Raw genomic sequence first — 115,343 nt, 5'->3', positions numbered from 1 at the left:
AGAAGAAATTGGATTGCGAGGAGCTGAAATGATCACCCAAACCATTAAACCTAATGTAGCTATTGTTACTGACGTTTGTCACGACACGACTACACCAATGATAGAGAAGAAAAAAGAAGGACTTACTAAAATTGGAGCCGGTCCCGTTATAAGTTATGCCCCTGCAGTACAAAATAAATTGAGAGAACTTCTCATCGATACTGCAGAGAAACACAATATTCCCTTTCAGCGTTTAGCTGCAAGCCGAATGACAGGTACAGATACCGATGCATTTGCTTATAGCAATGGCGGTGTAGCTTCTGCGCTCATCTCTTTACCATTAAGATATATGCATACCACCGTAGAGATGGTACATGAGTCTGATGTTGAGAACGTCATCAAACTAATTTATAACTCCTTACTTGAAATTAAAAGTGGGGAAGATTTTAGCTATTTTAAATAGTACTGAAATAAGCATCAAACTAAAAAGGCAGCTATATAGCTGCCTTTTTAGTTTGATATTTATCAGTTATTCTATCACTATTTTTTTAGTAACAACTTCTTTGTTTGAACTTATCTTGAATAAATAAATTCCTTTTGAAAAGCTTGAAACATCAATCTGTTTTTGATTTGAGCTTGAAATCAATTTTTGACCTAATAAGTTAAACACTTCAAGTTTGAAGTAACTTAGATTTGTTTTAATGTTTACAATATCTACTGCCGGATTTGGATATAATTGAAATTCCAAATTTCCAAACTGAGATAAACTTAAAGTGGTATTGTTGAACTCGTATACTGTATTTTCTAAAATAGTTCCATCTAAAACTAGGGGCTCGTCTAGAAATTGGCTTGGAAGAATTTTAATAACACTCGGATCACTAGGGTCTTCAGTTAAGAAGTAGGTATTATCTAGAGGCGCGTCGTTAAATAGATCATAGGATGCGGCAATTGCAACAGTGGTTCCACTTAGACCGAAGTAAACTTCAGAAGTATTATCAATTTTTACAGGACCATATCTGTACTCTATTTTGTTAGAATTTTCGTAAAACCAAATTTGAACATTCATGAAATCCTCCAAAGTTTGGTCATCAAAAAATCCAACATTGCTCCATTGAATTTTTAAAATTTTTCCTTCATCACCTTGATCTAGTTTATAAGATATATCAGATTCTGAGATTCCAGAATTAAATCCTCTATCAATATAGTCTAAAGTTGTTGCTGCAAAGATTGGAGAAAAATTTGAACCAGAAGGATCAATTGTTAATGTTGAACTTTCAAAATAGTCTGGAATATACACTGTATTGAAAACATGAGTACTTATCTCAAAATTAAACCCTAAAGGTATTTCTAAGCTTGGATCGTCCCAAACTTGGCCATTGGTTAATGAAATAGGATTTTCTAAATCCTCATATAGTTCCACTTTTGTAGTAACTTCAAACTCGGTTTGAGCAAATACATTGAAAGTGAGAAAACAAAATATTATGTAAAATTTCACCATAGTTTTTATTGTAAAATTACAATAAAAACTTATTCAAAATCTTTTCCTTTTGTATACTTATCATCCCAGTTTTTCACTTTAGGATCGCCTAATTTGTTTTGTGATTTTGCAACTAACATAGATACGGCAGCGTCGCCAGTTACATTTACAGAAGTCCTCAACATGTCTAATGGCCTGTCTACAGCAAAGATGAGAGCAAGACCAGCTTCAGGTATTCCAGCCTGACCAAGAACTATAACAAGCATAACCATTCCTGCTCCTGGTACTGCAGCAGAACCTATTGAGGCTAAAGTTGCAGTAGCAATGATCCCAAGTTGAGCGGCAAAACTCAATTCCATACCAAAGGCTTGAGCGATGAACACCGCTGCTACGGCCTGATATAAACTAGTCCCATCCATGTTAATAGTTGCACCTATGGGTAATACGAAACTGGAAACCTGAGGATGTACACCGAGATGCTCCTCCACTCTTTCCATTGTTACAGGTAAAGTTGCAGCACTAGAACTTGTAGAAAAAGCTAAAAGCTGAGCTGGCGAGATACCATTGAGGAAGAAACGCGGTGATTTTTTGGTGAAGATGCCTACAATTAACGCATAAACTCCAATCATAAGAAGTAGCCCACCCACGACACACAAGCCGTAATATGCCAAAGCAATAAAGAGATCTGCGCTCGGTGCTTCAACAACCAATGCGGCTAATAATGCAAAAACACCATAGGGTGCTGCTAGCATAATAAGATCTATCATTTTTAAGATAACCTCATTTAAGGAGTCAAAGAATTCCTTGATGGGCTTAGATTTTTTTTCTGGAATTAAAATTATCCCAATACCAAAAAAGATAGCAAAGAAAATAACTTGGAGCATGTTTGCATTACTGGATGCTGCTCCAAAGATATTATCGGGCACTAGGTCTTCTAAAGCTTGTAAAGGTCCAGAATCCTTTTGCTTTTGGGCGTTTTGCCTGGTTAATTCTGCATCACCCCCATAACTTTGTACGAGTTCTTCTCTGGTTTCACTTTCTATGCTCTTACCAGGCTCGAATATATTAACGATTGCAAGACCGATGCTCACCGCAATAACTGTAGTCGCTAAATACGTAAGAATAGTTCTTAAGCCCATTTGTGAAAGACTAGAAATATCTTTGAGATCAGAAACTCCTTTGATAAGAGAAGCTAAAATCAAGGGAACTGCAATAAGTTTTAGTGCATTGATGAACATACTACCAAATGGCTTAATCCAATCGGTGATAAAATCGCTTCCCCAGCTAAAAAAAGATAAAATATATGCGAAAGCAATTCCCAATCCCATACCAATAAGGATCTGCCAGTGTAATTCTAATTTTTTCATTGAAATTAATTAAGAGATTTATTTTGTAAAAAGGCGTCTGCCAAAACTAAAGCCGACATAGCTTCAACGACGGGTATAGCTCTAGGAACCACACAAGGGTCGTGACGACCTTTGCCTTGCATTTCTACTTCTTGCGCGTTTTTATCTATCGTTTTTTGTTTCTGCATAAGCGTAGCCACAGGTTTAAAAGCTACTCTAAAATTAATATTCATCCCGTTGGAAATACCACCCTGTATGCCACCACTATGGTTGGTTTTCGTTGTTCCATCTACATTGAACAAATCATTATGTTCACTCCCTTTCATCGAAACGCCTTCAAAACCAGAACCATAATCAAATCCTTTCACAGCATTAATGGTCATCATAGCTTTACCTAAATTGGCGTGAAGTTTTTCAAAGATAGGATCGCCTAGGTTTTTAGGGACATTGGAGATTACACATTTCACAATACCCCCAATAGTATCACCCTCTTTCCTGATTTTTTTAATATAATCTTCCATTTCAGCAGCCCTCTTTGCATTAGGACATCTCACAGGATTTTTTTCGATAACATCAAAATCAACACTATCTTCACTTTGTAATTCCAAATGTCCTACAGCGTGAGTATAAGCTGTGAAATGAACATCATTCAGGATTTGTTTGGCTATAGCACCAGCAACAACCCAAGAAGCAGTTTCCCTCGCGCTAGATCTTCCTCCACCTCTATAATCTCTTTGACCGTATTTTTGATCATAGGTATAATCGGCGTGATTTGGTCTATATACATCTTTTATATGACCGTAATCTTTTGATTTATTATCGGTATTAAGAATTTCAAAACCAATTGGTAATCCCGTAGTTACCCCTTCAAAAATTCCTGACTTAAAGTGAACGATATCAGACTCTTTACGTTGAGTGACTATTGCAGATTGACCAGGTTTTCTTCTATCTAAATCTTTCTGAATTTTCTCTAAATCCAATTGAATTCCTGGAGGAACTCCATCTAGAATTCCACCAATGGAAACTCCGTGAGATTCACCAAAGGTTGTAAGTTTAAGAAAATTTCCAAAGCTATTTGATGCCATGTATCGTTTTAAACAAATGTAACCGTTTTCGCCAATAATCAAAAAACAATCTAAGTAGATTACCATTAAAATCACTATTTCCTATATCTGAATTCTGGAGATTGGGTAGGAAAATTCAACTGCCCTAAAGTTTCATAAGCGCTTCTATTGTTTTTGACAACAAATAAGTCAAAACCTATATAAAATATCTAAATTGCATTAGATATTTATATAATGAAAAAAGTAAGCGTTTACCTAGGAATCATTTTCCTTTTGTTTTGTTACTCTTGTGCTAGTGAGGATGAGGATATCCTCTTATCAGACTCAAATTATTTTCCCCTGGCTTTAGATAATTCTTGGACTTATGAGAACACCTCTAGAGAAAATTCGAGCACTATCACAGGTAACGAAACCTTAAGTATTTCTGAAGTTAATACTCAAAATCCACAACGCTTTAGTTTTACCCAAACGGTCACTAACTTTTCTGGGGTTTTTACCACTATTCTTAGTTCAGGAGAAGTTTATAAACAGAATGGTGAGCAAACTATTATTTTTGATGGAGAATATTCAGTGTTTCTCAGTGATGAATTCCCAGGCTTTACAATCCCTTTACTAGACGTTACTCTTTACGACGCAGCCTTAACTCAAGGAGACGTACTTTACACTTCTTTAGGCGAAGTTGAAGAAGACATCAATGGTTTTCCAGTAAGCCTTGAGTATGAAATCACTCTGGCTCATGCTGGTTTTATGGAAAATATGACTGTAAACGGTCAAACCTATTCGGACGTGTACAGCTCAAAAATTAGCCTTAATTTATCGGCAAGTGTTTTTATTGTCTTTTCAGATTTTACGATTCTCCAAGAGCAGAATGCTTCCACGATAACCAATTACTACGCAAAAGATATTGGTTTAATTAAAAGTGATGTCAGCACAGACATTATTTTTGAAGACATCCCAGAACAGTTGAATTTTGAAATTCCAGATGTGTCTGTACAGTCCAATCAAAATCTGATAGACTCTTCGATAAATTTAAACTTCTAAGACAAATTTATTTAAAATAGTCGCTGGATGTAAAGCCTCTATTTGGGTTCCATCATAGCTCCCTCCTGTTTTTACCTTCTTCTTTTCCGCTAGGCACAAACTCATCCACTTGCACATTACCATCCATTGGATTATTTCAGCTTGATAACATGGCTTCTCTCACTTTCACTATAAACAATCTAGCGGTCTTTTCAGTCAAACCTTAGCAAACACCTATATAACTTGCAGATAAACTCTGGATAGATATCGACATTTCAAAACATGCAAAAAAGCTTTTCTAAGGCCAAATTTCAACTTTTGAAAAAACGTATTTTTAGTAGTAAATTCCTCATGTCCACAGACGACTTTCACTATCGTGCAAAATCAGACTTAATCTGACTAGCAGAATGGTTGCATTTTAATCATTTATAATCTGTTTTATTCTCCAATCCAGCCAGATACTTTTTACAATCAAGATCCGCTTTGTACCAATAACAGAACTCTAGAAGATTTTGACTCTTAAATATGCTAATAATTTAATATATATACATGCATTAAAGATAGATATTTACTACTCACCTCTACTAAATATTTAGAAGTTAGAATAACATACGCCTATTGGAAGTTATATTCTAATAAATTTTTTAATTAATAACTTAGTTATTAATTAGATTAAATAAGTTACAAGTACCAATTCAGTCTCGCTATAATCATTCTTCCTCTTAATTGAAAGTTGGTGTTAATTTGTTGATTGTCGGTAATAGAATATAGCCTATATTCATCAACGTCAAAGAGATTTGTTACATCTATACCTAACTCAAATTTGTCGTTTTTGAGATTATGTTGAAAGTTTAAGTTTAAAAGAAAATATGTATTGCTGTTGAAGTCATTCTGTTTAATTGAGATGTAGTTTGAATTAAGTTTCAGATTCCATTCTTTTGCAGGAGTTACAGTTAAATTTAAATTTTGTTCAAACCTAAAAGTCTTGTACGATATAGATTCTACGGATAAATTTTGGTCATCTGCCTCAAGCCGACTAAAATTCCAATTTGCTCTTGGAGTGTAGTCCAAAGTAAAAATATCAAGGAAAGACTTCGAAAAATTAGAAGACAACAAAATACCGTTCGATTTAAAAGGGACTAAGTTGTCATTTATGATGTTTTCGAATGTGGATTGCGATAATTGCGTGTTTAATGAAAATTTAGTTTTAAAAGCGAAAAGATATTTACTAAAACCTAAGTTGAGCGTTAAATTATTTTGGGTATTCCCAAATGGAAGTAACTCGCTCCGAATGATATTATCCTCGATAGTAGACGATAGTATATTGTTGATTTTCAGAGTTCTATATGTAATTCCACCATTTATGAACATAAGCTCAGCAGAATTTTCTAAAGTGTATTTTAAACTAAATGTATCCGTGTCTGATCTTTGCAAATTTGCATTGTTAGATAATAAACTTCTATAATTTTGTAAAACAACACCTCTAAAAACTTGTGATAAATTTCCGAAATTAGTGTTATGGCCATAACTAAAATTCAACCTTTTTTCTACATTAAAGGCATATTGAAAATTGATATTTGGATTGAAAAAAAAGCCAATATCCTTTTTATCAAGATTGTATTCTTTTTGAGAATAATTTATAGATTGGTAGAATATTGGCAAGTTAAGGGAAGCTCTTATTTTTTTGGTTTCAACACTAAAATCCGATATAAAATAGTATTTGCTTTTTTTCCAATTTAAAGCGTTCCCAGAATCGCCATCGTATATAAAAGACTCATTTGTGGTATTAAAAAGTAAAGTGGAATTAAACTCTCGGTTTTCTCTTGTATATCCTAATCTATAATCTTGCTTTATAGTTGACGTTGGTAATTTATACGATAAAAACCCATCCATGTAAAATGTGGGTATTTCTAAGAGCTGCTCAACGTTCTCATAATCTTCATCTTGGGTTATAGGGAATTGATAGCCATCTCTTAAATTTAATTTGTTGTCTTTGGTATTGTATTCAGTTATCAATCTAATTTCTGCGATACCTTTTGTGCTCAATTTGGGTATATAATTAAAATCATTCGATATGGTAAACTCATTTTGCGATAGGTTTTGGGAAAATGAATCATCATTAAAACTTAAGCGGCTGCTATCGTCGTTTCTTGAAACATTTATTTTGAGATTATTATTAAAGAAAAAGTTTTTTTGATTCTTCATTACATTAATTGATGATAACAGAATCTTTGGCCTGTTCGTTAAATTTTGCCTTTCATCAAAAATAATGGTATCATTTGCTGTGTAATTAATTAATTGATTGGAGTACGATAAGGTGTTTTTGTCTATTAAGCCTTGTATGTTCAGCCTTACCTTTAAATCGTTTTTAAAAGTGTATAGGTTGTTAAGGTTTATACTTGCTGAATTATTTATATAATAATCTTCTGTTGGCAGGTCAGGACTACCAACCGTACCTTGGGATAGAGAAAACGCGACTTCATCACTCTGCTTATTCGATATAAAGTTTTGAGTCCCTAATTGTTTAAAATCCCTTCTATAATCTATGCCGCTATTATTAGCCGCAATATGATTCAAAAATTTTACGGTTTTATTCAGCAATATCGGTGTTATCTCCAAATCGTACTGTTTTGGTAAGCCAGCTCCTAAAAGCGCCTGAGCAGATAATTTAAAGCTGTCTTCATCTTTAAGCACTAAGTTTACAGCTATTTTGTTTGATGGTACTTTATCTTGTAGCACTTTTATAGGCTGATGGTTCCGCATTATATCAACGCTTATAATGTCTTCTTTTCTTATCACTCTAGACGCCAAACCGTATTTACCAGCCATTAAGTCATCTCCATGTATATAAAGATTTAGTATTTCTTCGTTGTTATAGTAAATGGTGCCATCACTTGTTACATGGATGCCAGGCATACGTTTAAGAACATCTCCAATACTGCGATCCTCTGGCTTAGAAAATTTACTGACATTGTATTCTAAGGTGTCGCCTTGGCGCTCAACAAGAGGCTTATCGCGAATTACAACTTCGTCAAGTAAAGTCGCATCTGGTATAAGTTTAAAATTATATACAGAGCTAGTCTCAGAGAATTGTTGACGCTCTTTCTTATACCCTAAGTATAAAACCTCAAGGTATAAGTTTGAAGTTTTATTAATTGAAGCGATATCAATTTGAAATTTACCATCATCGTCTGAAATTGAAAATGCCAAAATTACGCCGTTGTCATTAACTAAGGTAACATTGGCAGATGCTAGTACTGTGTTATTCTCACCCACTACTTTACCAGAAATGATGTCGTTTTGGGCAGTTCCTGATAATGGAATTAGAGGGATTACCAAAAGCCATAAAAAACGGATTAATTTAATAGCAATCAATCTATGGTAGGTAGTAAACAAATTATTTAAGTTCTAATTCTAATGGGTTGTAATTCTTTATCTTTAAGTTAGAAGCATTTTTTTTAGGATTGGATATGCCTATTCTTACATTTGGAAACTGGGCTTTGGCAACTCCAACAGGATCCGATTCAAAAGCAGTTTTTAGTCTATTATACGACTTAAGTTTGGTAGGAATATCGGAGCTATCTTGGTTAAAGGAGATTACTTTTTCTTTTTGCTTATCTGTATTTTTGGACAGTTCCTTAAAGATAAATTTTACTTCCTCCTTGTCGTCCACAGCTTCAAGTATTAAGCCTGGAAGACCAGAAAGTTTCCAAGGCCCATCGTTAAATGGTAAACTTGGTGCAAACCATGCGTTGTAAGTTCTGCCAGCATACTTACCAATGGCTTTTTGGCACGATATGTCTCCAATAGTTTTAGTGTCGGTCTTTATTTCCCATTCGATTTTTGGGATGTCTGTTGTAACTCTATAACTCTTAAACCCTATACCTCCAGTCAAAACTAATTCATCGTCATCAAAATTTTTCATAATTTCCTCTCTCATTAAAGTACCTGTCTCATTTACCAATAAAAGCGGCCCACCAGATACTACTATTGTGCTACCTGCATTACTAGCATTTGAAGACTGGCTCTTGCTCTCCTTCGCTTTATTAATTGAGTTGTAACGTCTTTCAGCAACATAACGGCTACTTTTCTGGGCAACCGATAAGATTACGGTTTCTTCAAAAGGGACTTCGGCATCTACAGAATTTTTTTCCTTTTGGTGTATAAAATTATATCTCACGTGTACTTCAACAGTCTCTTGAGAATATAGTTGAGTTGTACTAAAGAATAATGCTAAAAGAAATACATATAATAGTAAATTGTTAATATTTCTTACCATATTATTTTTGGGTATTTATAAGTTTTGTATATTTTTTCATTAGGGTTTGGTCATCAATAGGGCTGCCCTTCAAGAGTATTTTATTATCAGTATCAACCAGTACTGTTAAACCATGGTTCTCATCCAATAAATGTTTATTTAGCTCGGTAAATTTATTTTTATCATCTAAATAAAGCGGAAAATCTAGAGGCTTAATATCGCCACTTTCAAAAAGATATTTTAGCATTTCAAAATTATCTTTAGAATGGCAAATGGGCACAATTGATACAGTATTGTCTTTAAAACCCTTTCCAATCGCTCTCCATTTATCAAATTCGAACAAGCAAGTGGCACAAGATACGTTAATAGAAGTAAATATAGTAAAGGACTCTAATTTAGATATAATATCAGATTTGGACGCCATAGAATCTGTGGAATTCATGGTATTATAAACTACTAATGTATCTGGTATTCTTATATAATCTTCTTCAGAACTTTTGTTATCGTTGGCACAAGAGACAATTAAGCAAATGAATATGTAGAATACAAGATTTTTCATATACTCAATGTTGAGAATTCTAAGGTTTTTTTATTCGGATTGTAAGTATATATAGCAGAATCGTCATTAGAAATTGCAAAGTCTAAGATATAATCTGGTAACATTAGTTTTTTTATAGGTTTTCCGTCCCAACTATAAATATGTATGGTCTTACCGTAATGCCCGTTAGGTCCGTTTTGTAAATTACCGGAATATAAAAGATAAATATAATTAGTGGTCGTTTTTCCTTTTACAAATGCATATTTACTTTGGTCATTACTGTAACTAATTTCTTTACCTTCATTAGTGGTCATAAAACCCAAATCAGGTTCAAAGCCATAAGGCCCTTTAAGGACAGTAGAACGTTCTTTTTTAAGGTTTATAATTTGTACACGGTCAGTAAACCTTGCTGCCAAAATAGCCTTATCTCTATTGGGATTTAAATACAAAAAACTTTCATAAGCCGTTTTATAGCCTCTGGACATATCCTTGGAATAGGAATCTATTTGCCTAGTTACAGTGTTGGTTCTCGTATCAACAATAGCGGCTCTATAATCTGAATCGTAATCACCTGTCCCCAAAAAAGTTGTATTGTTTAGAGGTTGTATGCCATAATAGAATGTTGAAATTGAATTCGTGGGTAGGTCATCGCCCGATTCGTCTTCGGTTATTTGAGAGGTTATAAATTTATTTTTCACAATATCAAACACCCATAATTTGTTGCCATAAATTCCATAAGATAAGAATGCCACTGCCTCGTTATCCCTTCTACCAGATTCCAAAATATCAAAAACAGAAGTTTTTTTGCTTAAATCAAATGCTGTAAAATGATAATCAGATGTATTTGCCGCATTCCTAATTATTAAAAGAGAATCCTTGTAATTTAAAAGACCGTCAACCGAAATATCCGGAATTTCCTTAAAGACACTCAATTCTAGTTTCTCGTTTGAAGCAAAAGTGCTGAATACTATTGCATCTTCATTAAATGATTTTTTTGATTTGCAATTAGTAATTACTATAAATAGTACTATAAGATAAAGTGATTTCATAAATTTAATTAATATATAATAAATCAGCATAATTAAAATTTATTTATGCTGATTTGAAGTTTAGATAATAACAAAATTGGTTAGTAATAGCAACTTGTTTCACCTGGCTTACAGTTTATAACTCTAAGATTTTGTTGACCATTAGAAGCATTACAATAATCTGAGCTATTGCCAGTAAAAGCATAGTTTGTTGCAGTTCCTTCGTGTTTGATTTGGGCAAAGATTAACCCGGACATAAAATAGCAACACTTGCAGCTGCTATTTTCAATTTTTTTGCAATGTTTAAATTTTTCATGATAAGTGTGTTTAATGTTAATTAATGTTAATTAATGTTAATTAATGTTAATTAATGTTAATTAAATATCTATATAATCAATAACATTACTTTTGTAATTAACATTTTTTTAACATTCTCCTATTTCATTTTTGTTTGCCTTATAGTCAAGATTGCTTTCAGTCCTTTTTTATGTTCAAAACTTGGTGGATAGTTACTTTAATTAAATTATGCATTCAAAATATAATTAAGTAATTCTGCTGCAACTAGCTAGACTAAAATTAACAAAATAATTGTTTCTTTTTTTATATTTGAAGCTAAGAAACAGTGATTAATGGCAAACTCAAAGCATAAAGGATTTATTTGAAAAGATTTATAGAGACAAAGGGCCACTAGGAAAATGGGTTGTGCAGACAGAAGGTTATTTCGTTTTCCCTAAATTAGAAGGACAGATTTCTAACAAAATGAAGTTTCAAGAAAAGGATGTTATTACTTGGAATATTAACAACTACCTTAGCCTAGCAAATCCCCTAGAAGTAATAAAAGCCGATTACGATGCGGCGGTGCAATATGGTTCTGCATATCTTATGTGAGCACTTATGATGTCCAGACATACCGGTCTGTATGAATAATTTCAAAATGAACTTACTAAATTTGTTAGTAAAAAAGCGGCATATCTCTTAAATTTTGGTTATTAAGATATTATATCAATTGCTGATTCCTTATAAGGTAAAGATGATATTATAGTTTGAGATGTAGATAAAGCCTTAACTCAAGGAGACGTACTTTACACTTCTTTAGGCGAAGTTGAAGAAGACATCAATGGTTTTCCAGTAAGCCTTGAGTATGAAATCACTCTGGCTCATGCTGGTTTTATGGAAAATATGACTGTAAACGGTCAAACCTATTCGGACGTGTACAGCTCAAAAATTAGCCTTAATTTATCGGCAAGTGTTTTTATTGTCTTTTCAGATTTTACGATTCTCCAAGAGCAGAATGCTTCCACGATAACCAATTACTACGCAAAAGATATTGGTTTAATTAAAAGTGATGTCAGCACAGACATTATTTTTGAAGACATCCCAGAACAGTTGAATTTTGAAATTCCAGATGTGTCTGTACAGTCCAATCAAAATCTGATAGACTCTTCGATAAATTTAAACTTCTAAGACAAATTTATTTAAAATAGTCACTGGATGTAAAGCCTCTTTTTGGGTTCCATCTTTTATTTGATGTCTACAACTAGTTCCATTTGCACAAATGATAGCCTCTTTTGATTTTCTAACTGCTGGAAACAAAACAAGTTCTCCTATAGATTGGCTCACTTGATAATGCTCCTTTTCGTAACCAAAACTTCCTGCCATTCCACAACACCCTGAAGGTATTAAGGTAACTTTAAAATTTTCAGGCAAGTTGAGTAGATTGAACGTATGAATTTGGCTAGATAAAGCTTTTTGATAACAATGGTTATGAATTTTTATATCTTGTTTTTCACTAGAAAATTGCTTAGAAGTCAAATTCCCTTTTTGAATTTCAGCATTCAAAAATTCTTCAATAAGAAAGACGTTCTTGGACAGCTTATTTGCTGAAGATTGATCTGAAGCCAACTTTAAATACTCGTCTCTAAAACTTAAGATTGTTGAGGGTTCAATTCCTAACAACGGGATGTCTTCAGAAATTATATCTTTAAAAATTTCAACATTAACATCCACAAAATTTTGAGCTTCATCCAATAGGCCTTTTGAAAAATAACTTCTTCCGCTTTCTGAATGATTTATAATTTTAACTTCATAGCCCAATTTCACTAAAAGCTGGACGGCATCCTCACCAATAGTGACATCTAGATAATTTGTAAATTCATCGATAAATAGATAAATGGATTGTTTTGGTGTCCCTTTAGGAGAAAGTGAGATTTTTCCACTTTTTATTTTTCGCCTTAACGATGTAGAATATAAAGTAGGTAGGCTTCTTTCTTTTGCAACTCCAGCAATTTCTTTAATTACAGGACCTATTAATTTATTAGAGTTTAACCAATTATAAAGCGGTGCTACTTTAGAGGCTAGGGTATTAATTGTATTATTTTTTGCAAAGGCTAGGGTACGAAGTTTTATACCGTTGGCTTTTTGATATTGATACTGAAATTCAGTTTTGAAAGCTCCAACATCCACATTGCTTGGACATTCATTTTTACAAGCTTTGCAACTAATACATAAATCAAAAATTTCCTTAAGATTTTCATCGTCAAAAGGGTTTTTACTTTCATGATTATTTGTCAAAACCTCACGAAGCATATTAGCTCTTGCTCTGGTTGTATCTTTCTCATTGCGAGTGGCTTGGTAACTTGGACACATTCCTCCTTCAAACTCATGGGATTTTCTGCAATCTCCACTCCCATTGCACTGTTCTGCTGCTCTAAGGATTCCCATACTTTTAGAGAAATTCATTTTTGTAGAAATCTCAGGCTCTACTCTATCCACCTCATACCGTAAATCTGAATCAATAGGTTTTGGGTTGACTATTTTCCCTGGATTAAACAGATTTTGAGGATCAAATAGATGTTTTATCTCATTGAAAACGGCATAACATTCCTCTCCAACAACTTGTCTTGTAAAAGGCGCCCTAACTCTACCATCTCCATGTTCACCACTTAAGGCTCCTTTATATGACTTCACAAGGTTGGCGACATCTTCAGAAATATGTTTAAACTCTTTTACTCCTTTGGATGTTTTTAGATTTAAAATAGGCCTTAAATGAAGCTCACCAGCACCAGCATGGGCATAATACACAGCTTTCTGATTGTATGATTTCATTATTTTTGTAAAATCTGCTATGTAATGTGGTAAGTCTGGAATAGCCACTGACGTATCTTCAATACAAGCTATAGCCTTACCATCTCCTATAAGATTACCTAGAAGACCAAGACCCGCTTTTCTTAACTCTGTAGCTAAATCTATTTCACCATTTTTTAAGACTGGTGAAGCATAAGCTTTAGTTTTCAATTTTATATCATCGAGTAAATTTTGAACTTGAAGTTTCAAGTCATCAAGAGAATTCGATTTTAACTCTAACATTAAAATCGCCTCGGGATCTTGTTCAATAAAAAAACGATGATCCTTGTATTTCATACTTTCCTTGGTACAGTCCAAGATCGTTTTGTCCATCATCTCACAAGTAAACAAATGATGAGATAGTGTAAGCTCTACCGACTCCAAGCACTCTGAAATACTTCTAAAATGAGCAGCAATCATCGCTGAATGCTTAGGTGCTGTATCATCCAATTTAAGCTCCAATTCTGTAGCTATAAACAACGTACCCTCACTTCCACATAAAAGTTTATTAAGGTTAAACTCATCAATAGACTCTTGTTTAAAAAAGGATAAATTGTATAACTCGTCTATGGCGTAACCTGTATTCCTTCGGTGTATGGAAGATTTTGGAAATCCATTTTCAATAAGACTTTCAATATCTGGCCTTTGAAACAACTCATTGAAATACCTATAAATTGAACCCTCTAAAGAATCTAATTTTAACTTGTTCTGAAATTCATTTTTATTAAGAGTTTTAACTTCGATATAACTACCATCGGATAAAAACCCCTTAGTAGATATAATTTTATCTCTGGTCACGCCGTATCTTATTGAAGTCGTCCCAGAAGAGTTATTACCAAACATACCGCCAACATTACAACGGTTACTAGTTGAAGTATTTGGGCCGAAGAATAAGTCATGACTAGATAGGAATTTATTCAAACTATCTCTTATAATCCCTGGTTGTAGCCTTATACTTTTAGTGATCTTATCAAAATTAATTTGAGAAGTAAAATACTTACTTAAATCCACAACCATTCCATCTGTAACGCATTGTCCAGCTAAAGAAGTTCCTGCGGCTCTCGGAGTTAATGATATATTATTAAGAAAAGAGAACTCGATGATTTTTTTTAAATCATTTTCGTTTTTAGGACAACAGACCGCAAGTGGTAGTTCCCTATACACGGATGCATCAGTTGCATAAATGATTTGATGAAGGTCATCTAGATAAAGTTCTCCTTCAATTGATTTCGATAAGTCTTTTAAATAGGAGGCTTGCATCTTAATTTGATAATTTCAGATATTTAATAATGCTAAAATACTATGATAACCATAAAGTTGTAGGTAAACAAAAGATAAGATTTAGATTCGAAATACTATCTATTGAGTTCAAACTTTTAAACAGATGATACCTGAGATACAGAACTTAAAGTTAAATATTGAATTTTAGGATTAAAGTTTTGAAAAAAATAAGCATTGAGTATATAATTTATTAAATTTATAGAAGGAGATTATTTAAATAAATAACTCCATTTACAAAGCTTACACTCTTTGTAATAAAACTGTATAATAGATTATTAAAATTAAAAATTATGAACATCAATTTTAATTACGTACATGTTACGGCAAGTGAACGGCTAGAAGGCTTAGTGACTAAAAAACTGGAAAAACTTCAGGATAGGTATGACTGGATTGTGAGAGCTGAAGTTTTTTTCAAAACAGAAAACACATCAAGCCCTGAAACGGGTATGATTTGCGAAATCAAATTAAGTGCACCAGGACAAAATTTATTTGCATCCTCTAATGAGAAAGGATTTGAAGTTGCCATTACCAATACGATTGAAGATGTAAAAAGACAACTTCAGAAAAAGAAAGAAAAAATGTCTTCACACTAATTCTATTAGATAAATCACTAAATAAATAAGCCGAGTGTTATAACACTCGGCTTATTTGTATAAAAAAATTAAGAAATTATTATTCTTGTAAAGAATTGATTTTTTCCTGCAATGCTTTTGCCTTTTCATTCATTTCAAGCTGGTAATAAATATTCAACTTAGTTTGAAGAGCACTCATATTCTTTGGATCCAATTCTGATGCTTTTTCTAAATATGGCAAAGCATCTTTATAAAATTGTTTTTTTTGTTCATTAAGCTCTTGGTACTTTTTATTATCTGCTCTAGAATTTCCTAAACTATTCATTTCTTCAACAATGTCTCTCTCCTTGTTTAATGTAAGAGCAGCTAAGTTAATATAGGCATTTACCATTTCAGAATCTAATTCTATAGCCTTTTTGTAGTACTCTTTAGAAGATTTTTCATCTCCTAACTGTTCTGATGCTACACCAAGATTATAATAAAGTGATGGGTTTTCAGGATCCATTTTCACAACCTGTTTCATCATTTCGTCATACTTATCAATTTTTCCAATTCTGTAATAAAGATCAGCTTCTGCTTGTAGTAAACTAACATCATCAGGGTTTTCCTCTTTAGCTTTTTTAATAGCTTCAAGAGCCTTATCCGGCTGATCTTCTTGTATATAAATAAGAGTGATGTTTTTAGCAATTTCACCAGTTAAAGAAGGTGTTTTCTTTTGACTAGGGTCTGAATACTCCCCAGTCTTTACAGAAATGTCTCTCATGTTTTTGGATTCAAAAATCTCTTCTTCTCCTGTTTCTTTATTTATAGCTATAAACTGCTCGGTTGAACCGTCAAACCCAATATCCAACAGTTTTTGATAATGACTTAGAGCTTTGTCGTAAATTTTACCATTTACAGCAGCTGATGCTGCATAATATAACATTACCGTATCGTTTCTATCTAATTCATAAGTTTTGTAGAGCAGCTTTTCAGCCATATCATAATTACCATTGCCTTGACCATCAATAGCGGTTTGAACCATTGTTTGTCTCAATTTATTTTGATAAGCTAAAGCTTCTTCATTATCATTTTCCATGGCCAATACTGACTCTACTGACTTTAAAGCAGTATCCATGTCAGATATCATTTCATCCCCAGATTTTGTTGAGGCCAAATTACCATGAGTTTTAGCTTTTGCTAAATGGTAGCGCACCACCCACTTATCTTTCTCATCAGCCAATAGAGGTTTCGCTATGTCTAACTGAGTAAGGGCTTCTTTGAAATTTTTGTCTTCTACTGCGCTTTCAGCATCTCGTATTTCACCTCTTTGTGAAAAGCTCAAGCTTGTTGCACCTATTAAGGCTACTGCTAAAATTGACTTTTTCATTGTATTTATCTATTTAGTGTTAAGTGTTAAATTTTAATATTATTCTTCAGTAGTTTCTTCATTTGTAACATCCAAATCATCATCGATCTCGGTTTCATCTTCATCTTCATTGACGATTTTTGCTACTGCAGCTATTTCATCATTTCCTTTTAAGGAAATGAGTCTAACGCCTTGGGTGGATCTTCCCATTGTTCTTATATCTGAAACCGACATACGTATGGCAACTCCAGATTTCTTAATGATCATTAAATCATCCTCGTCATGTACAGTCTTCATAGCTACTAACTTTCCTGTTTTTTCAGAGATAGAAATAGTTTTCACACCCTTACCTCCTCTGTTAGTAATTCTGTAAACCGGCTCTCCATCTACATCGTCAATAAAGGTTCGCTTACCATATCCTTTTTCAGAAACAACTAAAACCGTTTCATCTTGAGGATTTTTTACACAAATCATACCAATAACTTCATCTTTGTCTGAAGCTAGGGTTATGCCTTTAACTCCAGCGGCTCCTCTTCCCATTGGTCTAATGTGTTTTTCTTCAAAGCGAAGAGCTTTACCACTTCTTAAGCCTAACATAACCTGATTTTCACCGTCTGTTAGTACCGCAGATAATAATTCATCTCCATCTTTAATGGATATAGCATTTATTCCATTAACTCTAGGTCTTGAATATTGCTCCAAGATGGTTTTCTTAACTTGACCTTTCTTAGTGACCATTAATACATAATGGTTGTTGATATAATCTTCATCTGAAAGATTTTCAACCAAAATGAAGGCATTAATTCTATCATCTGGATCGAGATTCATAAGATTTTGAATAGCTCTACCTTTACTGGTTTTACTTCCCTCAGGAATTTCAAAAACTCGCATCCAGAAACATTTTCCTTTTTGAGTGAAGAAAAGAATATATTGGTGGTTTGTTCCAGAAAATATATATTCTAGAAAATCTTCATCACGTGTTGTAGATGCTTTTTGACCTACTCCGCCTCTATTCTGTATTTTGTATTCCTTTAAAGGTGTTCTTTTAATGTACCCAGCATGTGATATGGTAAGAACAACACTTTCGTTAGGAATCATGTCTTCCATACTAAAATCTCCACCAACCATGTTGATTTCTGATCGGCGATCATCACCATACTTTTCTTTTATTTCAAGAAGTTCAGTTTGGATGATTTCCATTCTACGATCCTCACTGGATAAAATATCTTTTAAATCTTCAATTGTTATCATCAATTCGTCATACTCAGATCTTAACTTATCTTGCTCAAGGCCGGTAAGTTGTCTTAAGCGCATTTCAACGATAGCTTTAGATTGTATTTCACTGAGTTGGAAACGCTCAATTAACTTTTCTCTAGCTTCTTCAGCATTTTGAGAACCACGAATCAAAGCAATAACTTCATCAATATGATCTGAAGCTATAATTAGACCTTCTAAAATATGAGCTCTTTCTTCTGCTTTTCTGAGTAAATATTTTGTTCTTCTGATGACCACTTCATGTCTATGCTCAACAAAATTATAAATGATATCTTTTAAATTAAGCATCTGTGGCCTTCCCTTAACTAGTGCAATATTATTGACACTGAAAGTAGATTGTAATGCTGTGTGTTTAAAAAGTGTATTTAAAACAACATTTGGAAGTGCGTCTTTTTTCAAGATATAAACGATACGCATTCCATTTCTGTCCGACTCGTCTCTAATTAAAGATATTCCTTCTATTTTTTTATCGTTAACCAAATCAGCAGTTTTTTTAATCATGTCTGCTTTATTGACTTGATAAGGAATTTCAGTTATTATTAAAGATTCTTTTCCATTAACTTCTTCTACAGAAGACTTAGCTCGCATGACAACTCTTCCTCTACCTGTCATAAAGGCATCTCTAACACCTTCATAGCCATATATAATTCCACCAGTAGGAAAATCAGGGGCTTTAATATGAGTCATGAGCTCTTCTATCTCAATATCTCTATTGTCTATGTAAGCATTAACACCGTTAATTACTTCAGATAAATTGTGAGGTGCCATGTTAGTGGCCATACCAACAGCAATACCACTGGCTCCGTTTACTAAGAGATTAGGTACTCTGGTTGGAAGAACTGTTGGTTCTTCTATGGTATCATCGAAATTGAGCACAAAATCAACGGTTTCCTTTTCGATATCAGCCAACATCTCTTCGCTGATCTTCTTCATTCTAGCTTCCGTATAACGCATAGCAGCAGGACTATCGCCATCTACAGAACCAAAGTTACCTTGACCATCTACAAGTTGATAACGCATGCTCCATTCTTGCGCCATCCTCACCATGGCATCGTAAACTGAGGTATCACCGTGTGGGTGATACTTACCTAAAACTTCACCAACGATTCTCGCAGATTTTTTGTGAGATTTATTAGAAAATATACCTAGCTCTTGCATGCCAAATAAAACTCTTCTATGTACGGGTTTCAAGCCATCTCTCACATCTGGAAGTGCTCTAGAAACAATAACAGACATCGAATAATCGATGTAAGCTGTTTTCATTTCATCCTCAATATTTATGGGTATTAGCTGCTCACCGTTTGCCATTTAAAACTGTTTTAATTAATAATAATACTCTATTTTTACAAAACTTAGTTTTGCTTGGTAATGAGCAAATATACAAAACCTATTATATCCTTAAAGACTATAAAAGTTGAATTACATCTTTTTTTTAAAAGGATATTTAATAAGATTTTCACTATTGAGATGGCATATATCGAGAATAAGGTATTATTTTTGAGTCAATGTCTAATAAACACAAAGACTATGGATGATAATTTCTCACCAAAAGTGAAAGAAGTAATAGCCTACAGTAAGGAAGAAGCATTACGCTTGGGACACGATTTTATAGGAACCGAACATTTGATGCTTGGTTTACTTCGTGACGGTAGCGGAAAAGCTATAAATATATTGGATGCTATGAATGTTGATTTGGAACTGCTGAGAAGAAAAGTTGAAATTTTAAATCCTTCAGATCATACCAACACAGATATATCTCAGGAAAAAAAGAATTTACATTTAACTAGACAAGCAGAAAGAGCCCTTAAAACTACATTTCTTGAGGCCAAACTTTTTCAAAGTTCTTCTATAAATACTGCGCATTTGTTATTGTGTATTCTCAGAAATGAAAATGACCCAACGACTAAGCTTTTGAATAAATTAAAGGTGGATTATGATAACGTTAAAGAAGAATTTAAAGCGATGATTACTCAAGATGGCGATTATTTAGACACCCCTTCAGATGCATTTCAAGATGATGCTTCTGCTGCTGGAGACTCAGGAAGAGAGTCTTTGGGTGGAAATGGTAATAACAAAGGTAAATCTGCTAAAAAATCTAAAACACCAGTTTTAGATAATTTTGGTCGTGACTTAACAGAAATGGCCCAAGAGGGAAAATTAGACCCTGTTGTAGGTCGTGAAAAGGAAATAGAGAGAGTTTCTCAAATATTAAGTAGAAGAAAGAAAAACAATCCACTCCTTATAGGTGAACCTGGTGTTGGTAAAAGCGCCATTGCAGAAGGTCTAGCCCTTAGAATTATACAAAGAAAAGTTTCTAGAATTCTCTACGACAAAAGAGTAGTGACGTTAGATCTTGCAAGTTTAGTAGCGGGTACTAAATATAGAGGCCAATTCGAAGAAAGAATGAAAGCTGTAATGAATGAGTTAGAAAAGAACGAGGATATCATTCTTTTTATAGATGAAATTCATACTATAGTTGGTGCTGGTGGAGCTACGGGAAGCCTTGATGCAAGTAATATGTTTAAACCTGCTTTAGCCAGAGGAGAAATACAATGTATAGGTGCTACAACTCTAGATGAATACAGACAACATATTGAAAAAGATGGTGCTTTAGAAAGAAGATTTCAAAAGATAATCGTAGAGCCTACTTCTATCGATGAAACTATCGAAATTCTTAATAATATCAAGGATAAATACGAAGATCACCACAATGTTATTTATACAGACGAGGCTATAAAATCTTGTGTGACCTTGACCAATAGATATATGACAGACAGATTCTTGCCAGATAAAGCCATAGATGCTTTGGATGAAGCAGGGAGTCGCGTCCATATCACAAATATCAATGTTCCAAAACGAATTTTAGAGCTTGAAAAAGAACTAGAAGAAATTCGAGAAGAAAAAAATTCTGTAGTCAAAAAACAGAAATATGAAGAGGCTGCAAAACTAAGAGACGACGAAAAACGCATCGAAAATGAATTGGAGCAAGCTCAAGAAGACTGGGAAAAAGATTCTAAAGAAAATAAGGAAACAGTGACAGAAGATCACATCGCCGATGTGGTTTCCATGATGACTGGTATTCCGGTAAATCGTATTGCTAGAACTGAAGGTAATAAGCTAGCTCAATTACCAGAGACAATTAAAAATAAAGTCATTGGACAGAGTGAAGCTGTAACAAAAATAGTAAAAGCAATACAGCGTAACCGCGCAGGATTGAAAGATCCCAATAGACCTATTGGTTCCTTTATATTTCTAGGCCAAACAGGAGTAGGTAAAACGCAACTTGCTAAAGTCCTTGCTAGAGAGTTGTTTGATAATGACGATGCACTCATTAGACTTGACATGAGTGAATACATGGAAAAATTTGCAGTCTCAAGACTTATAGGAGCACCTCCAGGGTACGTGGGCTATGAGGAAGGCGGACAACTTACAGAAAAGGTAAGAAGGAAACCTTATGCAGTTATTCTATTGGATGAAGTTGAAAAAGCACATCCTGATGTCTTTAACATGTTGCTACAAGTGTTGGATGACGGTCATCTAACAGACAGTTTAGGTCGCAAAGTAGATTTTAGAAATACTATTATTATCATGACTTCCAATGTTGGGGCTAGAAAGCTTAAAGACTTTGGAACTGGAGTTGGATTTGGAACAAAATCACAACAACAACAAGAAGATGATAATACTAAAAAGGTAATTGAAGGAGCCTTGAAAAAAGCTTTTGCCCCAGAATTCTTAAACCGTGTTGATGATGTGGTTATCTTTAATGCTTTAGAAAAAGAGGATATCAAAAAAATTATCAATATTGAATTGGGAAGACTCTTTGAGCGAATTAATGATGTTGGATATCAATTTTCATTGAGCGAAGAGGCTAAAGATTATATAGCTGATAAAGGATTTGATAGACAGTATGGTGCAAGACCTTTGAATAGAGCCATCCAAAAATATATAGAAGATGCCTTAGCAGAGAAGATTATCAATTCTTCAATAACTGAAGGTGACACCCTGTATATGGATCTAGATAAAGAAAAAAATGAGTTAGTTATCGAAGTCCAAAAAACAGCAGATAAGGAATCCTAGACTTATAGTACAAAAGAGCTTCTTTAAAAGGAAGCTCTTTTTATTAATACCTATTAGATAGTATTATTGTTGACACTATGAAAGTAACAAAAACAACTTGGATATATATTATAGCTGCTTTAATAACTCTTTATGGAATTATCACAAGGCAATTCATATTTTTATTACTTAGTTTTCCATTAGGTTTATTTTATTATACCAAAGACAACAATAAGAAAAGTTAATAGTTAAATATTGATTAAACGATTGTATATTTTTGTCATGATGTTGGATTAGCTTTACTTTTAACAAAAAGCGTAATAAAATGGAGCATAAAGATACACTTTCACAAACCATGAATGTTTTAAGAGATAATGGTTATACTGAAGATTTAAATCTTCTAGATGAACATCTTGAAAATAAAAACAAGAAAAAAACGTATCCGATTGAAGAATTTGAAGTTGATGAATATTTCAGATTCGAAGGTATGTCAAACCCCGGAGATAATTCTATACTTTACGCTATAACAACTGCTGACGGTCATAAAGGCATGTTAGTAGATGGATACGGCGTTACAAGTGGACAGGTCTCGAAAAAAATGTTGAATAAATTAAAAATCAAATAAACTATGAATTACTTAAATTTAGATAAATCAAAAACTAAAGACACTGTAAGAGAATTAAACATTCTTTTATCTGATTATCAATTATACTATCAAAAATTAAGAAACTATCATTGGAATATTGTGGGTCAAAATTTCTTCGATTTACACCAACAGTTTGAAGAAATGTACGATGATGCTAAGTTGAAGATAGATGAAATTGCTGAACGTATACTAACGTTAAGATTTCAACCAGAAAGTAATTTGACTACTTATCTTAAGTTATCAAACATCAAAGAGTCATCTTCCGATGTCACAGATAAGGAAATGGTAACCAATCTTCTTGATGATCACGGAACTATCATTAAGCAAATGAGAAAAACTACAGAAGTAGCAGATGCTAATGGAGATGAAGGTACTATAGATCTAATTGGTGCTTACATTAGAGAATTAGAGAAAACAAGTTGGATGCTAGATGCTTGGAATATGAAACTAGGTGAAAAAAGAAATGCGTAAGTAAATATTAATTTAAAAATTAAAATTTAATTTATGAGTTACTTAAATTTAGATAAAAATAAAACCAAAGACACAGTAAAAGAACTTAATGTGTTGTTGGCAGACTATCACATGTACTACCAAAAACTGAGAAATTTTCACTGGAATGTAACTGGCCAAAATTTCTTTGATCTTCATGTTCAATTTGAAGATATGTACAATGAAGCCAAAGTGAAAATAGATGAAATCGCAGAACGTATATTAACATTAAGATTTCAACCTAAAAGTAATTTTACAGATTATCTGGACTTGTCGAATTTGAAAGAAGCTTCTTCAAATATTCAAGATCATGAAATGGTAAGTGCTTTACTTGAAGATCATGGTACGATTATCAATCAAATGAGAAATGTAGTTGATTCTGCAGATAAAAATGATGATGAAGGAACTATTGATTTGGTGGGAGCTTACATAAGAGAGCTTGAAAAAACAAGTTGGATGTTAGATGCTTGGATTATGAAGACAGAAGAAAAGCAGCACGCTTAAGAAATATATACATGCAAAATTCAGAAGTTGTAGAAAATACGGAAAAAGCGTGGTCTGAATTGACAACTAAAGTTTATGATTGGGTAGATTCATTAGTAATAAATCTACCCAATTTTATATTGGCTGTAGTTGTTTTTATTCTTTTTGTCATTTTTGCTAAATATTCCAGTAAACTAGTTGATAGAATATTCAGAAAAAGCAGTGCACAAGATTCGATAAGGACTGTTTCAGTTAAGGTTTTTAAGGTTGCTATTATCTTATTAGGTTTATTTTTATCTCTAGGAATACTTAACCTCAATACAGTTCTTACTTCAATATTGGGAGCTGCTGGGGTTGTTGGTTTAGCTGTAGGTTTTGCACTTCAAGGCACCTTGCATAATACTTTCGCAGGAGTCATTATTAGTTTTATACCCAAATTACAAATTGGTGACTGGGTAGAAACCAATGATTACAGCGGATTTGTCGTAGATATCAATCTTAGAAGTGTCATTATTCAAACTGTAGATTATAATTTGGTCGTCATACCCAACTCAAAAATTGTAGATACCCCTTTTAAAAATTTCAGTCGTACACCACGGGGTAGAGTTATTTTAAGCTGTGGAGTAGGCTATGAAAGTGATTTACCAAAAGTTCAGGAAATTACAGAAAATGCTATTAAAGCCAAGTTTGAGCAACTTCCTGGAGAAAGCATTCAATTTTTCTACACTGAATTTGGTAGCAGCTCTATCAATTATATCATAAGATTTTGGACAGATGTCACCAATCAAGCAGACGTTTATAAGGCTCAGCATGCTGCTATTTTAGCGATTAAAGAAGCTTATAATGAGCAAAATATCAACATACCATTCCCAATACGAACTTTGGATTTTGGAAAAAATAAATTCAGATCTGAGACACTAGATATTCGTGATGCAAGAGATTAAATCATTTGCTTGTATAGATCTTCATACTGGCTAACAATCGCTTTTACATCAAACTTTTCAGCACTTGATCTAGCTCCTTTTTTAAATTGTTCTAGAGTGTTTTCATTGGAAAGTATTTTAATACCGTTTAAGGCCATACCTTCAACATCGCCAACATCGCTCAAGTAGCCAGAAACTCCATCAATGTTTACCTCGGAAAGCCCCCCTGCATTAGTAGAGATAACAGGAACTCTATGAGCCATAGCTTCTAGTGCGGCAAGTCCAAAACTTTCTTTTTCTGAAGGCAATAAAAATAAATCTGAATAGCATAATATTTTTTCAACCTCATTGCTTCTTCCAAGAAACATTACTCTATCTCTAACGCCTAACTCTCTAGCTAAATTTGAAGCCATTTCTCGCTCAGGACCATCACCTATAATAATAAGCTTTGACTTAACTTTAGATTGTATTTTATGAAATATTTGAATGACGTGATCGATGCGTTTCACCTGCCGTAGATTACTTACGTGGGTAATTACTTTCTCATCTTCATGGGCAAATAACTCTCTTTGACAGTCCTCAAAACTATCGTTGAGATTTGATATATCTATAAAGTTTGGAACTACTTTGATATCTTTTTTAATATCAAAAATATCGAGTGTATCTTTTTTTAAGCTCTCTGACACTGAGGTAACCACATCACTTCTATTGATACTGAAGTTAACTGCAGGTTTATAAAAAGAATGACTTCCCACCAAAGTTATATCTGTACCGTGTAAGGTCGTCATCATAGGAAGGCTTATGCCTTCTTCAGCGAGCATTTGCTGTGCCATAAATCCAGCATAAGCATGAGGAATAGCATAGTGAACGTGCAGAACATCTATTTTATGATTTTTTACTACTGTAACTAATTTACTGGATAAGGCCAATTCGTAAGGCTGGTAATGAAACAAAGGGTATTCTGGAACCAAAACTTCATGGTAGAGAATATTATTACTTAAGTATTCTAGTCTTACTGGCTGTTTATAAGTTACGAAATGAATTTCATGGCCTCTTTTGGATAATGAAATTCCTAATTCGGTAGCAACTACTCCACTCCCCCCGAAGGTAGGATAACATACTATAGCTATTTTCATCTATATATTTTATGACTTCAAAAGTAGAAGTTACGATTTGAATTTACTCTTAAACTAATCTCAATTTAATTTCCTTTGAATAAGCTTTCGTAAATAAAGCCCTGTATTTTGGTTCGAATGTCTTCATCTATAAGTTTAGTGTTGGACGACACAGGATGAATCCTGTTGGACAAAAAAACATAAATAATTTCTTCCTCAGGATCTGCCCAGGCATAAGTACCTGTAAAACCAGAATGGCCGAAACTTGACATCGATAAGCATCCACAAGTTGGGCCAATCTCGTCCAATTGTGGTTTATCAAAACCTACGCCTCTTCTCACATCCTTCTCACAGTAATAACAGGTGTTGAATTTGTTCATGGTTTCAGCATTAAAAAACCGCTTACCGCCATAACTCCCTCCATTGAGATAAAGTTGCATAAATTTTGCAACATCAGTGGCATTGCCAAATAAGCCAGCATGCCCTCCTACTCCTCCAAGCATAGCAGCACCTTGATCATGAACTCTACCGTGAATTAATTCATTTCTCCACTCCGTATCAAATTCAGTAGGAACAATTTTATTTTTTTCAAAATGGTTCAGCGGATAGAATTTCAAATGAGATAACCGCATTGGCTTATAGAAATAATTTTCAGCTATTTCATCTAATGAGGAATCAGACTGTTCTTCAATATATTTCTTTAAAAAATAATAAGGAAGATCAGAATACTTGTATTCTAATGAATCTCTTAAATCACTTTCAACAATTCTTGCGTAAATCAAATCTTGATAATCGGTTCTCAAATACATGTTTTCTGCTACTTTAACACTGAATTTTTTTGAAAATTCTGTAGCGTAGTATTTAGACTTATCCTCTAAGGTTTCTTTATAAAAAGGAATCCAAGCTTTGAGCTTTGCATAGTGAGATAGCATTTCCAAAACAGTTATGTTGGCTTTATTAGAGGCAGCAAGTTCTGGTAAAAGTTCATGTAACTTGGATTTTAAATCGATCTTGTTGCTTTCTTCAAAAGTCATAAGAATAGGCAAAGTGGTCAAAATCTTAGTAAGAGAAGCTAAATCATAAACATCATCATCTTCAACTTTAATTTTTTTGTCGTAGGTATGATATCCAAAATTCTTATTGTAAATCACCTTTCCTTTACGTGCAATTAAAATTTGCATTCCAGGTGTCATTTTTTCCTGTAAAGTATAGGCCGCAATAGAATCTATTTTCGAGACCAACTCGGCATTAAAGCCTTGGTTTTCTGGATAATCATAGCCGAGTCTGCCATTAGACTTCAATTTATAACCCGTTCCTACTGGGAATGCAGAAGTGATGCTTACGGGGAGCTTCCCCTTAAAATCAATGGCTCCAAATAATTGCTGACCTACTACCTGCTGAGCGATTGTACTGTTTTGATAGGCTTGTACAATTGCATCAATATTGATATAATTCTTCAATTGCAACAAGCTATAAGGTCTGGTAAAGTTGACTAAAATTGTTTTATAGTCTTGAGAAATAGATTTTATCAACTCAATTTCAAAAGGAGAAAATTTGTAATCTGCCCAAGGATTGGCATCAGATTTATGAAACCCAATAATTATTTGGTCGTAGTCTGAAAATTGATTCAAATCTATGTTGGTTTTGGTAACATCAATTTTATCAACTCTAGCGTATTGATTCATCGTTTTAAAAAACTCATCTCCAGAAGCATCTCCAAGAGCTATATAAGCATAGGTTTGATGGTCTATATCGTTAATAGGAAGTATGCCAAGATCGTTTTTTATGACCGTAGTTGCGTTTTGAATGGCCTCTTGATATACTGCGTCATTTTCTTCTGAATTTAATTCTTCTGTTAACTGATCGGTTTCTATCGGCTTAAATGAATTTAAACCTACTTTATATTTAGCATATAATATCTTCTTAACCGAAGCGGCAAGTCTTTTGTTTGTTATATCTCCTTTTAAAACTGCTTCTTTTATAATATTAATAGCCTTAGGAATATCTTCAGAAATCAATAAAATATCACTTCCTGCCTTAAAGGCTTGCATATCTACTTCCCCAGGAGTAGAACTATTACTTACCCCTTTCATGTTTAGAGCATCTGTAATTATAAGTCCATTGAAGCCGAGCTCTTCTTTCAATAAGTCTGAGACAATTTTTGATGATAACGATGAAGGAAGATTCTTTTGGCTTTCAAGACTTGGTATATTGAGATGAGCTACCATTACACTACTCACCCCTTCATCTATCAATGCTTGAAAGGGCTTTAATTCAATATCTCTAATTCGCTTTTCTGAGAAACCAATACTAGGTAGTGTTTTGTGAGAGTCCTGTTCTGTATCACCATGCCCAGGGAAATGTTTTGCACTAGACAATATTCCAGCCTCATGCATCCCTTTCATCAAAGCCACCGAATGAGAAATAACAATATCTTTGGTTTCACCGAACGAGCGGTTACCAATAATTGGATTTTTAGGATTTGTATTGATATCTGCCACCGGAGCAAAATTGATATGAACACCAAGTCTTTTGCTATGCTTTCCTATTTGCTGTCCTACTTTTCTCACTATAGAGGTATCTTGTATAGCTCCAAGAGTCATATTCCAAGGGAAAGCATAGGTAGAGTCTAGTCTCATTGCTAGTCCCCATTCCGCATCCATACCTACAAGTAAGGGAATCTTATTTTCAGTTTGTATTTTATTGGTGAGTTGGGCTTGTCGATAAGGATTTCCTTTAGAAAATATAACCCCTCCAACATGATTGGATTTTATTAAACTTTCAAGACTTTCAAGTTCTGAATCAGACCTACTTGTGAAAACATCTATCATAAATAGCTGACCAATTTTCTCCTCAAGAGATAAATTAGAATAAATGGAATCTACCCATTGCCTTTGAGCAATAAGATCTTCTGCAAATAAGCTGCTTTGAGAGAAAAGACTATAAGATGAAAAAAAAGCCATCATAATGACGACTTTAAAATTGATTTGTGAACTCATATATTATCTATAATAAACGGCTATGCCAGCTTTCAGTCATAGGCACTTCCCAAAATTCTTCATACTCTGATTTTGTATTCACTAGATTGTTGAAAACAATAGTAGTTGGTGATACTGCTTTTTGTTTTACCATTTTTTTAAAGTCGATAAGTTGTTTGTAAGCCACAAACTCACCGTTTTTAAAACTTACGTTCATCTTATCGAGTAAATCAACGTTATATTCTTTTTCGAGGCTTTGAATAAAATGAACAGATGCATCTATGGAACAACCGCTAGCATTAGCTTGAGACTCATCTAAACCCAAAACAATAAATCGATTATACCTTATCTCATAACCAGCTTGAAGAGATTGGCCGTGAACAGTCCATTGTTCTAGAAAGTCATCAATTTTTGGCTTTATTTCGTTTAATTCATCTTCACTAAACCCTCTATTCGCTTGAAACACCCAAACTCTTGAAGAACTTGGTAACTCTTTAAAATCTACTACCATACTATTTTATAAATCATCTGCATTTGCAATCATTTCTACAACATCCAAAACTTCAATTTCGTCTTGCTTTTCTTTATTTTTTACTCCATCTGTCATCATGGTATTACAAAAAGGACATCCAGCAGCAATGACCTCGGGTTTTGTCTCAACCGCTTGTTCTGTTCTATGGATGTTGACTTCCTTATCTCCTTTTTCAGCATCTTTAAACATCTGCGCACCGCCAGCGCCGCAACAGAGACCTTTAGATTTGCAAGATTTCATCTCTATTAATTCTACCTCAAGCTTTCTTAACAGATCGCGAGGAGCTTCATACTCGCCATTGGCTCTACCCAAATAACAAGGATCGTGATAAGTTATGCGTTTCCCTTTAAACTTTCCTCCTTCAACCTTTAAACGACCTTCATTCAATAATTGTTTTAAGAATTGAGTGTGATGTATAACCTCATAGTTACCGCCTAATCCAGGATATTCATTTTTCAAAGTATTGAAACAATGAGGACATGCCGTTACAATTTTTTGTACATCGTAACCATTTAGAACCTCAATATTTGTCATAGCTTGCATCTGAAATAAAAATTCATTTCCAGCTCTTTTTGCAGGATCTCCTGTACACCCTTCTTCCGTCCCAAGAACAGCAAAATCGACCTTAGTATTATTCAGGATTTTTACAAATGCTTTAGTGATTTTCTTAGCTCTATCATCAAAACTTCCAGCACAGCCTACCCAAAATAAAACTTCAGGTTGTTTTCCTTCTGCTAGATAAGAGGCCATTGTTGGCACATTTAAGGATTCACTCATATAATTATCTTTTAATCTTTAAAAACTTGTATGATTTCATTTTTATTTACAAGGTCAGTAAAATGACCCTTATAACGTGTAGCTTTAACAATATGATTGTCTATCCAATGGTAATTTCCACCTCTTGGTTTACCCATTAATAGACTATGATATTTAAACCCGTGTTTAGTTAACCAATCTGCTGTCACTTCTTTATGATCTTCGGTTCTTGAGGTAAAAAAGCAAATTTGATGCCCATCGTCATACCATTTGTTGATGGTTTCCAATGCATCTGGAAAAGGCTTACAGGTTGACATTCGCTCTGGTTCTTCGTTAGGAACATCATCTGTAATAGTACCATCAATATCAATCAGATAGTTTTTTACGTTATCTGGTAAACTTGGACTAATGGATTGTCCTTTGGAATCTTTATGTTTGAATTCGTCCGTCATAAACTAAGTTTAGTCTTTCGCCCAATCCAGCCTATCTTGCTGATTGTATGGCCATGGAGCAGAATTATTTTCAATATTTGTCATTGCATTATTCAGCTCAACAGGGGCAGCACTTTGTTCCATCACTAAATATTGTCTCATATCCATAATGATAGACAAAGGATCTATTCCTATAGGACAAGCATCTACGCAAGCATTACAAGTCGTACATGCCCAAAGTTCTTCCCTAGAAATATAGCCGTCTAGCAATTGTTTATCGTCATTAATTTCTTCGCCTTTATCCAATTGTTTCCCAACTTCTTCTAGACGGTCTCTTGTATCCATCATAATTTTTCTTGGAGAGAGCTTTTTACCCGTTTGACTCGCAGGACATTCTGCAGTACATCGACCACATTCTGTGCAGGTATAAGCACTAAGAAGTTGAAACCAGTTTAAATCTTGAACATCACTGGCGCCAAATTTTTCTGGGATATCCTCTTCATTTTCTCCACCTTCTGGCTCAGCAAATGGATCTGCATTAGGATCCATCATCAATTTGACTTCATTGGTAACCGCCTCCAAATTTTTGAATTTTCCTAAATTTTCTAGATTAGAAAAATATACGTTTGGAAAAGCGAGTAATATATGAAGATGTTTAGAGTAATATAAGTAGTTAAGGAAAATTAAAATTCCAACAATATGAAGCCACCAAGCTGATCTTTCAATGACGACAAGTGTTCCAACACTCATGCCATCAAATAGTGGTAATAAAAACTGACTAATAGGAAATGCTCCAGAAATTCCTGCTTCACTAGCATAATGTGGAGCACCAAGCATCTGCAATTGATAATCAGTAGCATTCATAGTCAAAAATAAAACCATCAAAACCACTTCAAAATACAAAATATAATTGGCGTCATTTTTAGGCCAGCCTTTCAATTCTTTAGATAGGAAGCGTTTTATATTCATGACGTTTCTTCGTGTCCAAAATAAAATCACACTTACCAAAACAAGAAAAGCTAAGATTTCGAAGCTTCCAATGAGCACATCATATACAGGTCCCAAAAACGAAAAAATTCTATGAGTCCCTGCAACTCCATCAATGATAATTTCTAACACCTCAATATTGATGATAATAAATCCAACATAAACTATAATATGGAGTATTCCAGCTACAGGTCTTACTACCATTTTTGATTGACCAAGAGCAATTTTCATCATCTTCTTGAATCGTAAACCTTTGTGATCCTTTCTGTCGACGTCTTTACCTAGGTTAATATTTTGCTTTAATGAAGAGACATTTTTGACAAAAAACAAAGTCGCTCCTACTAAAACAATAACAAATATAAATTGTGGGATATATTCTATCATAATTTAATCTTCGAGATTTTTATATTTAACGTTATTCTTACCAGATAGAAAAATGAACATAACGTTTAGGGTTCAATTTGATATCACTTAATAATTCTTCTAGTTCTTTGGTTGCATTTTCTAAATTGATATACATCTGATCATCATTCATCAATTTACCCAAACTTCCATCGCCATTTTTCAATTTGTTTGAAATTTCTTTCAGGTTTAACAGAGTTTCATCGGCATTTTGAACAATTCTATTAAATTCGATTTTAGAGAGGGTATCAGACATTTTTGACAGATTATCTGATGTTGTTCTAAAGTTTTCAATGGTTGAATTAATATTATCGGTGTTTGAATTTAAGACGCCTTCAATTTTTTTAGTAGAAAGATTCAAGGTAGTGAATGTCTCATTCAAATTCTTGAATGAATTTCTTAAATTATTTCTAGTGTTAACATCAAAAACATAATTAATAGAAGTCAATAAGGTATCGATTTCAACTACAGCATTGGAGATTTTGTCTTTTAGAGGTGTAAGCTTTTCATTCACCAGCTCAATTAACCCCTCTTCTACAGAAGATTGAAGCGTGTCACCAGATTTTGCTGCTTCTGTGGATGTATTATCAAGTTCTATCTGCATAGACTTCCCACCTATCAGTCCCCCTCCGTATATTTGGGCTATGCTGGATTTTGAAAAATTAAAATCATTATTGATATTCATTTCTACCAACAATTGTCCACTTTTCATAAAGCTAATGTCGGTAACGGTTCCCACTTGAAATCCGTTAATAGAAACAGGTGCGGAAGCACTAAGCCCCTCAACATTATCGTAAACAGCGTAAAAAACTCTAGATGAGCTAAATACATTATTCCCTTTTAGGAAATTATAACCAAAAATGAGAAGTCCGACGGCAACTATGGCTAAAATGCCAACTTTTAGTTCTTTTTTCAAGTGCTTTAAATTTAGTTCAAATGTAGTAAACTTTGATCAAAAACTAGTTGTTAACTCTAGTATTCAAAGCTTCTTTTATAGATATTTTGTTTCCAGTAGAATCAAAAGCAACAACAAATGCCGAAGTATACCCTTCAGCTTTAGCTTTATCTTTAAGAGTTTGAGCACTCATATAGTTGTTAGTCTGACCAAAATAATACTTGAAAAGATCATTTTCCTGATTTCTACTTATAGGATTTAGTCTCTTAAAATTTTCTGGTTTAGGATCTATTTTTCTTGAGCTTGCTGCTAATTGAATTTTAAAAGTAATAGCTTCGAAATCTTCAATAACATCGCTAGAGCTTACTTTATATTCATTCAGTTCTGATTCTAATGCCGTAATATTGATAATGTTTTTGTAATCATTAATCCCATCGACTATGGCATCGGCCAATTGATCTTGACCATTATTTGAATTTAAGAAAGCTCCTTCGGCATCATTAGTCAAAAATCCAGTTTCAATTAGTACACTTGGCATATAAGTCTCTCTTAAGACAAGAAAACCAGCCTGTTTTACCCCCCTATTTTTCATTTTCAATGTACTTTGAAATTGTTTTTGAACAAAATCTGCCAGTAAGGCACTTTGATCTAAAAACTCCTCTTGCATGATAGTAAAACCGATATAAGATTCGGGGGAATCTGGATCAAAGCCATCGTATTTAACTTCATAGTTATCTTCAAATTTGATAACTGAGTTTTCTTTCATTGCAACCTCAAGGTTATCTTGGTTTCTATGAAGACCCAAAACAAAAGTTTCAGTTCCAGAAGGAGAACTATTATTTACGCCGTTACAATGGATCGAAACAAATAGGTCTGCAGAAGCTTTATTAGCGATTTCTGCCCTTTTATCCAGTGGAATAAAAACATCTTTTTTCCTAGTATAAATGACTTGTAAGTCATCATATTTTTCTAATTGTTTACCGATCTTTAGTGCAATACTTAAGGCTATATCCTTTTCCAAATAATTATTTCCGGTATTTCCTGAATCTTTACCCCCATGTCCTGCGTCAAGTATAACAACAAACTTCTTATTTTTGGACTGGGAAATAGAGTCGATAGGTATCGCCACTAGAAGAAAGCAAAGCAATATTAGTTGGAGACTATAGTTAGTTCTAAACATAGATTTGATTATAGATGATGATATTTAAAAGTTTTATAGGTAGCATAAAAATAAAATGTAATTTTGAGGCTTCAAAACATAGGCCACTTTTACAAAAATAGTACAAAAGCATTGCGTACAAACTTACTTCACATACTTTTTTTGATAGGACTTTTTATCAACTTTGGCCTGTATGGACAAGAAAAAGATTCTAAGGACTCAGATTTGGGCTATCTCATTAAAAATCGAGTAGACTCTTTAACCCAAACCATAAGATTTACTATAGGAGACACACTTCCACAAACTACAGTCAACAAGAAAAGAGAAACCCTTACCGATGTAGTAGATGCTTTTGCAAAAGATTACAAAAGATTATCTAGGAAGGAAAATAAGATGTATTTATATAATAAAGCCGAAGTCATTTATGGTGATATGGTTATAACTGCTGGTAGAATTATACTTGATAATAAAAGTCAAGAAGTTTTTGCTGCTGGTATTGTCGATTCCACTGGGGCATACACTCAAATGCCCACCTTTAAACAAGGAGACAACCTTATAGAACCCGACAGTTTAATCTTTAATTTCAAAACGCAAAAGGCCTTGGTCTTCAATTCTAGGACAGAACAAGGAGGCTTTAAAGTAAAGGGTGAAATTTCAAAACGACAGAATGATTCCATTTATTACCTGGCCAATGCTAAATTTACAACTGCAGAAGATGTTGACGATGCGGATTATTACTTCTTCGCCAGAAAAATAAAATTCGTCCCTGATAGCAAAATTGTTACTGGATTTGTAAACATGTATATCGCCGATGTTCCAACTCCTCTAGGGCTTCCTTTTGGGTATTTCCCTTTAACAGATAAACAGTCGTCTGGATTTATTATACCCTCGTATGGAGAGAACAGAAATCGAGGATTCTTTCTTCAAAATGGAGGTTATTATTTTGCGATAAGTGATAATGCAGATTTAGCTGTGCAAGGAGATTATTACACCAATGGAAGTTACGGTTTACGGCTAGAAAGCAATTATAATGTCCGTTATCGATTCAATGGAAATATTGCCCTTAGATATGAAAAATTGCTTCTGGAAGAACGCGGTTTTCCAGATTTTAGCGAAACCACTGTTTATAATTTAAGGTGGAGCCACAGCCAAGATCAAAAATCAAATCCATCTTCAAGATTTTCGGCTTCTGTAAATCTAGGCTCGAGTGATTACTATCAACAATCTGTAAATCAAAATAATACTGGTAATTTTTTGAACAACACATTGAATTCTTCAGTATCGTATTCAAAATCATTTGAAGGAGAGCTGGGTATGAATTTGAACATTTCAGCAACCCATAACCAAAATACCAATACCGAAGTCATCAACCTGACTTTACCCACTCTCCAATTTAGTGTTGGTAGGATTTTTCCTTTTGAACCTAATAATGGAACCAAAAAGGGGGCTATCCAAAATATAAACCTTCAGTATAACGTAAGAGCAGAAAATAGAATAACCACTACAGACTCCCTTTTCTTTCAACCTGAGATGTTTGAGGGAGCGGATGTTGGGGCAAGGCATACTATCCCTATTTCTACTAACTTCAAAATATTTGATCATTTTAGTGTTAGTACAAGTGCCAATTACAATGAGGTATGGACCCTCAAAACTTTTGAACAACGCTTTGACGAGCAGCTGCGCCAAGTAGAAAGGGATACAATCACTGGATTTGATTCCTATAGAACTTATGACTTTTCAACCTCAGTAGGAACAACAGTTTATGGAATGTTTCCTTTTGGAGATGATAACAAAATTAAAGCTATAAGGCATGTTATTAGACCTTCCGTTTCCTATAATATAAACCCAGCTTTCGACCAATATTATGATGAGTATGTAAGAACAGGAATTGCTGGCCTAGAAGATGAAGTAGTTGAATATTCTAGGTTTGAAGGTACCCTGAACGGAGCTCCAGGAAATCAATTTTCTAGTAGTATGTCTTTCAATATTACCAATGATTTGGAAGCTAAAGTTCGTAAAAAAGACTCTACTCTCTCCGGTGACGAACGGTTTAAAAAAGTGATGCTCCTTAGTAATTTCGGAATAAGCACCAACTATAATTTTGCTACAGACTCTCTCAATTTAAGCCCACTTTCTTTAAGAGGAACCTTACCAATTGTCCAAGATAAACTGGCCATCAACTTTTTAGGTACTCTAGACATGTATGCTTTGAATAGCAACAATAGAAGGATAGATAAACTCAATATTAATAACGGAGGAAGTTTATTCAGATTGACTAGAGGTAATGCCAGTTTTAGTTATTCTTTATCGAACAAAGATTTTCAGAAAAAAGAAGGAGAAGAAGAGGAAGAAGAGGATTTTGACTCTGAAAGCTATCTTAACGGAGGGAGACCCGATGATCTTTTTGGAACTAGTGAGATGCTGAATCGTCCAAATCCAGACAAAGAACCAGTGAGTGATGAAAATGAATTTTACAACTATGCTATTCCTTGGAATCTGAATTTATCATACACCATGACCTACTCTAACACTGCTAGGGAGAATGAAATAAGCTCCCACTCGATTATGTTTTCTGGAGATGTAGAATTATCCCCTACTTGGAATGTTGGTGTGTCCTCTGGTTATGATTTGAGAAATAAGGGATTCTCTTTTACACAGTTAAGATTTGCTAAAGATTTAAAGAGTTGGCAAATGAGTTTTAACTGGACTCCATTTGGGGTGCGTAGATCCTGGTTTTTCTTTATAGGTATTAAATCCAATATTTTACAAGATGTGAAATACGATAGAAACAGAGAACGAGATAGAACTTTACAATAATCATTATGAAAGAAATTATTAAAACAAAGCACGCAGCCTCTCCAATTGGACCTTATAATCAAGCTGTGCTCATCAACGGATTCTTATATACATCCGGACAGATTGCAATTGATCCAGAGACAGGAGAAACCCAATTTGACTCTATTGAAATAGAAACACACCGGGTTATGAAAAGTCTAGAAGCCATATTAGAAGCTGCAAAAATGGATTTCAATCATGTTATAAAAGCTTCCATTTTTATATCCAATATGGATGATTTTTCAAAAATTAATGCTACTTACGGCAGCTATTTTGATGAAGATACGGCTCCCGCAAGAGAAACCGTACAAGTCGCCAAATTACCTAAAAATGCTAATGTAGAGATCAGTTTTATCGCGTATAATAAATAGCATTATGTTACTAAGCTTTGTAGACTGGAGTATTATTATTGCTTTTTTTGTTATAAGCTTAGGGATTGGTATCTATGTTTCCAAAAAAAGTGGAAAGAGTGCTAAAAACTTTTTCCTTTCTGGTAGGAACATGTCGTGGTGGTTGTTGGGAATCTCAATGGTGGCTACAACCTTTGCTGCAGACACTCCTGGCCTTGTCGCTGGTATTGTGAGAAACGACGGTGTTTATGGCAATTGGGTATGGTGGAGTTTCCTATTAACAGGTATGTTAACGGTGTTTTTTTATTCAAAACTTTGGCGAAAAAGTGAAATAACTACCGACCTAGAGTTCTACGAACTTAGATATAGTGGAAAAAGCGCTGCATTCTTAAGAGGCTTCCGAGCCATCTATTTAGGCGTCTTCTTCAATATTGTGATCATGGCCACCGTCTGTTTAGCGGCTATTAAAATTGGACACGTCATGTTCGATTTTTCTGCTGTTGAATCATTGGTCGTATCTTGTTCCATAACTGTTCTCTACTCCATGCTCGGTGGCCTCAAAGGGGTTATCCTTACAGACTTTGTTCAATTTGCAATAGCTATTACTGGAAGTGTTTGGGCTACCATATACATTGTACAAATGCCAGAAATTGGCGGAATTGACCAATTACTTTCTATTCCTGAAGTTCAAAGCAAAACCTCTTTGTTTCCAGATTTTTCTAATCCAGAAGTTTACATCCCAATTCTTATTGTTCCTCTCGCTGTTCAATGGTGGAGTGTTTGGTATCCAGGCGCAGAACCTGGTGGTGGTGGTTATATCGTGCAGAGAATGCTGGCAGCTAAAAATACAAGACATGCCACTTTGGCGACCTTGCTTTTTACTGTAGTTCACTACGCTGTAAGACCTTGGCCGTGGATTATAATTGGCCTAGCGTCTCTTGTCATTTTTCCAGATCTTTCAAGTTTGGCCGCTGCATTTCCGAATCTCGATGAAAATTACATCAAAGATGATTTGGCTTATGCTGCAATGTTATCGTATTTGCCATCGGGTCTCTTAGGACTTGTGGTCACCTCTTTGATTGCTGCATTCATGAGTACAATTTCAACTCATCTAAACTGGGGAAGTAGCTATGTTGTAAACGACTTTTACGTAAGATTCTTAAAACCTGAAGCTTCAGAATTTAATAAAGTCCTAGTTGGACGACTCTCCACCTTGGTCATGATGATTTGCTCCGCACTATTAGCACTTGTTTTGGAAGAAGCAAAAGAAGCTTTTGACCTACTACTCCAAATTGGAGCTGGAACAGGTTTACTTTTTATCTTAAGATGGTTTTGGAACAGAATAAACCCGTACAGTGAAATTGCAGCAATGCTGTCCTCATTTATAATTGCCGTTGTTTTCTTTATTGGCAAATCTTTCGCTCTATGGGACATAGAATCTTACGTTGAGCTTATATTTGGAGTTGTAGTGACTACCATTGTTTGGGTCTCAGTAAGTTTACTTACAAAACCAACTGACGAGGGTACCATAAAAGCTTTTGAAGAAAGGATTTATGATGGCTCCAATAAATATAAAAACTTTAAATATAAATTTATTGGATTTGCCTGTGGAGTTTGTGGAGTTTATGCTGCTCTATTCGCAACAGGGTACCTTATCTACAAAGATTTTTTATTATTTGGAATCGCCTCAAGTATATGCCTATTGTCTATAGGAATATTGATTGCAAACTGGAAACGAATAATCAATTAGAGGGTCTATTGGAAGGGAATTTAATATAGGAAGGTAATTCGATAGCTTCACTATCCTCAATAATTGTTTTACTTTTTTTCCTCTTCTCGTAGTCTTCGTTCAAAATCTTATTGATCAATTCCTTAAAAGTATCGAAATCTACAGTATAACTAAGCTCAATACCTTGAGTATATCCTAGCTCCTCCCCTATAAACTGAATATCACTTTCTCTATTAAAAACGTTGGCACGTAAACTACCAGTTTCATTCAACAAAAAGTTAATTTCAGCATCTCCAAAAACTACAGATTCTGAGACTCCTCCCACAGGAACACCAAATCTACCGCTAATTAAAACTCTATCCGATATTTTTGTCCTCAAGGAAAGTCCTACTCTATCTGCCAAATTATTTTGGGTAAGACTTCTGTCGTTTTGTTGGTAATTGAGCCCTAATTTAAATTTGTTATCATCTTCTGAGATGATATCATCCACAATCCCTGAAGCTCGCTCAATAAGGTTCCCTGTAATAGCATTTTGCCCAAGTCCTGCCTGACTGTAAAATGTACCTTGAGTAATTAAAGACAAAGCTTGTAATTCAGTATTTTCTCTGCCTTGTACTCTATATTCCAACTCGCTTTTAACAACAGAAGATAAATTGGGATAATTTAAGCTAAACTCAATATTTGGTTGAACAATTTGACCTCCGAGATTAATAATAACTTCCACAGGGATTTCACGATTCACTGTTGGGTTTTCAAGTAAAATTGCCGGATTGGCTTCCGTCACATATTTTGCTTGAACATCTATATTAGCGCGAACAGGATCTCCATTCCAAGTTAAGTTAGAACCCGGAACAACTTCAAAGCGTTTTTGAACCAACCCTGAGTATTTAAAATTATATTCTCCCTCATAAGCTACAAAATCACCATACATTTTGAACTTCCCGTTAGTGTTAATCTCAATAAGCAAAGTTCCTGCTCCTCTTCCTTTTAAACTACTTCCATTGGTCGGGTCGACTACGATTTCAACTTCAGCATCTCTGGTTATATCCAAATCAAAAGTAAGACTTAAACCCTTAACCTCTTTCAATTGTATTTCTCGGCCAGCTTCTTTGGAGAGTTTGTCTTCTAAGCTCAAAAAGTAAATGAAGGAATTGTCTCCCAAGGATTCTGAATCATCCAGGGGTATTTTAAACACCGTATTTTTTTGTGTTTTTGCCTGTACGTTTATTTCTATTTCGTCCAAGGGACCTTTAATAGAAGCGTTACCATCTATAAATGCAGTTCCATAATATAAATTACCTTCTTTGAAATCGGTGTCAAGAACAACCAAATTATCAGAGGAAATATTTAGATCGAGATTCCAATTTTTAAATTCACGATTGGTGATTTTACCACTTAAAACACCCTTCGTTTTGTATTTTACATCTGTAAGCCCAATGTTGTCGAAGATAAACGCTTTATTATCAAATCTGATTTTTGAATTAGCATCAAAATTAAAGTCTACATTTAAATATGGAACTTTCATCCCCGCTTTATGTAATCTTAACTCTCCATTGAAAAAAGGATTTTGAATTTTACCACTAACATCTATTTCTCCTGATGCAAGACCCCTAATGTTTGAGATGACATCTTCTCCAAAAACATTAAACGATTGCAAATCAAGTTTGTTGAAATTTAAGTCTACATCAAAATATTGATTGTTTTCTTCCGTAAAAATTGAACCTTCAGCTTTGAACAAGGACTCATTTTGCAATTGGAGTTCAGAAACGATATCAAAAGAACTTAAGTCTTTATTCCCATTAGCCTTCAGCAAGAATTGTCCATAAGGAATGGAGTTAAATTTGAATTTATCAATCACAAGATTTAGGTTTGGACTGTAAATATTATCTTTTTGATAGATGTCTAGACTTCCATCTACAGTTCCCTCAAAAGTTATACTGTCTTGTTTTGGAATAATATCCGCCAATTCAACATCTTCAAATTTAAGGTTCAAGTCCTTGAAGGTAGAATCTTTTAAAATCCCGTTCAAAAGCATCGCCTGTTTTCCACTCGAAAATGAAATAGAATCAATATTGAAGTTTTTAAACCCCCTTTCTATTTCAACTTTATTTTTTGTATTAGATTTCTTGTTGATAAACCAAAGATTATCGTTAAAAACTATGCTAGACCGCTTAAAACCAAAGGTTGATTTATTTTCGCTATCCAAAGTTTGATAGATACTAAGATTGTAATTATCCTTTTGAAATTGACCTCCTTTAAATTCTGTTCTTACAAACAAGGTGTCTTTCAAATTCACATTGATCATATTGAAATCATTGATATCATAATAAGAAGTCAATATGTTTTCGATCTCAACATAAGAATTATATAAAGGATTATTAGTGTCGATTTGGATGTTTATGTTCTCAAAGGTATTGTCATAAACCCCTATTAAAGGTGACCTGAAATTTAGAGAAAAGTCGTTTTCACTAGCATCAATTGAGCCTCTTATAAAGGTGTTTGCAGAGACTTCAATGTCGGGGAAAAAGACTTCCACAATTTTATTGTAGATGTCAATATCAAAATCGATATATTGATAATTTTTGGATGGATCTTCTTCGCTTCTGAAATAGAGATTCTCAATAGCTTCAGAAAAGAGCTCGGGCAACTTTGTTAATTTAAAATCACCGACTAATTTCCCGCTAATAACGTCTGGACTATCTATGGTTATTGTTTGTTGATTTTGTTGAAATGAGGACACAACGGTAAGTTCTTCGAATTGAAAACTATCTAATTGATTTTTATATTCAAAAGAATTAAATTTGAGTTGACCTTTAAGCTCATCTATGGAATTACCTTTTAGATTTACATTGAGGTTGCCTTTAAAATCAGCAACAGTATCCCTTTTCACAATGTTTAAAGCATAAAGATCCGCATAGTTAATATCTGCCCTAAAATCAAATATATTTTCTTCACCAGAAGCATCTAACAAACCTTCAAACGCGAATTGAAAATTGGGATCTAAACTTTCTAGGCTTCCATTGAAATAGGGTGCCTTTAAATTTCCATTCAGTTCTATATTTTTGTAATTATAATTATTGACAACTATAGAATTAATCTTTCCTAAAGCAAGTGTATTAAGGGACTCTTTTGTAAATCCAGATCCTTTTACATTCAGATTGAAAGAGGTTATGCCCAAAGAGTTTGTATCAAAAAAAGAGGCTAAATCAAAACCTGATACATCAACAAAACCAGCATATTTTACTGCATTTGGATTTTGATAATCATCGAAGTTTAAATTTATGGAGGCCTCCCCAATCTCTGTATTTACTTTTAGGATAGTGCTTAGTTTATCTTTTGATAAATCTATTTTACCTAATAACTTGGTTTTACCTAGTTTTTTAAAAAAGTCTGGTAGGTTTGGTTTTAAATCTTTAGGTAATAATTCTATCAAATCTCCATAAGTGGTCGTCAAATCAACGGAAGAAGCCTCTAATGCAAAAGGAGCATCACCAAAAGAATTTATCAACTTAAGACTGCCAAAGAAATTTGTCTGTGCTAGGCCCTTTAATCTTAAAGATTCTAGATTAAGATTATTGAGTTGTCCATTGGCATTTCCATTAAAAGAGATTTGATGTCCATAGCCGAAACCATCATAAAACCGCCTAAGGTCTGTACTCGATAGAGTAGAATTATTAAAAGTGGCCTTTAAATTTACTTCATCAAAAAAATATTTTAAATCCTCTCTCTCATAATTAAATTGAAGTTGACCTTTTATTTGCGAATAAGGAGTCTCTAAATATAAATTTTGAAAGACCATTTGACTGGGAGTATATTCAAAAACAGTACTGAAATCTTCAACAATAATTCCTTGTTTTAAAATACCAGACATACGCCTCAAGTTAAGATTGAGTTTAGGTCCATAAAGTTTGAAATTGGAGAGATTAAAATCTAGATTTTGAATAGAAAAAGTAGGACTGCTACTTATATTTTCATTTTCGACGATAAATTCTCCATCATAGGCGAGAACTCTATTAATTTTAAACTGAAAAGGTTGATCTGAAGAAGATGTAGAATCAATTAATTTTTCTAGAAATTTAGAAAATTCATCCTCATCTTCATTTTTATATTGTTTTAATTTGAATATAAGATGATCAAATTCAGTGTTTGAAAAATGAATATCATTATCGGAGAATCCAGCAATATTAATCAATGATGTGGATAAAGTCTTAGCATATATGATAGTATCGTCGTAGTCGTCCCTCAACAATAGGTCGTTTAATACGATGTTACCCTTGTAATTAATCTTTAAAGACTTAATGGAAAGGTTGGTATTGTAAGACTCGTTGAAAGAGGTGGTTAATTTTTTAGCGTAATAAGACTGTATTTGAGGGATTAAAAAGATTAAAACTAAAAGCAATAGCAAAAGAATAATTGCTGTAAATAATTTTTTTGTAAAATTCCAAATCTTTTTAAACACTCTTAACTCTATATTTTTCATCAAATATATATCAAATACTAATCCTAAATGCTCTTTAGAAAGCCACAAATTTATTTAGATTTGCTAGACTAATTTGATAATAGGAACTAAATCATGCCAGAATCCAAAAAAACATATGTTTTGGGCATAGAATCTTCTTGCGACGATACATCAGCAGCTGTTTTTTGTAACGATAAAGTCCTTAGCAATATTGTGGCTACACAAGATGTTCATAAAAAATATGGAGGTGTTGTCCCAGAGCTAGCCTCTCGTGCACACCAACAACATATAGTTCCAGTAGTGGACCAGGCTTTGAAAGTTGCAGGAATAACTAAAGATATGCTGTCTGCAATTGCTTTTACAAGAGGCCCAGGTTTAATGGGATCACTATTGGTAGGAAGTTCTTTTGCAAAATCTTTAAGTCTTGGATTGGATATTCCTTTAATAGAGGTGAACCATATGCAAGCGCATTTGCTTGTTCATTTTATTGCAGACACCCATCCAACACCTCCTGAATTTCCGTTTTTAGGAGTTACTATTAGTGGTGGACATACACAAATTGTAAATGTGAAAAGCTATTTCGACATGGAAGTCCTTGGTGAGACTTTAGATGATGCGATTGGTGAGGCTTTTGATAAATGTGGAAAAATGTTCAATCTTCCCTACCCTGCTGGACCAGAAATAGATAAACTTTCAAAACAAGGAGATCCAAAAACATTCAAATTTGCTAAACCAAAAGTAAAAGGCTTAGACTTTAGTTTTAGTGGTTTAAAGACCTCTGTGCTTTATTTTTTACAAAAACAAGTTAAAGAAGATCCTGTTTTTATAGAAAATAATATTGAAGATCTTTGTGCCTCTTTTCAATATAGAGTAGTAGATATTTTAATATCAAAACTCGAGAAAGCTGTTAAAGAGACTGGAATACGACAGGTTGCTATTGGAGGAGGAGTTTCTGCTAATTCGGGAATACGTGAAGCTCTAGTCAAAAAACAAACAACGGACAACTGGACTGTTTTTATCCCAAAATTTGAGTTTTGCACAGATAATGCAGCGATGATAGGGATTGTAGGATACTTAAAGTATCAAAATAATGAATTCGCTGACTTATCGTCGGCATCCAAAGCAAGATATACCATTTAAAGATTAAGTTTTATGAAAATACTAGTCCTGTTTTTAATTGTTGCAACATTTCAGTTGAATGCTCAAAACAATTTATTCCAATACAACCGTACTATTTTTGATGACTTTGGATTATCAGAGGAAGAAATCGCAGACTATAAATCAGAAGGAAGTTTATCTATATTTAATAAAGAAAAGCATAACTCTAGGTTAGCAAGTAAGTTATTCAATTTAAAAGTTGGGCAATCTATTAAGCTTAATAAAGCTAATAAAAAGAAACTCACAGTTCTTGAAAAGGTAAATGTAGAGCACTATAGGCTCAATTACATTTTCTTTGATGGTAGTGAACTGGAGTATGAAGATATAGAGAAACAAAGAAATAAAATACTTCAAATGGCCAAAACATATAGCTTCCCGACTTTAGCGCAAATGTATTCTATGGACATGAGTAAAAATAGAGGAGGAGATTCTGGATGGTTCAAAAAAAGGAGCGTTCCCCAGGGCTTCCAAGATGCAGCCTTGTCAAGTATGCGTGTAGCTAACGAAACTTTTAAAGTCGATCTAATATCTGAAAATTGGTATTACCTTATATCAAAAAGTTATTCTCCCATACTCATCGAAGAAATTCTAGTCTTGGAAACACCTTTGTAAATGCAACTCTTTTACGAACCAAATTTTGACTCCTCAGCTACCAGTATTTCTATAAATGCAATGGAAAGCCGACATATTTCTAAAGTTTTAAGAAAAGCAATTGGTGAAGAAATATATGTTACTAATGGTTTAGGAATCTGCGCTGAAGGGATATTGATAAGCAATCACCCTAAAGAATGTAAAGTAGAGGTAAAAACCATTATCGAGGAAAAAAAACCTAATTTCCGACTTCATATTGCTATTGCACCGACTAAAGCCAATGACAGGTTTGAATGGTTTTTAGAAAAGGCTACTGAGATTGGAATTGATGAAATAACGCCCTTGTTATGTGATCATAGCGAAAGACGAAGAATTAAAGCAGAGCGCTATGAAAAGGTCCTACAAGCAGCTATGAAACAATCTTTAAAATATACGTTGCCAATATTGAACCCCATGGTTTCTTTTAGCGATTTCATGGAAATGGATGTGAAGTCGAAGAAAATGATTGCACATTGTGAAGATGAAAAAAAAGAAAAATTATTTGAAGCAGCAAATAGAGATAACTTGATTTTGATAGGCCCAGAAGGAGATTTTTCTATAGATGAAATAAAAAAGGCATTAAAATATCAGTTTATTCCCATTTCTTTGTCTGAAGCAAGACTAAGAACGGAAACGGCGGGTATAGTAGCCTGTCATACTGTGAATCTAATTAGATCAATATGAAGTCGATAATTTATTTCCTTTTTATATTTTTTTCTATAACTATCTATGCTCAGGATATAGCTTTATTAAAATATGATGGTGGCGGCGATTGGTATAGCAACCCTACATCATTGCCAAATCTTGTTAAGTTCGTAAATTCAAATACAGATACTAATATTAACGAAAACATAGAAGAGGTAAAACCAGAGGATCCAGAATTATTTAACTATCCTTTTGTACATTTAACAGGACATGGAAATATTTTCTTTTCGGATGAAGCCGCTCAAAACTTAAGACTTTATCTATTGAGTGGAGGTTTTCTCCATGCCGATGATAATTATGGGTTATCCCCTTATTTCAGAAAAGCAATAAAAAAAGTATTCCCGAATAAAGCATTTAAAGAATTATCTTCAGATCATCCTATATTTTCAACTAAATTTATTTTTGAAAATGGATTACCTAAAATTCATGAACACGATGGAAAGCCCCCACAGGCTTTTGGAATTGAAGATGATAAAGGAAGGTTGATGGTTTTATTCACTTATGAAAGTGATTTAGGAAATGGTTGGGAAGATTCATCTGTTCATAACGATCCTGAACAAGTACGCCTTAAGGCATTAAAGATGGGCGCTAATATTATTAAATATGCTTTCCTATATTGAAATATGCCCGATAAACAGTTAACACATAGCGAAACGAATTTCAATACCAAGGAAAGAGTTTGTAGTGAAATCAATTTACTACTAGAGAGATTAGACAGTCCAGCTAATCTTGGGAGTATTTTCAGGAATGCTGAGGCATTTGGAGTTAAAAATATTTGGGTTCATGAGTCCAACAGAGACTATTTAAGAAGTAACCGTTTTAAAAGAACCTCAAGATCTACAGAGAACAATTTAAATATTTGTTTTTATGAAGATAAAATAAGTCTACTAGATACATTTGAAGGGACAACCATTGGAATTGAAATTACAGAAAACAGTGAAAATATGACGTCTTATAAAGGAAATGTAAGCAGTATTGTTCTCCTTGTACTAGGAAATGAAAAATCAGGTCTTGATAGCGAAACTCTTAATAGATTAGATAAAAACTATCATATTAAAATGCTTGGCACAAACTCAAGCTTAAATGTTGCCCAAACCTTAGGAATAGCTCTTTATGAAATTAGAAGAGAAAAGATTTGAAGAACTTACTAAACCAGAAGTCAGTAGGTTTATAGAAAAAAATATCAATAAATCGATTCCTGATTTGATTCTTAAAGGAAGTCCTTTTCAGCATATCGATATTAAAGATATTGTAAATCAAATAATTGGTAAGAAAAAAGCAAAAAAGAAACTTCCTCATTGGTATAAAAATGAGAAAGTTGTTTATCCCCCAATGCTTAATCTAGAGCAAACATCTTCAGAAATTACAGCTTTACATAAATCCAAACTGGTCTCAGGTCAAAATCTTTTAGACATGACTGGCGGTTTTGGTATAGATTCATATTACTTTTCAAAAAAAGTCAACACTTTAATATATACAGAACTAAATCCTGAATTATGCAAAATAGTTAAACATAATATTAAAGTTTTTAAGGTCGATAATTTTGAAATAACGAATGAAGACTCAATAGACTTGTTACAAAAAAACAGTCAAGTCTATAATTGGATCTATATAGATCCATCCAGAAGAAATGAAAACACAAAAGTATTTCAATTAAAGGACTCACTTCCTAATATAATTGACCATTTAAAAGTAATAGAAGAGAAATCAGAAAAATTAATGCTCAAAACATCTCCTATGTATGATTTAGACATGGGATATAAGGAGTTAATAGGAGTAAAAGAAGTACATATTATTTCTGTAAAAAATGAGGTTAAAGAGTTGCTTTGGATTATAGATTGGAGAAAACAAAATTCGAAGATTATAAAAATTTTTAACTATCAAACGAAAAAAAAGTATTCATATATTTCAATAGATAAAAATAAAATAGAATTAGATGGAATAGAATTATCTGTGTGTTGTAAATACCTATACGAGTTTGATTCAGGCATTATGAAATCGGGAATAAATGATATGATTGGAATTAGATATAACTTGAAGAAATTAGAACAGCACACAAATCTATATACTTCAGACAAAAGGATTTTAAGCATTCCTGGCAAGATTTATAAGGTAAAGACAATCGAGTCGATTAACTACAAAAAAATAAGGAAGGTTATTAAAGGTAACCAAGTTAATCTCATTAGTAAAAACTTCCAGCTAAACACAGATGAGCTACAAAAGAAACTTAAGTGTACTATAGGAGGTAAAAGCGACTATTTAATTTTTGCAAAGACAATTGAAGGGAATAGAGTCATAGAAGCGACAAGACTCATGTCTTAATTTTTATGTTTCAAACATATACAAACAAAAAAAAACCCTTCATTACGTTAAGTAAAGAAGGGTTTAGTATAAGAAGGCGGCGACCTACTCTTCCACAGTATGTAGTACCATCGGCGCTAACGGGCTTAACTGCTCTGTTCGGAATGGGAAGAGGTGAGCCCCGTTGCTATAACCACCTTAAGCTATTAAAGGTAATTGAGTAGTTCTCAATTATCTTTATAAGTAAAGTTCCAGCTGTTGCGGGAATTCTAATATCGTGACATAGTTAAAGATATATAACAAGACGTAAAGTCAAGGGTAATAATAAAGTAATAATCGTCTCATAGATAAGCTCTTCGGATAATTAGTATCACTTGGCTATGACATTACTGCCTTTACACCTGTGACCTATCAACCCCATCGTCTTTGGGGATCCTTTAAAGAAATCTCATCTTGTGGTGGGTTTCGCGCTTATATGCTTTCAGCGCTTATCCCTTCCAAACGTAGCTACCCAGCAATGCTCCTGGCGGAACAACTGGTACACCAGAGGTTTGTCCAACTCGGTCCTCTCGTACTAGAGTCAGATCCACGCAAATTTCTAACGCCCACTGTAGATAGAGACCGAACTGTCTCACGACGTTCTGAACCCAGCTCGCGTGCCACTTTAATGGGCGAACAGCCCAACCCTTGGGACCTTCTCCAGCCCCAGGATGTGACGAGCCGACATCGAGGTGCCAAACCCCCCCGTCGATGTGAGCTCTTGGGGGAGATCAGCCTGTTATCCCCGGAGTACCTTTTATCCTTTGAGCGATAGCCCTTCCATGCGGAACTACCGGATCACTATGCTCTACTTTCGTACCTGATCGACTTGTAGGTCTCTCAGTCAAGCTCCCTTATGCCATTGCACTCTACGCACGGTTACCAAGCGTGCTGAGGGAACCTTTAGAAGCCTCCGTTACTCTTTTGGAGGCGACCACCCCAGTCAAACTACCCACCAAGTAATGTCCCCCAACAAAAGTTGGGGTTAGGCTTCAAACAAGTAAAGGGTGGTATTTCAACAATGACTCCACTGCCCCTAGCGAGGCCGCTTCAATGTCTCCCACCTATCCTACACATCACTTATCCAAAGTCAATACTAAGCTATAGTAAAGGTTCACGGGGTCTTTTCGTCCCACAGCGGGTAATCGGCATCTTCACCGATACTACAATTTCACCGAGGTCATGGCTGAGACAGTGTCCAGATCGTTGCACCATTCGTGCAGGTCGGAACTTACCCGACAAGGAATTTCGCTACCTTAGGACCGTTATAGTTACGGCCGCCGTTTACTGGGGCTTCAATTCAATGCTTCTCCGAAGATAACATCTCCTCTTAACCTTCCAGCACCGGGCAGGTGTCAGGCCCTATACTGCATCTCTCGATTTAGCAGAGCCCTGTGTTTTTGATAAACAGTCGCCTGGACCTCTTCACTGCGGCCCCCACTCAAAAGTGGGGGCGACCCTTCTCCCGAAGTTACGGGCCCATTTTGCCTAGTTCCTTAGCCATGAATCTCTCGAGCACCTTAGATTTCTCATCCCAACTACCTGTGTCGGTTTACGGTACGGGCTGCTTTAATTGATTTTCTTGGAAGAACGGCCTCTAGATTATCACCGCCACCGTAGCTTTGGTGTACTATCTCTACCTTACAGTAGATTCAACGTGCAATTCCGTCTGCACGCACTAGATTTCCTTCTCCGTCTCGTTTAATTTAAAGCAGGTAGCAGAATATTAACTGCTTGTCCATCGACTACCCCTTTCGGGTTCGCCTTAGGCCCCGACTAACCCTCAGCTGATTAGCATAGCTGAGGAATCCTTGGTCTTTCGGTGTGCGGGTTTCTCGCCCGCATTATCGTTACTTATGCCTACATTTTCTTTTCTAAACGCTCCAGCATACCTTACAGTACACCTTCTGCGCTGTTTAGAATGCTCCCCTACCTCTTACAAAATTAATTGTAAAAGCATAGCTTCGGTAATATACTTATGCCCGATTATTATCCATGCCTGACCGCTCGACTAGTGAGCTGTTACGCACTCTTTAAATGAATGGCTGCTTCCAAGCCAACATCCTAGCTGTCTAAGCAGTCTGACCGCGTTTGTTCAACTTAGTATATATTTTGGGACCTTAGCTGATGCTCTGGGTTCTTTCCCTCTCGGACATGGACCTTAGCACCCATGCCCTCACTGATTAAAAACATTTTATAGCATTCGGAGTTTGTCAGGAATTGGTAGGCGGTGAAGCCCCCGCATCCAATCAGTAGCTCTACCTCTATAAAACTATTTAATCGCTGCACCTAAATGCATTTCGGGGAGTACGAGCTATTTCCGAGTTTGATTGGCCTTTCACCCCTACCCTCAGGTCATCCCAAGACTTTTCAACGTCAACGGGTTCGGTCCTCCACTATGTGTTACCACAGCTTCAACCTGCCCAAGGGTAGATCACACGGTTTCGCGTCTACCACAGCTAACTTAATCGCCCTATTCAGACTCGCTTTCGCTACGGATCCATAACTGAATTATTTATCCTTGCTAACGGTGGTAACTCGTAGGCTCATTATGCAAAAGGCACGCCGTCACCCCGATAGTTATCGGGGCTCCGACCGCTTGTAAGCGTATGGTTTCAGGGTCTATTTCACTCCTTTATTCAAGGTTCTTTTCACCTTTCCCTCACGGTACTGGTTCACTATCGGTCTCTCAGTAGTATTTAGCCTTACCGGATGGTCCCGGCTGATTCATGCAAGGTTTCTCGTGCCCCGCACTACTCAGGATACTACTACATCATTAATATCTTACCCCTACAGGCCTGTCACCTTCTATGGGAACTCTTTCCAAAGTATTCGGGTTCATTATTAATCACGATATTGTAGTCCTACAACCCCAGTACTGCCGTAACAGTACTGGTTTGGGCTGTTTCACGTTCGCTCGCCGCTACTAGCAAAATCACTATTGTTTTCTCTTCCTCCGGCTAATTAGATGTTTCAGTTCACCGGGTTCGCTTTCCTTGCGGAATACTATACCTTCAGTATAGTGGGTTGCCCCATTCGGATATCTGCGGATCAATTCATATGTGCTAATCCCCGCAGCTTTTCGCAGCTTGTCACGTCCTTCGTCGCCTCTGAGAGCCTAGGCATCCCCCATACGCCCTTAATAAGCTTATCTATTCGATAATTATTTATTTATTTTACTCTAAAGTACTCCTACTCCTTAATTAAAAGAAGTAAAAATTCTCTTACTCTCGTATTCTTATATATCTTCAATATGTCAATGAACGTTTACCTCTAAAACACTTACCCTTAAAGTAAGTCCTTAGAAATCGTTATAATATCTAAAACCAATTAGATATTACTTGTTTTATATTATAAGGTAATGTCTGTTGTCTTCATAGCTAATTCCTGTTTTTGCAATTTACCAATACGACTTTTCCTACTCCTTAATTAAAAGAAGTAAAAATTCTCATACTCTCGTATTCTTATATATCTTCAATATGTCAATGAACGTTTCGTATCCAAGTTTAAGTGGACATCTCTTCAGAACTATTACTAGTACTTTAGAGATTTCCGCTTTCGAGGAAACTTTAGTGGAGAGTATCGCCCCGATGCTTCGGGGGAACCGATGACCTAAATCATTTTCTTTCCACTGTGGTGGAGAATATCGGAGTCGAACCGATGACCTCCTGCGTGCAAGGCAGGCGCTCTAGCCAGCTGAGCTAATCCCCCTATTAAATTGACAACTAGAAACATCAAAATCTACTTTACTACTAAAGTCTTTTGATTCCCTTTAAAAAAACGTCTATTACATCTTATCAGATGCAATACTCTAAAAAAGGAGGTATTCCAGCCGCACCTTCCGGTACGGCTACCTTGTTACGACTTAGCCCCAGTTACTAGTTTTACCCTAGGCGGCTCCTTGCGGCGACCGACTTCAGGTACCCCCAGCTTCCATGGCTTGACGGGCGGTGTGTACAAGGCCCGGGAACGTATTCACCGCATCATGGCTGATATGCGATTACTAGCGATTCCAGCTTCACGCAGTCGAGTTGCAGACTGCGATCCGAACTGTGATAGGGTTTGTAGATTCGCTCCTGGTCACCCAGTGGCTGCTCTCTGTCCCTACCATTGTAGCACGTGTGTAGCCCAGGACGTAAGGGCCGTGATGATTTGACGTCATCCCCACCTTCCTCACAGTTTACACTGGCAGTATGTCTAGAGTCCCCATCACTACATGCTGGTAACTAAACAAAGGGGTTGCGCTCGTTATAGGACTTAACCTGACACCTCACGGCACGAGCTGACGACAACCATGCAGCACCTTGCAATTTGTCCGAAGAAAAAGATGTTTCCACCCCTGTCAAACTGCATTTAAGCCCTGGTAAGGTTCCTCGCGTATCATCGAATTAAACCACATGCTCCACCGCTTGTGCGGGCCCCCGTCAATTCCTTTGAGTTTCATTCTTGCGAACGTACTCCCCAGGTGGGTTACTTATCACTTTCGCTTAGCCACTCAGACCGCAATTAGTCCGAACAGCTAGTAACCATCGTTTACGGCGTAGACTACCAGGGTATCTAATCCTGTTCGCTACCTACGCTTTCGTCCATCAGCGTCAGTGAATTGTTAGTGATCTGCCTTCGCAATCGGTATTCTGAGTAATATCTATGCATTTCACCGCTACACTACTCATTCTAACCACTTCACAAGCACTCAAGAACAACAGTATCAATGGCAATTTTACGGTTGAGCCGCAAACTTTCACCACTGACTGATTGTCCCGCCTACGGACCCTTTAAACCCAATGATTCCGGATAACGCTTGGACCCTCCGTATTACCGCGGCTGCTGGCACGGAGTTAGCCGGTCCTTATTCTTACGGTACCGTCAACAGTTCACACGTGAACCTTTTTCTTCCCGTATAAAAGCAGTTTACAACCCATAGGGCAGTCTTCCTGCACGCGGCATGGCTGGATCAGGATTGCTCCCATTGTCCAATATTCCTCACTGCTGCCTCCCGTAGGAGTCTGGTCCGTGTCTCAGTACCAGTGTGGGGGATCTCCCTCTCAGGACCCCTACCTATCGTTGCCATGGTAAGCCGTTACCTTACCATCAAGCTAATAGGACGCATACTCATCTATTACCGTAACCTTTAATTATCAATTGATGCCAATCGATAATACCATAAAATATTAATCCAAATTTCTCTGGGCTATCTCTTAGTAATAGGTAGATTGTATACGCGTTACGCACCCGTGCGCCGGTCGTCATCGGTGCAAGCACCAATGTTACCCCTCGACTTGCATGTGTTAGGCCTGCCGCTAGCGTTCATCCTGAGCCAGGATCAAACTCTTCATCGTTAAATCTTATATATCTTAACGCTTTTCTCAAATTCGACTCTTACATCTTATTCTCAGGAATCAACTCTAATCTTAAAGTATAATCTTAATGTTTCTAATTCTACAAATAATCTCTTATTTGTGCTGTCAATTCAATATGTCAATGAACTTTTAATTCTTGTCGTTTAAACCGTATCAAAGGCCTTAAACTCGTGTGCTTCTCTAAGCGGATGCAAAACTAATACTTATTTTTAATCTAACAAGTGGTTTTACGAAAAAAATTAAATCTTATTTTAATGAACGTCCATAACCAAAATAAAGGGAAACAACTAAAACTTATATCCCAATCTCACAAGTACTACACCTCAATTTAATAACTCTTCCTCTCTCCCTGTGTGACCCTCTCAATACCTCAATTAGCGGGGTGCAAAACTACAACCTTTTTTCCCTTCTAACCAAATAAATGAAGCAGTTTCTTTAAAGAAAAAATTATAAAAAGAGTAAGGGGCTCTTTCCCTTAGGGTTATGACAAAAGAAAAATTATGATTTAGTAAAAAAGTTCACAGAAAATAATAAATTTACTATGCATGCATAATAAATTTATATATATTTGATATCTACAATAGATTATGAAAGAAAAAACGATTGATTATATATTAAGGTCAACTTGGATTGCTGTAACTAAAATGTATAATGAAGAAGCAAATAAAAAAGGAAGCAGCATGGCTACAGGCTTTGCTTTATTAAGTATAGACCCTGATAACGGCACTCCATCGACAGCTTTAGGGCCTAAAATGGGTGTTGAATCTACTAGTTTGTCTAGAACTTTAAAGACTATGGAAACAAAAGGATTGATTACTAGGGAAAAAAATCCAAACGATGGCAGAAGCGTCCTTATATATCTTACAGAATTTGGGGTAGAGATGAGGGAATTTTCCAAATATGTAGTACTCTCATTTAATGAAGCCATAAAGGATAATATTTCTGAAGAAGATTTAAACACATTTATAAAAGTGACTGATAAAATCAATGAACTCATTTCAGAAAAAATGATTTTCATCAATAATAAACAAGCATAAATTTAAAAACGGATATGAAAAGAAGAATCAAAAAAGTCGCAGTGATTGGTTCCGGCATTATGGGTAGCGGTATAGCTTGCCATTTCGCGAACATTGGAGTAGAAGTCCTCCTGTTGGACATTGTTCCTCGTGAACTCACTGAGAAGGAAGAAAAACAAGGAAAAACTTTAAAAGATCCGAGTGTTAGAAATAGAATTGTGAATGATGCTTTGCAAACTTCACTCAAGTCAAACCCCTCTCCTATTTACCATAAAGATTTTGCAAAGAGAATTGAAACTGGTAACCTAGAAGACGATATTTCAAAAATTAAAGATGCTGATTGGATTATTGAGGTTGTTGTTGAAAGACTAGACATTAAACAACAAGTTTTTGAAAACCTTGAAAAACATAGAACACCTGGGACTTTGATTTCTTCGAACACGTCTGGAATTCCTATAAAGTTTATGACTGAAGGTAGAAGTGACGATTTTAAGAAACACTTCTGTGGTACTCACTTTTTTAATCCACCAAGGTACCTCAAATTACTCGAGATCATTCCAGGACCAGATACTTCAAAAGAAGTTCTAGAATTTTTGAATGAATATGGTGAAAAGTTTCTTGGTAAAACAACAGTCGTTGCCAAAGACACTCCTGCATTTATTGGTAATCGAGTTGGTATTTTCAGTATTATGAGTCTTTTTCATATGGTAAAAGATATGGATATGACAATTGAAGAGGTCGATAAACTCACTGGACCAGTTATTGGAAGACCAAAATCTGCAACGTTTAGAACTGTAGATGTTGTTGGCTTAGACACCTTGGTTCATGTTGCTAATGGATTGTATGATAACGTTCCTAAAGATGAGCGACATGACTTATTTAAACTACCAAGTTTCATCGAAAAAATGATGGAACATAAGTGGTTGGGGAGCAAAACAGGTCAGGGTTTCTACAAAAAAATAAGAAATGATGATGGTTCCAGCGATATTAAATCTTTGGACTTGGAAACCTTGGAATATAGAGACAGAAAATCTGCAAAATTTGACACTTTAGAAAAAACGAAATCGATTGATGCTGTTGCAGACAGGTTTCCTGTCTTAATTGAGGGTAAGGACAAAGCAGGTGAGTTTTACAGAAAAAATTTCGCAGCTTTATTCGCTTACGTTCAAAATAGAATTCCAGAAATCACTGATACCTTATATAAGATAGACGATGCTATGAAAGCTGGATTTGGCTGGCAGCATGGTCCTTTTCAAATCTGGGATGCTATTGGCTTAGACAAAGGAATACAATTGATGAAAGATGAAGGCTTTGAGGTTGCTGATTGGATACATAAGCTTTCAGAATCGAATCAAAACTCATTTTATAATATTAAATCAGGTAAAACTTATTTTTATGATATAGATCAAAAATCTCATCAGAAAATACCTGGTCAAGATGCTTTTATCATCCTTGATAATATTAGAGAAAGCCATGAGGTTTTCAGTAATAAAGATTTAGTTGCTGAAGATCTAGGCGATGGAATTCTAAACATTGAATTCCGAAGTAAGATGAATTCTATAGGTGGCGATGTGCTTAATGGTATAAACGCCGCTATGGATATTGCAGAGAAAGAATATGACGGAGTTGTTATTTCAAACACCGGTGATAATTTCTCAGTTGGGGCAAACATAGGAATGATCTTCATGTTTGCTGTAGAACAAGAGTATGAAGAATTAAATGCAGCCATTAAATATTTTCAAGACACAATGATGAGAATGCGCTACTCCTTTATACCAACAGTAGCAGCTCCCCATCAAATGGCACTTGGAGGCGGATGTGAATTATCCATGCACGCCGATAAAGTTGTAGCTCACGCTGAAACTTATATAGGATTAGTTGAATTTGGCGTAGGGGTTATTCCTGGCGGTGGAGGTTCCAAAGAAATGACTCGTAGAGCTGCTTTAACTTTTCAGAAAGATGATGTAGAACTGAATAGACTTCGTGAAAATTTCTTGACCATAGGAATGGCTAAAGTTGCCAAATCTGCGCATGAAGCCTATGATCTAAATATTCTTGAAAGAGGGAAAGATATAGTTGTCGTAAGTAGAGACCGCCAATTGGCTGTCGCTAAAGAACAGGCAAGACTCATGGCTCAAAATGGATACAGCCAACCCGTCCAAACCAATGATATTAAAGTTCTTGGTAGACAAGCACTAGGGACCTTCTTGGTTGGAACGGATCAAATGAAAGCTGGTAAATATATCAGTGAACATGATCAAAAAATTGCAAATAAGTTGGCTTACGTCATGTCTGGAGGAGATCTTTCTGAAGCTAACTATGTTTCTGAGCAGTATCTTTTGGATCTAGAACGCGAAGCCTTTTTATCGCTTTGCGGCGAGAGAAAAACCTTAGAGCGTTTACAACATATGATTAAAAAAGGGAAACCTTTGAGAAACTAAAGGCCCATCTAAATCTTCCCAAAGGGAAGACTTGGAAAGATTAAATTTAAAATATTAACTAAAAAAATACCCATTAAAATCCCCTTTCCTCCGGAAAGGGTTAGGGATAGGAAAATGAAAACAGCATATATAGTAAAAGGATATAGAACTGCAGTAGGAAAAGCTCCTAAAGGGGTGTTTCGTTTTAAGAGACCAGATGATTTGGCCGCAGAAACCATAGAATACATGATGAAGCAATTACCTGAATTTGATAAATCTAGAATAGATGATGTCATGGTTGGTAATGCTATGCCAGAAGCAGAACAAGGCTTAAACATGGGGAGGTTGGTTTCTCTTATGGGCTTAAAAACTGAGGAAATACCTGGAGTGACTGTAAATCGATATTGTGCCTCTGGAATTGAAACTATTGCCATGGCATCGGCCAAGATACAAAGTGGAATGGCAGACTGTATTATAGCAGGTGGTGCAGAAAGCATGAGTTATATCCCTATGGGAGGTTATAAACCTGTACCCAATTATGAAACGGCTAAAGCTGGAAATGAAAGTTATTATTGGGGAATGGGATTAACCGCGGAAGCTGTAGCAGAGAAATATAAGATTAACGCAAAAGATCAAAATGAATTTGCTTACCATTCTCATCAAAAAGCGGTGAAAGCTCAACAAGAGAACCGTTTTAAAGACCAGATCGTTCCTATAGAAGTTGAAGACATCTTTGTAGATTCTAATGGAAAAAAACAATCTAAAACTTACACCGTAGATCAAGATCAGGGTCCGAGAGCAGATACTTCTGAAGAGGTTTTAAACAAATTGAGACCTGTTTTTGAAGAAGGTGGAAGTGTTACTGCTGGAAATTCTTCTCAAATGAGTGATGGTGCAGCTTTTGTAATGGTCATGAGCGAAGACATGGTTAAAGAATTAAATCTTGAACCAGTCGCTAGGATGGTAAGTTATGCCACTGTTGGTGTTGAGCCTAGGATCATGGGAATAGGTCCTGTAAAAGCTATACCTAAAGCTTTAAAACAAGCCGGTTTAAAATTGGAAGACATGGAGCTGATAGAGCTCAACGAAGCTTTTGCTTCCCAGTCTCTAGCTGTTATCAGAGAATTGGGTATCAATAAAGATATTCTCAATGTTAATGGAGGGGCCATTGCTTTGGGGCATCCCTTAGGGTGTACAGGAGCTAAATTATCTGTGCAAATTTTTGATGAAATGAAAAAAAGAAATTTAAAAAACAAATATTCTATGGTAACCATGTGTGTAGGAACAGGCCAAGGTGCTGCTGGAATTTACGAAGTATATTAAAATCTAAAAAAAGAGAAATGGAAACTAAAGAAAAAATTGATGACATGATCCGTGGTGGTCAGTTTATCGTAAAAGAAACTAAGGCTGAAGACGTTTTTACTCCAGAAGATTTTTCTGATGAGCAAAAGATGATGAGAGATTCTGTAAAGGAATTTGTAGATAGAGAGATATGGCCTAAAAAGGAAGAATTCGAGAAAAAGAATTACGACTTGACGGAAGAAATCATGAGAAAAGCTGGAGAACTTGGATTTCTTGGCGTTGCAGTTCCTGAAGAATATGGTGGGCTAGGAATGGATTTCGTATCTACGATGTTGGTATGTGATTACATTTCAGGTGCTACAGGTTCTATTGCTACGGCTTTTGGTGCTCATACAGGAATTGGAACCTTACCTATTACCTTATATGGTACTGAGCAGCAAAAGAAAAAATATATTCCAAAACTTGCTACTGGAGAATGGTTTGGAGCTTACTGTCTAACTGAACCAGGAGCAGGTTCAGATGCAAATTCAGGAAAAACTAAAGCTGTCTTATCTGAGGATGGTTCACATTACAAGATTACAGGTCAGAAGATGTGGATCTCTAATGCAGGCTTCTGCAATATATTTATTGTTTTTGCTAGAATCGAGGACGATAAAAATATCACTGCATTTATTGTAGAAAAAGATTTAGAGAATGGAATTTCCATGGGTGATGAAGAGAAAAAGTTGGGAATCCACTCCTCTTCTACTCGCCAAGTCTTTTTTAACGAGACTAAAGTGCCAGCAGAAAACCTACTAGGCGAACGTGACGGTGGTTTCAAAATCGCTATGAATTCGCTCAATGTTGGAAGAATTAAACTTGCTGCTGCATGTTTAGATGCTCAACGTAGAGTCTTAACTTCAGCAGTAGAATATGCCAACGAAAGGGTACAGTTCGATACTCCTATTTCAAAATTTGGTGCTATTCGTTCTAAATTAGCTGAAATGGCAATGTCTATCTACGCAGATGAAGCCGCAAGCTACAGAGCTTCAAAAAATATTGAAGACAGAATTAACTTAAGAAAGGAAAATGGGAGCTCACATCAAGAAGCCGAACTAAAAGGTGTAGAAGAATTTGCTATCGAATGTTCTATACTTAAAGTTGCAGTTTCTGAAGACATTCAAAAATGTACAGATGAAGGTATTCAAATTTATGGAGGTATGGGATTCTCTGCAGATGCCCCTATGGAATCTGCTTGGAGAGATGCGAGAATTTCAAGAATCTATGAAGGTACCAATGAGATTAACAGAATGCTTTCTGTAGGTATGCTAGTTAAAAAAGCAATGAAAGGACATGTAGATTTATTAGGACCAGCAAAAGCTGTGGCTGATGAATTAACTGGTATTCCATCTTTTGATACTCCAGACTACACTCAGTTTCTTGCTGAAGAAAAAGCTATGCTTAAGAGATTGAAAAAGGTGTTTTTGATGGTTGCTGGAAGTGCAGCTCAAAAGTATGGTGAGGAATTAGACCAACATCAACAGCTCTTATTAGCTTCTGCTGACATTTTAATTGAAACATATATGGCAGAATCAGCTATATTGAGAGTAGAAAAAAACGCAAAGCGTTATGGTGAAGAAACTCAAAAAGTTCAAATCGCTATGGCTAAGTTGAGACTTTATAAAGCTGTTGATAAAATCAATGAAAAAGCTAAAGAAGGTATTATTTCCTTTGCCGAAGGTGATGAACAAAAAATGATGCTCATGGGATTAAAGCGTTTCACGAAGTATGAAAACTACCCAAACATCGTTGAACTTAGAAATATTATTGCTGATAAGATTGTAGAAGATAACAAATATGCAGTCTAAACAGAAATTCAGTTAATGACAAAGCCCACTTTGCAGTGGGCTTTTTTGTATTAATCCTAATTTGTAAGAATATGAAAGCTATTTTAATTCTATTCCTTGTTTTATTTTCCAATTCAATCTTCGCTCAAAGTTTGAACGGAGCATGGGAAAAAGTAACCAATTCTGAAAGTCAACAAAGAACCATTAAACTGTATAGTGATTCTTATTTTACATCTTCGACCATTTTAAAAGATTCTGGGGAGTTTATATCAGCCTCTGGTGGAACTTATTTTATGAATGATTATGACTACATAGAGAACTTGGAAATCCATTCAGAATCCGCGGCAATTACTGGAAGTTTTTTTAATTATAATTATGAAATAAAAGGGGATTCTTTGAACATAAAGGATAAAAATTCAAATACTATTGAAAAATGGACAAGGATTGATAATGCCGATAATGAAAATGTGACTTGTTGGAAAATCCATCAAGCATTTAGAGATTCTAATTGGATAACTATTGAAGATGGTCCTCGAAAGACCTTGAAGCTTTTGACCAATAATTACTATCAAGTATTAGCATTGAATAGCCGGACTGGACAATTCTTTGGATCTAGTGGTGGACAATGGGAATTAAAGGATAACAAGCATTATGAATTTATCCATTTTTTCTCTAAAAATCAAAAAATGGTTGGTGATACATTAAGCTTTGAAAAAGTAGTCAAAGAAAATATATGGACCCACAACGGTAAAAGTTCTAAAGGAGATTATATCCAAGAACGCTGGAAGAGATTTAAATAAACAATTCCCTTTAATGGGTAAAGGGAATTGTTTGTTTATGTGGAAGGTTAGTAATTTATATAATCGATGATTTCAAGGCCATAACCTATCATTCCCACTCTTTTTTTATGTTTTGTGTTGGACATCAATTTGATTTTATGAACCCCCACATCGTGCAAAATTTGAGCTCCAATACCAAAGTCTTTTTCGTCCATAACAACTCTAGGGGCTTTAGCAATATCCCCTTCACTTTGATCTTGTTTAAGTGCCTTTAACCTCGATATTAAATTAAATCCTTGTATATCTTGGTTTATAAAAACGATAACTCCTTTGCCTTCAGCATTCAATTGCTTAAACATACTGTCTAGCTTTTGATCAGCATTATTGGTAAGTGTTCCTAAAATATCATTGTTGACTAAAGTTGAATTCATTCTCACTAGAACGGGCTCATCTATCTTCCAAGTTCCTTTAGTCAAGGCTAAATGAACCTGATCGTTTGTCGTTTGATGATAAGCTCTTAATCTAAATTGACCAAATCTTGTATTCAGTTCAAAATCCTCAGATTTTTCAATAAGAGAATCGTGCTGCATTCTATAAGCTACTAAATCCTCAATAGAAACTAATTTTAGATCGTGTTCTTTCGCGACTTCCACTAATTCTGGTAGTCTAGCCATACTTCCATCTTCATTCATGATTTCACAAATAACCCCGGCAGGTTTCAAACCAGCAAGTCTAGCAAAATCTATAGAGGCTTCGGTATGCCCAGTTCTTCGTAAAACACCTCCTTCCTTTGCTATGAGTGGAAAGATATGTCCTGGCCTGTTTAAATCGTGTGGTCGCGTCTCATCGTTGCATAAGGCTTTTATGGTTTTAGAGCGATCTGCTGCAGAAATACCTGTAGTCACACCCTGACCTCTAAGGTCTACAGAAATTGTAAATGCTGTTTCCATAGGATCGGTATTATTACCGACCATTGTGGTGAGATTTAATTTTTTACAACGTCCTTCAGATAAGGGTGAGCAAATAAGACCTCTTCCGTACTTCGCCATAAAATTGATCATCTCTGGAGTTACCTTCTCTGCCGCTGCCAAAAAATCGCCCTCATTTTCTCTATCTTCATCATCCACCACTATAATGATTTTTCCTGCTCTTACATCATCTATGGCTTCTTGTATAGAATCCAATCTTATTTTACTATGTTCCATTTTTATTTTTTTCTGATATTAAAAACTTTTGATTTTATATTTTTTACCAACTTATCTAAAGGAACAGCTATAAAATCTAAATTCACAAATCCTTGATCAGTTGTTGCTCTATAGGTTAAATAAATACTCAAAGGAAAAAGAATAATGGTAGATAACCAAGATCCTAGGAATGGAGACAAACTTCCTCCTTCTGCACTATTTCCTGCAAATAACCCTATAAAATGATAGGTCAAAAACACCATAATAGCAACAACCATAGGTAATCCAAGCCCACCTTTTCTTATAATGGCTCCCAATGGAGCTCCTACGAAGAATAAAATAATGCAAGCAAAAGGCAAAGCATATTTACTGTGCATAGCCATTTCCATCTTATTCAAAAGAATTTCCTTTTGTTTAAATTGATTTTTTTTTGAAATAATCTGAGGTGTAATACTGTTGACGGAATTTGTAGCAACATTAAAAATCTGAGATCTCTGTCTGTAAGGATATTCCCAGAATAAACTATCTATGGAAAAATCTTCATATATACTGTATGGGCTATTTTTTTCTTGATCTGTACTTAAAATAGAATCTTTGCTTATTCCGTCTGCACTAGTTTGGTTGATCTTTCTTTTGCTAGAACTATCAAGCTTGGTTGCAGAATTTAAAGTCCTTTGAAGACCACTCCTTTGGTTTATTAATCTATTAAGGCGTTGTCGACCTTCCACATAATCAATTGAAAAAGAATCTAACTGAATTTTTAACTCACTTGTATTTAGCATTTTGTAAGGGTGTTTCAAACTCTCATCATCTAAATCCACATCATTGAAACCTGATAAATCTATGTTCAAAACGTATTTATCGAAGGCACTTTTTACAAAGGGAGCCTTAAGCTTTTGCTGGTAAGTTCTTGTACGGACTTCATCATAATAGTTACCATCGTACAAGACTAAAGATAAAAGACTGGAAGTTTCTGCAGATTCCAATACCCCATGATCTGCTTTTATCACCGTGTAATTTCCAACTCTGTTCTCTGATTTTTTATGAATAATAACATCGTCAAGATTACGACCGTCTGGACCACTTTTTTTATTCACTTTAATGTTGATATTTCCCATATCATTGAAGGCTCCTTCTATAATAGCCATGGATGGTTTTACTTGCGCAATATTTTTACGCATGTTCAACACCTTACCTTCAGCATAGGGAATGACAGTATTTGCAAAATAAAAAGTGACTGCACCTAGAAGCAGAATAAATACAATTAGACTTCGCATAGCTCTTTGAAGAGAAATGCCAGCCGACTTCATCGCTGCAAATTCATATTGCTCTGCAAAACTTCCAAAAGTCATGATGGACGTAAGCAAAATGGTTAACGGGAGAACCATGGGAATAAGGTTGGGAAGTAGAAAAAGTAAAAACTTCGAGATGATTTCTAAGTCGATGTCTTTACCAGCAAATTCATCAATAAACCTCCAAACCGATTGAAGAATAAAAATAAGCATCAAAATTGTAAAAACAGATAAAAATGTTTTTACAAAAGAAACTAGAATATAGCGGTCTAAAATTTTCAATACTTAATTTTTAGTCTAATTCATTGATATAATAATCCGCATATTTTGATCTTTGGAATTGAAAGTGATTAGCTGAAAGCGGTTCATTAGTTTTAAACTTAGTCACTCGGAACTCAATTTTTGTATCCTCAGGCTGAATCTGAATTAAGTTAAAAATATGCTTGGTTTGTCGATCTATTCCTAAAAGGATTTGCTTCATTTCATTTTTTGAATCCATAGGAATCAATTCCACATATTGAATTTTTCTTCCTTTTACATCTTCGATAATATCCATTTTGAAACGGTATCCTTCTTCATAGAAGGTCAACATCTTGGAAGGGGTAATTTGATCTGTATCCATTTCATCATAGGAAGAAATTGTCACTTCTTCATCTTCTGGAACAATGGTATATATTTTTTTTCCATCGAAAATTTGAGTAGTTCCCATCAAATTTAAAACATACTTATCCCCTTTTATGCTTACATCACCTCTGGTTTCTTGTTTAAGATCCTGCTCTTGATTTTCTAAAGTATAACTAAAGTCAATAACTAAGTTATCGTAAGATTCTACTTTATTAAGAACCTCTTTCACGAGCTTTTTGGCTTCAGGATCATCTTGGGCTACTATACTGTGACTCAAGAAAAGAGTAAATAAAATAAAAGTTGATAGTGCAATTTTTTTCATGGGTTATGACTTTTGTTCGTTTTTAAGTAATTCTTCTAAGGCTATAAAATCTGGAACCAAAACTTGTCTGGCTTTACTTCCTTCAAAAGGACCTACAATCCCTGCAGCCTCCAATTGATCAATAATTCTTCCAGCTCTGTTATAACCTAGTTTTAATTTTCTTTGTAAAAGAGATGCTGAACCCTGCTGTGCCGTAATAATAACTTCTGCAGCGTCTTTAAATAGCTTGTCTCTTTCTTCGATATCATTATCAACACTTATGCCAGAGTCCTCTCCAGAATACTCGGGTAATAGATAAGCATCGGGATAAGCCTTTTGTGAGCCAATAAAGTCTGTAATGCGCTCTACCTCTGGGGTGTCCACAAAAGCACACTGCAAACGTATCAAATCATTACCTTGGGTAAACAACATATCTCCTCTACCTATAAGCTGATCTGCACCTCCAGCATCTAAAATTGTTCTTGAATCAATTTTAGATGTAACTCTAAATGCCATTCTGGCGGGGAAGTTGGCTTTTATCATTCCAGTAATAACATTCACAGAAGGTCTTTGGGTGGCGATAATTAAGTGTATTCCTATGGCTCTTGCCAATTGGGCCAATCTTGCGATTGGCGTTTCTACCTCTTTACCAGCAGTCATGATTAAATCTGCAAATTCATCGACGACTAACACGATATAAGGAAGGAATTTATGTCCATTTTCTGGATTTAATTTTCTAGCCTTAAATTTTGTATTGTATTCTTTAATGTTTCTCACCATCGCATCTTTAAGGAGATCATATCGATTGTCCATCTCAATGCACAGCGAGTTTAAAGTGTTGATCACTTTTGTATTATCGGTTATAATAGCTTCTTCTGTATCTGGAAGTTTTGCTAAATAATGTCTTTCAATTTTATTAAAAAGCGTTAATTCTACTTTCTTAGGATCCACTAAAATAAATTTCACCTCAGCAGGATGTTTTTGATAAAGAAGTGAAGTTAAAATTACATTTAATCCAACCGACTTACCTTGCCCAGTTGCACCAGCCATAAGCAAGTGAGGCATTTTAGCAAGATCTACTGTGTAGGTTTCATTGGAAATAGTTTTACCCATGGCAATTGGTAGCTCCATTTCTGCATTTTGGAATTTATTGGAGGCTACAACAGATCGCATAGGCACAACCGATGGATTTTGATTAGGAACTTCTATTCCTATGGTGCCTCGACCTGGAATTGGAGCTATAATCCTTATACCAAGGGCCGAGAGCGATAAGGCGATGTCGTCTTCAAGGTTTTTAATTTTTGAAATTCGGATGCCCGCTTCGGGAACAATCTCATATAAAGTTACCGTAGGACCTACTGTAGCTTTAATCTGAGCAATTTCAATTTTATAATTCTTAAGCGTGTCTACAATCTTATTTTTGTTTTGCTCCAATTCTTTTTGATCGATAGTAATTCCACGACCAGAATTGTAATCCTTAAGCAAATCTATACTAGGAAATTGATAGTTTGCAAGTTCCAAAGTAGGATCAAATTCACCAAAATCTTCAACAAGTTTTCGACTCAATTGATCGGTTTCCTCCTCATCTTCAGCGGTTTCTACTTCCATTTCAACATCGTCTTCAGCTTCAGACTTTATAACAATTTTCTCTTTTTCTTCTTTGGACTCGTTTGGAGTTTTCTCACTATAAGAGTTTTCAATTTCTACATCTTTATCTACATTAAGCTCTTTTGTAGAGTCTTGATTATTTTTATGAGTAGCAATTTCAACCTCTTTAGTCATATCTTTTGAAGCAGTTTTACGATGGAATTCCACTTCAGAAACCTCATCTTTCACTTGTTTCTTTTGCTTTGTGTACGATTTTGACAAAGCATCTGGAGTGAGGTGCAATCTAGAAACCAAATAAATGATTAACATAAAAATCAAAATAAGTGTAACTCCGAGTTTACCGACATAATCTTGAAGAAAATCGTTCAGTTCAAAGCCAACTACTCCTCCTAAAATTGGGTTGGAAGAGGCGAAAAATCCTAAAAGGAGTGAAAACCATAGAATGAGATATGCTCCCCAAAACCACAAAGTTCTCAATTTAAATAATTTTAGATTCAAGAATAAGTACATCCCGGTAACGAAGAGCATGACGGGAAGACTCAGGACAGCTATACCAAAGCCTTTGTAAATAAATGAATGACTTATATAAGCTCCGAATTTATTGAGCCAATTATTAGAAGATTCAGTTCTATCTAAGGCATCAGCCATTAAAGATTGATCTGCTTGCCAATTGAAGAAATAAGAAACGAAAGAAATGAATAATCCTATGGCAAATAGAATAAGGAAGCTCCCGAAAATAATTTTGGTTCGCTTAGAAACCTTGAGTTTAGCCTTAGGTTTAGTTTGTTTAGTCTTGGACTTGGTAGGACGTTTAGTTTTGGTCATAGAGTTATTATCGTACGAGACAAAAATACAAATATTAAACGCTTAAACTAATCAAAATAGTGCGACTAAATAAGGAATATAAATCACCAAAGCTATAACCAATGCAAATAGACCTGCAATCAAGACTGCCCCTGCTGCAAGATCTTTCACTTTTGCAATAGCTTTATCCTGATGAGGCTGGACAAAATCGGCTAACTCTTCTATAGCAGTGTTTAGTCCTTCTAGACCTAAAACCAGTGCCATAATACCCAGTTGAGCTAACCATTCTGCTTTATTAATTTCAAAATAAAAGCCAGCTAAAATAGCTAAAAGGCAGCCTAAAAGTTGGTACTTAAAACTGTCTTCTTTTAAAACCAATATCCACAAACCTTTAGAAGCAAAGACAAGGGATTTTAGGCGTTCACCTATTATTTTCTTACTAAACATTCATTTACTAACCTAATTGATTACGGGGAACTAAAATAGGCACAAATAAAAAAAGAAACAGAACATCTAGTTTCTTTTTTTAATCTAAGATTGAGATGGACTTTATTTATCTATAGAACCTAAAACTCTTTGTGCAAAAGTATTGGCTGCATCTTTTTCTGACATGCCTTCTTTAACCATCTTATCCATTTCTATGGCACCGGCGATATTAGTTATAATCTCACCTACAATATCCATTTCTTCTTCTTTAACGGATCTGTGTTCACAAAAAGATTCTAAAACTTCAATAGTGTGCTCTAATTTCTGAGCATCATTGTTCTTCTGAAAATGTTTAATTACTGGTAACTTCATCTACTAATTCTTTTAAAGATTCAAATTTATTCGTTTGAACTTGATTTTTAAATTCTCCATTTTTAAATGTCGCAAAGGTTGGCAAGTTATCCACATTCGCCAATTTTCTAGATTCAGGGTATTTTTCTGCATCTACTATGATAAAAGGAATTCCCTCATTTTCGCTTGCTAATTTCTTAAATTTTGGCTTCATCAATCTGCAATTCCCACACCAAGTTGCTGAATATTGCACAACAACTATGTCGTTATTTTTTAAAGAATCTGCTAAATTATCTTGATCTAATTCTTGAAACATAATTTATGATTTTAAGTTAAGCTAGACCTCGTAAGGCCTAGCCAAAATTATTTTAGTTGCTAGATAAATAAGAAGAAACTCCTTTTCTATCTGCTTTCATGCTTTCTTTACCTTCTTCCCAGTTTGCAGGACAAACTTCTCCATGTTTCTGTACGTGAGTATACGCATCAATCATTCTTATAAATTCATTGACGTTACGCCCTACAGGAAAGAAATTCACACCTTCGTGAAATACCATTCCATCTTCGTCGATTAGATATGTTGCTCTGTAAGTAACATTATCTCCATCTACTGTAAGGTGTCCATCCTCATCGTCATATCTTTCGTTGGTGATGTCTAGTATACCTAATCTAGAGCTTAAATTTCTATTAGAATCTGAAATAATTGGGTATGTAACACCTTCAATACCTCCATCATCTTTAGGGGTATTCAACCAAGCAAAATGAACCTCTGCAGTATCACAAGATGCTCCTATTACAATGGTATTTTTTTTCTCAAATTCTGGTAAAGCGTCTTGAAATGCGTGTAATTCCGTTGGACACACGTACGTAAAATCTTTAGGATACCAGAAAAGCACTATTTTTTTATTTTCTTTTTTTGCTTTTTCTAAAATATTAATTTCAAAAGTATCGCCCATTTCATCGATGGCATTAACTTTTAAATCTGGAAATTTTTTTCCTACTATTGACATATTGTTCAGTTTTTATTTGTTATTAATTTCAGTACAAAAATATAACATAAGGTAGATTTTAACGTGGAAGTTTTAACATCTATTCTTATAGCTAGATAAGTTTAGTCTATAGTCAGAATTTTCTCTAATGGTCTGAAGAAAATGCCATTAATAGATCCTGCTTTAGATCTTGAGTATCTTCAATACCTACAGAAAAACGTATAAGGTTAGATTTAATACCTTGAGCATGCCGTTCTTCTGCCGTCAACAAAGAGTGAGATGTTTTTTCTGGAGACAAAACCGTACTCTCCACTCCTCCTAAGCTCAAGACGTTTTTAATCATTTTTAAAGAGTCAAAGAATTTGACAGTATCGCGCTTTTCATTTAATTCGAAAGATAGCATTCCCCCAAAGCCCAACATTTGGTCTTTAGCCAATTGGTGCTCAGGATGTGATTCTAAGCCTGGATAATAAACTTTGTCTACAAAATCAGAATTCTCAAGAAACACTGCCATATCCATAGCATTTTGAGTTTGCTGCTTAACTCTTAGGTTAAGCGTTTTCATACTTCGCTCAAGTAACCATACAGTTTGATCTGCGAGACTTCCTCCAAAATTCTTGGCTTTAGAAAATACTTTATTCATAATGGCTTCCGAAGATGCTACAGCGCCAGCCGTAATGTCGCTATGGCCCCCAAGATATTTTGTGGCACTGTGTATAACGATATCAATTCCAAGATCGAGTGGTCTCTGATTAATAGGACTGGCGAATGTATTATCGGCCATTGTCAAGATACCTTTTTCCTTTGCAAATTTAGATACTAATTTAATATCTGTGATTTCCAATAAGGGATTTGAAGGAGTTTCTATATAAAGTAATTTAGTTTCAGGTTTTATAGTAGACTCCAAGAGTGTCCAATTATTAACGTCGATGAAATCGTACGTAATTCCATAACGATGACATTCTTCAACAATAAAATTACGAGTTCCCCCATAAATCTGATTTTGAAGGATAACGTGATCACCAGATTCTAGTACACTCAACATAGCTGTAGTGATTGCTGCCATACCACTACCAAATATAAGAGCAGACTCAGCATGCTCCAATTCAGCTATTTTTTTAGCTAAATAATATTGATTGGGACTATTAAAATATCTGGGATAAATAGAAGTTTCTAAACCCTCATAAGCATAAGCTGTAGACATATAGAGTGGAGAAACAGCTCCTTTATAGGTGGTATCTTCTACTTCACCACTATGAACACAAATTGTATTTAAGCCTTTTTGCATTTTCTTTTTTTTCTCAAATTTAATCGGTTTACCCGTAACTTTAAACTGAGAGTAGTTTAATTTTAGGATTAACACTTTTTTATATATTTACAACTATGGAACATTTATTTATAAATATCGAATCTCTTTTACAAGTAAGGGAACCTGGAGGCAAAATTCTGAAAGGTGAAAGTATGTTGAATCTCCCTAAAATAGACAATGCATTTTTGCACATAAAAAAAGATAAAATTTTAGATTACGGATCTATGAGTTCTGCTCCTGAAACAAGTGCGGCTAAAGTTATAGATTGTAGCGGTAAGTTTATTTTACCCACTTGGGTAGATTCACATACGCATTTAGTCTATTCTGGACATAGAGAAGACGAATTTGCAGATAGAATTGAAGGCTTATCTTATGAGGATATCGCTCAAAAAGGTGGAGGAATTCTCAATTCTGCAAAAAAGTTACAAGCGACTAGTTTTGAAAAATTATACGTTGAAACAGAAGTAAGGCTAAAGGAAATCATGCAGTTAGGGACTGGTGCTGTTGAGATCAAATCTGGATACGGACTAACTGCGGATGCTGAGCTAAAAATGTTGAAGGTTATCAAAGCCTTAAAAGATAATTATACACTTCCAATTAAAGCAACATTCCTTGCCGCTCATGCTGTTCCTAAAGAGTATAAAGATCAAAAAGATGCTTATGTAGACATGGTTATTGATACTATATTACCCAGAGTTGCTGAAGAAGGTTTAGCTGATTATATTGACGTTTTCTGTGAAAAAGGCTATTTTGATTTAAAGGATACGGAACGATTGATAAAAGCTGGCAAAAAATATAACTTAAAAGCTAAAATACACGTCAACCAATTTAATAGTTTTGGAGGAGTAAAATTAGCTACAGAGCTTGGCGCACATACAGTAGATCACCTAGAAGAATTAACTGAAGATGATATTATGGCCTTAAAAGAGGGAGATACCATTCCTGTGGCTTTACCAGGATGCTCTTTCTTTTTGGAAATCCCTTATACTCCTGGTAGACAAATCATTGATAATAATCTACCTTTAGTCTTAGCTACCGATTTTAATCCCGGGAGTTCACCCTCAGGAAATATGAATTTTATTGTTGCCTTAGCTTGTATTAAAATGAAACTCACCCCAGAAGAGGCTATAAATGCAGCCACATTTAATGCTTCTTTTGCTTTGGGCTTACAAGATAAAGTAGGAAGTATTACTCGAGGAAAACTAGCTAACTTTATCATTACCAAAAAAATTCCATCTTATCGTACCCTTCCCTACGCGTTTGGTTCTAACTGTATTGAAAGCGTTTGGATTTCTGGACAACCTATTTCTTAATCTATGGAAAATTTTACTTTTTTTAATACCTCAGATATTTCTAAGCTCATTCAACATAGAGAAAACGAAACCAAGTTTGGAGAAGGGGTTGAAACGGTTTCAGAACTTAATCAACTTGCTGAATGTGATGCTGAATATGTTTTATTTGGAATACCAGAAGATCTTGGAGTTATGGCCAATTTTGGGAAACCAGGAACTTCAAAAACATTTCAACATGTTTTATCTTCCTTATTGAATATTCAAAATAATAAATTCAATCGTCCAAACAACCTTATTCTCCTTGGCCAAATAAATTGTGATGGTTTTTATGAAGAAGCAGAAGCTTTAGATCCTAAAGCTGAAAATTATAGAAATCAATTAGGAGACATTGTTAGCAAAATAGACAATGTGGTAACTGCAGTAGTAAAAACTATCATAGAGTCGGGCAAAACTCCTATTGTAATTGGAGGTGGTCACAATAACTGCTATGGCATTATAAAGGGAACTTCTAAGGCTTTAGAAAACCCTATAAATGTTTTAAATATCGATGCCCACACCGATTTGAGAGCCCCAGATTACAGGCATAGTGGCAATGGTTTTAGGTATGCCCTTGAGGAAAATTATTTAAATAAATACCATGTGTTTGGTCTGCATAAGAATTATACGTCACAAGAAATTTTTGACTTTATGGATCACAAAAAGGGCCTCAATTATTTTCTATACGAAGATGGCTTACACCTTACCACACTCGATAAATGCATCAGGCTAAAAAGCGGAGTCGATTTTTTAAATAGAGAGTTTGGTTTCGAATTGGATTGTGATGCTATTGGCGGAATGAATTCTAGCGCAGAAACACCGTCTGGATTTAGCATTAGAGACATTAGAACCTTCATTAGGCTCATCAAAAAAGAACAAGTTCATTACTTTCACATATGTGAAGCGGATGCTTCAAAAGATAAAACTATAGGAAAGGCTATAAGTTATTTTATTTCTGATTTTATAAGAGATGAAGATTAATTATTGAAGATTTATATTCAATCCAAAAAAACTTGAGCTTGCTGCTCTATTAAACTGTGCGTAAGAATAGCTAAATCTCAATTTGTTAAATTTAATGCTCACTCCTCCTGTAAGTCCAGAAAACGCTCTTTGATCTTGTATTCTCAACTCTTCACCTCTTCTGAAATTATAGCCCAGTTGAATGCTAAATCCTCCATCAGGAAATAGTTCTGCACCAAGTATAGTATGTCTAAGTGCGTTATTGATAAAACTAGGATCGTCTGCAGTTACGTTTCCAGTTAAATCCTCAATATCTCTCGCAGTGTTTCGAAATGCAAGATCCCATTGTTGCAAGTTTTCTAAAGTAACGTGCCATCGGATTGGTGCTTTTTTTAGTTTTTGGGAAATTCCTAGAACAACTTCAAAGGGCATTGATTCCCTTACATCGTTAAAGGCTTTAAATTGAGTTCCGAAATTCCTCACAACACCAGAAATGATTAAATCCCATTCTGGATAAATGTAACTCACCCCTACGTCTACGGCTCCAGCAAAGGACGAGTATTGCTCTAAACTAGAGGAGATGAGTTTAAGATTCCCCCCCACGTAATAATCAGACCTGCCAATTCGCCTAGAATATCCTACGGATAATGCAGCTTCAGACCCACCAAATTCTGAGGTAGAATTTCCAGCTTCATCGAATCCTTCAAAACTCCCGTAATCAATAAAGGTCACTCCAGCTTGGATGATTTGGGTTCTTCTACCAACATCATAAGCGTAAGAGGCAGTTCCATAATTGACATCTGCAAAATAGTTCATGTAGTTCACAGACATTTGATTGTGCATATCAAAATTGATTAAAGCTGGATTTGCCATTGCATTTGAAGGGTCGAATGAATAGGAGGTAATATTTTTTCCCCCAAGAGCTGAAACTTTTGGAGAAACAGGCAGGTTTAAAAATTGGTAGGTGTTTTGACCACCAATTTGGGCCTTAGTAGACCAAGTTACACTGCCAATAAATAGTAAGAAAAGTAGTTTGAATCTCATTAAAGTCTATACTGCTCAGTATTGAAACGTTTTGCAATGTAATTTATTTTGAAATAAATCAACCATAAAAAAACCAGATGATTCATTCATCTGGTTTTCAAAATTTAAGCTAGTGTAAACTATAAAATTTTAGCGTCCTTTACCTTTTGCTTCAGAAGAGCTAAATCTAGAACTTCGTGCATCTCACTTACATAATTAATTTTGAGTCCCTTGAGGTAGTCTTCTTTGATTTCCTCAATATCCTTGCGATTATCTTCACATAAAATAATCTCTTTAATTTTAGCTCGCTTAGCTGCAAGAATCTTCTCTTTTATACCACCAACAGGAAGCACCTTACCTCTTAAAGTGATTTCTCCCGTCATGGCTAAATTCTTTTTGATTTTACGCTGAGTAAATAGTGAAACTAAAGAAGTTAACATCGTTATACCAGCACTAGGTCCGTCTTTTGGAGTTGCGCCTTCAGGAACGTGAATATGGACGTTATAATTGGTGAAAATATCTGAATTTAAATCAAATTTTTCAGCATTGGATTTTATGTATTCCATGGCAATAGTGGCAGACTCTTTCATCACTTTACCCAAATTACCTGTGATGCTAAGGTTTCCTTTCCCTTTAGATAAAATCGACTCTATAAATAAGATTTCACCACCTACACTAGTCCAGGCTAATCCTGTGACGACTCCAGCGACATCATTATTTTCATAAGAATTTCGTGGACGGGAAGGTCCTAATATTTTTTCGACAGCTTCACTGGAGACTTTAACGTCATAGTCCTCTTCCATCGCAATGTTTTTAGCAATGTTCCTAACCACTTTAGCTACCTGTTTTTCAAGATTTCTCACACCCGATTCTCTGGTGTAACCGTCTATTATTTTTTCAAGTTGCTGTTTTCCTAGTTTGATATCTTCACTTTTGATACCATGTTCGGAAATTTGTTTAGGCAATAAATGGCGTTTAGCAATTTCAATTTTTTCCTCCACTGTATATCCATTCACGTTTATAATTTCCATCCTATCTCTTAAAGCAGGGTGAATTGTTGCAAGATTGTTGGACGTTGCAACGAACATGACTTTGGATAAATCGTAACCAACTTCCAAAAAGTTATCATGAAAATCGTTATTTTGTTCAGGATCTAATACTTCTAGCAAGGCAGAGGAAGGGTCTCCTTGGTGACTATTTCCTATTTTGTCGATTTCATCTAAAACGAAAACAGGATTACCAGTACCAGCCTTTTTAAGACTCTGTATAATTCGACCTGGCATTGCTCCAATATAGGTTTTTCGATGTCCGCGTATTTCAGCTTCGTCTCTTAACCCCCCAAGAGAAACTCTAGCATATTTTCTTCCCAAAGCTTCTGCGATAGACTTACCTAGAGAGGTTTTTCCTACACCAGGAGGGCCATAAAGACAGAGAATTGGGGATTTCATGTCTTTTCGCAATTTCAGAACAGCAAGGTATTCTATAATTCTCCGCTTAACATCGTCTAATCCGTAGTGATCTCGATCCAGAACTTTCTGGGCTCGTTTCAAATCGAAAATATCGTCGCTATAATGGTCCCAAGGAAGATCCAGAAATAAATCTAGATAATTCCGCTGAATGGAATATTCAGCTACTTGAGGATTCATTTTTTGGAGCTTAGTCAATTCTTTATTGAAATGGGTCTCAACTGTTTCTTTCCAAACTTTTGTTTTAGCACGTTCGCGCATGTCATCTAGTTCCCCTTCAGAAGAAACCCCACCCAATTCTTCTTGAATAGTTTTCATCTGTTGGTGAAGAAAATATTCACGCTGTTGCTGACTCATGTCATTTTGTACCTTTGACTGTATGTCATTCTTTAACTCGAGTTTTTGAAACTCAAGATTCATATATTTCAAGGTGGAAAGCGCTCTTTCTTTTAGATCACTGGTTTCCAACAGTTTTTGTTTATCCTCAACATCCACATTCATATTGGAGGAAACAAAATTGATTAGAAATGAAGAACTCTCAATATTTTTGATTGCAAAGGAAGCCTCTGAAGGAATATTTGGGCTGTCCTTTATAATTCTTAAAGAAAGGTCTTTTACTGAATCTATAATAGTTTCGAATTCGTTGTCGTTAGACTCCGGCTTAAGTTCTTCGAATTCTTCAATTTTACATCTTAAATACGGTTGATCACTAACGGGTTCTGTAATCTTAAACCGTTTTTTTCCTTGTATGATGACTGTTGTGTTACCATCTGGCATTTTTAAAACCCTTAGGATTCTTGCCACTACTCCTACTTTATGAATATCTGCATAGGAAGGGTGCTCTTCATCATCATTGGTTTGTGCTACGACACCAATAGTTTTGTTTCCGTTATTTGCATCGTTAATCAACTTTATAGATTTATCTCTCCCAGCTGTAATGGGGATTACAACTCCTGGAAATAACACTGTATTCTTAAGAGGAAGTATAGGTAAATCATCGGGGAGTTCCTCTCGATTTATTTCTTCTTCGTCTTCAGAAGTCATTAGGGGTATAAGCTCAGCATCTTCGTCTATGTTCTGAGATGATAAATTATCTAAATTAAATAGTCCTGATTTCGCCATAATTATTTTTTTGTCAAAATGTCAGTCACAACTGACTCGTCTTCTTTTTTTATTCGGATTTATTCGGAAAAGACTGATTCCCAATAGAAATTATCCTTCTTCTCTTAGGGGTTCAATTCCTATGCCACGCTAAATTACTAGTATTTATAGTTTTGTTTTTGTAGTCTATTAAAATTAGTCGAAATTTACCTTTTGATTAGAAATTATGACCACAAACCAACAATTTGATCAAGTAATGGAGACCTGCAGAGATCTCTTTGAAAAGAAAACTAAAGATTACGGAACAGCTTGGAGAATTCTTAGACTTTCATCACTGACCGATCAGATTTATATAAAAGCATGCAGAATACGAAGTTTACAAGAAGCTACGGAGCAAAAGATTGAAGAAAATGAGGATTCAGAGTTTATTGGAATTATCAACTATTCCTTAATGGCCATGATTCAAATTGAACTTGGTTTTGCCGATAAAGCCGATTTAACGAGTGAAAAAGCTTTGACTCATTACAACGTACAGGTCAAAAAATCGAAAGATTTAATGATTGATAAAAACCATGATTATGGTGAGGCTTGGAGGAAACTCAGAGTCAGTTCACTAACGGATCTAATCCTTCAAAAATTATTGCGCATCAAGCAAATTGAAGATAATCAAGGTCAAACTTTGGTAAGCGAAGGTATAGAAGCAAATTATCTCGATATTATCAATTATTCCGTATTTGCTTTAATTCATTTGAACTCAAAACAAAATTAAATGAAATATCTAGTAGGTTTATCAAGGATTCTGGTTGGTGCTTTGTTTATATTCAGTGGATTTGTAAAGCTGAATGACCCGATTGGGTTTTCTTACAAGCTTCAAGAATATTTTGGTGAAGGGGTTTTAAACCTTGAATTTCTAATACCTTATGCACTAGTAATTGCCATTTTTATTGTCATTTATGAGTTGCTTTTAGGAGTGACTCTTCTTATAGGATATGCTCCAAAATTTACGAAATGGAGTTTATTACTCATGATTTTATTTTTCACTTTCCTTACTTTTTATTCAGCTTATTTCAATAAAGTCACCGATTGTGGATGCTTTGGGGATGCCATTCCATTAACACCTTGGCAATCCTTTGGAAAAGACATCATCTTACTTGTTCTTATCTTAATTCTGTTTTTAAATGACAACTACCTAAAACCATTATTCAACAAAGCTTCTTTAAAATGGGTTGTATTTGCTACTGCTGTAGCTTGTCTGTATTTTGCTTACCATGTGTTGATGCACTTGCCTGCTATCGATTTTAGAGCCTATTCTAAAGGAACCAACATTCCTGAAGCGATGTCCTTTCCTGACGATGCACAAGAGGCTGTATACAAATACCAATGGACGTTTGAGGAAAATGGTGTTTCAAAAGTGTATACGACTAACGGAAGTTATCCCGATGTCTCAGGAGAATTTATAAATGTGAATACAGAGCTAATAACTGAAGGTTATACCCCTCCTATCAATGACTTTTCATTGATGAGAGATGGTGAAGACTTTACAGAATCATTAATGGAAGAAGATAAACTACTTATTATAGTTGCTTATAATTTTTCAAAAACTGAACTTGAGGGTTGGGCTAAAATTCAGTCAGCATTATTAAAAGCTAAAGCAGAAAATTATAAAATCATTGGATTGACTGCTTCTGGACTTTCAGCTATTTCTACATTAAAATCTGAATATGCTCTTGATTTTGACTTCTATTTTGCTGATGAAACCGCTATTAAAACCATTATAAGGGCAAGTCCAGGCTTAGTGAAAATTGAAAAAGGGACTATCGTAGACAAGCTACATTGGAACGATGCCGATGATTTTTAAAATTTCTAAAACGTGCTAAAATTGATTTTTCAAAAGGTAGGCTATGCTCTCATAACTGTTTTTGGTGTAGTCACTGTCATCTTTTTTTTATTTAGCGTTTTACCTGGAGACCCTGCTCAAATGATGTTAGGGCAAAATGAAACCCAGGAACAACTTCAGAAACAAAAAGAAAAATATGGGTTCGATAAGCCTATAAGTCAGCAATACCTCCTCTATCTCAACGATTTATCCCCATTGTCTTGGCATAGTCAAGAAGCCTCAGATTTCACTTACTTTGAAGATGATAAATATTCTGGGATAAAATTACTAAACCTCTCCAGAGGAGGTTTGTATCTTAAATATCCATACCTAAGAACTTCATTTCAACGACAAGACCAAGACGTAGTTGATATTATTAAGCAAACTTTACCCAATACAGCGATTTTGGCTATATCCTCAATCATAGTGGCTTTGCTAATTGGTATTTTCTTAGGAATCATTTCTGCCCTTCAAAAGGATACTTGGATCGATAAAGGCATACAAGTCTTAAGCACTCTTGGAATGAGTTTACCTTCTTTTTTTAGCGCCATTCTTGCGGCTTGGCTTTTTGGTTTTGTGCTTCAAGAGTACACAGGTCTCAACATGACAGGAAATCTATATGAGTTGGATGATTTTGGAGAAGAAAAGCGGTTGCATTTCAAAAATTTAATTCTCCCCGCTTTGGTGCTAGGCATTCGTCCGTTGGCTGTTGTAGTTCAGCTAATGAGGAGTTCACTTCTAGAAGTATTTCAACAAGACTATATTAGGACTGCAAAGGCAAAGGGCTTAAACACCTATTCCATAATTGTTGGACATAGTCTTAAAAACGCCCTTAACCCTGTTATAACTGCTATTTCTGGATGGTTTGCTTCTATGCTTGCTGGAGCTGTTTTTGTAGAATACATCTTTGGATGGAATGGATTGGGAAAAGAAATTGTAGACGCTTTGAATACCTTAGATTTGCCAATTATAATGGGAGCTGTGTTAACTATAGCTATCATTTTTATCATTATTAATATCTTCGTAGATATCATATATAAATTATTAGATCCAAGAATAACTTAAAAATATACTTATGAGAACTCAAATTGTAGCAGGAAACTGGAAAATGAATTGTGATTTAGATGAATCACAACACCTTTTAAATGCTTTAAAACAAAAAGATTTTTCTAAATCTAACGCAGAAGTTATCGTTGCCCCACCTTACACCAACTTGTATGCAGCTCACAAAACCTTAGAAAATTCTTCTATAAAGATTTCATCTCAGAACATCAATGAAAACGACAAAGGCGCTTATACTGGAGAAATCTCTCCAAGCATGTTGAAAAGTGTTGGTGTTGAATACGCTATCATTGGACATAGTGAGCGAAGAGCCATCTATGAAGAGTCCGATAATTTACTTGCAAAGAAAGTTACTGCCGCTCTGAAACATGACCTTAAAGTGATGTTCTGTATCGGTGAAGTTCTAGAAAAAAGAAAAGCAGACAAACATTTTGAAGTGGTAGAAGAACAATTGAAGAATGGTCTTTTTCATATTGAGGCTTCACAAATGAAAGGTGTAGTGATTGCTTACGAACCAGTTTGGGCCATTGGAACAGGAGAAACAGCTTCTCCAGAACAAGCCCAAGAGATTCATGAACACATCCGCAAGATTTTAGCTAAACAATACAGCCAAGAGATCACCGATCAAACCTCTATTCTTTACGGAGGAAGCGTTAAACCAAATAATGCTAAAGAGATTTTTGCTAAAAAAGATGTTGACGGTGGGCTTATAGGTGGTGCTTCTCTAGATGCAGATAGTTTTGCTGAAATTGTGATGTCCTTCTAATATGACTTATATAGAATATAATTTTAAAGTTCTCCCACTCCAACCAGGTAGAGATATCATTCTTGCTGAGCTGGGTGAGCTTCCTTTTGAAAGCTTTGAAGATCACGAAAGTGGTCTTCTAGCTTATATCGAAGAATCTAAAGATGAAGATGATTTAGTAGAAAATTTATTTATTTTAAAATCTGATGAATTTAAAATATCGTACACTAAAACATCAATTCCTCAAGTGAATTGGAATGAAGAATGGGAAAAAAACTTCCATTCGATTCATATAGATACGCGATGTACGATAAGAGCTCCTTTTCATCCTAAAACAGAATCTGAAATTGATATTATTATAATGCCCAAAATGTCTTTCGGTACTGGACATCATGCAACGACTTATCAAATTTCTGAAATGCTCTTGGAAGAAGATTGCAAAGGCAAACGTGTCTTAGACATGGGATGTGGCACTGGAGTGTTGGGCATATTAGCAGATATACGAGGAGCGCAATCTGTAGATTATATAGATATAGATACTTGGTGCATAGAAAATACTGAAGAAAACCTAGAAAGAAACTCGTGTAAAGGAAATATTCTTTTAGGAGGAGCAGAAAAAATTGAGAAAGAGTACGATATCATTTTAGCAAACATCAATAGGAACATTTTATTAAAAGACATGTCAATATATTCTTCTCACCTTAAATCTGAAGGTGTTATTTATTTTAGTGGGTTTTATAAAGAAGATCTTGATTTAATTAAAGAAGAAGCAAATAAACAAGAGTTGACATTCGTTAAGAATCAGATAAAAGAGAACTGGGTGGCTGCCAAATTCACAAAAAATTAAAACCCGCCTTGGGAATTCTCTATATATTTGTAAAAAATTTGAAAAATGAGTGTTAAGGAAGAAGTTTTAGAAGAAGTTGACGTTGAGGAAAAACTTACGGATTCACATGAAATTATCGTTTACAACGATGAGGTAAATACCTTTGACCATGTGATAGAAACACTCATCAAAACCTGTGATCACGACGCTATACAAGCAGAGCAATGTACCCTACTCATACATTATAAAGGAAAATGCGCCGTAAAGTCCGGAGAGTTTGAAGATCTAAAACCTCGATGTACCGAAATCCTGAAAGCAGGGATTAGCGCTGAAATAGTATAAAAAAAGCCTCGATGTTCGAGGCTTTTTAATTTCTTATAAGAATCGATAAGCTTATCCCACTACTTTTAAAATTTCAGAAGTGATATAATCAATTTGCTCCTTATCGAGTTCTGTATGCATTGGTAAAGAGATAACTTCGTCTACCAACTTATTAGTTACTGTAAACTCTTTTTCGTCGTATCGCTCATCTTTATAAGCTTTTTGCAAGTGAAGTGGAATTGGATAATAGACTCCGTGTGGAATATTTTTTTCTTTAAAGTGGTTCACTAGCTCATCACGCTTGCCATTTTTAATCTTGATGGTATACTGGTGAAAGACATGACAATCGCAAGTATCACAAATGCCTTTTGAATTATCACAAGCTTTATGAGTTTCAGTCTTTGGAATTTCGATATGTTCAGATTTGCTTAAAGCCTCATTATATTGACGAGCCGCATCTTGTCGGCTTGAGCTAAAATCATCCAAGTGTTTGAGTTTAATATCCAAAATGGCAGCCTGTATGCTATCTAATCTAGAATTAACTCCAACGACATCATGATGGTAACGCTCGTACATACCATGATTTACTACTCCTCTTAGCGTATGGGCCAACTCATCGTTATTTGTGAAAATAGCGCCTCCATCTCCATAAGCACCTAAATTTTTGGAAGGAAAGAAAGAAGTAGCACCAACATCACCAATGGTTCCAGCCTTCTGTTGAGTAGCGTTTTTAAAGGTATAATTAGCACCAATAGCTTGTGCGTTATCTTCAATCACAAACAAATTATGAGCCTTGGCAATCTCCATAATTTCCTCCATTTGTGCAACATGGCCAAATAGATGAACAGGAACAATTGCTTTAGTCTTGGGAGTAATCGCTTTTTTAAGCTTTTCCAAATCGATATTAAAGGTGTCTTTATCTACATCAATCAGAACAGGGGTTAGATTCAAAAGAGCAATGACCTCGACGGTTGCAGCAAAGGTGAAATCTACAGTTATCACTTCATCCCCAGGCTTTAGTCCGAGACCCATCATAGAAATCTGTAAGGCGTCGGTTCCATTAGCACAAGGAATAACGTGCTTTACGCCCATATAATTTTCTAGATTCTCTTGAAATTGTTTGACAGCTGGACCATTAATATAAGCTGTTGAGTTTACAACCTCTATGATAGACTTATCAACTTCATCTTTTATTTTCTCGTATTGACCTTTAAGGTCAACCATCTGCAGTTTATTCATAGTTTATTTTTCTTTTACAAAAATAAGAATATAAAGTATTTAAAGAGCCAATTCGACTAAAAGCTTATTTTTGAAAAAAATAAAACTTGAAATTATTTTATCAGATTCTCATCCACTGTACTCAAATGATTTTGCCATCTTTCAGTTTCATCAGTCCAAAGTTGAAATTATTTGTGAAAGGTAGAACTCAATGGAAACAAAAACTAGCCGCCCAAGTTTCTGAAAATGATAAGATTATATGGTTTCATGCTGCTTCGCTTGGTGAATATGAGCAAGGAGTACCGCTTATAAACCGATTAAAAACATCGCATCCAACCTATAAAATTGCTGTTAGCTTTTTTTCACCCTCTGGTTATGAAGTAAAAAAGAAGGATTCTAAATTGGATATTATCACCTATTTACCGATTGATACCCCTAAAAATGCCAAGGCTTTTCTAGATATCCTTCAACCAGAAATTGCCTTTTTCATCAAATATGAAATCTGGCCAAACTTCTTGGATGAAATAGCTAAAAGAGACATTAAAACATATTTGGTTTCTGGTGTATTTAGAGAAGACCAACTTTACTTCAAACCTTTGGGACGCTTCATGGCAGAAGCTTTAGGTAAATTCAATCACATTTTTGTACAAAACGAAGACTCTCTTCAATTATTAAAACGGCATCATTTTGATAATTCTAGTTTATCTGGGGATACACGCTACGACCGAGTCATCTCTCAGTTAAGTATGGATAATAAACTTGAATTTATGGAATCGTTTACAGATTCAGATGAACCTGTCGTCGTCTTTGGAAGTACATGGCCAGAAGATGAAGCTTTATTTTTGGACGTTATTGATAAGGCTTCTTTCAAAATTAAGGTGGTAATTGCTCCTCACCAAATTAAGCCCATACAAATTCAGAAGTTAAAAAAAGCCCTTACCAAAAAGGTGATCTGCTACACAGAATTGGAGCATAATAATTTAGCTGACTTCGATGTTTTAATTGTTGATACAATAGGCTTACTGACTAAAATCTACAGCTATGCCGATGTGGCATACGTAGGAGGTGGAATGGGAAACAGCGGTTTACATAATATCTTAGAGCCTGCTGCATTTGGAATTCCTATCCTCATAGGGGATAACTTCAAAAACTTTCCAGAAGCGGTTTCTTTGAGAAGATTGGGTGGTCTTTTTAGTGTATCTAACCAAACTGAATTTGAAAAGATATTTGAAAAACTGATAATCAATTCAACTTTTAGAGAAAAGAGTGGGCAGATTTGTGGTCATTCTGTCAATTCTGAGGCTGGAGCTACTCAGCATATCTTAGATAAGATTGAATTTTAGGTGAGTCACTACGTGTCGTTTTTATGCTTATTATTTCTATACTGATTTATCACATCTATCATAAAAAATAGCATGAAAATAAAACATAGGAATAAGAAGAAAAGCGAGCTAATAACTAAAATTTTTTGAACTGCTTCCAGTGTATTTTCTGCGCGACCCGTTTGGCCTAAAACAAGAAATCCCAAAGTAATAACAAACAAACCTATCCCCCAAGTGATCTTATGAAGTCGAGAAGGATGAATACTCTTCAGATTAGAAAACATACCTAAGACGTAAATCGCAGAATCTATTGAGGTGATAAGAAAACCAACTAATAAAACCAAAGCCAAAATAATGCTGACACTGCCTAAAGGATACTGTTGAAGGAAAACAAAAATAGAAGTAAACACATCATTAAATGCATTTATGTCTACTGCTCCTTGGTTAATTAGCTGAAAAGCAGAATCCCCAAAAACTGAAAACCAAATAAAGCTCCCTAAACTAGGGATGAGAAGGACCCCAGTGATGAGTTCTCTTATGCTTCGTCCTTTGGAAATCCTTGCGATAAAAATACCAGTAAAAGGAGCCCAAGCCAACCAAAATGCCCAGTAATAATACGTCCAGTCGGATAGGAACTCTTTACTGAAATCGTAGGGTGAAAAAGCTAGACTCAGGGTGAAAAAATTGGTAACTAGATCTTTAATAGCCTCAACCATAGTAAGAAAGATGGAAGCCTGATCACTAAACAAAAAGACGTAAAACATTAAAACCAAAGTGAGACCGATATTGATTAAAGAAAGATTCTTAATTCCTTTGGAAAGTCCCCTGACGGAGGAAATGATGGCAGCTAAAAAAACAGTGGTACAAATGCATAAAATGAGGGAAAAATTAAAAGCTGTTTCTGTCGCATAAGAAATGCCACTTTCAATTTGTGAAACCCCAAGGGCTGCTGCACTCACCACACCAAAGACTATTGTAATAACTGTAATCAAGTCTATGGAATTGTTTACTTTATTGTTTTGAATATGAGGAATAAGGTGACTAAGTTGAATATTCTTATTCTTAACAAATAGAAGGTATGCTATAAACAAAGAAAATAGGCCATAAAACGCCCATGCGGTAAATCCCCAATGATAAAAAGTCATCATTAACGCATGAGTTTCCTCAGAGCCTTTTATGTTGACTCCAGGATGCTGAGAGAAATAGACTGGCTCCTGGACTGCTCTTAAGACTATACCAGCTCCCATTCCTGTGGAATACATCATCGCAATCCAAGAGACTGTTGAATACTTTGGTTTTGAATTTCCAAGCTTTATTTTACCGATTGGACTTAAGGCCAATACAATAAGAAAACATAAAATAAAAAGTCCTGCAAAAAGATATAATTGACCGAATACATCTAAAACATAGGAGGATAACCTATCGATGATTATATAAGACCGATTAGGAATGGTGATGAGCAAACCTCCTAAGACTAGGAAAAATAGCACACTGTAAACAAAAACCTTATTTTTAATTTGGAAAGTTTTCAAAGCTTTTCGTGTTACACAGTCACCGCTTTGTTTAAGTAGCGCCTGAAGGGGAGCATAACTTTGTAAGCTTCTATTACTTTTTCTTTAAAGTCATCTGCCAAAATTTCTTTTCTATTGAAGGGCTTCATGGCTGCAAAGCTTTTTAGACGAAGTAAGTCTATGTGCTTATGGTCTTGTGTAAATCCCTTTGGAGAAGTTTTCAACTGGTCCTCATCTTCCATCAGACCCTCAAAATGCTTTTGAAAAGACTTGGTATTGATTATTTTTTTGAACTCATCTCCATTATAATCGATGGCTTCTCGTATGCTTTTTAAAAGTTCGGATTTTGGTTTATAAAAACCACCTGCTACAAAGCATTCTTCAATACCTAAATGAATGTAAAAGTCCCCTGTTTTGGGTCTCTTATCCAATCCCGCTCCAAAATGATCTTTATAAGTAGGCTTATTAGGATGATATAATAGATTGTTATTAATCCTATTGATGGCTTTTTTGCCTGAAGAGGAATAGTAATTTTCATCGAGCTTAGACAACTGAAGGTCGAGATCTTCTAACCATTTAACGTAGTCTGCTTTTACGGTTTCATACTGCCCTCTGTGCTCATCCATCCACTCTTTACTATTGTTGGCATTTAGTATTTCCAAAAAACCGAATAGACGTTCAAAATTCATTTAATTAGGTTTTAGTGTATTGAGTTGCGTTTTGAGATCTTCCATAGATTGCTCTAACTTTTTAAGCATACTATTTTCTGAATTTTCATTGATGGAAAAGGTAAGTTTACTGGTTACTTCCCAAATCTCTTGGATTTCTGAGGCTTCAACCTCATAAGGAGGATAATAAGAGTTTGTAGAAATTAGAGAAATCTTATGAGAATTAGGATGTTTGTGTAATTTCTTGACCAAAACCGAATCTTGAAGCACAAACACATATACTTTATGATTTAGGGCTTGTTGTAAGCTCTCCACAGATTTTCCCAAAACCCAATCTTCAGGATGTAAATTGGGCTCCATACTGTCCCCTTCTACCTGAAACCCTCTATAGGTTGCATTTCTAAATTGAGGGATTGGCATTTCAAAAGCAGGGAGTTGATGATACCATTCTGCATCTCCTATATTTTGAGGATATCCAGCTGCTGCTTTTTGATTGACCAAAAGCATATTTTCTCTAGAATTGGTTTCATCCATAGAAATGATTTTTGGCATAGAATTGATATGATGAACATCCAATTTCTTTTGGAAGCTTTCTCCGTATAACCAAAGTGGGTTTACTTCTAACACCTTCAATAGCATCATGATCACTTGACCCGAGAGTTTGGTTTTACCTCTCTCTATATCTGACGTGGAATTTTTAATATTCAAAATCTCAGCAAATTCAGATTGGGTAAAATTATTTTCTTCACGTATTTGTTTAAAACGTTTAATTTCAAGAGGTAAATCTGTTTTCATATTAAAAAAGATTAAATTAGGAATATTTCCATAAACTTAAGGAAAAAATCCTAATCAAATATAATATTTTGACATGAATTATTTTAATAAATTTGAAGACTAAGCTAAAGCTCATGAAAATACACATCATCAACGGTCCAAATCTCAATATTTTAGGAAAACGAGAACCAGAAATCTATGGTAAGTCTACTTTTAAGGATTACTTCACCGAACTCCAATTTCAATTTAAAGAGCTGGAATTATCTTACTTCCAGTCCAATATTGAAGGAGAATTAATTTCAGAATTACAAGAAGCAGACGATAATGTAGATGGTATTATTTTGAATGCAGCAGCATATACTCATACCTCCATTGCTATAGGAGATGCAGTAAAAGCGATTGGAACCCCTGTGATCGAGGTTCATATATCCAACACTCATGCAAGAGAAGAGTACAGGAAACAATCTTATATTTCACCTAATGCCTTTGGAGTTATTCTTGGTTTTGGGTTAAGAAGCTATGAGTTGGCTATAAGGAGTTTTATAGATTAATAAAGAGAAACTATGACGTATTATTTGAGATTGCTATTTATAATTTTTAGTGTCACTTATGGTGTTGCACAAGAAAAAAATGAAATAGAAAAAAGGGTGAAAAAAGATGAAATCCCCAAACAGGCCAAAGAATGGCTAAAAGATGCTTTTGAACAAAAGCGAAGAACCAAATGGTACTATCAGACCGATGGAGTAAAAGAGGTCTACGAGGCTAAATTGAAACAAAACAAACATCTCCACAGTGTTGAATTTGACTTAAAGGGAAACGTTGAAAATATTGAGATTAAGATTAAAGAAAATGAGATCAGGGAAGAAGCTTATCAAGGAATCTTTGATTATTTCAAATCGAATTATACCCGTTATTCCCTTAAAAAGATACAGATTCAATACACAGGTGAAGCTGACGATCTTGAAGATTTGATCGATGAAGATGAGATTGAAAATCTAGTGATTAATTATGAAATTGAGTATTATGGCAAAACCGATAAAAACAATACCTTATGGGAAGGTTTATTTGATGCCAATGGAAAATTAATAGAAAAACGGTCTGTAAAATTAAAATTAACAGACAACTTAGATTATTAATATGAGGATTTATATATCTATTATAGGCTTATTGTTTTTTTCTTCATTTTATGCTCAAGAAAACCGAACAACTTTTGGGCTTTTTCCAGAAGCCTCTCTAAGTTATAAACTTTTAAAAAATTATTCAATAACTCATAAGTTTGAATCTCAACATGGATTTTATGATACTGAAAATTTAAATGAAGAGCTTGAGTACGAACATACTTTAACAGATTTACAAACCTTTATAGGCAGGCGAATAACTCCTTTTATAAAAGTAGATATCGGCTACCAATATAGAATTGAAGAGGGCGAAAACACCCATAGAACCATACAACAGGTATCTATTTTACAACGAGAATCCAATTTTAGGATTGGTCATCGGGTGAGGATCGATCAAACATTTTTTAAAAATGCTTCCCTCTTATTTAGGGCTCGTTATAGAATTAAAGGTCAAATTCCATTACAAGGTGAAAGCCTAGACAATGGTGAAAACTATCTTACTGTTTCTAATGAATTAATTTATATGATACAAAGTGGCGAGGATGATCTTGAAAATAGATTAACAACTGCTTTGGGATTTTATATTGATGACAAAAATAAATTTGAAATCGGACTGGATTATAGAACCGATGATTATTTAGTCGAAAATCGATTTAGACATCGGATATGGCTTAAATTCGGATATTATAAAACCCTTTAGTTACATTTATGAGGATACTTCATACCGCAGACTGGCATATTGGAAAAAAGCTACATAAGAAAGAGTTATATCAAGATTTTGATCTTTTTATCGACTGGTTGTGTAAGTTTTTACCTGAAAATGATATAGATATTTTGCTCGTGTCTGGCGATGTCTTCGACTTTTCGAATCCATCAAGTGAATCCAGAACCCAATATTATAGGACGCTCATCGAATTAAAAAAGTTTGATCTTAAAATTATTATTACTGGAGGAAACCATGATTCACCAAGTGTTTTGGAAGCCCCTAAAGCTATTTTAAATGAATTGGATATACACGTCATTGGGCAACGCCCAGAAAATTTGCAAGACTGTCTTATTCCAATTTATAAGGATGAAAATGTAGAACTTGTTATTGCAGCCTTGCCTTATCTTAGAAATAGAGATTTACAAGAACGTTTCGATGCAGAAAATCATGACAGCAAACAAAAAGCTGTACAACAGAGTATTGCCTATCATTTCCAAGAAACAGCTAGTTTAGCTAAGAAAAAATACCCTGATGTTCCCCTTATAGGCATGGGGCATTTGTTTGCCAAAGGTGTGAGTTTATCTGACAGTGAGCGTGAAATTCAAATTGGAAATTTAGCGGGCTTAGATGCTTCTCATTTTGGTAGCAATTACAGCTACATCGCCTTAGGTCATATTCATAAGCCTCAACGTCTTAACTCAGAAACCCCAATCTTTTATAGTGGTTCCCCTACTCCGCTTTCCTTTAGCGAACGGAAAAATGAAAAACGCATTTTGGTTATAGACACTTCTAAATCTTTTGAACCCGAAAGTATTTCTATTCCAAAGTTCAGGGATCTGATCTTGGTGAAAGGCAGTCTAGAAAAAATTAAACAGAAACTTTCTGAAATTACAAATACTCACCCTTTACAAACGCTTATTGAAATTGAAATGGAAGAAGAGCACTTTTCCCCATCCAAGACTATTGAATTAGAAGAGTATATTGAAGCTTTTGAAGCTGAAGCTTGTGAGATTGTAAAGCACAAAGTAAGTTTTAAATATAAGCCTGAAGGCCTTCGTGGAATTACATCAACAGAAGAACAAATCTCAGACTTTACACCACTGGAAGTCTTCCATAAAAAATTAGAAAGTGTTGATGAAACCGAAACTAGCAAAGAAGAACTCATCTCTGCCTTCGAAGAAATCTTAGATGAATTGAACCGTCCTGAACAATGAAAATTGAAAGTCTATCCTTTAAAAACATCAACTCCTTAAAAGGTGAACATAAAGTTCATTTTGACGAATCGCCCTTAAATTCTGGAGGTTTATTTGCAATCATAGGACCTACGGGGAGTGGAAAAAGCAGCTTACTGGACGCCATATGTCTAGCATTATACGGGCGTACGCCCAGAATCTCTAGTGTGACTAAAAGTAAAATCGAACAAGACGGCAGTATTTTGACAAAGTACCAAAAGGAAGCCTACGCTAAAGTTAAGTTTTCTTGTAATTTGGGGACTTACGAAGCAACTTGGTCTATCTCCACCAATAGAAATGATAAGCTAAGAGAATATGAAATGGACCTCTGGAATGTCGATACCAAAACTTCTTTTAGCGAGAAAAAGACAGAAGTCCTTACCGAGATAGAGCGAGTAATTGGTTTGTCCTACGATCAATTTGTAAAATCCGTATTACTCTCCCAGGGGGATTTTGCAACTTTATTACAGTCCAATGAAAAAGAACGAAGTGAGCTTTTAGAAAAAATCACAAACACTTCCATCTATAGGAGTATCGGCAAGAAAGTGTATGAAAAATACATGAGCTTAAAATCTAAAATACTCACTCAAAAAACCCTTTTAGACAACCTTCAAGACAAGCTAATTTCAAAAGAAACAGAAAGCGATTTTAAGCAGAATCTAAAGCAGCTAGGGGAAAAAGAGACTATAGAACACAAAAAGCTTTCAGAATACCAAAAGGATTTGGATCAACTCAAATTAAAAGCGAAGTTGAATTCCGAAGAAAACTTAGCGAAAACTGATTTTAAAACTTTGTTAGACCAAAGACAAAACTTTTATAATGAAAACCAACACCGATTGGAACAACATCAGAAAACATTGGAGTTTGAGGACGAGCTGCAAGACTTCAACAGTCTCCAAAAAGATGGAGACCGCCTAAAAGCTTCGATAATTAGAGAACAAGAAGAAATTACCAAAATCAATTCTAATATTAACAGCCTTCACCAAAAAATAGAAAATCTATTAAAAACAAAAGTAGACCCTAAAGCTGCTGAATCGGAATTAGAAAAATTACAAAAAACTTACACTGAACTTAACACCAGAAGGAGTTCGAAATTACATGACTTTTCTGCCAAAAAGCAACTTCTTAACAAGGAACTTGAAGACTTAGATTTAGAGTTTCAAAAACAAGGATTAGACAGTTTTATTGGAGAATTGACTCGTAAATCAGAGGTAAGCTCGGGGCAAATTCAAAATCTTGAAAAAGAATTAGAGGATGTCGAAAATCTAGAGGAGCGCATCCAAGAAAAAGAACATCTTAGAGATACTCTTAAGGAGGCTAGTCATGAAAGTAAAATCCTCAAAGATTTAGGTGATCAACTTCGTAGATTGGAAAATAAACGTTCTGAATTCCATAAAAAGAAAAGTGAGTATCCTGAACAAATCAAGCTAAAGGAAAGTAAGTTAAAAGCTGCTGAAAAAGAGGTTGATCTTCTTCAGACTAAAAAAGACAATCAAAATTTAAGATTAGAAGTGGAAGATCTTCGACAAAAACTTCAAAAGGGTGAGCCTTGCGTTGTCTGTGGCGCTATAGATCATCCTTATTCTGAACATTTACCTGAAGTTATTTCAGATCTTGATAAGACTATTGCTAGAGCTAAGGAAATAGCCAAACAGCTCTCTAAAGATTTACAACACTTAAACGCTGAATTTTCCTCTCTTCTAAAACAAATTGAAGATCTCGATAAGGAGATTAAGGAACTACACTCTAAACACACTTTAAATCAAGAAGAATTCGATTTAAAATTCAAAAAGTTAAGTATACTCAAGGAAGATGAAAGTTATGCTGATCTGGAACAAAAGACCAGACAATCTATTGAAAACTACAAAACCTATAAACACCTAAAAGTTGAACTAAAAGCCTTGCAAAGTTCAATCTCAATTCTAGAAGAGCTTGTTGATATTGAAAAAGAAGGAAAAAGCATCAGAGATAAAATGAAAAGCCTCTATGAAGGTGATGATTTGGGGAGATTGGTGTCGAGTTATACAAAAGCATGGAATCAATTACATTCAGAATTAAAGTCAGCTTCATTCTCTGTGGACAAGCAAACTAGTGATAAAACTATACTTGATAAAAATCTAAGTCAACTCCAACAAAGTTTAAAATCAATACTTGAAAATAAAGGCTTTGCTAATATTTCTGAGGCCAATGCTTCCAGGATGAAATCTTCAGATTATAATAGATTACTTCATAGGAAAAGTGAAATTGACAAAAACATAAAAGTTAAAGAAGAAAAACTCAGGGGACTAGAGAACCAACTAAAAAACTTAGAGTTTATTCACTTTACAGAAAAAGACAAGACTGAATTCGCTATTGATGACATCAAAGCAACTTTAAATTCCACAAGAGAAAAGCTCGAGGACATTAAACGAGTTTTAAACAATCAAAAAGAGAATTTAGCTGAATATAAAGCCATCCAAAACTCGATCGCCGAAGTCCAAAAAGCAAATAAAAAATGGGAGGTTTTGAACAGGCTTATAGGGGATGCCACAGGAACGGAGTTCAATAAATTTGCTCAAGACTTAAGCTTACAACGCCTTATTTTGTTGGGTAATAAACGTTTGAAACAACTTAATGACCGCTATGAACTCGATAGATTTATCACTGGTGAGGATAAAAATCAATTGTACGTGATCGATAATCATATGGGCGGACTTAGACGGTCTGTTAAAACCTTATCTGGAGGAGAGACATTTTTGATGAGTTTAGCCTTAGCGCTTGGTCTGTCTGACTTAGCTTCCAAAAATGTAGAAATCAATAGCCTTTTTATAGACGAAGGTTTTGGTACCCTAGATCCAGAAACTTTGGATCTCACTCTCGACACTTTAGAACGCTTACAAGCAGAAAGTAATAAAACTATAGGTATCATAAGTCATGTAAGTGCCCTAAAAGAACGTATCCAAACTCAAATTGTGCTCAATAGAAACTCACAAGGTTATAGTCAACTGGAAGTCATTAGCTAAATTTTAACCTATAGCTAGTGTTTGGAGTTTCCTTTACAATACGAAGCATTTATTAACGTATTATTGCCTTTTTGACATTAAATCGATTATATTTTGAATAAATACTAAAATATTTGTTTCAAATTCCGAAAAACGGAATAGAGCATGTAGAACGGAATAGCTTTTATCACTGAAAATTAGTATCTTCGCAAGAGTCAAAAAAATAATACGATGCAAGATAAAATTCAAAAAGAAGATATTTCTTTTGAAGATTTCAAGAAAGAAGTTTTAGAAGATTATAAATTGGCCGTCACTAGTCGTGAGTGTAGTTTGTTAGGTAGACGTGAGGTATTGACAGGTAAGGCTAAGTTTGGAATATTTGGGGACGGTAAAGAAATTCCTCAACTCGCTTGGGCAAAATGCTTCAAAAACGGTGATTTCCGTTCAGGTTACTATAGAGATCAAACTTTTATGATGGCTATTGGTCAATTATCAATAGAACAGTTTTTTGCAGGTTTATATGCCAATACAAATATTGACGAAGAACCTATGTCTGGTGGTCGCCAAATGGGTGGTCATTTTATGACACACAGTTTAAACGAAGACGGCAGTTGGAAAAATCTTACTGAGCAAAAAAATTCAAGTGCCGATATCTCCCCTACTGCTGGCCAAATGCCAAGACTACTTGGTCTGGCCCAAGCCTCCAAAATTTACAGACATGTGAACGGCATTCAAAATTCAGATCAGTTTTCAATAGACGGAAATGAGATCGCTTGGGGAACTATTGGAAATGCAAGCACAAGCGAAGGCCTATTTTGGGAAACTTTCAATGCCGCTGGTGTGATGCAAGTTCCTATGGTCATAAACGTATGGGATGATGATTATGGAATTTCCGTACATGCTAGAAAGCAAACGACCAAAGAAAATATTTCTGAAATCCTTAAAGGTTTTCAAAAAGAAAAAGATACCAATGGGTATGAAATACTCGTTGTTAAAGGTTGGGATTATCCAGCTTTAATTGAAGCCTATCAAAAGGCTGAAAAAATAGCAAGAGAGCAGCACGTTCCCGTTTTAATTCATGTTGTAGAAGTCACTCAACCTCAAGGTCACTCGACTTCAGGGTCTCATGAACGTTATAAGGATGAAGATCGATTACAATGGGAAAAAGAACACGATTGTAATTTAAAAATGAGGGAATGGATGATTTCTAATGGGTTCGCAACGGACGAAGAGTTGAGCGACTTGGAAAAATCCGTTAAGAAAGACGTTAGAAAAGGAAAACAAGACGCTTGGGCTGCCTTTGGTAAAACAGCAAAATCTGAGAATAAAACCGTTATCAGCTTGTTGACAGATCTTGCCAATTCTACCGAGAATAAAAGCTCTGTCATGACTTTAGTTGAAGAATTGAAAAATAATGATGAGCCATTAAAATCTGTAGTTCTTGCCTCTGCAAGAAAAGCTTTACGCTATGTGAGAGGCGAAGAGTCTAGTGCCAAGACTCAATTGATCCAATGGATGGATGATTTCGTTGAGCGGACACAACCTGACTACAGCAGCCATTTATGGAGCGAATATAAAGGTAGAGCTACTCAAATTGAATCTGTAGAGCCTACATATGCAGACGATGCAGAGGAAGTTGATGCTAGAATTATTTTACGAGATAATTTTGATAAGATTTTTGAGACACGCCCAGAAACACTAATCTTCGGAGAAGATTCAGGAAAAATTGGAGACGTCAATCAAGGGCTCGAAGGCTTACAAGAGAAATATGGAGAATTGAGAGTTGCAGATACCGGGATAAGAGAAGCCACTATTTTAGGACAAGGTATTGGAATGTCACTAAGAGGCTTACGTCCTATTGCAGAAATTCAATATTTAGACTATTTGCTTTATGCATTACAAATCATGAGTGATGATTTAGCGACTACGGCTTATAGAAGTAAAGGGAAACAAAAATCACCACTTATCGTGAGAACTCGTGGACATAGGCTAGAGGGCATCTGGCATTCTGGATCACCTATGGGCGGGATTTTAAATCTCATTCGTGGTATAAATGTGTTAGTTCCTAGAAATATGACTAAAGCCGCTGGATTTTATAACACCATGTTGGATAGCGATGAACCTGCACTTATTGTAGAGTGCTTAAATGGTTACAGACTTAAAGAAAAGAAACCTGACAATTTTGGAGAATTTAAAACTCCCGTTGGTGAGGTAGAAACTATTCGCAAGGGGGAAGATATTACGGTTGTCTCTTACGGTTCTACATTGAGAATCATAGAGCAAGCTGCTAAGGAACTTGAAGACGTTGACATTAACGTAGAAATAATTGATTGTCAATCACTTGTTCCTTTTGATCTTAACCATGATATCGTTAAAAGTTTAGAGAATACCAATAGACTATTGGTTGTAGATGAGGATGTGCCAGGCGGTGCTTCAGCTTATATCTTACAACAGATTATAGATGTTCAAGATGGATACAGATTTTTGGACAGCAAGCCTCAAACGCTTACTGCTAAAGCCCACAGGCCAGCTTTTGGTACCGATGGGGATTATTTTTCAAAACCCTCTACTGAAGATGTTTTTGAAAAAATCTATGCCATTATGAACGAATTTAAGCCTAGTGATTATCCAAAATTGAAATAGTAAACTTAGGTTTTATGTCAAATACCTTGACTTTCTAGTATCGTCAAGGTATTTTATGTTTTAAATAACGATTATAGAACATAGCTGTACTTTATTAAAAGCTAACTTTGGAAGTTGATAGTCAAATAATTATAAAATTTTTTGAAAATGAAGAGAGGACCGTTGTTATCGTGGGATATTTATTCTGAATATGTTTTTAATTTCTTAAAATCCCTAAAGAAGAAGAAAGATATTGAAAGGCTAGTCAAATTTCAAACGAAATTCAACTGGGATTTTCAAATAGAGGAAACCCTTTTTAAAAATGAATATAAGGCTATTATAATCACAGATAAAAACCAGAACATCATTTGGGTTAATGAAGGATTCAAAGATATGACAGGTTACAGTTTGGCTTTTGTAAAAGATAAAAGTCCTAAGATTTTACAAGGTGAAAAAACATCTAGAGTAGCCTTAGATCAAATCAGAACTCAATTAGCTACTGAATCTTTTTGCCAAACTTCTATGGTAAATTATAGAAAGGATGGAAGTGAATATATGTGTGAGATAAAAATTTACCCAGTTCATAACTCAGCCCATCAAGTGGAACACTACATAGCGCTTGAAAATGAAGCCTTGCTCAACTAAATCCAATCTTTGTTGGTAGACTCTACTTTATAAATTAAGTAATTTAGAATTTTCCTTGCCTCCTCTACCTTTAGATATTCTACATTAAGAGAGCCTGAAGCAGTTTCCAATATTAAATCGGCATGGCCATTATACTGCTGAAAAATGTTTCTACTGAGTTTCACCGATTGTAATTTGTGAATTTCGATAAGCTTGTGAATCGTTTCAATAGAACCACTTCTTACATTTATAAAAGTTGAATTTATTCCTATACTGCTTTTTTTCACTTTTAAAATAGATAGAAAAATAAATATAAGCAGTAGGAGAAAAATACCAACTCCACTTACCCAATTAAAATAGAAAGCATAGGCCATTAGCGAAAGGATGACTATAATAGCTAGCCTTTGGTAAAAGTATCTGAAAAAAAGTCTGGCTTGTGATTTACAAACACTGTACACTTGCTCCGACAGATCCACATTAAACAAAGATCTAAATAGCAAATCCAAATTAAGCTTAGAGACTCCAACAATTCCTATTTTTTGCTTTTCAGAAAGTTGATTGGAAGCCGCTTGGCTTACATATATACTCTTTATTTTGAACAGCTTCTTAATAGGATTTGTCCTTATCTCAAAAATTTGGGTCTTTACTTTTTTTATAACTTTATTAATTCTTTTAAAAAGACCGTACTCCACCTCAAAATTTTCTTGGTTTTTGGTGATTTTTAAATTATAGTATTTTAAAACCGTAGTCATTACCGTAATAAAAAAACCAATGAATATAACACCAAAAATTAAAATTGAAATGAATGTTAGAGTTTCAGGAATTCTATTTTTAAAATCTTCTTCAAGATTGAGATCGTAGATTTGAGTTAAGAAATCCCTGACGAAGTTATAAGCGTAAGCTAAAAAAGCAAGCAATAAACCAACCCCTTTAAAAAGATTGGAACTAATACCCACCTTTAGTAGAGTGTTGAAACTTAATTTAAAGAGCAATGAAGGCTCTTCGTTTCTTTCGGAAGGCTCATCTAGTTTAGAATCCGAAGCACTTTCATCATCCAAAATTTGTAATTCATCTTCGTCTCTACGCTCTTTTTCTTTAATAAGTTTATCTTTTAAAGATTGAGCAAAATCTTTGTCTAAAGCTTTGATTTTAATTTCGGCAGTTCCTTCTCCTGCTGTTTCAATTTCAAAACCTACTACATTTAAAAATCGCTGCAAGAGATTCTGTTGAAGATTTATGTTTTGAATTCTCTCAAAAGGAATTTCGACATGACTTAATTTAATAACTCCCTGATCTAAATGAAAGGCATCTTCTTGAATTGAAAATTTGAACTTTCTATAGGATAGGTATGAGAAGACAAATTGAAGAACAACCAATAAAATCAATCCTATAATAATGTAAGTTCCGTAGTCTTGTAATAAGTTTTTCTTAAAAAAAGGAATTGCCAAAATGAAGATATTTTGACGGACTCGTTTTATCAGGTCTGTAAAAAAGATAAGAAAAATACCATTGAAAGACTGTAATCTAGGAATTGAAAAATCTATATTACTCATCTATGATGGTGGTTTTAGCAAGAACCTTAGCCTTCAATTTTTGAGCTGTCTCTTTATCCAAGCCATCAATAATTAAGTCTCCCGATGAAGCACCAGCGGTATACAGTCTTAAGGAATACAAATTGAAAAACCTAGAAAGCGGACCTTGCTTAATCTCCACGTGCTGTATCCTATTATAAGGAATCACAGTCTCAGTAAAATAAAAGAAACCCGATTGGTAAATAATATCGTATTGTCTTATTCCAAATAACCTCAAGGGGAAACCTTTTTCAATCTCAGTAGCCCGCAAGGCTAAGACAAAGCTTAAGATTGCTAAGACCACAATAGGAATCCATATAGGAACGGGTTCAAAAAAGAAAGCTACAATTGGTAACGCAAAAAGCAAGATAAAGACAAGCCCCTCATTTATCCAGATCAGTTTTTTATACCGTTTTTGGACTGAATTAAGCTCAACAGATTTAAAATCGGGTAACTGGTCAATATGTACTTCTAAATTTTCAAAATTCATATATTCAATAATTGGATTTTACTCGCTCTCCATTTTTATAGTAACCTACAAAGGCATCTTTAAAATCAAGTTTTGCTACTATTTCTAGAAGTTTTTCAGCTTCGGCTTCAGTTTCAAACACTCCTAAGGTAAATAAATTAAAATCTCTGAAATTAGCATTATGAACTACACTATAATCATCTGACGATAGTTTGATATTAAATTTCTTAAAAGCGCCTAATTGAACTGCATAGAATTCATTTAGATTTAATGGACTAGTAGACATAGATACTTGAGATTCTAACTCTGTAATTCTATTGTTATAATTCTCTATGGATGAGGTTTCAACAATCTGTTCGCCTTCTTCAAGCTGAGTGCCATTGTTCGTATTTATTAGATTCGGTTGAAAAATAACAGTAAAAAGAAGTACTAAAAAAAGAATTGCCAAGATGACAGTAGAAGCTAAAAATCCCCTTTTTTGTGATTTTAAATCTTTCTTTTCTTCGGCGAGCTCAATTATAGTTTTATTCTTCTCTTCAATTTTGACTTTCGCTTCCGTTTCTTTATTAACGATTGCTTGAAGTTCTTCTTCGGTTAGGATTGGCATAGATGTGTGAGTTATTGATTATCAGTTATTAAAATCTAATTTATGAAAACCATTTGATATTTTTAAAGTTTGGTTTTCTTTTTTCTAAAAATGCATCCCTTCCTTCTTTTGCTTCATCAGTCATGTAGGCTAGTCTAGTAGCCTCTCCTGCAAAGACTTGTTGCCCTACCATACCGTCATCTGTAGCATTAAAAGCAAATTTCAACATCTTGATAGAAGTTGGAGATTTTTGAAGTATTTCTTGAGCCCAATCATAAGCCGTAGACTCTAAGTCTTCATGAGGAATCACTGCATTCACCATTCCCATTTCATAAGCGTCTTGAGCACTGTAGTTTCTGCCTAGGAAAAATATTTCTCTAGCTTTCTTTTGCCCTACCATCTTAGCGAGATAAGCAGAACCATATCCACCATCAAAACTCGTCACGTCTGCATCGGTTTGTTTGAATATAGCATGCTCTTTACTTGCCAACGTCAAGTCACAAACGACATGTAGAGAGTGCCCACCACCAACAGCCCAACCTGGCACAACGGCAATAACCACTTTAGGCATGAAGCGAATTAATCTTTGTACTTCAAGAATATTGAGCCTTGGGGTGCCGTCATCATCTACATAACCTTGGTGACCTCTTGCATTTTGATCTCCACCACTGCAAAATGCATATTTACCATCTTTAGAAGATGGGCCTTCACCCGAAAATAGAACTACACCTATGCTAGTGTCCTCCCTTGCATCCAAAAACGCATCAAAAAGTTCGTTAACCGTTTTAGGACGAAAAGCATTTCTCACGTCTGGTCTGTTAAAGGCTATCCTTGCAACACCATTAGATTTTTTATAAGTAATATCTGTGTACTCTTTAGCGGTAGTCCAATTCATTTTATTTTTTATTTATGTGAAAGTTTTTCTCCGTTTTTGGAATAATAGTCTAGTTCCTTAAATACAAATTCATCTTTTTCTGTTATATAAACAGAACATTCGTCTATAGGTCCTACATAAAGGTGAAGACTTATCGATCGTCCTTTATTAAGGTTATGCAAAGAGTGATACCCTAAAGCGTCGTTCATGTAGGATAATCGACTTTGAGTCATCTGCACATCTGCTATTTTTTCCAAATCTTCATCTACCTCGACGTATCGTTTTTCCCTAAGCTTACCTTCAGCCAAATACACCCAACACTCTTCTCCATTATGACAATGAACAGGAGTTTCTTGCCCTTCTTCCCAGCATAATAGAAGTAACTCGTATTTAGAAGTTCTTGAAACACAGTTCCTCGTGTAGGTCTCTTGAGACCAAAATGCATAAGGCGTTAAATCCACTTCTGGAATTGACAGGTGTTGTGCAATTTCAAAATAATCCTGTCCCCTACAAGTTGGTAATATTTCTAAAAGTTTCTTTAAAGATGTGATGCTTTCCAAGGAGTCTAAATTTTTTAAGTATTTTTATACATATTGAAAAATATTCAATGTTAGTAAATATAAATTTCAAAAAAGGCTTATGCAAGCAGACCTCAAAGTATTTCAAAAAATTTCACAAAAACTTATAGATCACGAGCAAAAAGAAGGGGTTGTAAAACCAATTGAAGCCGAACAACTTTTTGAAACTTTGGATTTGGATTTAGATGCTGAAGGACTTGATGGAGAGAAGTTTGAATCCTTACTAGAAGATGTCGTTTTAAGCACTCCTAGAACTTCTACAAAATTGTTTTTCAATCAATTATTTGGTGGTCGAAATTATAAAGGCACTCTAGGAGAACTCTTGGCCGTAATGCTCAACAACAGCATGTATACTTACAAAGTTGCGGGACCACAAGTTGGTATTGAGAAGGCCATTATAGATAAAGTTTGCAAAATATTAAATTTTGGCGAAAATGCAGATGGCACCTTTCCTCCTGGTGGATCCATGAGTAATTTTATGGCCATGCTTATGGGCAGAGATGCTTATAACAGAGATATAAAGTTTGAAGGTGTTTCTGAAAAAATGATTATTTATACTTCAGATACTTCGCACTATTCCATTACCAAAAACGCCATGTTCGGCGGAATTGGAATCTCACAAATAAGAAGAATAGAAACCGATAAGTTTGGAAAAATGAAGCCAAAAGCGCTTCAAAATCAAGTTGAAGAAGATCTAAAGCAAGGATTTCAGCCATTTTTCGTGAATGCTACTGCAGGGACAACTGTTTTGGGAGCTTTCGACGATATTGAAGCTATACATCATGTCACAAAGAATTATAAAAACCTATGGCTACATGTTGATGGGGCTTATTGTGGTTCAGTAATTTTTAGTGAAAAGTATAAACACCTGGTCAACGGAGTTGAACACGCAGACTCCTTTAGTTTTAATGCTCATAAGATGTTGAACGTTCCTTTGAGCTGTTCTATCTTGATTACTAAAGAAAAACACAACCTTAAGCATTCCTTTGCCTGTGAGGCCGATTATCTATACCAAACGGATGGAGATGAGTATAATTTAGGGAAAACCTCCTTACAATGTGGACGAAGGAACGATGCTCTAAAATTTTGGACCTTATGGAAATCTGTTGGAACCAAAGGCTTAGAACAAATGGTGAATCAACAATTTGACTTGGCAGAAACGGCTAGAACTTACGTCAAGAATCACTCCGACTATGAATTGTATTCTTTTGAAGATTCTATTTCTGTATGCTTCAATTATAAAAACATAGATCCAAAAGATTTATGCAATTCTTTATACCAAGACGGGAAATTAATGGTGGGTTACGGTGAGTTTGATGGTAAAACATTTGTGAGACTTGTCACCATAAATAGCAATAATAGAGACAAAGATATTTTGAATTTCTTCAAAATAATGGAAACTTATGTTGCCGAAAAACATCAAGACTTAGTTACACTTTAATCTGCTTGGTCATTTTTTTGACAATCTTAAAGGCAGCGGGACAAATTTCAACATTTTTTAAAGTCAGTTTAGAAATTTGCTGAAATTTTTTCCGATCCGTATGAGGAAACTCGGAGCATGCCTTTGGCCTAACATCATAAATAGAACAATAGTTATCTTCACCCAAAAACGAACATGGAACTTTTTGTAAGACATAATCATTGTCTTCATCAACTCTTAAATAAGTATCTATAAATACTGAAGGTTTCATTCTAAAGTGTTTGGAGATGCGCTCGATATCTTTATTTAAAAATAAAGGGCCCGTGGTTTTACAACAGTTAGCACAAGTAAGACAATCTATTTCTTCAAAAGTCTCCTCATGGAGTTGTTGCATAGTTTGATCGAGGTGCTTTGGTGGTTTCTTTTTCAATCTTTTGAAAAAATCTTTATGGGCTTTATGCTTATCTTTGGCCATCTCTGGCAATTGTTTTAAAAACTCATCCATATTACAAATATAAAATCATACACTTGAATCCTAACTCTATATCCAAAGATATATTTGGCTTAGCCGTAGAAAGTCACTACAAAAGACAAGATCAAACCCCAATCATTGTTCATGCTGAAGACTTTTATGATGATAAAATTCCAGTAGAATATTTATTTAGAACTTATGAAGAAATGCCCGAAATTGAGCAGAAAGCAATCCAGCTCTCGATGGGTACAACTCTGGATGTTGGCTGCTGTGCAGGAAGTCATAGCTTAGAATTAAAAAAGAGAGGTCTAGACGTATTACCAATTGATATTTCTAAAAAATGCATTGGAATTTGTAAAGAAAGAGGGTTGCCTGAAGCTATGCAAACCGATTTCTTTATTTTAAAAGATAAAACTTTTGATACGATACTTCTATTAATGAATGGCATAGGCATAGCTCAAACGATTAAAAACCTGCCTGTTTTTTTTAATCAAATCAAAACTCTTCTAAAACCTGATGGCCAAGTATTGCTGGACTCTTCAGACTTGATTTTCCTCCACGAGAATGAAATTATGGATGATAGCAAATATTATGGGGAAATAACGTATTCGACCAGTTATAAAAACAAAACCTCTCGACCATTCCCGTGGTTATATCTGGACTTCGAGTTACTGAAAGACCTTTCAGAAAAAGAAGGATTCACCTGTGAGTTAATTTATTCAGATGATCACTATGGGTTTCTAGCCAAGCTAAAACTTAATTAAGACTATAGACCTTTTCGCCTCCTATATAAGTGGAAAGTACTTTGGTAGTAGGAATTTTATTTAATTCCACTTCCATTGGATCTTGATCTAAAAGGATAAAATCAGCAAATTTACCTGGCTCTAAACTTCCTTTTTCTTTATCTTCAAAATTGGCATAAGCAGCCCAAATCGTCATTCCTTTCAATGTTTCTTCTCTAGACAGTTTTTCATCAGGATTAAAACCTCCTTCAGGATAGTTTTCTAAATCTTGTCTAGCAACAGCCGCATAAAAGGTGAGGAAAGGGTTTACATTTTCGATAGGAAAATCCGTTCCTAAAGCAACTTTACCCGCATGATCCAAAAGAGTTTTATAAGCATAGGCAAAACCAGTTCTTTGTTTGCCTAGACGATCTTCTGCCCAGTACATATCACTCGTAGCATGGGTAGGTTGAACAGATGGGATAATGTTCTCACCATCAAAATATTTAAAATCCTTATCGTCCATCACTTGCGCGTGTTCTACTCTCCACCTTCTGTTTTCGTCATTCTGCAATAAACTATCATAGGTTTTAAGCACTACGTAATTAGCAGAATCGCCGATAGCGTGAGTATTCATTTGAAATTCAGAATTATATAATCTAACTGCTAAGGTTTTAAAGTCATTTAGGTCGATAATCATACTTCCAAAATGATCTTCCTTATCTGAATAGGGTTCTTTTAAAACGGCTCCTCTTGAGCCTAAAGCGCCATCTGCATATACTTTTACAGAACTCACATTCAAACGGTCTGTTTTTAAAATACCCGACTTTAAAAATTCACTTATATTTTCTTCATTATTGCTTAACATGGCATAAATTCTCATTTTTAACTCACCCGCATTTTGCAAATCCTCTATCAAATGAATCACATCAGAATTTAAACCCGCATCGACTAAGCTTGTAAGTCCTAAGGAAATAGCAATATCTTCAGCAGATTTTAGGGCAGTAGTTTGAGCCGCTTTATCCAATTTTGGAAATGTAGCTCTAATTTTAGCCATAGGATTATCGATTAAGATTCCTGTTAGCTTTCCATTATTTTGAACTATTTCTCCTCCAAAAACCGGAGTGGATTCATCAATATTAGCTTTATCTAGAGCCTTTTGATTTACAATCATCGCATGTCCATCTATTCTGGTAAGTGCCACCGGAATATCTGGAAATAGTAAGTCTAAAGTATCTTTTGTAGGAAATTCTTTTATGGGCCAATCATTTTGATCCCATCCTCTACCAATGATGTATTCTGTTTCAGGAAATTTCTTTTTAAACTCCTGTAATCTTGAGATCACATCCTTATAGCTCACAGTTCCATCTAGATCTACACGGCTTAGTTTTAAGCCTAGATTATACAAATGTGCGTGGGCATCGATAAGTCCTGGCAGGATCGTTTTTTGTTCCGCATCTAGAGTTTCCTTAGCCGTATATTTCGAACTTAAATCTGAAGTTGACCCTACTTCTACTATTTTCCCCTCCTTAACAGCAAAGGCTTCAGCAGTAGAAAAATCTGCATCTACGGTATACGCTTTAGCATTTATAACCAGGAGATCAACCTCTTCTTTAGACTCACAAGAAGACAATATTACACATACAAGTGAAAGAATAGAAATAAAAATTTTCATTAAAATAAGTTTTGAATTGAAGAATAAATTTCGTCACGTATGGCAGAATTTCCACTGGCAGCCAGAATTATAGAAACAAAGAGTCCTATCATGGCATAACCAAAATCTTTACCTATCATAAGGGCCGCTTTCTTTTTGTGTTTATTTCCTTTTTTCTTACGAGAAAGGCTAATGGCAATTTCTCTACCGCCGATAATACCCAGAAAAACCCAAGTTGTACTCATAGGTACGGTAGAAATAAAGAGCTTGTAAACCAGAAGGATAACGTAAGACAAATCTATTAAAGTGGCTGCACGTATATCAGAAACTCTAGTTTTTTCGCTCACTACTCCTTGAATTTTATCACCTCGTAAGTAGAATAGTAAACCTAAACCAAAGAATATGGTTAAGGCAAAAATTGAAAACTGACCTACAGTTTGTGACCTTGGTAGGAATACGGCAATGTTAGCGCCATCCTGCATCACCCAAGTCGCCCACAAGGTGCCACTCACAATCCATTGAACCGCCATCCAATATTGACTATGTTTCCTGCTCTTAAAGTACTTTCTAATGGTGTTATAGGATAAATACCACACCAAAAATGAAATTATAAATGCTAAAATATAACCGGACCAACTTTTGAAAATGACCGATGTAATACCTGAGGTATCGGCACTGAAAACACTCAATAATAAAAAGGTTGTAGATACTGGCATTTTAAGTCTCGTCAAAATCAACAAGACTAAAGGAGCTATAACTTGAAAAAAAGTGAATTTCTCGGGGTGTGGATAGTCGGAAGTACCATCCGGATTGGTCAATCTTTGGTAAGTCACATCTCCATCAAAATAAATAAAACTGAAAGTGACGGTTACCAAAAAAATACCTCCAATAAATAGCCAAAGAATCCACCATTTATTTGCTTTATTACTTTCTATAAAGGTTCCTAGAGACTGTATACTATCGTTTGCCACAGCAGCATAAGCAGCAAAAAAGAAACCAACCCACATAGCAAAATTGGCGTTGGTAGTAGACGTTGCAGCAACGATAATACCTACTACAATTATAATTAAAAACGTTTTTTCTTCAGAAAGAAAATCAAGAATATTTAAATAAGGCCTATCGCGATCATAACGTTTAAACTTCTTTGCCATCAGCTAGGATTTGTTGTAAAATCAATTTTCGCAAATCTACTTAAATAAAGCATTCTAATGTTTCCTTTTTGTTAAGAAAATTAAGCAAACAGTTACCAGTTGAATTGGTAAGTTAGTCCCCCTAGGACTTGTATACCTTGGACTTCAAAATTCTGCCAACGGTTGTAAGAATTGTTCAATAGGTTATTTCCATTCACAAATACTGCAAGTCTAGGATTGATCTTGTACTCCAAGGACGCATTAAGATCTAAATAGCCATCTACTGTATTATTAATCCGACCACTTGAAATTGGAAATGAATTGGAATCTATCGAAATATTTTCTAAAGCATCGTTACGTTCTCCGATATAAAATAATGCTGCTGAGAAATTCCAATTTTTGGTAAAATTAAAATCTGCATAAGCCCTTAATTCAACTTCAGGAAGGTTCCAGGCTGGTTCTCCATTTCCTGTTGAGAAATCTGAATACTTTCCAAAGAAGCCTATATTGAAATCACTATCAATTTGATATGCTAAATCCGCAGAGATTCCAAAGGTCTCTAAATCGTTGTATACTACACTAAAGGAATTTCGATAATCAAAGCCTCTTTTAGATTGACCATTGCCATAATCAATATCTGGATTTGATATAAAAAAAGCAGTGTTGTTTGTGCTAGAATAATTGATTTGAGAAGATAAGGACAAGTTTTCCAATAATTTGGTTGTAAACCCTGCGAAAGCATTGTATTGATTATTGCTAGGTCTTATGAATTGAGTAGGAGATAAAAATGGATTCTGCTGAGATAAATTTTCGTAGGTATTTTGCTCTAGACTACCGTCCACTCCTAAAAATACTTTGATAGTTTCTTGGTTAAGACTAAACTCAGCTTTTATATCTGGATAAAAAAAGACTTTATTCTCGCTATTTTCCATATCACTAAAAAAGACAGCTTTAGCTCCTAACTTCAAATTTACATTCTGAATATTGAACTTCATAAAAGGATTAATTCCTGCTTGGAATTGTTGATAATCCAAGCTTCCATCCCCTATCAAACGCTCTTCAAAAGAGCCATTCAAAAACTTAAAATCTCCTTTGATTGATAAATTTTGAGTCCTTAAGGGAATTTCTACTAAAGGTTGAATATCTAGCAATTGTTCTGAACTGCTAAAATTATCTGTAAAATTATAGACGGTTATATCTGCTTCTTTTAAAACAAGGTCTGTAAAACGAATTCCTCCAAAAGCTTCTAGTTTTGTATAGGTTTGTTTGGGATCTATAGCCTTAAGTTGGTCTTGAGATAGAGCATTTGCCAGCGTTGATTCCAATCCGTAATAATTGACTTCCCTGTGATTCACGTCAAAACCAGTATTCCAATCGAAATATCGATCTTGTGATGTGAGATCTAATCTTAGGTTGGTATTTGAAAAATCATCATCCAATACAACAGCATCAATACCTCCTTGGGAGGATAAATGATTAAAGGCAATATCTAAATGACGGTCTCGATTGATATCGAAATTACTATAAAAATCGGCTAGAATAGTTGAGAAATTTCCTACTCCAAACCTTGAATAGTTTTCAAAAAGCTTGTCTGGCGGAGACATGCGAACGCCAGAGGCTGTTCCTTTTGCAGGTGTAAACGTAGAAGCTACAGGAACGTCGATAAAAGAATAGGACAAGTCTCGACGTAACTGTTTTATAGAATCCTTTTCGCTTGGCTTTTGCTTAATTTTAAAGGCATCATTTACCGTAGGTGAGTATTGCTTTACGATAATCAACTTATCAGTGTTAATGGTATCTCTTTGAGCAATTGCTTTATTACTTATTAAAAAAACAACTAAAAAAATTAGGTTTATCTTGATGGTCAAGTTCATTTTATTCGTTTGTTTAATTGTGCAAATAACGTCATCTTTAAAACATAAATAACTCTATAAGGTTGAATTTTATTTCATACTAAAGCTTAAATTTAAAAAAATGCAATTATGAAGGAAGATCAAGTCAAAAGTTTGATGATCGAACAGGATCAATTTTTAAAATCTGAAAAATCGAAATCTATTTCTGAAAGAATACAGACTCTAGAAAAACTAAAAGCTAGTATTAAATCTCATGAACAGGATATTGTAGATGCGCTTTATAAAGATTTTCAAAAGCCAGAATTTGAAGTTTTTACTACCGAACTTTTTGTGGCTTACAAGGAATTAAACCTCTTTATCAAAAAAATTAAAAAATGGTCCAAACCCAAATCAATTTCCTCTGCTTGGCTAAACTTCCCCTCTAGTGATAAAATCTATTACGTGCCTTGGGGGAAAGTTCTTGTGATAGCCCCTTGGAATTACCCCTTTCAGTTAGCTATTACACCAGTTATTGGAGCTATTGCTTGCGGAAATACAGTTGTTTTAAAACCTTCTGAACATGCCCCATATACCGCAGATGTCTTAGAAAAAATAATCAGTGAAGTATTTGAAGACTCCCAAGCTAAAGTAATCCAAGGCGCTGTAGACACAGCTCAAATTTTATTAGATCAAAAATGGGATTATGTCTTTTTTACAGGAAGTGTCCCTGTAGGAAGAATTGTTTCGCAGCAGATCGCAAAACATATGACGCCACACACTCTGGAATTGGGTGGAAAAAATCCCTGCATTGTAGATGCTTCTGCAAATCTAGATATTGCCGCCAAACGAATTTGTTGGGGAAAGTTTTTGAATGCTGGTCAAACTTGCATCGCTCCAGACTATCTGCTTATTCATTCAGACATCAGAGAGAAATTTCAGCAGAAGTTAATAGAAACCCTTAAAGACTTTTATGGAGATTCTTCTAAAGCGTCTTCAGACTATGCGAGAATTATCCATGCTTCTCACTTTGAAAGATTAGATGGATTTCTAAACGATCAAAACGTCATCTATGGCGGGATTTCTAATGCAGAAACCAATTTCATATCTCCTACGCTAGTGGATTCTCCAGATTTTGACTCTCCACTGATGAAAGAAGAAATTTTCGGTCCTATTTTACCGCTGTTTAGCTTCACCGATTTTAAGGATTTGGAGGAAACTATCAATAGCTTCGACAAGCCTTTGTCTCTTTACGTGTTTAGCGAAAAAAGTTCTTTCACCGATCAAGTAAATCAAAGCTTCGATTTTGGAGGAGGAGTCATCAATGACACTATCGTTCATTTTGTAAACGATAAACTTCCATTTGGAGGTGTAGGTGCTAGTGGAGTTGGTAATTACCATGGCAGGGCGTCATTTGATGCTTTTACACGCCAAAAACCCATTGTTCATCGTAAAAATTGGCTGGATATCCCTATAAAATATCCCCCTTACAAACGACTGGATTCTTTCAAATCTTTTCTGAATTTATTCCGGTAAGCTTAAAAGTGAATTTTGATTTGACTCGCATTTGCGACAACTGATTTATGGACTTTTCAGAAAACTGAAGGATTCGTGGGTAACCACCTGTCACTTGTGCATCTCTCATCAATACTATCATTTTCCCAGCAGGCGTAAACTGAATAGTTCCCGGCAGCACAGGACCCGTGATAATTTCCTCCAAGTCATTTGCCAAACGCTCTTGGATTTGATAAGCCATGCGGTTCAAAGATGTAGACAAAGAAAACTCAGCATGTTTTAATTGGTAGTCTAAGGTTTGACTTAGCTTATAAAATTCAGGACCTTCAGACACCTCCAGTTCAGTTGAAGTGTAATAACTCATGTCCAATACTGGTGACTCCCCACCACTCACTCCATCGAAAGCCCTGTAAATTAAAACATCATCATTTTCAAATTGCCGCTTCGTTATGGGCTCATAAAAACTTTGACTGTTAAACGGCCCTTCAGACTCAAAGCCGCCTTTCACAGCAATATATCCCCAATTCCCCTTTGTTAGTTGTTTAATCTTAAGATAGTCTCCTTTTTTGATCTTTAAGATTTCGAAAGGTTCTACCGCTTTATCATTGAGTTTAAAATCGCCTCCTAAAGCGCCTATACACATAAATGTTGGTGAAGTGAACTCAAGTTCTAAGCCTTGTTGATAAAACTCCATTGATGAAGAATTGGGGGGATTCTCCAGTATATGGTTTGTAAAATGATAAAGATTTTGATCCATAGCTCCAGAAATCGGAACCCCGTAAGGCATCCCCGCGAACCTTCCTTTATCTTGTAGAGAAGAATACAATCCTGCTTTGTGAATATAAATGCTCATTCTTATAGTTTTATGTCGGAAGGATGAGATTGAAGGTCATCAAATTCTTCCTTAGAAATTGATTCAAATTGGAGCGAATCTCCTGGACTTAAAACACACGGGGTATCTGTTTTATGACTATCAAATAAAGATAGTGGTGTTCTTCCGATAATTTGCCAACCTCCCGGAGAGCTTGAAGGGTAAATTCCAGTTTGGTATCCAGCAATCCCAACTGAACCCGAATTTATCTTAGACCTAGGATTGGATTTTCGCCTGCAAAACAAGGAAGAATCCATACCTCCCAAATAAGGAAAACCAGGTAAAAATCCGATGAAATATACGGTGTAAATTGGGCGAGTATGACGCTTGATAATTTCTGAAATTGATAGGCCAGTTTTTTTAGAAACTTCTTCTAAATCTAAACCAAAATCCAACTCGTAACATACTGGTATTTTTCTGGTAGGAGTCTTAGGCATATCCGTTGTAGATACGTCGGAAATAAGTTCTAAAAAATTGTCTTTTTCACTATATAAATTATTTATAGTGGATTTGTAAATAACTAATAATGAATTGTATGTATTTGTAACTTGAAGTATTTGTTCACCTTTATTTAGAAAGATATTTTCTTTTAAATTCAAAAGGAAATATAGGAGACTTTTATTAATATCTCGGTTAAATTCAATCAAAATTGAACGCTCACTAAGCTGAAATATACGCACAGATTCACTCATGATTTTCTATCTATTTTGATTCCATTTTTAGATAATTGGGTGGTCAATATCTTCAAAATTTCATGGGCATTTGGAGTATCGCTATGCACGCAAATAGTATCAAATTTCTGATCGATTTCTTCACCCGAAATTGATTTCACTTTTTGATGTTTTATCATATTGAAAACAGTTTTGAAAATAAGATCTGGATCGTTTAGAACAGCATTTTTTTGAGTTCTTGGAACCAAACTTAAATCGTTTTGATAGGCTCGATCTGCAAAACCTTCAATCCAAATATGAATCGAATCTGGAATTTCGTTTTGAAAATTTACTCTAGGCGGGCTAAACACTACCAAATCATTATTTCGTTCCTGAATAACCTCTAACACTAAATTTGCTAGTTCTGGACTTTTCCGCATATCATTGTACAAAGCCCCATGAGGCTTTACGTGATGTAAGTTGACCTCATATAACAAACAGGCTTCTTCTACCAAATCGATTTGATGGTGTAGACTCTCCTTAAGGTCTTGGAAGGGAAGTGACATAGACTGGCGACCAAAATTGTCTAGGTCTGGATAAGAAGGATGTGCCCCAACTTGCACATGATGCTGTTTTGCAAGGTCAACAGCTGTTCTTACAGACTCGAAAGTTCCATAGTGTCCGCCACAAGCAATATTGCAAGAAGACAGAAACGGCATTAATAGCGCATCGTACTTCCCTCCTTCGCCTAAGTCACAATTTAGATTTATAGTTGTCAATTTTATTTGAAATTTATAAAAGTTATGCTGAGTTCAAAACAATTTTAAGTATTTTTCCAGTATAAAACCAATTTATATGAGGTCTATTTTAATTCTCCTAGTTTTCGTTCTAAATTTTCAACTTTACTCACAAACCCAAACTGTAGATTCTAAGGTCGTTTCTGCGATTGTCTATAATTCTGGCGCTCAAGTGACTTCAGAAAAAAAGGTCAACTTAAATGAAGGTATTACTACGTTAATCTTCGACAACTTATCGCCAAATATCGATGAATCCAGTATCATCGTTAATGGTCTTGAAAATATCAATTTGAATTTTATTTCTTTCGAAACTGACTTTTTAAATGAAAAGGAGTCCTCCATAGCTTTAGATAAATTGAGGAATCAACTTAAAGACTTCGAAAAAAAGAAAGCTTATACAGACAACAAAATAAAATCCTTAGAAAAGTCCATAGCGCTTCTAGAAAATAATCAAAACCTGGATGGCGGCGAAAATGAATTGAACGTTGAAAAAATAAAAGCCTACAAAGAGTATTACTCCTCGCAGATTGAATCTATTTCCAATTCAATTTATGACCAACAACTCCTTCTTAAAGCGCATAACGAAGACATTTCAAAACTCACTAATGAGATCAATAAACTAGAAAGTAAAAACCGAATTAACAGAGGTAAGATAACGCTTGAACTAGAAGCTGAGAATAGTGGAAACAGAACTATTGCTTTGAGTTACTTTATTTTTGATGCAGGCTGGTATGCGTCCTATGACCTCAAAGCTGAAGATATTGATGAAAACATCACTCTTACCTATAAAGCAAAGGTTTACCAGAGCAGCGGGGAGGATTGGGAAAACATCAACTTAAAGCTATCCACTGCAAAACCAAATAGCAACTCTGTCAAACCAGAATTAGAGCCTTATTATTTAGATTATAATTCTCCGGTTCAACAAAAAAGACAATCTAATAAATATCAAAATTTAAGGTATAACCCTAGTGTAAAAAGTGTTCGGGGAAAGGTATTTGACCAACAAGGTCAACCTCTGCCAGGTGTAAATGTGATGATTGGGAATAACGGCACTCAAACGGATTTTGATGGGAACTACTCTATCGATGTTGGAAACTCACAAACAATCACTTATAGATATTTAGGTTTTGAAAGCGTCAGTATTCCCGTTTATAACAGTAATATTAACATTAATCTTGAGACAGATTCCGCGAGTTTAGACGAAGTAGTTATTATGGGTTATGGAAACTCAAAAAGAAAAGAATCAGTTGACGCTGTCCAAGAGGTTGCTCAAGCTATACAACAACAGACTTCTGTTGAGTTTCAACTTCCTCAACCCATCAGCTTGGCTTCAAATTTCGACTATAAACAGTTCCAACTCAATGAACACGAGCTTAAAACTACCTACGAATACTACTCTGCTCCAGAATTGTCATCCTCTGTATTTTTGATTGCTCAATTAAAAGACTGGCAAGACCTTGACTTGATAGAGGGGACTGCCAACTTATATTTTGCAAATAGCTATCTTGGTACTACTAGTTTAAACCTTGGATTTTTAGAGGATAACCTAAGCATCTCCTTAGGTACCGATGAAAAGATTGTATTGGAACGCACACTTCCTAGAAAAAAGACTTCTCAGACTTTCTTTGGTAACACTAGAATTATCGAAAAAGCTTATGAAATTGAAGTAAAAAACACTAAAAATTCAGTGGTTAATATTCTTATTCAAGAACGTGTGCCTATTTCTAGAAATGAGTCCATAGAGGTCGAAGATGTAAACTATAGCAAGGCAGAATACGATTCTAAAACTGGATATATAACTTGGAAAGTACAACTACAGCCTAACGAAAAAACCACTTTGAGCTATAGCTACACTTTAAAATATCCTAAGAATAGAGTTTTAAATTTAAGGCCCTAAGGAGAGTTTATCCCAACCACCCGTCACGATCTACTACCAAATTGAATTTATATTGTCGTATAATTCAATTTATTCCTACGACATTATAAATTTAATTTAGTAATAAAGTCTTATAATATAGGTGATTTAATAACTGATGAGACCAATAAGAAGTTTTTTACCAATACTTATTACGCTGGAATACCGGCATATCAAATAATGGCTCTTTCTGATCATAAATTAGAGAAGGTATTTATTTAAGTATATAAAGGCTTCCGTAAAGAGGAAAGCATTTTAAATTGTAGGGCATCCTTTTTATAATTAGATTATAGCCAATATGCATTTCTAAAGTTATGGATTCCTTTTTCTAATGATCAAGATTTCATCATCTGAAAATGGCATCCATGCTAGATCATAAATATAATGATAGGTTTTACCCTTAGAATTTGTTTGAAGGTGGGTGTGGTATTTAAAGCGAAAGTTTTTGTTGGCAAGTAGATTGCGATACACTTTTCTCTGTGTTTTATTCTTTCCTACGAGCTCAAGTAGTATGGCATAATTGCGTTTCAAAAACCCATTAATTTCTACTGCGGCCTTTTTGGTTGCATATCGCAGATGCTTATGGTAGTAATTTTTACAATAGGTAGAGCAGAAGATCTTGTCCGATCTCCCAATGATTGTTTTCTTACATATTTTACATTTATTTTTCACAACACCTATACCAATCCTTAAATATAGGCTATCCGTTCTTAACGGTTAAATACCTTTAAATTATTAAAAGACTTGACTTTTAAGTTTATTTCTAACTAATTTAGAAGCTCCTGACATGATTTATATATGACTAAAAACAATGAAAGCCCCTAAAAATCAAAACATTCTAATCTATACCGCATTACCAAAAGCCAAACGGTTAAAGGTGTATATTCCATTCCTTATGAAAGCTGAACGGGAATGCTTTAAAAAACTTGACTCTAGCTATTATCACCCTCAACAGAACCTTTGGAGTCTGATTAACACAGTAGAGAATCTTAAAAAAATTGAAAGTCTCTTTGGCAGTAAATTACTTCAAGTTGGAGAGTCTGCACCAAGGGGCATGCCCAAGATAGACCTTAACAGACAGGGTGAAGCAGAACTTGAAAAAACCCATCAAAAAATGGTTTTAAAGGGATTTAGTAAAAACACAGTCGATAATTATAAAAGCTCGCTAAAACCTTTTTTTAAATATTTCGAAAACCAATCTCTTAAATCAGTGACTAAGGAACAAATAGAAGGCTATGTTTTTGAATTGATCAGTAAATATAAGATAAGCGAATCTGCTCAAAACACTATTATTAACGCTATTAAGTGCTACTACGAGCATACTTTAGGGTTACCACGAGAATATTATAACATCACTAGACCTAAAAAGAGTCAAGATTTACCTAACGTCCTTCATATCAACGAAGTTAAAAAGATCATTAACAGCCCTAGTAATTTGAAGCACAAAACTATCCTCCATACTATTTACGGTGCAGGCTTACGTGTTGGAGAATTGATTAGACTAAGAGTAGTAGACATAAGAAGTGAAGAGGGTTATATCTTTATTAAGGACTCCAAAGGAAAGAAGGACAGGCATACCGTACTTAGCAAGCATCTGTTAGAATTACTTCGAGAGTATTACAAGATCTATAAGCCAGCTTACTGGTTGTTCGAGGGTCAAACTGGCGGGCAGTATTCCAGTACTAGTATACAAAGTATTTATCGCAAAGCTGTGAAAGACACCAACGGAAACCCTTGGAGTACCCCACACACTTTACGTCATAGTTTTGCCACACACCTTATGGAACGGGGGACAAGTTTAAGACATATCCAGGCCGCTTTAGGTCATAATAGCTCAAAAACCACAGAAATTTATACTCGAGTTTTAGCGATTAATAACAAAACAATAAAAAGTCCATTGGATAATATGTATGAAAGTGTTAGTTTAGATGAAAATAAAACAACGTCCTAAATAGATATATACCCTATAATGAAGATTTGAATAGGGTTTATACGGATGTTGTAAGCAAGCTGAGAAAAACCCTACGCATAAATAAACTGATTCAAAAAACGATTAATCAGATACGTATATTTGAGAATAAATAAATTACTAAAAGAGCATTTCGATTAATGAATTTTGAACACACATATGAATTAGAGGACTGGGAAGATGATAAGGTTCTTTTTGAAAAAGAAGATTGGGTTAGTTTACTAAAACTAAGAGAAGAAAGAGCAAGAAAACAACCTTCCGATTTATACGCACAACAAAGGTTTGCGGTAATTCTTAACATAAATAAGAAATACAAAAAAACGTTAGAACTTATAACTCCTTTATATCAAAAAAATCATAAATCTGGATTCGGAGTTCAAGAAATACTTGATGCGCTTTATGGACTTGGAAAATCTGAAAATGATTTTAACTGGAAAACAAAAATTAGTATCTTAAAGCTTGATTCTACGACTTTGGAATTATGCGTTGATTTTTTGAAACCAAAACGGAAAGCAAGAAATATTCTTGAAATATACGGTGTATTAATAATGAATGCAGATTATTGTGCATTTAATGAACAGAGGCTAGCTCAATTCTTGATTAACCATCCTGAAAAATTTGATATAAAAAAAGATAGTGAGTATTTCTTGGATATTGAACTGAAAATAAAAAGAAAATAAAAAAGCCTGCTTACAACAAAACCTATAAGTAATGCGGGCTAAGGTGCTAAATCGAAAGGTTTGCGTATTTTTATGAGGTCGCAAAATCTTTAGGATTTTACTTTAAACAAAAAACATAAATTAAAACAAAAAGCTTTTGCTACGGGCTGTGGCGGAATGGGAATTGCTTCTCTGCTCCCGCACTACTTATAGCTTAGGCGTT

92 protein-coding genes, 1 tRNA gene, 3 rRNA genes and 2 pseudogenes (1 of these 98 running past the window's edge) are annotated in these 115,343 nt (G+C 35.0%); 46 read left to right on the top strand and 52 right to left on the bottom strand.

Annotated elements, in window-relative coordinates; all coding sequences use genetic code 11:
* Nucleotides 1-442: the end of a M42 family metallopeptidase gene (locus PGOND44_RS06155; protein ID WP_003438494.1), read on the top strand. The gene continues 629 nt to the left of window position 1, outside the view; the window shows 442 of its 1,071 coding nt (coding positions 630-1,071); its start codon lies off the left edge, out of view; its stop codon occupies nt 440-442.
* A 66-nt stretch (nt 443-508) separates the two neighbouring features.
* Here PGOND44_RS06155 and PGOND44_RS06150 read toward each other — a convergent pair whose 3' ends face one another.
* The 3 genes from PGOND44_RS06150 to aroC are packed head-to-tail and all read right to left on the bottom strand — an operon-like array spanning nt 509 to nt 3,887.
* The gene (locus PGOND44_RS06150) at nt 509-1,477 is read right to left on the bottom strand and encodes a T9SS type A sorting domain-containing protein (protein WP_003438493.1); all 969 of its coding nucleotides are present in this window, start codon (nt 1,475-1,477) and stop codon (nt 509-511) included.
* 29 nt (nt 1,478-1,506) lie between these two features.
* Nucleotides 1,507-2,823 (bottom strand): dicarboxylate/amino acid:cation symporter, encoded by a 1,317-nt coding sequence (locus PGOND44_RS06145; protein WP_003438492.1) that lies wholly within the window; start codon nt 2,821-2,823, stop codon nt 1,507-1,509.
* 5 nt (nt 2,824-2,828) lie between these two features.
* A complete protein-coding gene (aroC, locus tag PGOND44_RS06140; RefSeq protein WP_003438490.1) occupies nt 2,829-3,887 on the bottom strand; it encodes a chorismate synthase in 1,059 nt (352 codons plus the stop codon).
* A gap of 213 nt (nt 3,888-4,100) precedes the next feature.
* On the opposite strand from aroC, the gene PGOND44_RS06135 reads away from it, so the two are divergent.
* On the top strand, nt 4,101-4,907 hold the full coding sequence (locus tag PGOND44_RS06135; protein ID WP_003438487.1) for a hypothetical protein: 807 nt from the start codon (nt 4,101-4,103) through the stop codon (nt 4,905-4,907).
* A gap of 70 nt (nt 4,908-4,977) precedes the next feature.
* Here the strand turns inward: PGOND44_RS06135 and PGOND44_RS15825 are convergent.
* The 5 genes and pseudogenes from PGOND44_RS15825 to PGOND44_RS06115 form a co-directional block, all read right to left on the bottom strand.
* Nucleotides 4,978-5,419 (bottom strand): annotated as a pseudogene (locus PGOND44_RS15825) (IS1595 family transposase); the annotation flags it as partial.
* Nucleotides 5,420-5,567: 148 nt separating this feature from the next.
* On the bottom strand, nt 5,568-8,282 hold the full coding sequence (locus PGOND44_RS06130; RefSeq protein ID WP_003438484.1) for a TonB-dependent receptor: 2,715 nt from the start codon (nt 8,280-8,282) through the stop codon (nt 5,568-5,570).
* A gap of 1 nt (nt 8,283) precedes the next feature.
* Nucleotides 8,284-9,165, bottom strand: a complete 882-nt coding sequence (locus PGOND44_RS14970; RefSeq protein ID WP_003438482.1) for a GLPGLI family protein — start codon at nt 9,163-9,165, stop codon at nt 8,284-8,286.
* Between the two features lies 1 nt (nt 9,166).
* Nucleotides 9,167-9,703, bottom strand: a complete 537-nt coding sequence (locus PGOND44_RS06120; RefSeq protein WP_003438479.1) for a hypothetical protein — start codon at nt 9,701-9,703, stop codon at nt 9,167-9,169.
* Nucleotides 9,700-10,731, bottom strand: a complete 1,032-nt coding sequence (locus PGOND44_RS06115) for a BF3164 family lipoprotein (protein WP_003438463.1) — start codon at nt 10,729-10,731, stop codon at nt 9,700-9,702. Before PGOND44_RS06115 ends, PGOND44_RS06120 begins: the two co-directional genes overlap by 4 nt.
* 624 nt (nt 10,732-11,355) lie before the next feature.
* Between PGOND44_RS06115 and PGOND44_RS15820 the strand changes: the two are divergent.
* Both PGOND44_RS15820 and PGOND44_RS06105 read left to right on the top strand, forming a co-directional pair.
* Nucleotides 11,356-11,700 (top strand): annotated as a pseudogene (locus tag PGOND44_RS15820) (aminotransferase class I/II-fold pyridoxal phosphate-dependent enzyme); the annotation flags it as partial.
* Nucleotides 11,701-11,889: 189 nt separating this feature from the next.
* A complete protein-coding gene (locus tag PGOND44_RS06105) occupies nt 11,890-12,174 on the top strand; it encodes a hypothetical protein (RefSeq protein ID WP_190311273.1) in 285 nt (94 codons plus the stop codon).
* Here the strand turns inward: PGOND44_RS06105 and PGOND44_RS06100 are convergent.
* Complete coding sequence (locus tag PGOND44_RS06100) at nt 12,163-15,093, bottom strand: FAD-binding and (Fe-S)-binding domain-containing protein (protein WP_003438445.1); 2,931 nt, start codon at nt 15,091-15,093, stop codon at nt 12,163-12,165. The genes PGOND44_RS06105 and PGOND44_RS06100 overlap by 12 nt on opposite strands.
* 311 nt (nt 15,094-15,404) lie before the next feature.
* Between PGOND44_RS06100 and hpf the strand changes: the two genes are divergently transcribed.
* Nucleotides 15,405-15,707 (top strand): ribosome hibernation-promoting factor, HPF/YfiA family, encoded by a 303-nt coding sequence (hpf, locus tag PGOND44_RS06095; RefSeq protein WP_003438444.1) that lies wholly within the window; start codon nt 15,405-15,407, stop codon nt 15,705-15,707.
* A 79-nt stretch (nt 15,708-15,786) separates the two neighbouring features.
* Here hpf and PGOND44_RS06090 read toward each other — a convergent pair whose 3' ends face one another.
* Both PGOND44_RS06090 and gyrA read right to left on the bottom strand, forming a co-directional pair.
* Nucleotides 15,787-17,055: a tetratricopeptide repeat protein gene (locus PGOND44_RS06090; protein ID WP_003438443.1), complete on the bottom strand. Its 1,269-nt coding sequence runs from the start codon at nt 17,053-17,055 to the stop codon at nt 15,787-15,789.
* Between the two features lie 39 nt (nt 17,056-17,094).
* Nucleotides 17,095-19,617: a DNA gyrase subunit A gene (gyrA, locus tag PGOND44_RS06085; protein WP_003438441.1), complete on the bottom strand. Its 2,523-nt coding sequence runs from the start codon at nt 19,615-19,617 to the stop codon at nt 17,095-17,097.
* Between the two features lie 219 nt (nt 19,618-19,836).
* On the opposite strand from gyrA, the gene PGOND44_RS06080 reads away from it, so the two are divergent.
* The 5 genes from PGOND44_RS06080 to PGOND44_RS06060 all read left to right on the top strand — a co-directional run bounded on the left by PGOND44_RS06080 (nt 19,837) and on the right by PGOND44_RS06060 (nt 24,927).
* On the top strand, nt 19,837-22,386 hold the full coding sequence (locus PGOND44_RS06080) for an ATP-dependent Clp protease ATP-binding subunit (RefSeq protein ID WP_003438439.1): 2,550 nt from the start codon (nt 19,837-19,839) through the stop codon (nt 22,384-22,386).
* A 304-nt stretch (nt 22,387-22,690) separates the two neighbouring features.
* Nucleotides 22,691-22,990, top strand: a complete 300-nt coding sequence (locus tag PGOND44_RS06075) for a hypothetical protein (protein ID WP_003438436.1) — start codon at nt 22,691-22,693, stop codon at nt 22,988-22,990.
* A gap of 3 nt (nt 22,991-22,993) precedes the next feature.
* Nucleotides 22,994-23,482 (top strand): Dps family protein, encoded by a 489-nt coding sequence (locus PGOND44_RS06070; protein WP_003438433.1) that lies wholly within the window; start codon nt 22,994-22,996, stop codon nt 23,480-23,482.
* Between the two features lie 33 nt (nt 23,483-23,515).
* Nucleotides 23,516-24,004, top strand: coding sequence for a Dps family protein (locus PGOND44_RS06065; RefSeq protein WP_003438431.1), 489 nt, complete (start codon nt 23,516-23,518; stop codon nt 24,002-24,004).
* A gap of 11 nt (nt 24,005-24,015) precedes the next feature.
* Complete coding sequence (locus tag PGOND44_RS06060; RefSeq protein ID WP_040555861.1) at nt 24,016-24,927, top strand: mechanosensitive ion channel family protein; 912 nt, start codon at nt 24,016-24,018, stop codon at nt 24,925-24,927.
* Here the strand turns inward: PGOND44_RS06060 and bshA are convergent.
* From bshA to PGOND44_RS06020, 8 genes are all read right to left on the bottom strand, one after another.
* Nucleotides 24,924-26,042 carry an N-acetyl-alpha-D-glucosaminyl L-malate synthase BshA gene (gene bshA, locus PGOND44_RS06055; RefSeq protein ID WP_003438426.1) on the bottom strand — a complete coding sequence of 373 codons (1,119 nt, stop codon included), beginning with the start codon at nt 26,040-26,042 and terminating at the stop codon, nt 24,924-24,926. The two genes, PGOND44_RS06060 and bshA, sit on opposite strands and share 4 nt — an antisense overlap.
* A 65-nt stretch (nt 26,043-26,107) precedes the next feature.
* Nucleotides 26,108-29,020 carry a glycoside hydrolase family 3 N-terminal domain-containing protein gene (locus PGOND44_RS06050; RefSeq protein WP_040555844.1) on the bottom strand — a complete coding sequence of 971 codons (2,913 nt, stop codon included), beginning with the start codon at nt 29,018-29,020 and terminating at the stop codon, nt 26,108-26,110.
* 7 nt (nt 29,021-29,027) lie between these two features.
* Nucleotides 29,028-29,510 carry a hypothetical protein gene (locus PGOND44_RS06045; protein WP_003438422.1) on the bottom strand — a complete coding sequence of 161 codons (483 nt, stop codon included), beginning with the start codon at nt 29,508-29,510 and terminating at the stop codon, nt 29,028-29,030.
* A gap of 6 nt (nt 29,511-29,516) precedes the next feature.
* Nucleotides 29,517-30,308, bottom strand: a complete 792-nt coding sequence (locus PGOND44_RS06040) for a (Fe-S)-binding protein (protein ID WP_003438420.1) — start codon at nt 30,306-30,308, stop codon at nt 29,517-29,519.
* 11 nt (nt 30,309-30,319) lie between these two features.
* Nucleotides 30,320-30,739: an LNS2 domain-containing protein gene (locus PGOND44_RS06035; protein WP_003438419.1), complete on the bottom strand. Its 420-nt coding sequence runs from the start codon at nt 30,737-30,739 to the stop codon at nt 30,320-30,322.
* 9 nt (nt 30,740-30,748) lie between these two features.
* Nucleotides 30,749-32,089 carry a 4Fe-4S dicluster domain-containing protein gene (locus PGOND44_RS06030; RefSeq protein WP_003438418.1) on the bottom strand — a complete coding sequence of 447 codons (1,341 nt, stop codon included), beginning with the start codon at nt 32,087-32,089 and terminating at the stop codon, nt 30,749-30,751.
* Nucleotides 32,090-32,126: 37 nt separating this feature from the next.
* Nucleotides 32,127-33,023: an MlaD family protein gene (locus PGOND44_RS06025; protein ID WP_003438417.1), complete on the bottom strand. Its 897-nt coding sequence runs from the start codon at nt 33,021-33,023 to the stop codon at nt 32,127-32,129.
* Between the two features lie 43 nt (nt 33,024-33,066).
* Nucleotides 33,067-34,182 (bottom strand): N-acetylmuramoyl-L-alanine amidase family protein, encoded by a 1,116-nt coding sequence (locus PGOND44_RS06020; RefSeq protein WP_003438415.1) that lies wholly within the window; start codon nt 34,180-34,182, stop codon nt 33,067-33,069.
* A 63-nt stretch (nt 34,183-34,245) separates the two neighbouring features.
* Here PGOND44_RS06020 and PGOND44_RS06015 point away from each other — a divergent pair, with 63 nt between their 5' ends.
* The 3 genes from PGOND44_RS06015 to PGOND44_RS06005 are packed head-to-tail and all read left to right on the top strand — an operon-like array spanning nt 34,246 to nt 39,096.
* Nucleotides 34,246-36,978, top strand: a complete 2,733-nt coding sequence (locus PGOND44_RS06015; RefSeq protein ID WP_003438408.1) for a putative LPS assembly protein LptD — start codon at nt 34,246-34,248, stop codon at nt 36,976-36,978.
* A 5-nt stretch (nt 36,979-36,983) separates the two neighbouring features.
* Nucleotides 36,984-37,367 carry a Rid family detoxifying hydrolase gene (locus PGOND44_RS06010; RefSeq protein WP_003438407.1) on the top strand — a complete coding sequence of 128 codons (384 nt, stop codon included), beginning with the start codon at nt 36,984-36,986 and terminating at the stop codon, nt 37,365-37,367.
* Between the two features lie 4 nt (nt 37,368-37,371).
* A complete protein-coding gene (locus PGOND44_RS06005) occupies nt 37,372-39,096 on the top strand; it encodes a sodium:solute symporter family protein (protein ID WP_003438406.1) in 1,725 nt (574 codons plus the stop codon).
* Here the strand turns inward: PGOND44_RS06005 and PGOND44_RS06000 are convergent.
* Nucleotides 39,089-43,555 carry a translocation/assembly module TamB domain-containing protein gene (locus PGOND44_RS06000; protein ID WP_040555842.1) on the bottom strand — a complete coding sequence of 1,489 codons (4,467 nt, stop codon included), beginning with the start codon at nt 43,553-43,555 and terminating at the stop codon, nt 39,089-39,091. The genes PGOND44_RS06005 and PGOND44_RS06000 overlap by 8 nt on opposite strands.
* A 93-nt stretch (nt 43,556-43,648) precedes the next feature.
* Between PGOND44_RS06000 and tsaD the strand changes: the two genes are divergently transcribed.
* From tsaD to PGOND44_RS05970, 6 genes are read left to right on the top strand one after another with little or no spacing between them, the layout of a single operon-like run.
* Complete coding sequence (gene tsaD / locus PGOND44_RS05995; protein WP_003438401.1) at nt 43,649-44,674, top strand: tRNA (adenosine(37)-N6)-threonylcarbamoyltransferase complex transferase subunit TsaD; 1,026 nt, start codon at nt 43,649-43,651, stop codon at nt 44,672-44,674.
* Between the two features lie 12 nt (nt 44,675-44,686).
* Nucleotides 44,687-45,304 carry a peptidylprolyl isomerase gene (locus PGOND44_RS05990; protein WP_003438398.1) on the top strand — a complete coding sequence of 206 codons (618 nt, stop codon included), beginning with the start codon at nt 44,687-44,689 and terminating at the stop codon, nt 45,302-45,304.
* Nucleotides 45,305-46,006, top strand: coding sequence for a 16S rRNA (uracil(1498)-N(3))-methyltransferase (locus tag PGOND44_RS05985; RefSeq protein ID WP_003438393.1), 702 nt, complete (start codon nt 45,305-45,307; stop codon nt 46,004-46,006).
* Nucleotides 46,003-46,647: a DUF4159 domain-containing protein gene (locus PGOND44_RS05980; protein ID WP_003438389.1), complete on the top strand. Its 645-nt coding sequence runs from the start codon at nt 46,003-46,005 to the stop codon at nt 46,645-46,647. Before PGOND44_RS05985 ends, PGOND44_RS05980 begins: the two co-directional genes overlap by 4 nt.
* Before the next feature lie 3 nt (nt 46,648-46,650).
* Nucleotides 46,651-47,166, top strand: coding sequence for a TrmH family RNA methyltransferase (locus PGOND44_RS05975; protein WP_003438385.1), 516 nt, complete (start codon nt 46,651-46,653; stop codon nt 47,164-47,166).
* Complete coding sequence (locus tag PGOND44_RS05970) at nt 47,141-48,349, top strand: THUMP-like domain-containing protein (protein ID WP_003438383.1); 1,209 nt, start codon at nt 47,141-47,143, stop codon at nt 48,347-48,349. The genes PGOND44_RS05975 and PGOND44_RS05970 overlap by 26 nt, the downstream gene beginning before the upstream one ends.
* A gap of 71 nt (nt 48,350-48,420) precedes the next feature.
* Here PGOND44_RS05970 and rrf read toward each other — a convergent pair.
* From rrf to PGOND44_RS05950, 4 genes are all read right to left on the bottom strand, one after another.
* Nucleotides 48,421-48,529, bottom strand: a 5S ribosomal RNA gene (gene rrf, locus PGOND44_RS05965).
* A gap of 143 nt (nt 48,530-48,672) precedes the next feature.
* Nucleotides 48,673-51,520 (bottom strand): 23S ribosomal RNA (locus PGOND44_RS05960).
* A 481-nt stretch (nt 51,521-52,001) separates the two neighbouring features.
* Nucleotides 52,002-52,078, bottom strand: a tRNA-Ala gene (locus PGOND44_RS05955).
* A gap of 105 nt (nt 52,079-52,183) precedes the next feature.
* Nucleotides 52,184-53,706: ribosomal RNA gene (locus PGOND44_RS05950) — 16S ribosomal RNA — on the bottom strand.
* The 16S, 23S and 5S rRNA genes sit together here with 1 tRNA gene alongside, the layout of an rRNA operon.
* A 608-nt stretch (nt 53,707-54,314) precedes the next feature.
* On the opposite strand from PGOND44_RS05950, the gene PGOND44_RS05945 reads away from it, so the two are divergent.
* The 5 genes from PGOND44_RS05945 to PGOND44_RS05925 all read left to right on the top strand — a co-directional run bounded on the left by PGOND44_RS05945 (nt 54,315) and on the right by PGOND44_RS05925 (nt 61,091).
* Complete coding sequence (locus tag PGOND44_RS05945; protein WP_003438381.1) at nt 54,315-54,764, top strand: MarR family winged helix-turn-helix transcriptional regulator; 450 nt, start codon at nt 54,315-54,317, stop codon at nt 54,762-54,764.
* A gap of 14 nt (nt 54,765-54,778) precedes the next feature.
* Nucleotides 54,779-57,184 (top strand): 3-hydroxyacyl-CoA dehydrogenase/enoyl-CoA hydratase family protein, encoded by a 2,406-nt coding sequence (locus tag PGOND44_RS05940; RefSeq protein ID WP_003438378.1) that lies wholly within the window; start codon nt 54,779-54,781, stop codon nt 57,182-57,184.
* Between the two features lie 114 nt (nt 57,185-57,298).
* Nucleotides 57,299-58,486, top strand: coding sequence for an acetyl-CoA C-acyltransferase (locus PGOND44_RS05935; RefSeq protein ID WP_040555840.1), 1,188 nt, complete (start codon nt 57,299-57,301; stop codon nt 58,484-58,486).
* Nucleotides 58,487-58,503: 17 nt separating this feature from the next.
* On the top strand, nt 58,504-60,312 hold the full coding sequence (locus PGOND44_RS05930; protein ID WP_003438375.1) for an acyl-CoA dehydrogenase family protein: 1,809 nt from the start codon (nt 58,504-58,506) through the stop codon (nt 60,310-60,312).
* A 71-nt stretch (nt 60,313-60,383) separates the two neighbouring features.
* Nucleotides 60,384-61,091 (top strand): hypothetical protein, encoded by a 708-nt coding sequence (locus PGOND44_RS05925; protein WP_003438372.1) that lies wholly within the window; start codon nt 60,384-60,386, stop codon nt 61,089-61,091.
* A gap of 47 nt (nt 61,092-61,138) precedes the next feature.
* Here the strand turns inward: PGOND44_RS05925 and ribB are convergent, their stop codons facing one another.
* From ribB to PGOND44_RS05880, 9 genes are all read right to left on the bottom strand, one after another.
* On the bottom strand, nt 61,139-62,275 hold the full coding sequence (gene ribB, locus PGOND44_RS05920; RefSeq protein WP_003438369.1) for a 3,4-dihydroxy-2-butanone-4-phosphate synthase: 1,137 nt from the start codon (nt 62,273-62,275) through the stop codon (nt 61,139-61,141).
* A 2-nt stretch (nt 62,276-62,277) separates the two neighbouring features.
* Entirely contained in the window at nt 62,278-63,828 is a 1,551-nt protein-coding gene (locus tag PGOND44_RS05915) for an LptF/LptG family permease (RefSeq protein WP_003438366.1), read from the bottom strand.
* 10 nt (nt 63,829-63,838) lie between these two features.
* Nucleotides 63,839-64,492 carry a LolA family protein gene (locus PGOND44_RS05910; RefSeq protein WP_003438364.1) on the bottom strand — a complete coding sequence of 218 codons (654 nt, stop codon included), beginning with the start codon at nt 64,490-64,492 and terminating at the stop codon, nt 63,839-63,841.
* Between the two features lie 3 nt (nt 64,493-64,495).
* Nucleotides 64,496-66,904 (bottom strand): DNA translocase FtsK, encoded by a 2,409-nt coding sequence (locus PGOND44_RS05905; RefSeq protein ID WP_003438362.1) that lies wholly within the window; start codon nt 66,902-66,904, stop codon nt 64,496-64,498.
* 51 nt (nt 66,905-66,955) lie between these two features.
* On the bottom strand, nt 66,956-67,330 hold the full coding sequence (locus PGOND44_RS05900) for a diacylglycerol kinase family protein (protein WP_003438358.1): 375 nt from the start codon (nt 67,328-67,330) through the stop codon (nt 66,956-66,958).
* Nucleotides 67,331-67,432: 102 nt separating this feature from the next.
* Entirely contained in the window at nt 67,433-67,681 is a 249-nt protein-coding gene (locus PGOND44_RS05895) for a DUF6952 family protein (protein ID WP_003438355.1), read from the bottom strand.
* Nucleotides 67,662-67,976, bottom strand: a complete 315-nt coding sequence (locus PGOND44_RS05890; RefSeq protein ID WP_003438352.1) for a thioredoxin family protein — start codon at nt 67,974-67,976, stop codon at nt 67,662-67,664. Before PGOND44_RS05890 ends, PGOND44_RS05895 begins: the two co-directional genes overlap by 20 nt.
* Nucleotides 67,977-68,028: 52 nt before the next feature.
* Entirely contained in the window at nt 68,029-68,667 is a 639-nt protein-coding gene (locus tag PGOND44_RS05885; RefSeq protein WP_003438349.1) for a peroxiredoxin, read from the bottom strand.
* Nucleotides 68,668-68,791: 124 nt separating this feature from the next.
* Nucleotides 68,792-69,934, bottom strand: coding sequence for a trans-sulfuration enzyme family protein (locus tag PGOND44_RS05880; protein ID WP_003438346.1), 1,143 nt, complete (start codon nt 69,932-69,934; stop codon nt 68,792-68,794).
* Nucleotides 69,935-70,029: 95 nt separating this feature from the next.
* Between PGOND44_RS05880 and hutI the strand changes: the two genes are divergently transcribed.
* Both hutI and PGOND44_RS05870 read left to right on the top strand, forming a co-directional pair.
* Nucleotides 70,030-71,268: an imidazolonepropionase gene (hutI, locus tag PGOND44_RS05875; protein ID WP_003438343.1), complete on the top strand. Its 1,239-nt coding sequence runs from the start codon at nt 70,030-70,032 to the stop codon at nt 71,266-71,268.
* 3 nt (nt 71,269-71,271) lie between these two features.
* Complete coding sequence (locus PGOND44_RS05870) at nt 71,272-72,264, top strand: formimidoylglutamase (RefSeq protein ID WP_003438340.1); 993 nt, start codon at nt 71,272-71,274, stop codon at nt 72,262-72,264.
* On the opposite strand, the gene porQ is transcribed toward PGOND44_RS05870, so the two are convergent.
* Nucleotides 72,265-73,287 (bottom strand): type IX secretion system protein PorQ, encoded by a 1,023-nt coding sequence (porQ, locus tag PGOND44_RS05865; protein ID WP_003438338.1) that lies wholly within the window; start codon nt 73,285-73,287, stop codon nt 72,265-72,267.
* A gap of 119 nt (nt 73,288-73,406) precedes the next feature.
* On the bottom strand, nt 73,407-75,854 hold the full coding sequence (gene lon, locus PGOND44_RS05860) for an endopeptidase La (protein WP_003438335.1): 2,448 nt from the start codon (nt 75,852-75,854) through the stop codon (nt 73,407-73,409).
* A gap of 205 nt (nt 75,855-76,059) precedes the next feature.
* Here lon and PGOND44_RS05855 point away from each other — a divergent pair, with 205 nt between their 5' ends.
* From PGOND44_RS05855 to PGOND44_RS05830, 6 genes are read left to right on the top strand one after another with little or no spacing between them, the layout of a single operon-like run.
* On the top strand, nt 76,060-76,602 hold the full coding sequence (locus tag PGOND44_RS05855) for a DUF1599 domain-containing protein (protein ID WP_003438331.1): 543 nt from the start codon (nt 76,060-76,062) through the stop codon (nt 76,600-76,602).
* Complete coding sequence (locus PGOND44_RS05850; protein ID WP_003438327.1) at nt 76,603-77,691, top strand: BT_3928 family protein; 1,089 nt, start codon at nt 76,603-76,605, stop codon at nt 77,689-77,691.
* 12 nt (nt 77,692-77,703) lie between these two features.
* Complete coding sequence (locus tag PGOND44_RS05845; RefSeq protein WP_040555838.1) at nt 77,704-78,774, top strand: ABC transporter permease; 1,071 nt, start codon at nt 77,704-77,706, stop codon at nt 78,772-78,774.
* Between the two features lie 10 nt (nt 78,775-78,784).
* On the top strand, nt 78,785-79,537 hold the full coding sequence (gene tpiA / locus PGOND44_RS05840) for a triose-phosphate isomerase (RefSeq protein ID WP_003438322.1): 753 nt from the start codon (nt 78,785-78,787) through the stop codon (nt 79,535-79,537).
* A 1-nt stretch (nt 79,538) separates the two neighbouring features.
* Nucleotides 79,539-80,363: a 50S ribosomal protein L11 methyltransferase gene (gene prmA / locus PGOND44_RS05835; RefSeq protein ID WP_003438318.1), complete on the top strand. Its 825-nt coding sequence runs from the start codon at nt 79,539-79,541 to the stop codon at nt 80,361-80,363.
* A 45-nt stretch (nt 80,364-80,408) separates the two neighbouring features.
* Nucleotides 80,409-80,684, top strand: coding sequence for an ATP-dependent Clp protease adaptor ClpS (locus PGOND44_RS05830; protein ID WP_003438314.1), 276 nt, complete (start codon nt 80,409-80,411; stop codon nt 80,682-80,684).
* Between the two features lie 51 nt (nt 80,685-80,735).
* Here PGOND44_RS05830 and PGOND44_RS05825 read toward each other — a convergent pair whose 3' ends face one another.
* Nucleotides 80,736-81,902 (bottom strand): DegT/DnrJ/EryC1/StrS family aminotransferase, encoded by a 1,167-nt coding sequence (locus PGOND44_RS05825; protein WP_003438311.1) that lies wholly within the window; start codon nt 81,900-81,902, stop codon nt 80,736-80,738.
* An 86-nt stretch (nt 81,903-81,988) separates the two neighbouring features.
* On the opposite strand from PGOND44_RS05825, the gene PGOND44_RS05820 reads away from it, so the two are divergent.
* Complete coding sequence (locus tag PGOND44_RS05820; RefSeq protein WP_003438300.1) at nt 81,989-83,224, top strand: 3-deoxy-D-manno-octulosonic acid transferase; 1,236 nt, start codon at nt 81,989-81,991, stop codon at nt 83,222-83,224.
* A gap of 8 nt (nt 83,225-83,232) precedes the next feature.
* Here PGOND44_RS05820 and PGOND44_RS05815 read toward each other — a convergent pair whose 3' ends face one another.
* The 3 genes from PGOND44_RS05815 to PGOND44_RS05805 are packed head-to-tail and all read right to left on the bottom strand — an operon-like array spanning nt 83,233 to nt 86,177.
* Nucleotides 83,233-84,735, bottom strand: coding sequence for a BCCT family transporter (locus tag PGOND44_RS05815; protein WP_003438299.1), 1,503 nt, complete (start codon nt 84,733-84,735; stop codon nt 83,233-83,235).
* Nucleotides 84,736-84,746: 11 nt separating this feature from the next.
* The gene (locus PGOND44_RS05810) at nt 84,747-85,403 is read right to left on the bottom strand and encodes a DUF2461 domain-containing protein (RefSeq protein ID WP_003438298.1); all 657 of its coding nucleotides are present in this window, start codon (nt 85,401-85,403) and stop codon (nt 84,747-84,749) included.
* Complete coding sequence (locus PGOND44_RS05805) at nt 85,404-86,177, bottom strand: LexA family transcriptional regulator (protein WP_003438297.1); 774 nt, start codon at nt 86,175-86,177, stop codon at nt 85,404-85,406.
* A gap of 113 nt (nt 86,178-86,290) precedes the next feature.
* On the opposite strand from PGOND44_RS05805, the gene aroQ reads away from it, so the two are divergent.
* The 7 genes from aroQ (at nt 86,291) to PGOND44_RS05770 (ending at nt 95,460) form a co-directional block, all read left to right on the top strand.
* Nucleotides 86,291-86,707 carry a type II 3-dehydroquinate dehydratase gene (gene aroQ, locus PGOND44_RS05800; RefSeq protein ID WP_003438296.1) on the top strand — a complete coding sequence of 139 codons (417 nt, stop codon included), beginning with the start codon at nt 86,291-86,293 and terminating at the stop codon, nt 86,705-86,707.
* Nucleotides 86,708-86,719: 12 nt separating this feature from the next.
* On the top strand, nt 86,720-87,292 hold the full coding sequence (locus PGOND44_RS05795) for a hypothetical protein (protein WP_003438274.1): 573 nt from the start codon (nt 86,720-86,722) through the stop codon (nt 87,290-87,292).
* Between the two features lies 1 nt (nt 87,293).
* Nucleotides 87,294-87,974, top strand: coding sequence for a DUF2490 domain-containing protein (locus PGOND44_RS05790; RefSeq protein ID WP_003438263.1), 681 nt, complete (start codon nt 87,294-87,296; stop codon nt 87,972-87,974).
* 8 nt (nt 87,975-87,982) lie between these two features.
* Nucleotides 87,983-89,194, top strand: a complete 1,212-nt coding sequence (gene sbcD, locus PGOND44_RS05785; protein ID WP_003438260.1) for an exonuclease subunit SbcD — start codon at nt 87,983-87,985, stop codon at nt 89,192-89,194.
* Nucleotides 89,191-92,214: an AAA family ATPase gene (locus PGOND44_RS05780; RefSeq protein WP_003438250.1), complete on the top strand. Its 3,024-nt coding sequence runs from the start codon at nt 89,191-89,193 to the stop codon at nt 92,212-92,214. Before sbcD ends, PGOND44_RS05780 begins: the two co-directional genes overlap by 4 nt.
* A 210-nt stretch (nt 92,215-92,424) precedes the next feature.
* A complete protein-coding gene (locus PGOND44_RS05775; RefSeq protein ID WP_003438245.1) occupies nt 92,425-94,836 on the top strand; it encodes an alpha-ketoacid dehydrogenase subunit alpha/beta in 2,412 nt (803 codons plus the stop codon).
* A 147-nt stretch (nt 94,837-94,983) separates the two neighbouring features.
* Nucleotides 94,984-95,460: a PAS domain-containing protein gene (locus tag PGOND44_RS05770; protein WP_003438243.1), complete on the top strand. Its 477-nt coding sequence runs from the start codon at nt 94,984-94,986 to the stop codon at nt 95,458-95,460.
* Here the strand turns inward: PGOND44_RS05770 and PGOND44_RS05765 are convergent.
* The 5 genes from PGOND44_RS05765 to PGOND44_RS05745 are packed head-to-tail and all read right to left on the bottom strand — an operon-like array spanning nt 95,457 to nt 99,499.
* Entirely contained in the window at nt 95,457-96,992 is a 1,536-nt protein-coding gene (locus tag PGOND44_RS05765; protein ID WP_003438241.1) for a PH domain-containing protein, read from the bottom strand. The two genes, PGOND44_RS05770 and PGOND44_RS05765, sit on opposite strands and share 4 nt — an antisense overlap.
* Nucleotides 96,985-97,500 (bottom strand): PH domain-containing protein, encoded by a 516-nt coding sequence (locus tag PGOND44_RS05760; protein WP_003438238.1) that lies wholly within the window; start codon nt 97,498-97,500, stop codon nt 96,985-96,987. The genes PGOND44_RS05765 and PGOND44_RS05760 overlap by 8 nt, the downstream gene beginning before the upstream one ends.
* A 4-nt stretch (nt 97,501-97,504) precedes the next feature.
* Entirely contained in the window at nt 97,505-98,086 is a 582-nt protein-coding gene (locus tag PGOND44_RS05755; RefSeq protein ID WP_003438235.1) for an SPOR domain-containing protein, read from the bottom strand.
* 40 nt (nt 98,087-98,126) lie between these two features.
* Nucleotides 98,127-98,960: a 1,4-dihydroxy-2-naphthoyl-CoA synthase gene (locus PGOND44_RS05750; protein ID WP_003438232.1), complete on the bottom strand. Its 834-nt coding sequence runs from the start codon at nt 98,958-98,960 to the stop codon at nt 98,127-98,129.
* An 8-nt stretch (nt 98,961-98,968) separates the two neighbouring features.
* Nucleotides 98,969-99,499 (bottom strand): cysteine dioxygenase, encoded by a 531-nt coding sequence (locus PGOND44_RS05745; protein ID WP_003438229.1) that lies wholly within the window; start codon nt 99,497-99,499, stop codon nt 98,969-98,971.
* Between the two features lie 79 nt (nt 99,500-99,578).
* Here PGOND44_RS05745 and PGOND44_RS05740 point away from each other — a divergent pair, with 79 nt between their 5' ends.
* On the top strand, nt 99,579-100,958 hold the full coding sequence (locus PGOND44_RS05740; RefSeq protein ID WP_003438226.1) for a pyridoxal phosphate-dependent decarboxylase family protein: 1,380 nt from the start codon (nt 99,579-99,581) through the stop codon (nt 100,956-100,958).
* Here the strand turns inward: PGOND44_RS05740 and PGOND44_RS05735 are convergent.
* Nucleotides 100,948-101,442: a YkgJ family cysteine cluster protein gene (locus PGOND44_RS05735; RefSeq protein ID WP_040555837.1), complete on the bottom strand. Its 495-nt coding sequence runs from the start codon at nt 101,440-101,442 to the stop codon at nt 100,948-100,950. The two genes, PGOND44_RS05740 and PGOND44_RS05735, sit on opposite strands and share 11 nt — an antisense overlap.
* A gap of 23 nt (nt 101,443-101,465) precedes the next feature.
* On the opposite strand from PGOND44_RS05735, the gene PGOND44_RS05730 reads away from it, so the two are divergent.
* Nucleotides 101,466-102,173 carry a class I SAM-dependent methyltransferase gene (locus PGOND44_RS05730; protein WP_003438221.1) on the top strand — a complete coding sequence of 236 codons (708 nt, stop codon included), beginning with the start codon at nt 101,466-101,468 and terminating at the stop codon, nt 102,171-102,173.
* Here PGOND44_RS05730 and PGOND44_RS05725 read toward each other — a convergent pair.
* The 3 genes from PGOND44_RS05725 to PGOND44_RS05715 all read right to left on the bottom strand — a co-directional run bounded on the left by PGOND44_RS05725 (nt 102,166) and on the right by PGOND44_RS05715 (nt 106,789).
* A complete protein-coding gene (locus tag PGOND44_RS05725; protein ID WP_003438218.1) occupies nt 102,166-103,806 on the bottom strand; it encodes an amidohydrolase in 1,641 nt (546 codons plus the stop codon). The two genes, PGOND44_RS05730 and PGOND44_RS05725, sit on opposite strands and share 8 nt — an antisense overlap.
* The gene (locus PGOND44_RS05720) at nt 103,806-104,936 is read right to left on the bottom strand and encodes a hypothetical protein (RefSeq protein ID WP_003438215.1); all 1,131 of its coding nucleotides are present in this window, start codon (nt 104,934-104,936) and stop codon (nt 103,806-103,808) included. Before PGOND44_RS05720 ends, PGOND44_RS05725 begins: the two co-directional genes overlap by 1 nt.
* 92 nt (nt 104,937-105,028) lie before the next feature.
* Complete coding sequence (locus PGOND44_RS05715; RefSeq protein WP_003438212.1) at nt 105,029-106,789, bottom strand: TonB-dependent receptor; 1,761 nt, start codon at nt 106,787-106,789, stop codon at nt 105,029-105,031.
* 108 nt (nt 106,790-106,897) lie between these two features.
* Here PGOND44_RS05715 and PGOND44_RS05710 point away from each other — a divergent pair, with 108 nt between their 5' ends.
* Nucleotides 106,898-108,280, top strand: coding sequence for an aldehyde dehydrogenase (locus PGOND44_RS05710; protein ID WP_003438209.1), 1,383 nt, complete (start codon nt 106,898-106,900; stop codon nt 108,278-108,280).
* On the opposite strand, the gene PGOND44_RS05705 is transcribed toward PGOND44_RS05710, so the two are convergent.
* The 3 genes from PGOND44_RS05705 to pxpA are packed head-to-tail and all read right to left on the bottom strand — an operon-like array spanning nt 108,252 to nt 110,559.
* On the bottom strand, nt 108,252-109,112 hold the full coding sequence (locus PGOND44_RS05705) for a 5-oxoprolinase subunit C family protein (protein ID WP_003438206.1): 861 nt from the start codon (nt 109,110-109,112) through the stop codon (nt 108,252-108,254). The genes PGOND44_RS05710 and PGOND44_RS05705 overlap by 29 nt on opposite strands.
* 2 nt (nt 109,113-109,114) lie before the next feature.
* Nucleotides 109,115-109,822 carry a 5-oxoprolinase subunit PxpB gene (gene pxpB / locus PGOND44_RS05700; RefSeq protein WP_003438203.1) on the bottom strand — a complete coding sequence of 236 codons (708 nt, stop codon included), beginning with the start codon at nt 109,820-109,822 and terminating at the stop codon, nt 109,115-109,117.
* On the bottom strand, nt 109,819-110,559 hold the full coding sequence (pxpA, locus tag PGOND44_RS05695; RefSeq protein ID WP_003438201.1) for a 5-oxoprolinase subunit PxpA: 741 nt from the start codon (nt 110,557-110,559) through the stop codon (nt 109,819-109,821). Before pxpA ends, pxpB begins: the two co-directional genes overlap by 4 nt.
* A gap of 76 nt (nt 110,560-110,635) precedes the next feature.
* Here pxpA and PGOND44_RS05690 point away from each other — a divergent pair, with 76 nt between their 5' ends.
* Entirely contained in the window at nt 110,636-112,474 is a 1,839-nt protein-coding gene (locus PGOND44_RS05690) for a DUF4139 domain-containing protein (RefSeq protein WP_003438198.1), read from the top strand.
* 330 nt (nt 112,475-112,804) lie between these two features.
* Here the strand turns inward: PGOND44_RS05690 and PGOND44_RS15250 are convergent, their stop codons facing one another.
* Nucleotides 112,805-113,023, bottom strand: coding sequence for a hypothetical protein (locus PGOND44_RS15250; protein ID WP_223810277.1), 219 nt, complete (start codon nt 113,021-113,023; stop codon nt 112,805-112,807).
* Between the two features lie 280 nt (nt 113,024-113,303).
* Between PGOND44_RS15250 and PGOND44_RS05685 the strand changes: the two genes are divergently transcribed.
* Nucleotides 113,304-114,443 carry a tyrosine-type recombinase/integrase gene (locus PGOND44_RS05685; RefSeq protein ID WP_003438192.1) on the top strand — a complete coding sequence of 380 codons (1,140 nt, stop codon included), beginning with the start codon at nt 113,304-113,306 and terminating at the stop codon, nt 114,441-114,443.
* Nucleotides 114,444-114,601: 158 nt separating this feature from the next.
* Nucleotides 114,602-115,141: a hypothetical protein gene (locus PGOND44_RS14965; protein WP_003438186.1), complete on the top strand. Its 540-nt coding sequence runs from the start codon at nt 114,602-114,604 to the stop codon at nt 115,139-115,141.
* Nucleotides 115,142-115,343 lie beyond the last annotated feature (202 nt).

Source organism: Psychroflexus gondwanensis ACAM 44 (assembly GCF_000355905.1).
Lineage (GTDB): Bacteria > Bacteroidota > Bacteroidia > Flavobacteriales > Flavobacteriaceae > Psychroflexus > Psychroflexus gondwanensis.
The sequence above is the reverse complement of the archived record's forward strand: the minus strand, read 5'-3'. Positions and strand labels throughout refer to the sequence as shown.

Excerpts from the sequence above, each read along its gene's own strand:
- PGOND44_RS06150 (WP_003438493.1), bottom strand. The coding sequence starts at position 1,477 with ATGGTGAAATTTTACATAATATTTTGTTTTCTCACTTTCAATGTATTT.
- PGOND44_RS06145 (WP_003438492.1), bottom strand. The coding sequence starts at position 2,823 with ATGAAAAAATTAGAATTACACTGGCAGATCCTTATTGGTATGGGATTG.
- aroC (WP_003438490.1), bottom strand. The coding sequence starts at position 3,887 with ATGGCATCAAATAGCTTTGGAAATTTTCTTAAACTTACAACCTTTGGT.
- PGOND44_RS06135 (WP_003438487.1), top strand. The coding sequence starts at position 4,101 with ATGAAAAAAGTAAGCGTTTACCTAGGAATCATTTTCCTTTTGTTTTGT.
- PGOND44_RS14970 (WP_003438482.1), bottom strand. The coding sequence starts at position 9,165 with ATGGTAAGAAATATTAACAATTTACTATTATATGTATTTCTTTTAGCA.
- PGOND44_RS06120 (WP_003438479.1), bottom strand. The coding sequence starts at position 9,703 with ATGAAAAATCTTGTATTCTACATATTCATTTGCTTAATTGTCTCTTGT.
- PGOND44_RS06115 (WP_003438463.1), bottom strand. The coding sequence starts at position 10,731 with ATGAAATCACTTTATCTTATAGTACTATTTATAGTAATTACTAATTGC.
- PGOND44_RS06105 (WP_190311273.1), top strand. The coding sequence starts at position 11,890 with ATGACTGTAAACGGTCAAACCTATTCGGACGTGTACAGCTCAAAAATT.
- PGOND44_RS06100 (WP_003438445.1), bottom strand. The coding sequence starts at position 15,093 with ATGCAAGCCTCCTATTTAAAAGACTTATCGAAATCAATTGAAGGAGAA.
- hpf (WP_003438444.1), top strand. The coding sequence starts at position 15,405 with ATGAACATCAATTTTAATTACGTACATGTTACGGCAAGTGAACGGCTA.
- PGOND44_RS06090 (WP_003438443.1), bottom strand. The coding sequence starts at position 17,055 with ATGAAAAAGTCAATTTTAGCAGTAGCCTTAATAGGTGCAACAAGCTTG.
- gyrA (WP_003438441.1), bottom strand. The coding sequence starts at position 19,617 with ATGGCAAACGGTGAGCAGCTAATACCCATAAATATTGAGGATGAAATG.
- PGOND44_RS06080 (WP_003438439.1), top strand. The coding sequence starts at position 19,837 with ATGGATGATAATTTCTCACCAAAAGTGAAAGAAGTAATAGCCTACAGT.
- PGOND44_RS06075 (WP_003438436.1), top strand. The coding sequence starts at position 22,691 with ATGGAGCATAAAGATACACTTTCACAAACCATGAATGTTTTAAGAGAT.
- PGOND44_RS06070 (WP_003438433.1), top strand. The coding sequence starts at position 22,994 with ATGAATTACTTAAATTTAGATAAATCAAAAACTAAAGACACTGTAAGA.
- PGOND44_RS06065 (WP_003438431.1), top strand. The coding sequence starts at position 23,516 with ATGAGTTACTTAAATTTAGATAAAAATAAAACCAAAGACACAGTAAAA.
- PGOND44_RS06060 (WP_040555861.1), top strand. The coding sequence starts at position 24,016 with ATGCAAAATTCAGAAGTTGTAGAAAATACGGAAAAAGCGTGGTCTGAA.
- bshA (WP_003438426.1), bottom strand. The coding sequence starts at position 26,042 with ATGAAAATAGCTATAGTATGTTATCCTACCTTCGGGGGGAGTGGAGTA.
- PGOND44_RS06050 (WP_040555844.1), bottom strand. The coding sequence starts at position 29,020 with ATGAGTTCACAAATCAATTTTAAAGTCGTCATTATGATGGCTTTTTTT.
- PGOND44_RS06045 (WP_003438422.1), bottom strand. The coding sequence starts at position 29,510 with ATGGTAGTAGATTTTAAAGAGTTACCAAGTTCTTCAAGAGTTTGGGTG.
- PGOND44_RS06040 (WP_003438420.1), bottom strand. The coding sequence starts at position 30,308 with ATGAGTGAATCCTTAAATGTGCCAACAATGGCCTCTTATCTAGCAGAA.
- PGOND44_RS06035 (WP_003438419.1), bottom strand. The coding sequence starts at position 30,739 with ATGACGGACGAATTCAAACATAAAGATTCCAAAGGACAATCCATTAGT.
- PGOND44_RS06030 (WP_003438418.1), bottom strand. The coding sequence starts at position 32,089 with ATGATAGAATATATCCCACAATTTATATTTGTTATTGTTTTAGTAGGA.
- PGOND44_RS06020 (WP_003438415.1), bottom strand. The coding sequence starts at position 34,182 with ATGTTTAGAACTAACTATAGTCTCCAACTAATATTGCTTTGCTTTCTT.
- PGOND44_RS06010 (WP_003438407.1), top strand. The coding sequence starts at position 36,984 with ATGAAAGAAATTATTAAAACAAAGCACGCAGCCTCTCCAATTGGACCT.
- PGOND44_RS06005 (WP_003438406.1), top strand. The coding sequence starts at position 37,372 with ATGTTACTAAGCTTTGTAGACTGGAGTATTATTATTGCTTTTTTTGTT.
- PGOND44_RS06000 (WP_040555842.1), bottom strand. The coding sequence starts at position 43,555 with ATGAAAAATATAGAGTTAAGAGTGTTTAAAAAGATTTGGAATTTTACA.
- tsaD (WP_003438401.1), top strand. The coding sequence starts at position 43,649 with ATGCCAGAATCCAAAAAAACATATGTTTTGGGCATAGAATCTTCTTGC.
- PGOND44_RS05990 (WP_003438398.1), top strand. The coding sequence starts at position 44,687 with ATGAAAATACTAGTCCTGTTTTTAATTGTTGCAACATTTCAGTTGAAT.
- PGOND44_RS05985 (WP_003438393.1), top strand. The coding sequence starts at position 45,305 with ATGCAACTCTTTTACGAACCAAATTTTGACTCCTCAGCTACCAGTATT.
- PGOND44_RS05980 (WP_003438389.1), top strand. The coding sequence starts at position 46,003 with ATGAAGTCGATAATTTATTTCCTTTTTATATTTTTTTCTATAACTATC.
- PGOND44_RS05975 (WP_003438385.1), top strand. The coding sequence starts at position 46,651 with ATGCCCGATAAACAGTTAACACATAGCGAAACGAATTTCAATACCAAG.
- PGOND44_RS05970 (WP_003438383.1), top strand. The coding sequence starts at position 47,141 with ATGAAATTAGAAGAGAAAAGATTTGAAGAACTTACTAAACCAGAAGTC.
- PGOND44_RS05945 (WP_003438381.1), top strand. The coding sequence starts at position 54,315 with ATGAAAGAAAAAACGATTGATTATATATTAAGGTCAACTTGGATTGCT.
- PGOND44_RS05940 (WP_003438378.1), top strand. The coding sequence starts at position 54,779 with ATGAAAAGAAGAATCAAAAAAGTCGCAGTGATTGGTTCCGGCATTATG.
- PGOND44_RS05935 (WP_040555840.1), top strand. The coding sequence starts at position 57,299 with ATGAAAACAGCATATATAGTAAAAGGATATAGAACTGCAGTAGGAAAA.
- PGOND44_RS05930 (WP_003438375.1), top strand. The coding sequence starts at position 58,504 with ATGGAAACTAAAGAAAAAATTGATGACATGATCCGTGGTGGTCAGTTT.
- PGOND44_RS05925 (WP_003438372.1), top strand. The coding sequence starts at position 60,384 with ATGAAAGCTATTTTAATTCTATTCCTTGTTTTATTTTCCAATTCAATC.
- ribB (WP_003438369.1), bottom strand. The coding sequence starts at position 62,275 with ATGGAACATAGTAAAATAAGATTGGATTCTATACAAGAAGCCATAGAT.
- PGOND44_RS05910 (WP_003438364.1), bottom strand. The coding sequence starts at position 64,492 with ATGAAAAAAATTGCACTATCAACTTTTATTTTATTTACTCTTTTCTTG.
- PGOND44_RS05905 (WP_003438362.1), bottom strand. The coding sequence starts at position 66,904 with ATGACCAAAACTAAACGTCCTACCAAGTCCAAGACTAAACAAACTAAA.
- PGOND44_RS05900 (WP_003438358.1), bottom strand. The coding sequence starts at position 67,330 with ATGTTTAGTAAGAAAATAATAGGTGAACGCCTAAAATCCCTTGTCTTT.
- PGOND44_RS05895 (WP_003438355.1), bottom strand. The coding sequence starts at position 67,681 with ATGAAGTTACCAGTAATTAAACATTTTCAGAAGAACAATGATGCTCAG.
- PGOND44_RS05890 (WP_003438352.1), bottom strand. The coding sequence starts at position 67,976 with ATGTTTCAAGAATTAGATCAAGATAATTTAGCAGATTCTTTAAAAAAT.
- PGOND44_RS05885 (WP_003438349.1), bottom strand. The coding sequence starts at position 68,667 with ATGTCAATAGTAGGAAAAAAATTTCCAGATTTAAAAGTTAATGCCATC.
- PGOND44_RS05880 (WP_003438346.1), bottom strand. The coding sequence starts at position 69,934 with ATGCAAAAAGGCTTAAATACAATTTGTGTTCATAGTGGTGAAGTAGAA.
- hutI (WP_003438343.1), top strand. The coding sequence starts at position 70,030 with ATGGAACATTTATTTATAAATATCGAATCTCTTTTACAAGTAAGGGAA.
- PGOND44_RS05870 (WP_003438340.1), top strand. The coding sequence starts at position 71,272 with ATGGAAAATTTTACTTTTTTTAATACCTCAGATATTTCTAAGCTCATT.
- porQ (WP_003438338.1), bottom strand. The coding sequence starts at position 73,287 with ATGAGATTCAAACTACTTTTCTTACTATTTATTGGCAGTGTAACTTGG.
- lon (WP_003438335.1), bottom strand. The coding sequence starts at position 75,854 with ATGGCGAAATCAGGACTATTTAATTTAGATAATTTATCATCTCAGAAC.
- PGOND44_RS05855 (WP_003438331.1), top strand. The coding sequence starts at position 76,060 with ATGACCACAAACCAACAATTTGATCAAGTAATGGAGACCTGCAGAGAT.
- PGOND44_RS05850 (WP_003438327.1), top strand. The coding sequence starts at position 76,603 with ATGAAATATCTAGTAGGTTTATCAAGGATTCTGGTTGGTGCTTTGTTT.
- tpiA (WP_003438322.1), top strand. The coding sequence starts at position 78,785 with ATGAGAACTCAAATTGTAGCAGGAAACTGGAAAATGAATTGTGATTTA.
- prmA (WP_003438318.1), top strand. The coding sequence starts at position 79,539 with ATGACTTATATAGAATATAATTTTAAAGTTCTCCCACTCCAACCAGGT.
- PGOND44_RS05830 (WP_003438314.1), top strand. The coding sequence starts at position 80,409 with ATGAGTGTTAAGGAAGAAGTTTTAGAAGAAGTTGACGTTGAGGAAAAA.
- PGOND44_RS05825 (WP_003438311.1), bottom strand. The coding sequence starts at position 81,902 with ATGAATAAACTGCAGATGGTTGACCTTAAAGGTCAATACGAGAAAATA.
- PGOND44_RS05810 (WP_003438298.1), bottom strand. The coding sequence starts at position 85,403 with ATGAATTTTGAACGTCTATTCGGTTTTTTGGAAATACTAAATGCCAAC.
- PGOND44_RS05805 (WP_003438297.1), bottom strand. The coding sequence starts at position 86,177 with ATGAAAACAGATTTACCTCTTGAAATTAAACGTTTTAAACAAATACGT.
- aroQ (WP_003438296.1), top strand. The coding sequence starts at position 86,291 with ATGAAAATACACATCATCAACGGTCCAAATCTCAATATTTTAGGAAAA.
- PGOND44_RS05795 (WP_003438274.1), top strand. The coding sequence starts at position 86,720 with ATGACGTATTATTTGAGATTGCTATTTATAATTTTTAGTGTCACTTAT.
- PGOND44_RS05790 (WP_003438263.1), top strand. The coding sequence starts at position 87,294 with ATGAGGATTTATATATCTATTATAGGCTTATTGTTTTTTTCTTCATTT.
- sbcD (WP_003438260.1), top strand. The coding sequence starts at position 87,983 with ATGAGGATACTTCATACCGCAGACTGGCATATTGGAAAAAAGCTACAT.
- PGOND44_RS05780 (WP_003438250.1), top strand. The coding sequence starts at position 89,191 with ATGAAAATTGAAAGTCTATCCTTTAAAAACATCAACTCCTTAAAAGGT.
- PGOND44_RS05775 (WP_003438245.1), top strand. The coding sequence starts at position 92,425 with ATGCAAGATAAAATTCAAAAAGAAGATATTTCTTTTGAAGATTTCAAG.
- PGOND44_RS05770 (WP_003438243.1), top strand. The coding sequence starts at position 94,984 with ATGAAGAGAGGACCGTTGTTATCGTGGGATATTTATTCTGAATATGTT.
- PGOND44_RS05765 (WP_003438241.1), bottom strand. The coding sequence starts at position 96,992 with ATGAGTAATATAGATTTTTCAATTCCTAGATTACAGTCTTTCAATGGT.
- PGOND44_RS05760 (WP_003438238.1), bottom strand. The coding sequence starts at position 97,500 with ATGAATTTTGAAAATTTAGAAGTACATATTGACCAGTTACCCGATTTT.
- PGOND44_RS05755 (WP_003438235.1), bottom strand. The coding sequence starts at position 98,086 with ATGCCAATCCTAACCGAAGAAGAACTTCAAGCAATCGTTAATAAAGAA.
- PGOND44_RS05750 (WP_003438232.1), bottom strand. The coding sequence starts at position 98,960 with ATGAATTGGACTACCGCTAAAGAGTACACAGATATTACTTATAAAAAA.
- PGOND44_RS05740 (WP_003438226.1), top strand. The coding sequence starts at position 99,579 with ATGCAAGCAGACCTCAAAGTATTTCAAAAAATTTCACAAAAACTTATA.
- PGOND44_RS05735 (WP_040555837.1), bottom strand. The coding sequence starts at position 101,442 with ATGGATGAGTTTTTAAAACAATTGCCAGAGATGGCCAAAGATAAGCAT.
- PGOND44_RS05725 (WP_003438218.1), bottom strand. The coding sequence starts at position 103,806 with ATGAAAATTTTTATTTCTATTCTTTCACTTGTATGTGTAATATTGTCT.
- PGOND44_RS05720 (WP_003438215.1), bottom strand. The coding sequence starts at position 104,936 with ATGGCAAAGAAGTTTAAACGTTATGATCGCGATAGGCCTTATTTAAAT.
- PGOND44_RS05715 (WP_003438212.1), bottom strand. The coding sequence starts at position 106,789 with ATGAACTTGACCATCAAGATAAACCTAATTTTTTTAGTTGTTTTTTTA.
- PGOND44_RS05710 (WP_003438209.1), top strand. The coding sequence starts at position 106,898 with ATGAAGGAAGATCAAGTCAAAAGTTTGATGATCGAACAGGATCAATTT.
- PGOND44_RS05705 (WP_003438206.1), bottom strand. The coding sequence starts at position 109,112 with ATGAGCATTTATATTCACAAAGCAGGATTGTATTCTTCTCTACAAGAT.
- pxpB (WP_003438203.1), bottom strand. The coding sequence starts at position 109,822 with ATGAGTGAATCTGTGCGTATATTTCAGCTTAGTGAGCGTTCAATTTTG.
- PGOND44_RS05690 (WP_003438198.1), top strand. The coding sequence starts at position 110,636 with ATGAGGTCTATTTTAATTCTCCTAGTTTTCGTTCTAAATTTTCAACTT.
- PGOND44_RS05685 (WP_003438192.1), top strand. The coding sequence starts at position 113,304 with ATGAAAGCCCCTAAAAATCAAAACATTCTAATCTATACCGCATTACCA.
- PGOND44_RS14965 (WP_003438186.1), top strand. The coding sequence starts at position 114,602 with ATGAATTTTGAACACACATATGAATTAGAGGACTGGGAAGATGATAAG.